Raw genomic sequence first — 115,343 nt, 5'->3', positions numbered from 1 at the left:
TCCAGAGTACTTTTTTGCGGGCGTCGTCTTCCACGAATTCCGCTGTTCCGCTAATCGAGACATAGGACTTGCCGGCATACGCGAGATTGACACGGGGATCCTTCCGAATCTCGTCGTATTTGGACGTATCCTTTTTCGTCAGAAACCACAGATCGCCGTCGAATTCGATATGCTGCGTCTTCATCGGACGGGAGACCAAGCCGGTATCGGACACGGTGGTCAGCATGGCCGTTTCGATGTCTTTGATAAGATCCCGTACGGTCTCGATCGCTTTCGGATCCGAAGTCGGCGTGTGCTCGTTCAAGTTGGACATGGGGGTTCGCTCCTTTCCCGATTGTGCTTCCGGGTGTTTGCTAAACCCTTAAACGAGATGGGCGGTCGGTAAACGCTTATCGGCCTGCGATTTCGAATTGTTCACACCGGATTGAAATTTTGCGAAACATTTTACGCGGTACCCGAAGAACCCTCGTTTAAATCGGAATTATGGCGGTTACATAAGTGACGAGTACGGCGGTGCCGAGCGGAAAATTCCGCTGCATCGGCCGTTCGTTCAATCCCAACCATTTTCGCATACTCGAGGAGGCATTCAACTATGAGCGATTTCTACAAGATGCAGGACCCGACGACGCAGTATCCGAAAGCCGGACCGGAATATGAACAGCAGCAGGAAGGCCCGGGCCTTCAGAAAGAAATGAATCCGATTCCCGATTCGGGCGAGACGACTTATGTCGGCAAAGAACGTCTGGTCGGCCGCAAAGCCGTCGTGACCGGAGCGGACAGCGGGATCGGCCGTGCAGCGGCGATCGCCTATGCCAGAGAAGGCGCCGACGTGGTGCTGTCGTATCTGCCGGAAGAAGAAGCGGACGCCAAGGAAGTCGTGAAGCTGATCGAAGCCGAAGGCCGCAAAGCGGTCGCGATGCCGGGTGACGTAAAAGACGAGAGCTACTGCGTAAACCTGATCGAAACGGCGGTCAAGGAACTCGGCGGCATCGATATTCTGGCGATCGTGGCGGGCAAGCAGCAGTTCCGCGAGAGCATCGACGAGATCACGACGGAGCAGTTCGACGAGACGTTCAAGACGAACGTCTACGCGATGTTCTGGCTGTGCAAAGCGGCGATCAAGCATATGAAGCCGGGCAGCTCGATCATCAATACGTCGTCGATCCAGGCATACAGCCCGTCCGAGATCCTGCTGGACTACGCAACGACCAAAGCCGCGATCAACACGTTCAGCAAAGCGCTGGCGCAGCAGGTCGGCGAGAAGGGCATTCGCGTCAACGTGGTCGCACCGGGTCCGGTCTGGACGCCGCTGCAGGTCGCAGGCGGACAGCCGCCGGACAAACTGCCGGAATTCGGCGCCCAGACTCCGCTTGGACGTCCGGGGCAGCCGGTCGAAATGGCTCCGGCTTACGTCTTCCTGGCCAGCCAGGAATCGAGCTACGTAACGGGCGAGACGCTGAATGCCAACGGAGGCATGGTTTCGCCGTAACGAAAATCCGCTTGGATGCGTAGATCAAGTAAGGCCTGTACGGGCGGCTCGCCGCCCTATCCAGTGAAAGAACCCTGGCCGATTTCCGGCCGGGGTTTTTGCGTATTTTGCAAGCCTTGTAGTTGGGTGAAGAACCGAAGGCTGTACATACCGACTTCAAAAAGGAGGCGTATCATCGTGAAAAAAATGCAGGTGATTCTGGCGAGTTTGTTAATGGGTGTCACAGCCGGATGCGGAAGCGAAGAAAAGTTCGAGCCCAATGTTTGGGCGGAGCGGGAGATGTGCGTAATCAAGGTCGAGGATACCGAAGCGGATATTTGTTACGGTATGGAACGGGAAGAAGCCGAGCAGGCGACAGGCGCGGTCGCGGAAGAGGACAAACCGACCGGTACGATGTATGCCGACGGTCTCCGGGTGTTCTATCGCGAAGGCAAAGTGGCGGCGATCGATCTGACGGAACCGTCCCGCGGCGTGTACCGGACCGCAAGAGGCGCGCAGGTGGGAATGACCCGAACCGAGCTGATCGATTTATACGGAGATGCTTATATGAAAGAAACGGGGCCGGGGCATCTGGATTATTACTACGATATCGACGCCAAGAGACTGCTTCAAGACCCCCAAAAAGATCTGGCCATGGGCAGCGAAGAAGATCTGCAGAACACGCATCTGATCTCGATCCAATTGGACGGCGACGAAAAAGCGGAGTTTATCTCGGTGATGGACCGGCGGCGGGCCGTGAGGATGGATTGAAGGAGGCCGACGGTGTGGGTGCAAAAGTGAAAAAGGCTGTCCCGGAAAGCGTGAAGAGGTTCGGGACGGCCTTTTTCAAAACTTCTCATTCCATTTATCAATGTCTTCTACATCAAGATCTTTTGGTTTGATATTTGCGAAATCTTTGAATGCTTGATCGAAAGGTTCTATTGCATGAATCAGATTATATGCTGTATTGGATTGATTATGTCTGCCTTGAGCAAGAAGTTGGCGGCTGGCTTTTTGGAACAAGGATTTTTGTCGAACTTTCTTGTTGAAATGATAAGTCCATTTGTACAGGCTGCCGAACAAATTTTCGGAATCCGGCGCCGGATCTGTCGAAGACAAGAAACCGGAGTACTGTTCCAACAGCGCAGATCGCTCTTTCCAATAGGCATCGCGCAGCATAACAACAGGTATCAAACGAAGTTTTAACCGATTCAGCTCTTCTTCGTCGCCTTCTTCAATGTCCTGCGAAGCGTCGATTCCTTTATGTCCGAAATAAAGGCCGGCTTCATTTAACTTGATGCGCAAAAATGGCTTCAATGTAAACTCCGCAATCAATAGAATAATCAGATACAAAGCGGTTCTGCCTTCTTTTACATCTTCTTCTTCAAGAAAAAAGTCTTTGTAATCTGCATAATCCAGCTTGGTTTCATACGATTCCCGCCCTAAATTAAACGGCGCTTCTCCGCTTTCACCGTCTCCAACAAGATTATCCAGCAGCGCCATCCTAAGATCAGAATTTCGGACGAGGGTAAACAAAGCCGCGATTTTCACTAGAGCATCACTTTTTGATTTATACTTCGGATTTTCCTCCAAGCCGGCCTGCGCGAGTCGGGCAGCGGCATATTCGAGATAACAAGTATTCAGCTCGCCCTCGTACAGTTCCAGATCCTGCTCAATCTCCTGCTCGCTCATAAGGTCTTTTAGGACGGCTTGAAAATGTTTGTGCTGCTGCCGCATCCGCCCTCGCCGATCTTGTTTGGCTATGTCATTGGGATGCGGATGCAAAAACAAGTCCTGACGTACAAAGCGGCGAAAGAAACGATAGCCAGCGCCTTGACGTCTACCCAAGTCACTCCATTTTTGGTGCAGCATATTTCCGCCTTCCAACGCCAAGGGTCCGTAATCCAATTCAAGTGGCATCTTACCGAACATGCGCCGGATAATTTCTTCTTTTTGCTCGTCGCCTAATTCAGAAGACGAAGGAGACGCCCCGGCTCCCATCCCATTGTCATTCAAATACAGGATCGAATTCTCAAACGTTGTGAGCCAGGTGCTGGGATCCATAAAAATCAATTCTTCCAACAGATCACCAAGTGTACGTCCAAACAAGGTATGTTCCTCATATAAGGTCATCAGCTCGATCTCACGCACCGTCAGATGAGACGTCTCTTCGTACAGTTGACGCATGGCATGCAGTTTGACTTCTTCTTCAATCCATTCCGTATCCAGCTCTAGATACATGCAGGCGTCGCGCATCGGCTGCCCGGTATCCAATGCCCGTAGAATCGAATCCAAGCTCCATTCTTTGTAAATCTCCATAAAATCGAATCGGAAATCGCAGGTGTCGATTATAAATTTACGAATTGCCCGACTTCTAGCCATTCTCTATCAGCTCCTTTTCCATGCATTAGGTTTGCATATGTAACTGTGTACAAATTGTGTCTATTTCATTTTTTGAAAAAGTAGTTTCGAGTAAAAAGTGTCATTTTTGTGTCTTCTGAACATGTTTGACTGCTTTGGATACCTTATTTGTATAAAGATTTCTCTCGATCAGCCTTCTTGCTTACCCGTTTAACAGATTCAAGAGTCCTTAAAGGCTCATGCTAAGCTCAATTCAAGCCAAACAGGAGTGTGAATAGTGACGATCGTCACGAAAGGCAGAGGATTTTGTCCGTGGGTAAAATTTCCTTCTTATTCTATGATGAGGAAAGAGACAAAGTAAAGTGGGCGGTGAGGGGGATTTCTGGTTCAAAAGACATACGATTGGGCGCGAAAATACGCAAGCTCAGAAAGCAGCAGCATATGACACAGGAGCAGTTGGCGGAAAAGGCTGAAATCGATATCTCTTACTTAGGTCAGATCGAACGGGGAGTTCGACAATCGCCGAGCATCTTGATTGTTGGACGACTTGCAAGTGCACTGGAGGTTGGAGAAGGTGAGCTTCTGGAGAGAGGCCGAATAGATATTCCGAATTCCAATCATGATTTGGATATTCCTCAAAGAATCGCTGAAGAGTTGGGAAAGCTAACCCCCAAGGAGCAGCAGTTGTATGATCAGATTTTTCGAACTCTTCTGGAATTGTCGAATATCAGAAAGCGATAGCTCTAACAGTTTGGTTTATTTTGCTGATTAACGAGTGGTTATATCAAATTGTACCTACAAAGGAGAAATGAATATGTTTGCTATGGGATTGGTTGGAGGAATTTTTGGAATTATTGCAGCGATTGTAGCTATGATGATCGGAGGACTGGATGCAGCATTTTCGGATACGGGAACGTCGGAAATTAGCGGATTGGCTATTTCGGCTTTGTTGTTCAGCATTTTAGGCATCATTGGTGCAGCATTTTCCAAAAGCAAGCCCAAATTGGCAGGTTGGCTTATGCTGATCAGTGCGATCGCCGGTGTTATTAGCATATCGATGTTCTACATTTTATCCGGTGTGCTGTTGGCAGTAGCAGGGTTTATGGGCATTTTCTCGAAAAAGAAGATTAAAGAAGCTCCAACGGCAGCACCTTTGCCTTAAGCAAAAAACGGAGGAAATAAAAAAGTGAAAATAAAGATGAAGTTGGGTTTGATAGTACTCGGTGTATCGGTTATAGCCGGGTGTTCTTCCACCTCCGCAGATGCCGATATTCGGCATGAGACAGATCAAGCCGTGCAGACGGCTTCCGATCAATTGAACAATCTGGCGAATCTGACGGAAGAGCATGTGCAGTCCGTCAAGAACGGGACCATGAACGGCCGCGATGACGTCACGATCGGTGAAGTCATGGAGGCTTTCTTTGATGGACCGACGTGGCAGTACTTCTCGGGTACCGATGAGGAGACGGAAGAAACACACGACGTAGTCGAGTTCACCGGATATTTCCTTTATAACGAAAAGTCCGCCAAAGCACGTATCCAGTTCCTGTTGCATGAAGACGGTACGTTCGAGATGGGGGCGGGATCGTACAACGATATTGATCAGTCGGAGTTGGTGCTGGGGGCGCTGATGGAGAAGGTGTATGAGACGTACGACGCGGGAAATGCTCCCGACGCCGGCGAAGCGGACACCACGGAACAGCCGTAAGAGTCGCATGTGGATACGGATTGTGGAGTTGAAAGGCAGTTCATTTGCGGGGTAATAAAATAATCTGAGCATCTATTCAGAGGAGGGCTAGTATGTTTAAACGAAAATGCGGGTACTGTGGCGGTAAAGGGAAAGTGGAATGCGACTGCACGGGCGGGTTGGGTAAACAAGCTGCCGATGACGATTGTTATGCTTGCGGAGGCAGTGGTACCCATATCTGTCCTTCTTGCGAGGGAACAGGGCGAATGAGCGATTAAATTAGGCGAATGAATTTTCAAGTGCTGCCAAGCTAGTTCATCCGAACTGGCTTTTTTTGATGAATGATTCAGGTTTCGAAACGAAAAAAGATGAGAATATCACTGAGTCTAAAAGCCTAAAAATTCCGTTCAAGTTATTAAGCGATCGTGCTATAGTTAGAAAATGGTATATCAAGATAGCAGATAAGGGGAATGGTCCATAATGGAAAAAGAAAGGTCAGGCTTGCGAAGCTTTTTTATGGAAACGGCCAAGGCTTATATCAGCTACAAAAGCTCCGGCAATGTCGATCTCAAAATATTCATGCGTCAGCAGCTTAAAGCTGCCGGCGTATACCGCGGAGAAAACGAACTAGCGGAAGCGATTAACGAGATCGACGAAACTTTTTCCAGGATTGATGCCAATCATCGTCAGATTCTTGAATACAAAAAGCGCGGACTTGCAACGAGCCGATGGATAGAAGAAAAAATTTCCAAGCTTCAGGGCGATTATACTCCAGGCGATAAACAGCAGATACCTGAAGTTATCCATCAGTCGATAAATCAAGCTACCCTAAAAGTTATCGAACAGGCTGATTTTATCGAAGGACCGGTGCAGTTGGAACAGCCGGTAAGTTACATATTCGAAGATCTGAATAAAAAAGCGGTCTCGCAGGCCATTCAACGGGCGGTCGGACAAAACCAAGCCGTCGATTGGGCAGAAGATGCCGGAGGAAAGGCCGAATACGCAGAAGATCATCCGGCCGCGAGCATATTCCAGGATTTTTTCGCTTCTAAGCTGGGAGAGCCTTCGGCTGCAGAGCAAACAGCCAGAACGATCGCGGCGACGTCCGCGATTAAAGCGGCCAATGCCGGATACTTCAAGCCTTTAGCCGACAAGTCACCTGCCGAAATCGCGGCGATGGTGGATAACGGCCTTACCCGCATCAAGATCGGTTACAAGATCGCAAACGGCGAAATAAAAGTTCCGGATGCGATCGAATACGGCGTCGATCGTGCCGCGGCTCGGGCCGAGGCTCTCGTCTCCCAGGGTTGCCGCAAAGCCGGGCGTTTCATAGGAGAGAAGATAGGGGGGGTTATCGGCTCCGTATTCGGTCCGGTAGGGACGGTGGTCGGCGGAACGGTCGGCAAAGTAGTCGGAGATATCGTAGGACAACAGGTCGGCGAGAAAGCCAATCAAGGTGTTCGGAAAGTCGCCGAAGCTGCCAAAGAAGCTTGCAAAGAAGCTTGGGACGGCGTTAAAGTCGTAGCGTCGAAAGCATGGAGCGGATTCAAAAGCGGATTCAAAAGTTTATTCGGCCGATAAAGGAGCATAAAGATGGCTAAAGTGATCAAGTTCAATTTGATTGTCGACGGTAAAAGCATTCGAACGTTAACGGATCTGTGTGATAACTTCAATGTGGACGACGTGTACGACTTGTACAAAAGCGGAGTATTGAAAAAGTGGTTAGATGTGCGTGGCTACACGCAGGAGGCCCAAGCGATTGAAGCGTTGAACGAACGAAAAGAAGAAAGTTTGTTCGACATAATTCCCAAGTTAATTAAAATATTTATAGAAGTGAACGATTCCAATCTAAATCGACATGCACAAGAGAGCTATGCGACCGTTCTGAAATTATTTAACGATAACAAATTAAAAGAAGCACAGGAAAACGGGTTTCAAAGCGATTTGATTATCCGAAAATACCATTCAGCTTATGAAAATATTAAAGAAGGCATAGAGGCCAATCCGCAAAACTTCAATTATATCAAAAGTTATTTGCAAGAAATAGAAAATCGGTATATCGAGCTGTTCAAGCTGGATTATCAAAATTTTTACGACAGGTACAAAAAAGACGAACCGCTGGTTATTTTGCTTGCACTTGCAAATTCATCTTTGAGAACCGTCTTGTGGGAATGTAAAGAAATCAAAGAAGATATTCAAGGTTTGTATCAGGACGTTCACGACGTGACTGAAGTATCTCAAAAAGCAGGACCACATATAAAAACATTCGTCGGTTCCACAAATGGATTATGGAAATATTTAGGTGATAAAGGTAAGAAGTATATGGTCATTCATTTGGAGGGCGGAGCTTGCAGAGTGGGCGAAGAACGTACCAAAAATGTCGACTACTCCTGGGGTGACATCAACGGGAATTATTTGATTCTGGAAGAATTGCTGTTCAAATCGGATTCTTCTTATCTCAGCGTCACTTACATGGAGGTATAATCATGCGAACCAGCATGCTTAGCAAGCTCGAATCCTATGTAGACGCTTTGCGGACGATTATTTATATCCATTACTTTGATTTCGACAAGATCGATTCGCTGATTTCGGAAATATCGGACGACGTTTCCGTTTACGAGTTCAATAATGCCGATGGCTACGTTGATTTTGATACAAAGTTATCCAAAGGCGATTATACGCTGGAACAATTCCTTGAATTTCTGGACGAACCCGGAAATGATCCTTCTTTCATCGTTCTGAAAGACGTCCATCATCTGTTAGAGGAACCTGTGATCGTTGCGAGACTTAAATCTATCGCGGCCAAAAATATGCATCACGAAGATTTTCACTGCACCGTATTTATCGTCTCCAGCAAATTGGTCATTCCGACCGAACTAAGTCCTTATATCACGCTGCTTGACGTCCTGCTGCCCTCTTTCGAAGAGATCGACGACATGATTCGGAAGTTCGCCGATGCCCAGCAGATCGAAGTGGAAGAAGACGTCCGGAAAGAGCTGGTCCTTTCTTTCAAAGGCCTGAACGAATTCGAAATCACGCAGATTTTGAATTTGGCTTATCAGTCGGGCGGCGTTATCGATGCCGAAGACAAAGAACTGGTGCTGCAGGAAAAAGAGCAGATGATCAAGAAGTCGGGCATGCTGGAGATCGTGAATTTTAAAGAAGACTTGAATGACATAGGCGGCCTTGAAAATCTCAAGCAATGGCTCGAGAAGAAGTCGAAAATCTTCAAGCATCTGGACAAAGCACTCAGCTTCGGCGTCGACATGCCCAAAGGCGTACTGATCGTGGGCATGCCGGGCTGTGGGAAAAGCCTTGCGGCGAAAGCGACGGCCAAACTATTCAAAGTTCCTTTACTGCGACTAGATATCGGCAAACTTTTCGGCAAATACGTAGGCGAGAGCGAAGAAAACATGCGCCGCGCGCTGAAGATTGCAGAAGCAGTCAGTCCCTGTATCCTATGGGTGGACGAAATCGAAAAAGCTTTTTCCGGAGTTGGCGACGGAGGCGGCGGAAACAGCGTGACGACGAGATTGTTCGGGAATTTTCTCACCTGGATGCAGGATAAAGAAAGCACCGTGTTTGTGGTCGCGACAGCCAATGACATTTCCAAGCTTCCGCCAGAATTTTTAAGAAAAGGACGCTTCGACGAATTGTTTGCCGTGGATCTTCCGCATGCCGAAGAACGCCGGAATATTTTCGAGATCCATCTCAAAAGGCGTAAGCAGTTCAGCCGGGAGATCGATACCATCCGGTTGATCCAAAATTCCGAAGGTTTTAGCGGAGCCGATATCGAAGCAGTGGTCAAAGAAACGATCGAAAATGCGTTTATTGAAAACAAAGCTAAAATCACAACCGATGACTTGGTGAAAGTCCTTAAAGAAACGAAAAGCATATCCGTCTCGCTTAAAGATAAAATTGTCGAGATGCGTACTTCCATGAAAAGGATGGACATTTCCGCGGCAAGCCAAAGTTCTTCGGATTGAACGCTTTTCGCGAGACATTCAATAACATTTAAAGGAGAGGGAATAATTGCTTTATCTTATTGCGGGAATCATTCTGCTTGTCATCTTTTTCACTTTGGGCCCGGCAGGTCTGCTTACGGCCATCGTCGGATTCATCCTCTGGCGGATCGGAGCCTTGTCCTTTGTATTCAATATGATTGGAAAAATATTCAGATGGATTTTCATACGCCTTGTCAACTTATACGATACGCTTTTCGGCGGAAGCGATTCCGTTTCTTCCTATCTGTTCGACTTCGGGCGTGTATTGTTATCCTAATTGTGAGGACTGGAGGTTTCTATGTTACCGATTCGTCTTTCCAAGATAAAAAAGAGAACGAGCGCGGAAGGTCCCGGCCTTCGTTACGCCATCTGGGTGCAGGGCTGCCCGATTCACTGCAAAGGATGCTTTAACCCGCACACCTGGGACTTCGGCGGCGGGTATTTGTCCGACGTAGAAACCGTTTATGAAGACATCAGACGTACGGCCGACAGCACGCCCGATTTGTCGGGCGTGACGTTTCTCGGCGGAGAACCTTTCGAACAGGCGGAGGCGCTGAGCGCACTGGCCGAGAAAGTTCAGACGGACGGATTGGGCGTCGTCACTTTCTCGGGTTACGAATACGACCGGATTTTGAAATCGGCGAACAACGTCGCTTGGAGAAAGCTGCTGCGGCATACCGACCTGCTGATCGACGGCCCTTATATCGAAAGACTGCATGATTTGAGCCGCCCCTGGGTCGGATCGAAAAATCAGCGTTATCGTTTTTTTACCGACGTCTACCGGGAATATGAAACTAAGTTTGAAGAAGTGCCGAACAAGCTGGAAATTTGTTTGCATCCGGACGGAACGGTCTCAGCCAACGGAATGGCAGGACCGCTAGATCTCCGGATGCTGGAAAGCCTGATGGAATTCGACGAGAAGGCGGGAGAAAATCGATGAGCCTGGAAATTCTACTGGTACCGCTGGCGATTGCGGCGACCAAAGAGATTGCCGAAGCGATCATGAGACAAACAGATCGACAAAAGGACGTCGGGTACGCGGAAATCCAGACCCGAATGAAAGACCAGAATCTGCTCAAACAAGCGCTAAAAGAGTGGGACACCGACTTCCGTCAGGTCGAAGACATAGCATCGCTGCGGCTGGATACCCAAAACGAGGCCGTATTCATGGTAAACGAGGAAGGTCGTTACCTGCTGCTTTTGCCTCAGACGGCGGATCTGGAAAAGTACGCAAGTTGGATCGAAGACGTGGAACGCTCTTATACTCACTATTTGCAGCAGGCCGTTTACCGAAAGCTGCTTGAACGGGCAGAAGAGCGAGGAATGACACTGGAAAAGGAAGAACTGATGCAGGACGATTCCATTCAACTGACTTATGTACTGAACGGAAAATAAAAACCAAAGGATGATCGACATGACCGCCTATACAAACAGGGGAACGAAATGGGAATGGGCAGCAAGCTGGTGGATTCTGTTGACAATTGTGCCGTTCGGCCTGACTTCTTTTATCGGATTTATTTACGCTGGATCGGCGACAGGCAACCGCCGTTGGACAATGTACGGTTATGTCTATCTTGCCGCCGTCATTGTTGCGATGCTGACTACGGCTGTCGGAATCGGCGCATTTATCGCAGTGGCTGTATGGGTGATCTCCATTATACATGCCTTTAAGATCCGGCCTGCTTTTCTAATACAACTGGACATGCGAATTCGAAACAAAAAGGCACTGAATGAACAGAGAGTATCCCAACTTCGTCAAGAAGCGGAAAGTCTTCTTAAGGTTCAAGATCAAGTGCCTCCCGTCAAAAAGCCGGTCTCCAATTCTTACAGCAAAGAAACGGATTCCGAAAAGGTTCGCAACGAATTGCATGATACGCTCGATTCGTTGAGTCGGCGTCCGCCTTTGGGCAATCCTGTCGATTCCCTAGCGGGAAAAGTCCAATCGGCGGCGAAAGTCCGCCCAAAAATCGACGCGAATCGCGCATCGGAAGCGGAGCTTGCCTCCGTTCCGGAAATCGGTATCATATTGGCGAAAAAGATTGTGCTTAAACGCGAAGAAATTGGCGGGTTCGTATCCTTCGAGCAGTTCTTGCAGTCGATTACTCTTAGGAAACAGGCGGCGGCCAAGCTCGAAGAACAGCTCATGTTTGTGCCGATCGAATCTCCTCAGACTGACAGAGAACTTAAACAAGGCCGTATGATCGACTTTTAAGGAGGGATCCCGACAATGACCGTTCGCAAAAACAACGAGGAATTTCGTAATCTGGTCGCCAATTTGATGAAAGCTCGCTTTCCTTATTTGTATGTCCAGACTTGGGAAGAGGATCGCGTCCTTTCAGTGCTGCGTTCCGTGGCCCAGGATGTGGAACACATCAAAACGCCGAGAGAAGTGCTGACGTGGACGGTAACGACAGGTCTGTTAGACGGAAAAAGGAGAACGTTGGGAGATACCAAAACGCCTCTTAAAGCGCTGGAGTATATCGAAAGATACGACAAACCTTGTATCGTCGTCCTTCAGGATTTTCATATCTATATGGGAGCTTCGGGCCGTCCGGCGGACGTTCAGGTGATTCGTAAACTCAGGGATATGTTGCTTCCGATCAAACAAAATGCCAATCCGATCAATGTCATTTTTGTCTCGCCTTTTCTGACGCTGCCGGAAGACCTGCAAAAAGACGTCACGATCGTGGACTTTAATCTGCCCGCTTTCGAAGAGATCAAAGCGAGCCTTGAGGAGCTCATTTATTTTAACGAAAAAAGCGGGAAGATTAAGATTGATCTGAACGATAACGGAAAAAAACATCTGGCGACGGCAGCGCTCGGGTTGACCTTGTCGGAAGCAGAAAATGCTTTTGCGAGAGCGATGGTAGAGCGGGGACGCTTAACGATCGAAGAAAGCGAGATCATTCTGGAAGAAAAAGAACAAATCATTAAAAAGACCGAAATTCTCGAATTTATTAGGAGCGACTTGAAAATTAAGGACGTCGGTGGGTTGGACAATCTAAAACGGTGGCTGATCAAACGCAATAAATCTTGGTTGGACGCCGCTCAACAATACGGCCTGCCTTCCCCTAAAGGCGTGCTGATTACGGGCGTCCCTGGCTGCGGCAAAAGCCTGATCAGCAAATCGATCAGCTCCATGTGGCAGCTTCCTTTGCTGCGGCTCGATATGGGGAAGATTTTTAGCGGTCTCGTCGGCAGCAGCGAAGAAAATATGCGCAAAGCGATCAAAACCGCCGAAGCGATTTCGCCGTCAATTTTGTGGATCGATGAGATCGAAAAAGGCTTCAGCGGGATTTCCGGCGGCGGTGATAGCGGAACAGCGGCGCGTGTATTCGGACAATTTTTGACCTGGATGCAGGAAAAAACAAGTCCGGTATTCGTCGTGGCGACCGCTAACCGGATTCACAGCCTTCCGCCTGAACTTATGCGGAAAGGAAGGTTCGACGAAATCTTTTTTGTAGATCTTCCCACGGCAAAAGAACGCAAAGACATTTTGCGCCTGCATATCAACAAACGATTAACTAGCATAGAAGCCAAAGGGAGCTTTATGCTGACGGAAGAAATTCTGGAGAGTTTGTCCCGTAAATGCGAAGGTTTTGTCGGCGCGGAGATCGAGCAGTTGGTGATCGATGCTTTATTCGAAGCTTATGCGCAGAGCCGCTCCATTCGTACTGAAGATTTCGAAAAAGCCATTGTTAATACGGTTCCGCTGTCCGTCACGCAGGCCGAGCAGATTCGCGAAGTTCGGGAATGGGCAAACGTCAGAGCAGTTGCGGCCACGCCACAGGAGGACCGGAGCGGATACAAGCACGACGGCTTTCCGCCCAAGCGGCCGGATGCAGAGAAGCCGGCAATCGAGGGTTCGCCGGCAGCTCCACCTGCATCGCCACCAGCAATCGAAGACGATATCGTGCTTGTACGCGGCGGCCGGACGATCGATTTTTAGAGGGAGGTTTCCATGGACGAAAAACTGCTGATCCGCATTTTCGCGGATGGACGCATTCAAGCCGAAACTAAAGGAATCAAAGGGGAAAAGTGTACGGACATGATTCCCCTTCTGGAAGAACTGCTGCAGGCGGAAGCGATAGAGGCGGAGTATACCAGCGAATTTTACGAGACGGAGCAGCGGGAAGAGCAGTTGGAGCATGAACAAACGCCGACTGTGAATGTTCGCGGAGAAAAGCGATAACTCAGTGAGATCATACAAATAAGCACTCTGAAATGACATGAAGAACCCATCCGGGAATCCCATGACTATTTGAGAGTGCTTTTTCGATTTCCGTGTTACAATTCTTTCCCCATAAACATACTATAAGGATCCAACACATAATCCCCGAACGGCCCGCACTCCGTGAATCCGTGCTTCTCGTACAGCTTCCATGCCGGGGCAAAAGCGTCCATGGAACCCGTTTCCAGACTGATCCGCTTATAGCCGCGCCCGCGCGCTTCTTCGAGGATATGGACCAGCAGTTTCTCCGCCACGCCTTTGCGCAGATGTTTCGTGTCGGTCTTCATCGATTTCAGTTCGGCATGTTCGGGATCCAGCTCCTTGATCGCGCCGCAGCCGAGCAGTTCTCCCTGGTCCCACAAAGTCCAGAACGTGATCTCCGGCTTGCGCAGCTTGTCCAGATCCAGGGCATGGATGCTTTCCGGCGGCGAATGCAGCGTCATGCTGTGGAGATGCTCTTCGAGCAGCGCCGCAATTTCGGGGCCTTGCAGATTGTCGATTCGGATATGCATGCAGGTTCACTCCTTGAGAGGTTGTCTTCTGTCTATCTACTTTAAACCGGATTTTCTCAGGAAACAAGCAGGAAAGCTTACGTCAGAGCATGGATTGATGATCTGCAGCAGTTTTTATTGGAGGAAAAGATAGAAAAGATGACATCGGATCTGTTTTTCCATAGGTTTATCGGGGTTGACCCTTCTTCGGACGGCGTTATAAGGTAAAGGAAACGCGACAACAGGAGGAGAAGAAGTGGCGGGAACAAGCGGAAGTCTGTTTGGACGCGAGCTGCTCGAGAGCGGGTACGGCCCGCATTTTCATGCCTATTATTACAAGCAGTGGGCCTCTTACCGGATGGACTATCATCGCCACGATTCCACGGAGATCATGTATTTGATGAACGGAAGCTGCATTGTGGATGTGAGGGCGGATGCCGGAAACGAGGAGCGTTATACGCTCAAAAAAGGCGAGCTGATCCTGCTGGACGCCGGCGTGCCGCATCGTCTGATCGTCGGAGAAGGTACGGTCTGCCGGATGCTGAACGTGGAGTTCTCCTGGGCGCCCCTTTCGCCCGGCGACGAGAGCGCGCCGAGTATCGGCATGCTGGCCCGCGAAGAGCCGGCGCTGGCCGAGCTGCTGCAGATGCCTTTTGACAGCCTCGTCCTGCCGGATCCCGAGGAAGTGCTGCATACGCTCAAGTCGCTGGTGCTCGAATTGGATCGGCAGCAGGGCGGGCAGAACGTCATGGTGCGGCTGCTGTTCGCGGAGCTGCTGCTGCGTCTGGCCCGGCTGCGGCGGGAGCAGCTGCATTCGAGCCGCCAGCACGCCCAGCATTACGTCCGCGCCGCGATCGAATACCTGCATCAGAACTATGATCGCGGTATCCAGGTCAAAGAAATCGCCGCCGCCGTCAATCTGCATCCCGGTTATCTGCACCGTTTGTTCAAGCAGCATACGGGGCGTACGCTGACGGACTATCTGAACAATCTGCGTATGGACAAAGCCAAGATGCTGCTGGCCGGCAGCTTGATCCCGGTAGCGGATATCGCGGACTACGTGGGCATTGCCAGTCGGCAGTATTTCCATCTCCTGTTCCGCAAGTACAGCGGCTGTACGCCGACGGAATACCGGGAAAGTGCCGAGAGCGATTCCTGGAAAAAAGAAAAAAAGTGAGGATTCTTGACACTTATCCGCTCAAGTGGTCACGATATTGATAACGCTTTCCCAAGCTCCCCTGCTAAGATGAACGTGCAGGTTAATCTTAAGCCGCCGGGCAGTAACCGAAGCGGCGAAAGGGGCAAAACGGATGTCTTTTAAAGTAACGTTTATCGGGGCGGGGAGTATCGGATTCACGCGGGGACTGCTGCGGGATCTGCTCAGCGTGCCGGAATTCGCGAATATCGAGGTCTCGTTTATGGATATCGACCGGCGCAATCTGGATATGGTAACGGAGCTGTGCCAACGGGATATCGACGAGAACGGACTCTCGATCCGTATCCGTCCGACGACGGATCGGCGCGAAGCGCTGGAAGGCGCCAAGTACGTATTTTGTACCATTCGGGTCGGCGGCCTTGAAGCGTTCGCGACCGATGTGGATATTCCGCTCAAGTACGGCGTGGACCAGTGCGTCGGCGATACGCTCTGCGCGGGAGGCATCATGTACGGACAGCGCGGAATCGTCGAGATGCTGGAGATCTGCCGGGATATCCGGGAGAAGGCCGCGCCGGATGTGCTGCTGCTCAACTACTCCAATCCGATGGCGATGCTCACCTGGGCGTGCATCCAATACGGCGGCGTGCGCACGATCGGGCTGTGCCACGGCGTCCAGCACGGACACCATCAGATCGCGGAAGTGTACGGGCTCGACAAAAAGGACGTGGATATCATCTGCGCCGGAATCAATCACCAGACGTGGTACGTATCCGCCAAGCATGAAGGCCGCGATCTGACGGAAGGGCTGCTGGACGCGTTCGAGTGGCATCCGGAATACAGCCGCACGGAGAAAGTCCGGATCGATATGCTGCGCCGCTTCGGTTATTACAGCACGGAATCGAACGGGCATCTGAGCGAATACGTACCGTGGTACCGCAAACGCAGCGACGAGATTCAGGATTGGATCGACCTCAGCAGCTGGATCAACGGAGAGACGGGCGGTTATCTGCGGGTATGCACGGAAGGGCGCAGCTGGTTCGAGACCGATTTTCCGAACTGGCTCCGGGACCCGGCGTTCGTCTACGGAGCGGAGCATCGCGGCGAAGAACACGGCTCCTACATCGTGGAAGGATTGGAGACGGGTCGGGTCTACCGCGGACACTTCAACACGGTCAACGGCGGCGTGATTCCGAATCTGCCGGCCGACGCGATCATCGAAGCGCCGGGCTACGTCGATCGCAATGGCACCTCGATGCCGGTCGTCGGCGATCTTCCGCTCGGCGCGGCCGCCGTGTGCAATGTGAGCATCTCCGTGCAGCGTCTGGCGGTGGAAGCGGCCGTACACGGCGACGACAAGCTGCTGCGCCAAGCGTTCATGATGGACCCGCTCGTCGGCGCGGTCTGTAACCCCAAAGAGATCTGGCAGATGGTCGACGAAATGCTGGTAGCCGGAGAGAAATGGCTGCCGCAGTACGGCGATGCGATCGCGGCGGCCAAGGAACGTTTGGCATCCGGCAATCTGATTCCGCCGCGGGCAGACAGCCAAGGCGCGGCGCGGCTCAAGGTGAAGACGGTCGAAGAGATGCAGCAGGACCGCGACGCGGCGAACAAGAACGCGGGCGAGTCGGACAAAGGGAAAGACCGGGAAAAAGTGCAGCCGCAGCCGTCTTGACGGCCGGCCGGTACGAAGCCGTGCCGGGAACGGAGTCTACGAAGCGAGTGCGGGGTCCGCGGGAGTCAACGGAGTCACGAGACCGAAGTATCGGCGGCAGCCGCAGGGGATAGCGAAGCCGCAGCGAGTACAGTCTAACGAATCGCGGTATCGCTAATTCCGCTTTTTCGGACATTGGGGAAATGTAACGAATCCTCGTATCGCTATTCGTTTCTTTTTGGTCGAATCTGCCTCTTTGGAACGAAATAGCGTGATGACGATTCATTAGCCGTCAGCCGTCAGCTGCGGGGCCGACGCCCGATTTACAGGGCAGCGGCGAAGAGCCGGAAAAGCGGGAATTCGCGATACGGGAAAATAAGAAAAAGCGAAAGCCTCCACTTGCGTGGGGCTTTCGCTTTTTGGCGCGTACGGCCGTTTGGCCAGGGTTTGCGCCGCCGGCCGGGCTGCGCGCTTAAGTCCGTGCCTGCATCGTCTCCATCAAAGCATAGAAATGGCGTTCCTCGCCCGTGTTGAAGTAGTTGTACCAGGCTTCCAGGGTTTCTTCCGTGAACAAGTCCAGCATCGCGATCACTTCGCGCGCCAACAAGAGTCCGCCGGTCGCGCCGGTGGTGATCAGATTGCCGTCCGAGACGACCTTCTCATCGCGATAGTGGGCAGACCCCCGGTAGGAAGGGCAGAACAAATTGAGGTATTCCAGTCCGTTGCTCGTATGCGGACGATGATCCAATAGGCCGGAGTCGGCCAGAGCCGCCGTCGCTCCGCAGATCGCCGCCACCCTGCCGCCCTGCTCCAGCAGTTCTTTGGTTTTTTCGATTATTGGCAGGTGCTCCGGATTCGTCCAGGTATTCGCTCCCGGCAGGAGCAGAATCGCGGAAGTATCGTGCGTGATCTCGTCTACGGTCAGATCGGGCAGAACAGTCATACCGCCCATGGTGGTAATCGAACGCTTGGAAGCTCCGACCGTTCGAACGGGAAGGCGGCTGCCCGGAATTTTGAAATACTGCCCCGAGTTGAGCTGCGCGGTGACCCATCCAAGTTCCCAATCGGCCATTGTATCCAGTACATAAACATAAGCATATTTCATAAAGTCCTCCTTGGGAATCCGTTGTAATTGGGTATCGTGTACAACCCCAGTGTAGACGTTCAACATGGACAGCATCCTGTCGAGGATTCAAAAAAGAGCGAAGGTTCGCATCGGCGGTGTGGGAAATTTCCGAATGCCGTTGTTTGCTTTGTACGCTTCGATGAACGGGGTGCGGCGGGAAGCTCCGATTCATGGAATTTCCGCTTTTTTGGTGTATGCTGCGGGGGTCTGCCTTTTTCGGTATAATCAATAAAAATGGCCGAGAGAGCCAAATTACATCGTAAAGGGAAGTGCGGAATATGATGAATCTATTGGGCCCTGTTACTATTCGGGAAGAACTGGACAAACTCAAGGAACATTGGTCGCCCCGGGTAATTGGAAAAGTGAACAACCAGTATATCAAAGTGGCGAAAGTGCAAGGCGAGCTCGTCTGGCACAAACACGATGACGAAGACGAGATGTTTCTGATCGTGTACGGACAGCTGCTTATTCAAATGGAAGACCGCGACGACATCAAGCTCGGTCCCGGCGAATTTTACGTGGTGCCGCGCGGAGTGATGCATAACCCGATTGCCGAACAAGAATGTGGGTTGGTGTTGATCGAGACCGTAACGACCAAGCATACCGGTGATACGGAATCGCCGCTGACGCGTTCGATCGAAGAGCAGGAGGGGCTGCGTTGAGCGGCAGATCTTCTGTATCCATGAACAAAACGATCGGCATGCTGGCTCACGTGGACGCGGGCAAAACGACGTTCGCCGAGCAGCTGCTTTATCATACGAAGAGTATCCGCACCCGGGGACGGGTGGACCACCAGGATGCTTTTATGGACAGTCACGATATCGAACGGGCACGCGGCATCACGGTGTTTGCGGGTCAGGCGGTCATGCCGTACAACGGCTCGACCTATTATCTGCTCGACACGCCGGGGCACGCCGATTTCTCGGCCGAGATGGAACGCGCGCTGCGCACAATGGATTACGCGGTACTGCTGCTGAGCGCGGTGGAAGGCGTGCAGGGACATACGGAGACGGTATGGCAGCTGCTGCGGCGTTACGGGGTTCCGACGTTCTTTTTTATCAATAAAACGGATCGGGCAGGCGCGGACGTGCAGCGGGTGACGGAAGAAATCCGCAGCCTGCTGACGCCGGACGTGGTCGATCTGACGGATCCGGCGGCGGAAATCGCGGACAGCGAGGCCGGAGAACGGAACACGGGGAGCTCCGAAGCGGAAGCTGCGGAAGAAGGGCGGTCCGGGCTCGACCTTTCTTCGTCCGCAGCTCGCCCGCTGCCGCCCGTCACGCTCTCCGACGCTCTCAAAACCTTTCTGGCCGAACGGGACGAGCCGCTGCTGGAAGGATATCTGGACGACCGGCTGACGGAGCACGAGTGGACCGAAGCGCTGATCCGGCTGATCCGGGAAGGCCGCGTGTATCCGTGTCTGCATGGCTCGGCGCTGCTGGATATCGGCGTGGCCGATTTTCTGCGCAAGTTCGACCGGCTCACCGTCACGCCTTACGCCGCGGCGAATGAAGACGAAGATACCCGCAAACCGTTTGCTGGCCGCGTCTACAAGATCGGGCACGACGAGAACGGAACCCGGCTCACGTATATCAAAGCTCTGCAGGGATCGATTGGCGTGCGGGAATTTGCCGAGTATGTCGATCGAAACGGGGATGCGGAGCCGAAGAGCATGCGCGAGGAGAAAATCACCGGCATCCGGATCTACAGCGGCGACCGGTATACCCAGGTGGACCGCGCGTACGCGGGCGAGCTGTTCGCCGTGACCGGGCTGACGGAGGCGCAGGCGGGCGAGGGAATCGGAGATGCGTTGGATGAAGTCGTGCCGTTCGAGATGACGCCGACGCTGACGGCAAGCGTTGCTTTTCCGCGCGAGCTTCCGGTCAAGGACGTGCTGCGCATCTTCCGGATGCTGGAAGCGGAAGATCCCGCGCTCGGCGTCCTCTGGGAAGAAGAACTGCAGCAGCTCCAGATCCGCGTCATGGGCGCTATCCAGCTTGAAGTGCTGAGCGCCGTTCTGCGGGAGAGGTTCGGCCTGAACGTGACGTTCGGCGCGCCGGAGATCCTGTACCGCGAGACGATCGCGGCGCCGATGACGGGATACGGGCATTTCGAGCCGCTGAGGCATTACGCCGAGGTGCATCTGGAGATCGAACCCGGCGAGCGGGGCAGCGGCGTCGTATTCGAAGATGCGTGCCACGCGGACGACCTGCCTGTCGGCTACCGCAATCTGGTTGGGCAGCACGTCACGGAGCGCGAGCATCACGGGCTGCTGACCGGCTCTCCGCTGACCGACGTGAAGGTCACGCTGCTCACCGGCCGGGCGCACAACAAGCATACGCACGGCGGCGATTTTCGCGAAGCGACGCTGCGCGCGCTGCGGCAGGGGCTGGAGCAGGCGGACAATATCCTGCTGGAGCCGTGCTACCGCTTCCGCATCCGCGCGGAAGCCGAGCATCTCGGTCGCCTCATGCACGACGTCCAGCAGGCGCACGGGATCTTCGATCCGCCGGAGCTGAGCGAGACGCATCTGCTGCTGACCGGAACCGTGCCGGCCGCCTCGTTCATGAATTACGCGGTCGAACTGGCATCCTATACCCGGGGCAAAGGCATGCTCAGTCTGACCTACGGCGGCTATCGTCCCTGCCACAACGCGGGCGAGGTCATCGAACGGCGCGGCTACGACAAGAACGCCGATCCGCTGTATACATCGTCGTCGATCTTCTGCGCCAAAGGGGCGGGCTATTCGGTGCCGTGGGACGAGGCGGAAGCGGCGATGCATCTGCTGTAAGTTTACGAGGAAAGAGGAGGTAAGTAGGAATAGGGCCTTTGTTGCGTCCTTTTTCAAACGGAGTTATCCTTAATTAAAGAAACATTCTACCCAATCCATAAGGAATCGAGCGATAAATCATGATTACACTCAAAAGCGAACGCGAAATCGGGATGATGGATGCGGCAGGAGACCTGCTTGCGGCCTGTCACAAAGAAATCGCCAAAATGATCAAACCGGGCGTCACGACGATGGAGATCGACCGGTTTGTGGAGAAGTTCCTCAAGCAGCACGGCGCAACGCCGGAGCAAAAAGGCTATAACGGTTACGAATATGCGACATGCGCGTCGATCAACGACGAAGTCTGCCACGGCTTCCCGCGCCGCCAGCCGCTCAAGAACGGCGATATCGTCACGATCGACATGGTCGTCAACCTGAACGGAGGCCTGGCCGATTCGGCCTGGACGTACGCGGTCGGCGAGGTATCGCAGGAAGACAAGCGCTTGATGGAAGTAACGCTGCGCGCGCTGGAATTGGGCGTCGAAGCGGCGGTCGCGGGCAATCGCCTGGGCGATATCGGCTATGCGATCCAGAGCTACGTGGAAGGCGAAGGCTTCTCCGTCGTGCGCGAGTTCACCGGGCACGGTATCGGGCCGACCATCCACGAGAAACCGCAGGTGCTGCATTACGGCGAGCCGGGCAAAGGCCAGCGCCTCAAAGAAGGCATGGTCATCACCATCGAGCCGATGGTCAACGCCGGCGTCTGGCAGACGTCGCGGGATTCCAACGGCTGGACGGCACGCACCGCGGACGGCCGCAATTCGGCGCAGTACGAGCACACGCTTGCGATCACCAAGGACGGTCCGCGGATTCTGACTTTGCAGGACTGACTGCGGATATTGAAAAAAGGCAAGGAAGCCGATCTCGATCGGGTTCCTTGCCTTTTTTGCTTTGCGGCGAGGCGGGAAATGGCCGATTCTCAGCCTTCCGACAAGCCCAACTGCTCGCGCAGATAGGTTGTGACTTTTGCTTCATCGAACATTTCTTCGTCCGACATAGCGTGCGCGTAGACCAGCGTACGGCCGTTGACGTCAAAGTAATCCGCATGGACATAAAAGTCCGGTCCGTTCGGTACAAACGGCCGCTCGTCGATCTCAACGTAGGCGCTCGCGAAGACATGCTTCTCCGTATAGCTTTGTTCGCCCCAATCCTTCAGAATCGGCAGATAGACGGACGCAAACTCGCCGTCCTGCGGGTTTTCAAGAATAGAGACGATCGGGTCGTGTTCCCACACGCCCAACCCTTTGCCGTCGAGCACAACAATGCCCATCCGTTCTTCGTTGGCCAGCAGCATCAGCTTGGTCGGATGCTCGGCGTCGGTGGAATACCCTTCGTCCACGATCGCATCTTCGGCCTGGAAACCGTAGGTGCGCAAATTCGAAGACAGATTGAAAAAGAAAAAATAGGCGACCAGCAGGGCGGCTATGGCCACGACAAGTGTAAGCTCGACGCTCCTGCGTACTCTCATGCGATCCCTCCTTTTTATAAAAAGCCCTACCTCTAGGGTAAAGGTCCGGAGCTTGAAAGGCCAGGGGTTTCACCAAGTTGTCAGAAAAGAAAAAAGCGCTTGGCCTCCTGAAGAGGCCAAGCGCTTGGATCCAAAGATTGAAGAAAGCAGGTATTAGATGCTGCCTGCGCTGCCGTCCGTCGGCTTGCCGCCGGTACCGGAAGTGCGGATGGAATCCTGTACGTTCGACTTGACGTCGCGCGCGGCGGAGACCGTATCTTCCTTGAGTTCTTTCACGGCGCCCAGCGTTTCCTTGACGACCCCGGTCACTTCCTGGCTCTTCTCGGCCAAGGCATGACCTTTTTCGTTGATCTGCGGTCCCGCTTCGCGCAGCGCTTCGGCCGCGTCAAGCACCGTATTGCGAATTTGCTCGCCTTTTTGGGTAGCGACGATAACGGCGGCTCCGGCTCCGATCAGGGCACCTGCTGCGGCGCCGATGGCGGCTGTGGTTACAAACGATTTATCCATAATAGTAATCTCCCTTCGATTAAAGTCTCTGCCTGTTATTACCCGGTTGGCGAGATCTCTAACGGATAAGTTTTCTTTTTTGCGGGTCTTAAATATCGGTAAATGCCGATACTATGGCCAAACTTCCGGTTGACCCGTAGGCGGAGGACGCTTCGCTCCGAACAAGGAAGCATCGCGCGCCGAAGCGGTCAGCATGATCCTGGCCATGATGCAGTAGTCCGGCCGTTTCGCAGAAGGAATCCCCGTCCGGGGCTTCCTTTTTTGCGTTATAATGATGGTATGAACATTCAACATAACGATCAGATCATCGAATTCCACGTCGAATACGCCAAACGCAAGAAAATCTACGTTCAGCTCGACCCCAACGGACTGGTGACGGTCAAAGCGCCGAACGGCATGCCGGAAGAACAGATTCAAGCGGCGGTTGCCCTTCAGGGGGACTGGATTCTGCAAACCCTAGCCAAGCAGGAGAAAGCGCGCGAAGCGCCCAAACCCAAAGAATACCGCGAAGGCGGCGAAGGCGAGTTTTTGCATCTGGGACGCCGCTGCCGACTGGACGAACTGATTCCGACAGAAGGACGGACGGAGGAGCAGCTGCGTGCGGACCTCAAGAAATTCTATTTTGCAAGCTGCAAAAAAATCGTCAACGAACGGATCGGCCCGTATGCCAAGCAGCTCAAAGCCGAACCGAAATCGATCGAAATCATCGAATCCGTGAGCAAATGGGGCAGCTGCGATTCGAGAAAAAGACTGAATTTCAACTATCTCCTGGCGATGGCTCCGACCTACGCGATCGATTATGTCATTGTCCACGAATTGTGCCACATCCACCATATGAACCACGACCGCTCGTTCTGGCGCAAGCTCGGCAGCGTGCTCCCGGATTACAAAGAAAGAGAACTTTATTTGAACCGGTACGGAAACTTTATGGTCATGTGAAAAAAGCAAGGCCGGTTCATCGGAAACAGGAGAGGACATTCCTACAAACCATCGGCTGTTGCCCAAGGCAAAGGAGAGAATACCGTGTCATTCGTGAACGGAAACGGAGCCGAACTGCTCGGGAGGATCGAGCGCTCGGAGCTTGAAGTCAACAGTCTGGTGGTGCTGCGCGCGGGACGGACCCTAGTGGAACATTACCGGGAGCCGTACCGGGCCGGCGTACCGCAGCTGCTGTACTCGCTCAGCAAAAGCTTTACTTCGATCGCTGTCGGGATCGCCTGCGACCTCGGTCTGCTGGCATTGGACGATTCGGTTCTGCCTTGTTTCCCGGACAAGCGGCCTGCCGAAGTCTCTTCGAATCTGGCCGCCATGCAGATCTGTCATCTGCTGTCGATGACCGCGGGGCATGACGGGGACATCTACCCGGCCGTAACGGCTTGTACAGACTGGGCCGCGGCTTTTCTCGCGCAGCCTGTCGAGCATGCGCCGGGTACCCGTTACCGCTACAGTACGCCGTCTACCTATATGCTCGCGGCGATCGTCGAGCGGGCAGCCGGCTGTAATCTGGTCGATTTCCTGATGCCGACGCTGTTCGAACCGCTGGGAATTGCGCGCCCCGTCTGGGAGACCTGCCCGCTTGGGGTGACTGCCGGAGGCATGGGGCTGAGTCTGTTGACCACGGATGTAGCGAAGTTCGGACAAATGCTGCTGCAAGGCGGTATCTATGACGGACGGAGGATCGTCTCCGAGGACTACGTCGGGCTTGCGGCTTCGGAGCAGAGCGACAATCGGGCGGGAGCCCGCCGGGACCGGATCGATTCCGCGCAGGGATACGGATTTCAATTTCATCGGTGCCGATTCGGCGCGTATCGGGGAGACGGTTCGTTCGGGCAGCTGTGTCTGGTGTCGCCCCGGCACGATCTGGTGGTCGCGGCCAACTGCGGCTTTTCGAGTATGGGCGGTCTGCAGGTGCTGCTGGACCTGATCTTCGACTGGGCCGGCGAGAAGGGCGGCAGCGCGGACAAGGACCTGCGGCATCGATCATCGGAGACAGACTCTTCGGGCTCCACAAGTTGCATTCCCTTAATCGCGCCCACGACCGGTGCCGAATCTGGGCTGTCCGGCTCGCCGCCGCTCGAACTTCCGTTTTCGCCGGAGACGGTCTACCGGTTGGATCCCAATCCGGCGGGCCTGCGTGCAGCCGTTTTTCGCTTCACGGAGAGCGGCTTCGAGCTGACGACGGATCACGGAGACGAACGCAGCTGTACGCTGCCGTTCGACTTTTCCCGTGCGCTCGAGGCGGAAGACGTATTCGTCAAAGACCTGTCGCGGCATCGGCAAAAGGTGGTGACCTCGGTAGAAGCGGCCGGCGAAGATGGTCGATCGCTGCGGTTGAAGCTGTATTATATCGAGACTCCGTATCGGGTTCTCTACACGATTCGCCGGGCGGAATGCGGGATCTTATGGAGCTTTGCCATCAATGTATCGTTCGGATTCCGGTCGTACGAGGTCCTGGGGCGCGAAGAGAGTGGTTACCGAATTTTAACCGGTAAATGACAACCCGGGGGCGTGCTGTCACTTTCCAACTTCCAAAGTTTGCTATACTTGCAGCGAATGAGGAGGCTGAACAGCATGAACACACTTCGCAGACTTTCCATAAATGCCGGTTGGCTGGCCTCGCTTATTCTTGCAGGCAGCTTGATTACAGGCTGTTCCGTTCGGGAGGGATGGTCCGATACGGGAGCATCGCCCCTGACCGTACCCACTTCTTCCGTCGCTTACGAGACATCCGCTGCACAAGCGAAGTCCGGTGCCGGAACCCTGACCGAACAAACGGAAAACCAGGAATTTTATTTAAACGACGGCCATATCGGCTGGAAAATAGAAGCGCAGGCCGACAAAGATTCAGAGATAGAGAACACCCTGTACCGAACGGAGAACGGCGGAGCGGTCTGGCAGCAGATCAACGATTCGCAAGCGGGCTCGCTTCCTTCCGGACTGATCGGAAGCGCACGTTTTGCCGATACGAACCGGGCGTGGCTCGCGGTGGACAGTCCCCGCGAAGGCGATCCCCGCCTGTATGAGACGAGAGACGGCGGAGCCACCTGGAGCAAGACCGAACTTAAGGTTCCCGCAAGCTTCAGTAGAGCCTGGTTCGAACCGAAGACGCCGATTCTGTTCGAAGGGACGGATCTGGGATTGTTCATCGCACAGACCGGATATCCCGAAGCCGGGCAGGAGCCGAATCCGCTGCTGTTCTACGTGACGGCCGACGGCGGAGCGAACTGGTCCGATCCGCTTCACGGCGAAGAAGGCGAGCAGGGCGGACTGAGCTGGAAAACCAAGCGTCTGGCCGACCAAACCGGCCGCAGCTGGTCGATTACGATCGATGGCCGGACCTGGACCTTCGAGCGCAGCGACAAATAAGAAGTCCAACAGGCCGGCCGACGTTTCTAAGAGTGCAGATTGCGTTCACCAGCTGCGTTCATCGGTTGAGCGGAATAGTCTTTTTTAACTTCGGCTCGACTTGTTCCACACAGCAGGGGTGATCCAACCGCATATACAAAAAGAGCCGGAATCCGGCTCTTTTTTTGTGTTGATTTGGCGGGTGGACTGTGGAGCGCGGAAGTTTTTCTGTCCGTGTGGACTGTTCGGTATTTCTTTTTCCATGATAAAATGAACGAAATTTCTTCTTCTGGAGGGCAACATGAATCAATTTCCCCTGTTTATGCTGATGTCGTTGCTGCTGATCCTGCTGCCCGGCCCGGATACGGGACTGGCGACGCAAAATACGATCGTATACGGACGAAAAGGCGGCATCCAGACGGTGCTCGGCAGCGCAGGCGGCACGCCTGTCCATACGCTGGCTGCGGTACTCGGATTGTCGGCGCTGATCGTAAAGTCGGCGCTGCTGTTTTCCGTTTTTAAATATGCGGGCGCGCTGTATCTGATTTATCTCGGCGTCACTTCGCTCTGGGCGCTGCGCAAGGCGAAGAACGCGGTATCGGAAAAGGAAGATCTTCGTCCCAGAGGCCGTTCGCCGCTGCTTCAAGGCCTATTTACGAATATGCTGAACCCGAAAGTGGCCGTCTTTTTCCTGACCTTCCTGCCCCAGTTTCTGGTCACGGGAGCAAATCCGCTGATTCCTTTTCTCCTGATGGGACTGACTTACACGGTAATGACAGTAATCTGGATGGTGCTGTATGTCTGCCTGCTTGACCGGGTAGGCGCCTGGATGAAACGGCCGGCCGTGCAGCGGGTCATGCAGGGCATTACCGGATTCGTCTTGGTCGGGTTCGGCTTGAAGTTGGCATTGGAGCGGCGTTCTTAGCCGGCAGGACCGGCATTGTTATCCATCCAGACGTTTCGTTTCCCCGCCGGCGATCTCGACCGCTTCTCCGTTTGCCGTGATCCAGACGGATCCCGCGGACGGATTGCGGACCAGCGTGCCGCCCACGGAAAACTCCAGTCTTCGCAGAGCTTCCAGATAGTCCGCGATTTCGATATTCGTGGCATACCAGATATCGGAGCGTCCCGCGAATGTGGCACAGAATTCTTCGATTTCGTTCCAGTTTCCGTCGTTGTCGAATTCGTAACTGTGGCCCCAGACGTACAGCAGCGCCAGATTTGCGTAATGCGGCGGCGGATCGAGCGCCAGGAAGGCTTCTCCGTGTTCCTTCATCTGCTTGTGGTGACAGGTGGGATGCCAGGTCAGCGGGCGCTGCGGCACCGTGAAGGTTCCGGTCGAATGCACGGTGCGGCAGTAGCGGATACCCAGCGAACCGATCGCATCCGCCACTTCTTCGGTATAGGCGCCGTACGGATACGACATGCCGCGTACGGGATAGCCGGTCAGTTCTTCAAGCGCGCCTCGGTCGTCCAGCACTTCCATCATCAGCCGCTCGCGCGGAATCCGCTCGAGAAAAGGGTGCGTGACCGTATGCGCCGATACTTCGTGTCCCGCGTACAGCCTAGCGACTTCTTCGTATTTCACATAACCGTCTTCGTCGAATTTGCCTGAATTGAGATGAAACGTCGCTTTGAGGCGGTGACGGTTGAACAGGTCCACAAGTTTCCGGTCCTGCGTGCGTCCGTCATCGTAACTGAAGGTCAACGCTTTATGAAGCCCTCCGGGAAAAAGATTCAACAAAATATTCATGCGTATCCTCCTTGTAGGTGCGTCCCGCCGGCTTGTTTCCCTGCGCGGGCGCTCCGCGATTCCAGAAATAGAATACGCTTTCAGCACGCTGCGGTCAATCCTGAGGATGCGCCCGAGAAGATGTCTTTTTGCAAAAAAAAGAAGCGGGGTCCTCTCGCATTCGGCCCCGGAGCGGGTACAATAACCATAAGAAGACGGCTGGACGGCAAAAGATTCTTGAAGCCGAGGCCGCTCAAACGAACGGGAGGGATTCCCATGTGGAGAATGTTTATCAAACCCGAGAAGAAGCAGCCCAAGCGCCATGTACCGACCAAGGAAGAACAGGAAGAGATCTGGTTTCGCTATTTCTATGAAACCCATCCCCGGCTTGAACTGAAAGAATGGGGCCGTAGGCTGCGCGTGTTCCGTTTCTGCCGCGCAAATGCCGACCAGACGGGAGACCGGGATCGCTTGATGGCCGCTTTTCGCGTATCGTCGCGGGAGGAGCTGATGGAAATCTGCGATCATCTGGGCATCACCTTGCAATCGCTGCCGGAGATTGACGCGGCCAGTGCGGCTGCGGACCGGTTCCGTATTCAAGAGTATCCGAACCTCAAACAGCCCGGTCACCTGAAGCTGTTCAATCTGCCTGCGCATGTCTGGGTCCGGCCGGGCAAGCTCGTGATTACGATCTCGGACGCGGACAAGCCTTTTGACGTGACTCCCCGAACCGTGAAGGCCGTCGAAACGTTCGAGACCAAGCTGGGATTCCTCACCGAACGCGCAGTCGACCCGCCGCTGAACGACAAACATTGTTTCTGCCCCAAATATTATCCGGAGTATTTCGCGTAGACAGGGGAGGCAAAAAGCTTACCGCGGCCTATACCTGTTGAACATGCAGTAGACGATGGCAAGGAGACTTTCGGACAAATTCCTTTTGTAACCTTCCACCCCGTGGTACACTACATCAGTTGACTTATACAGGCTGCCAAGCATTTACGCAACTTAGGGGGAAGAAAAGGAATGACGCTCGCACCACGCATTTACGCTACGCTTCAGCATTTGTTTATGAAAGGCATTATCGAGACGGTCGAACTCCGGGAAAAGCCGGAGCGCGAAGAAGAGGATAAGCGAACCTATCTGCTGACCGCGGACGGGAAGGCGAAATACGCACTGCGCATGGATACGCCGGAAAATATCGCCATGTCGGAGCAGCTGCACAAAGCTTATCCGGACAGCCTGCTGCTGCCGAATGTAAAATACGCCGATCCGGTCAAAGGTTATCTCGTTCAGCCTTATGTGGAAGGATCGGCGGGAAACGTGACCGAAGAACGCGGGTCCGAAAAAATCTGGCTTCCGCTGATCGTCACCGAACTGCTGAACCGGTACGAAACGGACGAAGCCGGAGGCAAATGGGGACGCTTGACCGAACCTTGTTCTTCTTGGAGCGAGTTCAACGAGCGCGAGCTGTCGAAAGCGCGGGAGAACCTCAACGGACTGCAGCCCGCGGAAGACTGCGAGCGTGTCGCGCTGCTGCTGGATCCTTTGTCCGAAGCGGGCGGTAAATTCCTGCTGCACGGGGGGATGGAGGCCCGGAATTTGATCTTCCTCAAACAGGAATTGGTCGGGGTAATCGAACCCAAGCCGACTGTGGGCCCGGTGCTGTACGATCTGGTGCAGGCTTTCTGTTCGACGCCGGATGATCTGTCGCTGGAGGTACTGTTCGAAGCCTATTCGCGGCTTAACGAACAAACGGCGGGCCAGGAACGGCTCGTGCAGGAAGCGCTGCTGCGTATTTACTGCCGAATGGGCGTCTGCGCGGCGGAACAATCCGCCGAGCTGGACGAATACGTCGCCGCTTGGCAGTTCTGGCGGATGCTGCTGCCGGAAGCCTGATTTCTGCGCAAACCGAAAAAGAAGTTCGCTCCGAAGGTACGGCCGCGATGCGGTCGTGCCTTTTTGTGTTGACAAGAAACGGTTCCGCCGGTAGTATCTAATTTAACGTTTGGCTAATTAGATATTTGTTAAATTAGAAAAGGAGGAACTCGCATGCCCCAACCTATGAACCTGCTGCGCGACTCGACCATCCGGAACTTTTTGGATCGGGAAGGACGGCTCAAAAGCATCCCGGCACAGCTTAAGAAAAAATTGATCGTCCTGGAATATCTGGTGGACAAGCTGGAACCGGAACGCGACTATGCGGAATCGGAGATCAATGCTTTCATTCGGCTGTACCATGACGATTATGCGACGATTCGGCGGGAGTTTATCGTACAGGGCTTTATGTCGCGCAGCAGCGAAATCTACAGACGCAATCCCAAGTCGGCGGCCCGGCGCTGGGAAGATCTGTCCTGAGGCGGCGAAGACATGGGCGAACTGCTGGAATTATGGAAAAAAGAACCGGCCTACCGCAAGCTTGCGGCTGCCAATTTTGTCAGCGGCATCGGCGACTGGTTCAGCAGCGTGGCGATCTTGAGCCTGCTGCTGCAGCTGACCGGTTCCGGCATGGCCGTCGGGATTACGCTGGCCGCGAGGACGCTGCCTTATCTGGTTATGGGCCCGATCGGAGGCCTGCTGGCGGACAAACGCAGCAAAAAAACGATTCTGCTGATCTCGGATTATGCGAGGATCGGTCTTGCCCTGTCGCTGCTGTGGGTGGATAAGCCCGAACGGATCTGGATCGCTTATGCGGCAACGGTGGGACTTGTGGTCTTCTCGGCACTGTCGCTGCCGGCCCGGCAGTCGCTGATTCCGCGAATTGTAAGTCCGGGGAATCTGCCGGCGGCCAATGCGTTCGACCAGATGCTGGGCGGTATGAATATGACGCTCGGCGCCATGCTTGGCGGAGCGGCGAGCGCGATGTTCGGACCGCAGTGGTCGTTTATGCTGAATGCCCTGACGTTTCTGGCATCCGGACTGCTGGTCGGAGCGATGCCGGATCCCGAACGCCGTTACGGTCGAGAAGCGACTCAACGGGCGGTGACCGCATCGTCTCCCCAAACGGAGTCCGGCTCTCCTCTGGATCTCCGGCCTCCACAGCTCTCGCCGGGCAGCCGCGAAGCTGCGGATTTCTGGCAAACGTTCCGGCGTTCCCCTCTGATGAAGGTGGTAGCGGTTCAATCTGTCGCCTGGCCGATAGGCGGGGGCGCGATCAATGTGCTGATCAGCGTCTACGGCTATCAGGTATTCGGAGCGGGAGACCGGGGAGTCGGCGTCTTGTACGGATCGCTGGGAGTCGGCTTTATTCTCGGGGGTCTGCTGGCGCCGTCTTTCAAGCGCTGGCCGGTTCAGGTTGTTATTGCGGGAGCAGCGGTAGAAGGATTGGCCCATATTGGCGTCAGCACCGCTCCCCATCTGATCCTGGGCGCGATATTCATACTGCTGGCTACGCTTGGCGGAGGCTTGGCAAATGCGGCGCTGGCGACGCTGATCATGAAGGCAGTGCCCGAACCGGTTCACGGCCGTGCTTTTGCGCTCAACGAGACGCTGTCCAACGTCACGATGGGCGTATCGATGCTGACGGCGGGGGTTCTGCTGGATTTCCTGCCGGCCCGTATGATCGGTCTCGGCGCAGGCCTGCTGATCGTGTTGTCCTGTATTCCGGCTCTGCTGCTGCTTCCGCTGCGCAGACGCCTCAACGCTCTGGCTGTTGACGATAAGGGGCTGGAGCGGAATCGGTTGAAGATGGAGGAGGCTGCGCCATGACCGTTACCGTTTGGCTGGTGCGTCACGGCCTCAAGAGCCGGCGGCCCGGGCTCTGCAGGGCGGATCGATCGGGGCCATTGTCTCGAGTCCGCTGAGGCGAGCCTTGGAAACGGCGGGGTACCTGGCGAATCGGCTTGGAATCGAACCGGTCGAAGATGCCCGTCTGCGGCTGGGGATTTTCGCGGACATCGCGCATTTGCGGGGTTTGAAGCTTCCCGAAGGATAAGTGCAGGAGTCGGTATCCCGCTTGCTTCCGCCGCCGGGTTCGTGCTTCAATGGGGATAGACAAGGAAACACCATCCGAGAGGAGTGCGGTTGGCATGCAGCTGGAGAAACTGGTCGCCTATCACAAGGCACTGGCCGATCCGACGCGGATCCGGATGCTGATCCTGCTCAGCGAAGGCGAATTGAACGGTCAGGCGCTGGCCGGACGTTTGAACGTGACGCCCGCGACCATTACGCATCATGCGTCGAAGCTGCGGGCAGCGAGCCTGATCCGGGAACGCCGGGACAAGAACACGATTTATTTCTCGCTCGACGATTATTTTATTCGTACCAGCGGATCGGCTACGGCGGAGCTGATCTATCGGCGCGGCTCGGAAGAGAATGCCGAAGAGACCGAACCTTCGGCCATAGAGCGGCAGAGCCGGATGCGCGCATCCGTACTCAAAAGCTTCTTCGCGGCGGACGGCCGCCTGAAAAGCATCCCCGCCCAGCTCAAAAAAAAGCTGATTGTGCTCGAAGAACTGGTGAAGCGGCTTGAGCCGGGACGCAAGTACGAGGAGAAGGAGATTAACGCCTTCATCCTCGATTTTCATGACGATTTTGCTACCCTGCGGCGGGAATTCGTCATGCATCAGTATATGTTTCGCGAAAACGGAATCTACGAACTGAACCCGCCGGAACTCTGGGCACGCTGGGAAACGTTGAAGTGAATAGGGAAGAAGCGGCCGGGGAACATCCCCGGCCGCTTCTTTTTATACACGGACTGCGAACAATTACGGGCTGCAACTAGGCTTGACGGCTGCCCGCTTCAGCGCTTGTCTTTGGGAGGCCAGGTTGCCCACAGAATCCACCAGATGAACAGCGGCTGCACGAGCAGGCGGAGCCACAGATAGATCGGCGGCGTATAGTGCTGGCCCGGCATCGGGATGTTCATGATCGCCGAATAAATATTGGCCGGAAAAATGAGCACCAGATAAATCGAGATGACGATGCCCATCAGCTTGCGGATCCGCGGCACGAACAGCAGGACCGCGAGGATCCATTCAACGACGCCGGTGACCCAGATCAATTCTTTGCGCAGCGGCACGAAGTCCGGCAGCATGGCCGCGAAGCCGATCGTTTCCCGGAAATGGTAGACGCCCGCGGCTACGAACAGCAGCGCAAACAAGATTCGTCCAATCGTGCGCGGGACGGTAGTGGGGGGATTGCGGTCGTTCATCGCATTCAGCTCCTTGTCGGTCGGATAGTTGGGCAGAGTTGTCGGTTATTCTCTATAAGCCTGCGAATAAGGAGTATTACCCGCCCCGTCCTGACGGTACACGGATATTGCGTATTGCGGCAGCAAAAAAAGCGTATCCGCTGCTCTGCCGCGGATACGCTTGCGTTTCAATCCCGGTTACGAAGCGGTTCCCGTTACGTTCGAACCGTTCTTCGTGATCGTGTACGTCACTTTTTCCCCGCTCCAGAAGTGGAACGTCAATTTCACGCTGCCGTCGTTCGTTTCGGCAAAGAAAGCCGGCTGCAGCTTGATCGCGCCGCTCGTCGGGGTGAACGCCGTCTCGAACTCTTTGTAAGACGTCCAGTTCTGCGGGCCGGCACTGCCGCCGCCGGCATAGACGGCTTCCATCGTCGCGAGCTGGTCGCCGCCAAACGCGGTCGGAATAGAGAACGCGGACGTTGTGCCGCTTGCGTTTGACAGCTTCGGCGTCTGGTACAAGACCACATTGAATTTCCAGTCCGCGCCGCCGCTGAACTTGGCGGTGATCACGGCGCTTTTGCCGAGCGTGCCGGAAGACGTCAGCTGGGACAGGCGAGGTGCCTTGAACGTCAGGGCGCTGCCGCTGAGCGTGTAATCGGTGCCGGATTGCAGCGTCGTGCCGTTAACGCTAAGCGAGGAGAGCGTGCGGCCGTTCAGGTTGAGCGTCACGCTTTTGTCCTGTGAGGCGGCTCCTTTTTTCACGTGGATCAAATCGCTCGAAGCGGTGGCCGAACGGCCGCTCCAGGAAGCTTTGATGACGTTGAACAGGTCGGCATCGGACCATTTGTAGGTTGTGCGGCTGAAGTGCTGACCGTTGTCCCACAGCATGGTGGCGATCTGCTTCTGCTTCAGGTAATGGCCGATATACTCGAAAAATTTCAGTTTCTCGCCCTGTTCGATGACGCCGGTGTTTTTGTCGAAGCCGAGCAGGCCGTATTCGCCGACGATGACCGGAATGCCGCGGGCCACGAAGGTGTTGTAGACGTTGTCGAACGTGGTCGTGATATCGTTTTGGACTTCCGCATTGAATGTCGTGTAGCCTGCGATGTTCACGCTGAACGGCCAGAAGCCGTAGTAGTGGACGGTCGCGATAATGTTCTTGTCGTTCCATTTGGAGATCGTGTTGTAGGTGGCCGTCATGCGTTCCTGCGACGGCGAAGCTTCAAGCGTCGAGATCACGAGCGGACGCGCCGTATTGCCGCCGCCGGAGCCGCGCACGATTTGGTGGAACGAATCGTTGAGCTCGTTGAGCAGCGCCTGCTGCCGGCTTTCGTCCGTCGTACCGCCGTCGGTGAACCGGGGCTCGTTGACGCTTTCGAACATCAGTTTGTTGGAGCTGCCTTTGAAGGCGTTTGCCATTTGCGTCCAAACCGCTTTGTAGCGGGCCAGCGTCTGGTCATGGTTGTTCTCCATTTTGCTCAGCCAGATCCAGGAATCGTGATGCACGTTGACCATGACGTACAGATTGGCGTCGAGCGCCCACTGCGTCACTTCCTTGACCCGGTTCATGTAGGCGGCATCGATCGTATAATTCGGCGCGCCGCCGATATGGGCATTCCAGGTGACCGGAATCCGGATACTTTTGTAACCCTGCGCGGCAATATTCTGGATCAGTTCCTTGGTGATGCGCGAGTTGCCCCAGGCGGTTTCATCCGAACCGACGGCGTCGAGCGAATTGCCCAGGTTCCAACCCGGCTGCATCGCTTCCACATAGGATTGGATCGCGCTCTGCGGAGCCGCAGCCGATACGGGGGGAGAAACAGGCAGCAGAGAGAGCAGCAAAGCGGCAGCGAGCGCCAGAGCAGCCATTGGTTTGACGGATTTTTTTCTCATGAACAGTCTCCTTCGAAATTAGATATTACAAACATTTAATCCAATGTAAGCGTTTGCTGATACTAAAATAACATACTGTTTATTTTGAAAACACCCTTATAATCGGTCATAAAATCATATAAAAATCGGAGATCAAAAAAAGACGGGTCTAGTACCTTGACCGAATCAAATCTGAGGTTTGCGTTCATCGGAAACACGCACGGTTCAAGCGGGTTTTCGAGGGGCGTAACCTAACATCATTATCGGTCAAGGTACTAGTACCTTGACCGAATCAAATCTGAGGTTTGCGTTCATCGGAAACACGCACGGTTCAAGCGGGTTTTCGAGGGGCGTAACCTAACATCGTTATCGGTCAAGGTACTAGTACCTTCTCAACTCTTAATCACAGGTTTACGTTTCTCTGAAACGCACATGCTTCTGGTGCGATTCAGGGGAGCGTATTCCTACCTTTAGTGTTGACAAGGTACTCGTAAGGCCCGCCTTCAGGCGAGATTCTCCGGATTCAATCCGAGCAGATCGTCGGCGGTGAACCGTCCGTTTTTGCTGATCAGCACATCGTCGAAATAAATTTCGCCGCCGCCGAATTCTTCCTTGAGCAGCAGCACGATGTCCCAGTGAATATCGGAGACATTGCCGTTGTCCGCGTTCTTGTAAGCTTGTCCGAGCGCGATATGGATACTGCCGTTAATCTTCTCGTCGAAGCCGATATCGTTCATGATCCGGTTCACGTGAGGATTGGTGCCGATCGCGAATTCTCCGATGTAGCGCGAGCCTTCGTCGGTATCGAGCAGTTCGTTCAGCTTGGCGTTATTGTCGCTGCGGCAGGAGACGACGCGTCCTTGTTCAAAAGTAAACGAGACGCTGCCGAAGTTCTGTCCCAGATAGGATGCGCGGCTGTTGAACGAGATGGTTCCTTCCACAGAATCGCGAACCGGCGCCGTATACACTTCGCCGTCGGGCAGATTGACTTTGCCGTCGCATTTGACGGCAGGGATGCCGGCCACGGAGAAGGACAGATCCGTACCCGGAGCGACGATCCGCACCCGCTTGGCGGCTCCCAACCGTTCGGTGAGCGGGTCCATTGCGGCCGACATACGGCTGTAATCCATCGTGCAGGTGTCATAGAGGAACTGCGTATACGCTTCGGTACTCATTTCCGCCAGCTGCGCGTAGGCTTTGGTCGGATAATTGAACAAAATCCATTTTTTCTTTGTCTGTTCGTCGGTGATCGGCTTGTACCATTTGCGGTAGGCATCGCGTTTGGCGGCCGGGATATCGGCATATTCGGACACATTGTCTTCGCCGAGAATCAGCACGACGGCGTCCATCTGCTTCATCTGCTCCAGTTTGAGCGCCGCGTCAAGCCGAAACTGCTCTTCGGTGCCACCGAGCATCATGCGGCGGTTCACCGCGTAATCGCTAAAATCGAGAAAGGCGTGACCGCCGGCTGCATGGATTTCGTCGATAAAAGGAGCAAGAATATCGGCATCATGCACGTCCAGCGCCCGAATGAGTACCTTCTCACCGTGCTGTACGCTTGCGGAATAATGCACGACGGTACGGGCGAGCTGCTGTAATCTGGGATCTGTCATAAAAATAGTTCCTCCCGGGCTGTTCCGTTCTCCGCGAACGTTCCTCGCACAGAGAAGCGCCGCCGGAACGGGAATCGAGGGTGTCGGTTCTGGGTGCCTGTTCTCGTTTTATCATAAGTCAAAAAGGAAAGACTGTCTGCTGCCTGCAAAAAAAGAAAGCCGCCCGAAACCGGTATACCGGTTTCGGGCGGCTTTGGGTGACCTCGCAGCAAGATTCGGGATCGTGCTCCGGCTTTGCCTGCGTTCCATTCCTGTCAATCCCGATTACTGGGCCGGTTGTCCGCTGACGGCCGTTCCGTTCTTGGTAACGGTATACGTCAGTTTGTCGCCGCTCCAGAAGTGGAACGTAAGCTTGACGGCTTCGCCATCGCGCAGCGTGTCGAGCAGGGCCGGACGCAGAACGATTCGGCCATCCTTATAGTCGGGGCTGAAGGTCGATTCGAATTCCTTGAACGAAGTCCAGTCGTTCGGACCGGCATTGCCGCCCGACACATAGACGGCTTCCATCGTCGCCAGTTTGTCGCCGTTCCAGGCTGTAGGGATCGCGAAGTCGGCTGTTGTACCTTCTGCCGCGCTCAGTACCGGCGTCTTGTGCACGGTCAGGTAGAAGTTCCAGTCCGGACCTTTGGTGAATCCGGCGGTCAGCACGGCATTGACGCCGAGTTTGCCGGAAGCGGTCAGACGGTCCAAAGTCGCTTTTTTGATCGTCAGGGTCTCACCGCTCAGGGTGTAATCCTGATTGCGGGTCAGGCGTTGGCCGTCCGCTTTGAGCGATGTGAATTTGTTGCCGTTCAGTTGAAGCTGAACCGTCTCGTCGGTCACGGCTTCGCCTTGGCGCAGCTGAATCAAATCGGATTCGGCGACGGAAGAACGCTGCTTTTGACCGGAGCGGATGATTTCGTACAGTTCCGGATCCGACCATTTGTACTGGGTGCGGCTGAAGTGCTGTCCGTTATCCCACAGCATGGTCGCGATATGTTTCTCTTTCAAATAAGACGTCAGGAATTCGAAGAATTTGAGCTTCTCTCCCTGTTCGATCGTGTTGGTGTTTTTGTCGAAACCAAGCAGGCCGTATTCGCCTACGATGACCGGAATCCCGCGTGCGGTAAAGGTCTTGTAGACATTATCGAAAGTCTGCGTGATGTCTTTTTGAGTCGTTTCGTCAAAAGTCGTCGTACCGGCAATATTCACGCTGAACGGCCAGTATCCGTAGTAATGCACGGTCGCGATCAGGTTCTTGTCGTCTTTGAGCTGTTCGAACGTCTTGTACAATTCGTTCATGCGCTCCTGCGAAGGCGAAGTCTCAAGCGTCGGCAGGACAAGCGGACGTACCCCGTTCTTGCCGCCCGAGCTGCGCACAATTTCGTGGAACGAGAGGTTCAGCTCGTCCAGCATTTCCTGGGCTTTCGCTTCATTCGTTGTTCCGCCGTCCGTGAAGCGCGGTTCATTGACGCTCTCGAACGAAAGTTTGTCGGATTCGTTTTTGAAGCGATCGGCGACCTGTTTCCAGATGGCATTGTACCGGGCCAGCGTCTGGTCGTGATCCTTCTCCATTTTGCTGATCCACAGCCACGAATCGTGGTGAACGTTGATCAGCACGTACAGATTTTCCGACCGGGCCCAGCCAACGACTTCCGCAACGCGGTCGAGGTAAGCGGGATCAATCTTGTAATCCGGTGCGGGGCCGATATGGTTGTCCCAGGTCACCGGAATCCGGATGCTGTTGAAGCCTTGGCGGGAGATCTGTTTGATCAGCTCGCGCGTAACGCGCGGGTTGCCCCACGCGGTCTCGTCGGCTCCGACGGAATCCAGCGTGTTGCCGAGGTTCCAGCCGGGCTGCATATTGTCGACATAGGTCTGCATCTTGCTCTTCGGCGGATTCTCGGCTGCGGAAGCATTTCCTGCGCCTGCGGGAAGCAGGGCCAGCAGAAGCACGGCAGCGAGCAGTACGGCAAAAGCGGGCTTGAAGCGACTCTTGAACATGTAGGCCTCCTAGGTATGTAGAAATGGATGCACGGTTTTGTAACCGCTTTATCTTTTACCCGAGCAAAGCGCCAGTGAATATAAAACGTTATCGAAAAGTGGGGGTTTTTGAAAATAAAATCGTTTCACTTATCCGAAAATATTTATTTTGGACGATCCGGGAAGGGGGGCTTTAAATTGGACATCCTTTTTCCGATAAAAAAAGAACTGGGAGACAGGTCCATTTCATGGATAGCATTTACAACGGGGAGCGTGCAGAAGCGAGATGAAGAAGTTTAGATTCAATATCGGAGCCAAGATCGGAATCGGGTATTTGTTTGTTATTGTTGCATTGGCAGCCGCCATTCTGATCGTTCGCGGGCAGATCGACAAGCTGGAAAATGAGATGAATTTTATAGCGGGCCACGATATGGACGTGCACGACCGCATCAATCAGATCGAGAAAGACGTTGTCGACATGGAGACAGGGCAGCGCGGATTCATTATCACGGGGGAAGACAAGTATCTTGATCCGTACAATACAGGCAAGGCGGAATGGATCGAACATTATAACGTGCTGTACGAACTGGTCTCCGACAATCCGGCGCAGCAGGAGAGATTGGATCAACTCAAAGCAAAAGTCGAAGACTGGATTCAGGTAGCCGGCGAAGCCACGATGGCGATGAAGCGGGCGGGCGATACCGCGGGCCTGGACCGGTTCTTCGTGGAAGATCCGGGCAAACAGGATATGGATGCTTTCCGGGAAATCGTGACAACCTTCATCAGTACGGAAAAAGAACTGACTGCCCAACGGGTGGACGTTCTGCATGACAGCAACCAATCGTTAAAAACGATGCTTCTTATTCTGTTGGTCGCGGTCGTTGCCGCTGCCCTGCTGCTGGCCGCCTTTATCTCTTCGCGGATCTCCCGCAATTTGAGAACCGTCACCGGAACGATCCGAGAGATCGCGTCTTCCGGCGGAGATTTGACGAAGCGAATCGAAGCCCGCAGCAATGACGAAATCAAGGATCTCGGCGATGCCACGAACCTGCTGCTGGCCAGCCTCCAGGATATGATCCGCGATCTCAAAGAAAATACGGAGCAGCTGCTCGGCGCCTCTTCCGCTCTGCAGCAGGGAGCCCAGGAGAATTCCCGTGCCGTCAAGGAAGTGACCGTGTCTATCCAGCGCGTGGCGGAAGGGTCGGAGCGTCAGGTCTCGCAGACGGAAGATATCTCTGCGGTCATGCAGCAGACGATCACCGGTCTGGAGCAGGTAGCCGAAGCGACTTCCGATGTGGCCGACCTGGCCAAGGAAACGCGCGGCGTAGCCGCCGACGGCGAACAGCGCATCCAGAAAAGCGTAGCCGAAGTTCAAAGCGTCGCCGATGCTTTCCTGACGATTCGCGGCAGCGTATCGGAGCTTGCGGAACGTTCGAATGAAGTTCTGTCGATCACGGGGTATATTTCCGAGACATCCAGCCAGACCAATCTGCTCGCCCTCAATGCCGCGATCGAAGCGGCACGCGCCGGCGAGCACGGACTCGGTTTCAGCGTAGTCGCGTCCGAAATCCGCAAACTCGCCGATCAGTCTTCCCGCTCGACGCAGGAAGTCAGCCGGATTATCACGGCGATGACGGGCGGAATTCGCGATATTGTCGAACTCGTCGAAGCCAGCTCCGGCAGTGTCGATCACGGCGTCGCTTCGCTCGGTGACGCGGGCAGCGCTTTTGAAGCGATCGTGGAGCGTGTCAACTCGCTCAGCGGACAGGTGGTGGAAGTCGCCGCAGCCGTCGAACAGATGTCGGCCGGATCGCAGAGCGTCGGTCAGTCCGTTACGGAAATTACACGGGTAACGGAAGAGATGGCCGCGCTCACCGAAGAGGTCTCCGCGATGAGCGAAGAACAAGCCGCTTCGATGTCCGAGATGGAAGGCACGTCGATCCGCTTGAGAGACATGGCGGGTTCGCTCGCGGCCATTGTGGACCGCTTCAAGATCTGACAGCAAGCCCCCGGCCGTGCAGCGCCGGGGCTTTTTTTGCGTATAATGGCAAGGACCCACGCTTATAGGGAAGTACGATCATGCAGGAGAGCAAGAAACGTTCATGGAACTTGGGAGCAAACCTTTATAATGAAGGAAAGGACGCAGAGACAGGGGGAAACAAACGGTGGGGATCCTGCATCGATTGATTGTAGTAGAAGGACTGCCGGGTTCGGGCAAGTCGACTACCGCCGAAGCGATCCGGCTTCTGCTGGCTGAGAGCGATCCGGATTTGGACGTTCGTTTTTATGAAGAAGGCAGAACCGACCATCCGGCCGATTATGAAGGGTTCGCCTATCTAACGGAAACGTAATGGACGGCTCTGGAATCGGCGCTGCCTGAATGGACGAAACGTCTGACGCCCAACGAGAATAGACCGGCGGATATCGCTGCAGGAGGAAAACTCTTGGGTTATCGTCTTTTCCGGGAGCGTACCGGGGAAGAACTGCCCGATAGAGTCAGCCGGGCCATCCAAGGCAAAGATATTTACGAGCTGCCGCTTGCTCTTCATATAGAGCTCATTGCGGCGAGCTGGACGTCTTTTGTGCAGCAGGCTGCTGCACAAAAAGAGGACGAGGCGATTATTTACTTGTTTGAATGCTGCTTTATTCAGAATCCGGTTACGATGGGGATGATCCGCTGCGGTGCAGCTCCGGAAACGACAATCGGTTACGTTAAACGCCTGGAAGAAATCGTTCAAGCCTTGAATCCGCTTATCGTATACGCAGATCAGCGGGATCTCGACTATTCGTTTCGCAAAGCAAAGGCTGAACGTCCTGCCGAATGGTCGGAAGGGTTTATGGAATATTATCTACAGCAGGGCTACGGCGCGGCTCACGTCTGTCTAACGGAAGAGAATTTACCGAGCGAAGCCGCCCTTGAGCAGGCGGTGGCGGGGACGGTCGAGATTCTGCGTGCGCGCAGGAAGTTGGAGAAAGAAATCTTGGGGCGCCTGGAGCTGCCGGTGATTTTCATCGATAATTCGGATTATGACGAAGCGGCAAGAGCCCGTGTGCTTCGTAGAGAACTAGTACCCTTTCAACTCTTAATCCGAGGTTTACGTTTTCCTGAAACGCACACGCTTTAGGTGCGATTCAGGGGAGCGTAACCTTACCTTTAGTGTTGACAAGGTACTAGGGGCGCTTGTTCAAGGCTGATCTTCACGGACGACCTAAATCGCTTTCTAACAGGAAAAGGAGGCAAAGGCATGTTTATCGTAAATGTGGAAGGAGCGATCCGCAAAGACGGACGCTGGCTGCTGATCCGCCGGGGAGCGGCCGAAGAACGCTGGGTCGCTCCGATGTCCCCGAATGGACGCGCGATAGCCCGAAGAACCCCTAACCCAAAAAGCGGTTCCCGCTCGTTCAATACGAGGGGAACCGCTTTTTATTTATAAATTGTAAGCTCTACCGGCCGTCTCCCAAGAGTTCAAGTGTGTGCCTGAACGTCTCCGTCCTTGCTCCACAGCTCCCGGAAATAGCCGCTGCGCGCCAGCAGTTCGTCGAAATTCCCTTGATCGATCAGCTGGCCGCCGCGCATCAGCAGGATGCGGTCCACGCGGCGGATCGCGTGCAGGCGGTGGGCGACGATGATCAGCGTACGTCCTTGGAATCGCTCCAGCGTCGTTTCCATGATCCGCCGCTCCGTGATGTTGTCGAGCGCCGAGACCGGTTCGTCCAGCACGACCAGGTCCCGGCTCTGCGCCAGCACACGGGCAAAGGCCAGACGCTGCTTCTCGCCGCCGGACAGCTTCATGCCGCGTTCGCCGACCGGAGTATCCAGCCCGCCCGGCAGACTGCGCACTTTGTCGCCGAGACTGACGTCTTCAAGTATGCGGAGCAGCTGCCCGTCGTCCGCTTCTTCGTCGAATACCAGATTGCCCCGCAGCGTATCGTCGAAGATCGGAGCGTCCTGCGAAATATACGAGGTGCGGGCGTACAGACTGTCCAGGCACAATTCGTCGATTTCGGCCCCGTCGATCAGCAGACGTCCCGAATCTTTTTTGAGCAGGCCGAGCAGCAGTTTGACCAGGGCGCAGGCGGCGAGCAGGACTCCGTACAGAGCCAATAATCCGCCCAGTTCCTCAAGACCCGAAGAGTCCGGAACTGCGTCGATCAGACGCTGGAACGTATGAATGCCGTAAGCCGAAGCGAACTGCAGGGCGAAGCCGAGCAGCACATACAGCAGAATTTGTTTTTTGAACAGGGACACGCACATTTTTAGCACAAAAAAACCGCCTTCCAAATTGGGGTGGAAAGCTGCGCGCAGCAAAAAGAGAAGGTTCCGCGCAGCATCGTCTCGAGCAGCCAGGGAAGTACGATCAAACGGGCAGACTGCCCCCTTGATAGCCGGTACGCGTTTTGATCCGGCCCGATTCCTAGTTACTTCGAACGATGCGGCAGAACATTCTCCAGGTCACCCCATTTGGAAAGATGGGTTCACTATAACAAAAAAAGCCGAATTCGGCAAAATCGAAAAAAGTTTTGAATTTATGCAACCAAACGGACGACACGTTCGTCTATAGGGTATACGTGTTCACAGAAAAGTTCCCGGAAACGATGAAACCCGTTCCCCGGCTCGTGCGCCGGAAGGAACGGGTAAATGGAAAGTCTTTATTTGCGATGTAAGAGATGCAGGGGAAATACGAAGAAGATCAGCTGTTCACCATCTGGTCGTACGTCCAATCGCTTGTTACGCGCTTGGCGGTGACATAACGGTTAGCCCAATACGAATTGGACAGGCTTGCTACGCTAACACCCTTGCTGCTCGAAGAGTTGGCGAACTTGCCGTTGCCTACATAGAAACCTACATGCGAAATCCCGCGGCCTGTCGTGTTGAAGAAGACTAGATCGCCGACCCGAAGGTTGGACTTCGAAACGGTCGAGCCCTGCTGCGCTTGGCTTGCCGCTGTGCGCGCCAAGGTAACGCCGAATTTCTTGAAGATGTATCTGGTAAATCCGGAACAATCGAAACCTGATGTGGTAGTACCGCCATACTTGTAAGGCGTTCCCGAGACTTGACTGACTGCGGCATTGATCGGTGCGGAGCTGGCTGCATATGTACTTGCTGCCCCTGACGTAAGTACGATGGCTGCTCCCAATACGGAAATGACTAGCTTCTTCAAAAATTTTTTCCCCCTGATGCCTACGGAGTTAGCTAAGGGTTCGGTGGTAGGAATTTCCCTATACTCCCTCTGGAACAAGAATAATTCACCCGACATGGTTCCCCCGTTTTCTTGCAAAGAAATTCGGCATTTATTAATATTTTGTAACTATTGATACTCTACCCTACCGCCTGCTGATTTGTCAAACCCCTATTACAAACTTCCTGAGCCTGATGATGAGAAGTGTCTAAAAATGAAACATAAGTGACAAAAATGTAACGAATACAGGACAAAGCCGTTTGAGCTTGTTACAATTAGCCGGATAACGGCTTTTTTTTATGCCTTGCAGCGGCTTTCGTTATTCTTTTTCGGCACGTCAAGCCGTTTTTCCAATAGTTTTCCGCAAATAATTTAATATAAAATATGGGAATTCTATTTCGAGAAGCTGTCGGTTTACCGATTTTAAAGATAACACGAATTCGCGCGGGAGGGCGTGCAGATGAACAAAGAAGAGATCCAGACCGAGATGGAGCGCCAGCGGCGGATTTTGTATCAGCTTGCGGACCGGTACGGTTTTCTGGATGAAAGGGTGTTGATTCAATCCCAGAAGCTTGACGATTGGCTAAATGAATATGACCGCCGCAAAAGCGGCTGAGGCAGACCGTTGAAAGAAGGAATAAGGCAGGTCTGTGATCGGATCGGAAGATTTGCGTCTATTCGGATAAGCGCGTGCGATACGCGCTTTTTTTGTGTGCATTTTCCGGGGCATCGCTTTCGGCACCGCAATCTTTCGAGGTATAATTGGAAAGAGAACGAAGACATGAAGGAGGGACCGCCAAGATGGGCATGGAAATCGAACGCAAGTTTTTGCTGGATCGCAGACCGGAAGAACTGATTGCAGAAGGTGCTTTTATCCGGCGTTCGGAGCAGAAGATCCAGCAGACGTATCTGGCGCTGGACGAGCAGCAGGAAGTCCGGGTGCGGCGGCTGGTCGATGTCGATACGGGAGAAGTGGAACATACGCATACGTTCAAGCAGGGCAACGGCATGAGCCGCGAAGAGATCGAATATTCGATTACGGCCAGCATTTACGAGCAGCTGTTTCAAGCTTCGGGTGCCGTCCCGCTGACCAAGACGCGCACGACCGGCGAGTGGAACGGCTTCACGGTCGAACTCGACCGCTACGAACAGCTCAACCTTACCGTAGCCGAGGTGGAATTCGAATCGCTTGAAGCCGCGGAAGCTTTTGAAGCCCCCGACTGGTTCGGCGAGGACATCAGTTCGAAGAAGGAATACAGCAACAAGAAAGTGTGGAGAGATCTGCAGAATCGGACCCACGGCCGTTGAAAAGGATTGAAGAACCGGCGGCAGAAGCGGCTGTCGGGCATTTTGCCGAGCCGCTTGCGCCGGGCATATGGTACAATAAAGCCAATTCGTGCGCAGCAATGCGGGCAAACCAACGAAAGAGGTGAGGATCATCACAGTCAACTATCAGGTTCAGCATACCCCAAACCCCAATTCGGTCCGAATCGGAGCGGATTCCGTTCTGTTCGAAGGTCCGAAAAGTACGTCCGTGAAAGCGGGAGAATCCAGCGATCATCCGCTGGCTGCGGCACTGGTCGCGATTGACGGAGTGGACAACATCTTCGGCATGCGCGATTTCGTGACGGTCAGCAAACAGCCGGATGCCGACTGGGACAGCATTCTTCCCGAAGTGGAAGAAGCTTTCCGGCGCGTATACCCGTAGCACGTTTTTGGCACGCTAAAAAACGGCCGTCCGATCGATGAACGCCTTCGCCGCCGGCACGATACTTTGTATGCGGGCCGGGAGGCGTTTTCTTTTTTTGGCGGGAAAAATTTTCATGAAGTCCGCATTCCGGGTATTACCTATAGAAGAAACGAAAGTTGGCACGACCTATGCGCATCAACAAATATGTCAGCGAGACCGGCTACTGTTCCAGGCGGGAGACGAATCGGCTGCTGGCCGCGGGACGGATCTCGATCAACGGGCAGCCGTGCAGCGGGGCAGACCACGTACAGCCCGGCGATACGGTAACGATCGACGGCCGTGCGATTCCTCGGAAAGCCGAAGCGGTCTATCTGGCTCTCAACAAACCGAGGGGAATCGTATGTACGCATGCGGAAGGAGTAACCGGCAATATCGCCGATTTTATGAACTTTCCTGTGCGGATCTTTCCCGTGGGCCGGCTCGACAAAGATTCCGAAGGTTTGATTCTGCTCACCAACGACGGCAGTATCGTCAATCGGATGATGCGGGCGGAGAACGGACACGAGAAAGAATATACGGTTGCGGTGGACAAACCGGTGACCGAAGACTTTCTGCAGCGTATGCGGCAGGGAGTCGCGATCATGGACACCGTTACCCTGCCCTGCCAAGCCTACTCGATCGGCGAATGCTCTTTTGGTATTCGGCTGACGCAGGGACTGAACCGGCAGATCCGCCGCATGTGCAAAGAACTGGGATACCGGGTTACGCAGCTCCGGCGCGAGCGCATCATGAATGTGCGGTTGGACGGTCTGGAGACGGGGCAGTGGCGGCACCTGGGTACCGAAGAGCGAAATGAACTGCTCGAGGCTCTGCAAGATGGGGAAGACCGGCAAGAAGAGGCCGGAAAGAACAACGAGATCACAGATGAAGGGACTGCTTGCGATGTTTGAATTCGACCAGATACCGTTTGCCGCGGAATTTGCGGAAAACCCCGAGCCGAGATGTCCCTGCATTTTGCTGCTGGACACTTCGTATTCGATGAGCGGGCAGCCGATCGAGGAGCTGAACCGCGGCCTTTCTTCGTTTAAGGAAGAACTGATGACCGACAGCATGTCCGTCAAGCGGGTGGAACTTGCCGTGGTCAGTTTCGGACCGGTACAGGCTACCTCCGATTTCGGCACGCCCGACGATTTCTACCCGCCGATGCTGACGGCCAGCGGCAATACGCCGATGGGTGCGGCTATCGAGAAAGCGGTCGCCATGCTCGAAGACCGCAAGAATGTCTATAAGCAGAACGGGATCTCGTATTACCGGCCGTGGATCTTCCTCATTACCGACGGAGCACCGACCGACGATTGGCAGCGCGCGGCTTCCCTGGTCCGCGAAGGCGAAGCGGCGAAGTCGTTCATGTTCTTCGCGGTGGGGGTCGAGAACGCCGATATGAACGTACTGAACCAGATTGCGACCCGCGCGCCGCTCAAGCTCAAAGGACTGCGCTTCGCCGATCTGTTCTCCTGGCTGTCGAACTCGCTGAATTCCGTTTCGCATTCGACGCCCGGCGACCAGATCCGGTTGGAAAATCCGGCTTCGCCGGAAGGATGGGCGCTGATCTGATGTGGAAGTACGCGAACGTCTCCGTACGCGGCACGTCGCATGCCAAGAACGATACCCCCTGCCAGGATTATTCGCTGAGCCGGACGTTCGAGGGTCCCGGCGGTACGCAGGTGCTGCTGGCGGCCGCTTCGGACGGCGCGGGAAGCGCTTCGCGTTCGGACGAAGGCTCCGAGCTTGCCTGCACCCTGTTTGCCGACGCGGTCGGCAGGCATTTTGACCGCGGAGGGCAGGTGGAGGAATTGACGCGCGAGTTCTGCGAGAGCTGGCTCGGCCGGTTCCAGCGGGCCGTAAGAGCGCGTGCCGCCAAAGCCGGCTGCCGGTCGCGGGAGTTCGCCTGCACGTTTCTCGCGGCGGTCATCTGCGAAGGCGCGGCGGTCTTTATCCAGATCGGCGACGGTGCGATCGTATATGCGGAAAAGGAGGACGAGTATATGTGGGCATTCTGGCCCCAGCAGGGCGAATACGAGAATATGACGTATTTTGCGACGCAGAGCAGCGCCAAGAAGTTTTTGCAGCACAGTCTGCATACGGAGCGTACGTACGGCGAAGTCGCCGTGTTTACCGACGGGCTGCAGCGTCTGGCGCTGCATTACCAGACCCGAAGCGCCTATGCGCCTTTTTTCCGTCCTTTCTTTTCCGTACTAAGACGCCTCGAAGAAGAAGACCATACGCGCTACAGCGATTCGCTGCGTGCGTTTCTCGATTCGGATCGGGTCAATGACCGGACCGACGACGACAAGACGCTTGTCCTGGCGACTTGGCAGCGCGAACGGGAAGAATCGTCATGAAGCGGGCGGACCGGATCGTAAGCGGAAGCGGGATGGATGTGATCTTCGGACAAGAGCTCGGGCGGGGCGGAGAAGGTTCGGTCTTTGAAGTCGACGGCCGTCCGGAAGTGGTCGCGAAAATCTATCATAAGCCGCTGCCCAAAGAAAAGCAGGACAAGATCGAAGCGATGGTGCGGCTCAAAACGGAAAGGCTGCTGCGCTTCACCGTATGGCCGGTCGAAGTGCTGCGCGATTCCGGCCGCCGTGTCATCGGATTTCTGATGCCGCGTCTAAACGGCAAGGAAATTCACAAGCTTTACGGTCCGAAGACCCGTTTGACCGAATTCGCCCAGGCCGGTTATCCGTTCCTGGTACATACCGCCGCCAATCTGGCGCGGGCTTTCGCGGCCGTCCACGAAGAAGGACATGTGGTCGGAGACATCAACCACAGCAACTTTTACGTAACCGATCAGGCCACGATCCTGATGCTGGACTGCGACAGCTTTCAGGTCCAATCGGGCAGCAAACGCTTCGGCTGCGACGTCGGCATCCCTATGTATATGCCGCCGGAGCTGCAGGGCGTCACTTCTTTTCGCGGCATGGTCCGCACCCGCAATCACGACAATTTCGGTCTGGCCGTCTTTATCTTCATGCTGCTCTTCATGGGGCGGCATCCGTTTGCCGGCAAGTATTCCGGACAGGGCGAGATGCCGATCGAGCGGGCGATCCGCGAGTTCCGTTTCGCCTACGGGCCTTCTTCGTCCGCGCGGCAGATGCAGCCGCCTCCGGGCTCGCTGCCGCTGCAGCTGCTGCCGCCAGCGGTGCAGGCGCTGTTCCTGCGCGCTTTTGCGCAAGAGTCCATGACGCGCCGTCCGGATGCGCAGGAATGGGTCTCTGCGCTGCAGGAGATGGGCGGCACCCTGGTTCCTTGTGCCGCCAATGCCTGGCATCATTATCCCGCCCATGCCGGCTCCTGCCCCTGGTGCGCCATGGAAGCCGCAACCGGCGGCCTCCTGTTTCGCCCGGCGGATTCCGCTTACCGCACTTCCGCAGGCGCTGCACAGGCCGGCGCGGGATCTTCCTCCGCCGATCCCGGCGGCGGATTCCACCTGCCGGCCGTATGGGGGCAAATTCAGCGCGTGCCGAAGCCTGCGGGCGCGCGTACGCTGCCGGAACCGTCGTCCCTGCAGCCGCAGCTCTCGGCACCGGTGACGGCCTATCTCAGGCGAAAAAGATGGCGGGGGGCTTTGTCCCTGCTGTCCCTGGCTTCGGGTGCGGGCGTATGGATCTTCCTGCCCGGATTCTGGATACTGACCGTCGGCGTGCTGGCGGGGTTCAATCTGCTGCTCCTGGCAGCGGGGAGAGGCCGCCGGGCTCTGCGCGAAGAACGCGCCGAAACCTGCAGCCTTCTTCGGGTTCGGTGGAACGAGGTCTCTCGCCGGTACATCGAAGCGAGCGGGCATGGCGCTTTCTCCGCCAAGCTTCAGGAACTGGAGCAGGCGCGGCGCGATTATCTCGATCTTGAGGGCTACAAAGCCGGCGAGCTGCGCCGGCTGGAAGGCAGACAGCGGGCGGTGCAGCTGCAGTCTTATCTGCGGCGGCAGCGGATCGATCAGGCGCAGCTTGACGGGATCGGCCCGGGCCGCCGGGCGACGCTGGCGCTGTTCGGTATCGAGACTGCGCTGGAAGTCGAGACGCACCGTCTGGCGCGCGTTCCGGGCTTCGGCCCGGCCAATACGCGCATGCTGCTCGCCTGGCGGGACCGGATCGAACGCCGGTTCACTTTCGATCCGGTGCTTGGACGGGTTCCGGCGGCCGAAGTGCTGGCCGTGGAACGTGCGGTCGAAGCCCGGACGCGCGAGCTGGAACGGCGCCTCTCCGCGGGTGCTGCGGAGCTGATGCGCATCTCGTCGGGCATACGCGCACGGCAGGAAGCCGCGCTGCGCGAAGCGGGCGGTACCGCCCAGGCTTTGGCCCAGGCCGAACTTGATTTGAAGGTTTTGTGACTCCCGCATGGAGTAAAAGTGCAGTTCAAGCGACGCAAACCGAAATCCGCCGAACGGGGATTCCGGTTTGCGTCGCTTTTTTGCCTTTTCAGGCCTGTTCAGTTTTTGTATATGTGCTTGGAATATGCTTTTTCTCAGGCGATTGCCGAGCAAGCATGCTTACATATACAAAGGGAGGGTAACGAAAAATGAGAAAGAAAATGAGTCTGCTGGTCATCGGCCTGCTGCTTGTGGTGCAGATTCTGCAGGGCTTCGGCTTTGCGGCATCCGCAAAAGCGGAAGAGGCGGGGACCGGGGCGGCGCAGACCTTGGAGATAACCGGCGATGCACAGCAGCCGGAACAAGGTACGGAAGTGGAAGGATTAACCCAGGAGATAACCGGCGGGGAGCAGGCACAGACCTCGGCACCAGCGGAGGAAGTCGCTCCGGCATCGGTCGTCGAGGACGAAGCGGCGCCGGCGGAAGAAGTTACTCCGGCACCGGTCGTCAAGGACGAAACGGCACCGGCGGAAGAAGTCACTCCGGCACCGGTCGTCAAGGACGAAACGGCACCGGCGGAAGAAGTCACTCCGGCTCCGGTCGTCAAAGACGAAGCGGCACCGATCGAAGAGGAAGCTCCGGCTGCCGATGAAGAAGCCGCCGCGCCGAAAAAGATTTCCGCGCTGGCAGCGGATGCCAGAGCTCCGAAAGCGATGACGGAGAACCTGATTACGTCGGTTGAGCTGACTGCATTCGATGCGAACGGCCAGACGGTCACAAACGGCGTGTACGAACAAGGAGCCAAAGTGAAGCTGGACTTCAACTGGGTACTCGGCGACGGACACGATTACGTATCCGGCGATACGTTTACGTTCGATCTGCTTCCAGCCGACAAGTTCGTGCTCTTCAACGACATTTCCGGTCCGCTGCTTATGGACGACGGAAACAGCGTAGGCACATTCAAGGTGGATCGCCAGACCCGCCAGGTCGTGATGACATTCAACGAGTTCATTACCGAGTACGATGCGGTGAACGGCAAGTTGAATCTGGAAACCACCTTCGACAAACAGAAGATTACGGGTTCCACGCAGCAGCAGATCAAATTCCCGATCAAAGGCGGCGAACAAGTCGTCGATCTGGTATTCAAGACGAATATTACCCCGGACATGAGTAAAAAAGGAACGCGGAACGGCGAATTGAACGCCAAGAGCATCGAGTGGACGCTTGAAGTGAACCGGACCGGCCAAAGCGTGCAGAATGCGGTCGTAACCGATCTGCTTCCGGCAGGACTCAAGCTGCAGGAAAATTCGGTGATTGTCTATCCGCTGACGTTCAATCTGGACGGCAATACGGCAGTGGCCGGAACGGCTCTGCCAAGCGGCGATTACACGCTGGGCAAAGCGGCCGGCGACAAAGAATTCACGCTTTCTTTCAACAATCCGATCGATTCCGCTTACCGGATCGTATTCAAGACGGATGTGACCGAAGCCGCGGTATTTAACGGCACTCAAGCCAAATTCGACAACACGGCGACATTCGACGGCGATAATATCGACGAAACGAATGCTTCGGCCAGCGTCACGATTCAAGGCGGAGCGCTGCTGAACAAGAAATCGACAGGATTTAACCCGATCGACCAAAGCATCTCTTGGGCGATCGAATACAACTACGGAGAACGCTCGCTTATCCAAGCGAACGCCAAACTGGAAGATCTGTTCGATGCTTCCCAGAAACTGAAGAACGGCGCGTCGGACATCAAAGTCTACGAAGTATCGACGGCATCCGGCAGCGCAGTCAAAGGCGCCCTGGTCGATGCATCGGAATATACCGTCACGCTGACGCCGGAACAAAACGGCAAGACCGGATTCGTGCTGCAGTTTAACGCACCGATCGATTCGGCCTACGTGATCGAATACCAGACGATTGCGGCCAAAGAAGTGTACGAAAAAGAAACGATCACGAACACCGTAACCGCAGGCGGCGAAACCAAAACGGCTACGCGGGATCTCAACCAGGTCTTCCTGGATAAAAAGAGAAGCGGCGTCAACTACACGGACAAAACCGTGAACTGGAACATTACCGTTAACCAAAACAAAGCCAAAATGAACGGAGTCAAAATCACCGACACGTTCCCAAGCGGCGGTCTTACCCTGAAACCGGCAACGGTTCTCGTCAAAGATTCGAACCAGAATACCGTGGATGCGAGCGAGTACGAACTCAGTGCTTACGGAACTCCGGCGGATTATTCCAAAGGGTTCACGCTGACGTTCAAAAACGCGATCGAAGACAAGTATACGATCACGTATACCACGGAATTCGATACCAACCGTACCAACATGATCAACAGAGCGGTACTGGGCTGGATCGATACGCTCGACAGCAAGCCGCACGAAGTGACTAAGGAAGACGGCTTCGATCCGAACGGCTATACGAAAAATAACGGCTACAAAAACGGCAGTTACGATGTCAAGACGAAGCAGCTGAGCTGGTCCGTAGGGATCAACTATAACAAAGAAGAACTGAACGGAGCTTCGATCGAAGATGTCCTGAAGGCCAATCAAAGTCTCGTTGCAGATTCGCTGAAACTGCACAAAATGGTCATCAAACCGGACGGCAGCGTGACTGCAGGAACCGAAGTAACCGCTGCAGGTTATGCGTTTACGTATGACTCGACTGCACGCAAAATTGTCGTTACGCTTAAGCAGAACGACACTTCCGCTTATATCCTGACGTTCAAAACGACGCTCGAAGGCAAATTGATCAACGATAAAGTCTCGAATACTGCAGTCGTGAAAAACGGAAACAAAGACTCGTGGCCGCTGACATACTCAGTCACCATTCCAAAAGGCGGTCAATATGTCGCGAAAAACGGTGAACAAAACGGTGAAAATATCGATTGGAACATCGAAATCAACGCCGCCCAATCTTCCGTAACCGATGCGGTCATTACCGACAAGCCGACCGCCAATCAGGTTCTGCTTCCGAATACATTCCATCTGTATGAAGCCGATGTCCAAGTCAACACGCAGGATCCTGCGAAAAGCACGTTGACCAAAGCCAAGGAATTGACTGCGGAAACGGATTACAAGATCGAAATCAAGAAAAATGTGGAAGGCCACGATTACTTTACGCTGACCTTTACCGAAAAAGAAATTTCCAATGCTTTTATCCTGGAATATTCAACGCTGATCAACGCTGCCAATAACGAGAAAGTATCCAACACGGTTGCTTTCGAAGGCAAAAACGTAGAGACGATCAGCAAAGAAACAAGCGACGATGTAATCGTTGGCGTATCGTCCGGTTCGGGCAGCGGCAGCGGTGTCAGAGGACAGCTGACCGTTCTCAAAGTCGACGCGGACGACAGTTCCAAACTGCTTGCAGGTGCGGTCTTTACCCTGGATCGCAAACTTGCGGATGGCACGATCGTGAGAATCGGCGAGCAAACGACCGGTGCAGACGGCAAAGCCGTATTCACCAAGCTGCTGTCCGGTTCGTATATTCTGACCGAAACAAATGCTCCCGAAGGCTATGCACTGGATCTGACATCGGCCAAGCGCACACTTGAAGTGAATGCGGCCGGTACGAACAGCGTAACGATCAAGAACAGCAAAACGCCGGTAACACCGCCGGTAACGCCGCCAGTGACACCACCGGTAACGCCTCCGGTGACACCGCCGGTAACGCCGCCAGTGACACCACCGGTAACGCTTCCGGTAACACCACCGGTACCGGGCTTGTTCTTCCCGGTTCTGCCTCTTCCGACGCCGCTGATTACGCTGCCGGAAGACGGACCTCCTGCAGGCGGAATTGACGTCGATCCGGATCCGGTAACGCCGGAGCCTACACCGGTTACCCCACCGGCACCGACACCGGTACCCGACGACAGTATCGACATTACCGATGAGACGCCTCAGGGCGGTCTGGATGTAAATCCCGATCCGACGCCGGGCGAGCCTCAGCCAGTCCCTGTGCCGGTAGAATCGCCGGACGGACCGACCCCAAGCGGGACGGTATCGGTTGAAGGCGATGTCCTTCCGCAAACAGGCGACTTCAGCACTACTCCGATTCGAGGTGTAGGTGTAGGCCTGATTCTGATCGGACTGATCGGCTTCCTGCTGGTTCGCAAGAACAGTCTCCAAAAGTAAGACAAAGTCCGGATTGGATCGAACACCCTCTCCCCCCACGCAAACAAGAAAAGCCGCTTCCGAAGGGATTATCCCTTCGAGAAGCGGCTTTTTTTGCAGGCAAACTATTTTCTTGCGGAATAGGGCAGGGCCGAGCGGAAGAGTCTGCTTACCGGATAGCTGACCGGAGAGCGGGAGGTACGATTCCGCTGCCGGAAATCTCGCCCGCATTCCAGCGTCTATACCATTCGGACAAAGCGATCGGCATTTCCACATCAAGTTCCTGTTCGAACAAACGCTCCGCCAGGCGGTAGCGGTCGTCGACGGCAGCGGGATCGCCGAGCAGGGCATAAGCCTGCAGCAGACCCAAATGGGCATGTTCGGAGTAGGGGTGAAGCAGGGCGAGCTTTTCGTAGGCTGCGGCCGCTTCGGCGATCCGGTTGTTCTCGAGCAGAAACAGGGCCAGTCCCGAGCCGTGATGAAGCTGCATCGTCCGAAGCCGCTGGCGTTCGCCTTCCGCCCAGGCATAATCGTAATCGGCCAGATAGTCGCCGATGTAGAGATCCGACAGGCGCAGATGATCGGCGCAGTTGTCCGCGTTGACAGGACCGAGCGAGCGGATACCGCTCTCGAACCGATCCACATCCAGAGCTACGCCGGCCAGGTGCAGCGTGTATCCTTCGCCGCCGCTTGCGTTGACGATCTCCGCATCGATGCCGCTCTGCTTAAGGCACTGACGGATCTGGTAGATCGTCGTGTACAGATAAGTGGAAGCCCGTTTGAACGGGGATTCCGGCCAGAACTGCTGGATCAGATGGTCTTTGCCGACAAAGCGTTCGCGATGATAGAGCAGGTAGGCAAACAGTTCCTGCGCTCTCGTGGTCCGCCACCGAAAAGGCGGGACTTCGGAAGCGCCGGGAACGGCGCAGGAGCGAAGTGTCTTGAAGCAGCCGATCACGGTTTCCTGCGGGATCGGTTCGGAAACCGCAACTTCCTTGCGCCGTCCGTTCAACCGGGCCAGTGTCTTGGCGAGTCTTGCGCGCTGCACGGGCTTCAGTACGTAATCGAGCGCATTCAGCTCAAAAGCTTCGATCGCGTAGCGATCATACCCGGTGACAAATACGATGTCGGAATCGGGACTTGCCTGCTGCAGCATCTCCGCGGCCTGCATGCCGTTGATCTCGGGCATGACAATATCGAGAAAGATCACGTCTGGCCGACTTCGGCGCGCCGCTTCCACGGCGGCGGCCGGATCGGTGTACGATTCGACCTCTTCGAATTCAGGCAGTTCGCGCAGCAGCTTTTCCATCTGCATCACGGCCAGCTTTTCGTCGTCGATCAGCAAAGCCTTCATCATGTTCGACTCACCTCTTTAGCGATTTTCTTCTGGGATGAAAAAGCGGGAAAGCGGTGTTAATCCGAAGCCAGACCGCTTTGTTCCGGCGGATATCCGCCTTCGGGAATACGGAACGACACGGTGGTTCCTTCGCCGAGGCGGCTGCGGATCGAAAGGCCGGAACCGTACAGACGCTTGAGACGGCGGTCGGTATTGAGTGTTCCGATGCCCTGGCGTCCGCTGCGAACAGGAATCAACAGACTGCCCAGCGTCTCGTCGTCCATGCCGATTCCGTCATCGGTAACGGTAAAGACGATGTCTCCGTCCACGGCTTCCGCACGGAGCGAGACGCAGCCGCCTTTGGAGCGGCTGAGGACGCCGTGCCGCACCGCATTTTCCACAAGCGGCTGGATACAGAGCGGCGGCAGCAGCAGGTCCGGATCGATATCGTCCGCGATCTCGACTTCGACGCGCAGTCGGTCTTCGAATCGCATCGTTTCGATATACAGATAAGATCGGACAAGTTCAAGTTCGCGTTCAAGCGGAACCAGAGGGCGGGCACTCCAGTAATCGAAGCTGATCTTCAAATAAGAACCGAACGCTTCGATCGTTTCGTTCATCTTATCGATATCGATCCCGCTCAGCGCCGTAATCGAGTTCAGGGCATTGAACAGGAAATGCGGCTGAATCTGGGCCTGAAGATAAGCGGCTTCGAGGCTCAGGCGTTCGCTGACCGCGTGCTTGAGATCCGTCAGCGCTTTGACCCGGTAATTCAACTCCAGCGCATCGGCGGGTTTGGACAGATAATCGCTGGCTCCGGCGGCGAAGCCGGCATAAATATCTTCCGGCCGGCTTCGCGCCGTGAGCAGCAGAATCGGCAGTTCGGCCCGCGAATAACGATCACGGATCCGGGAAGCCAATTCGTATCCGGACATCTGCGGCATCATGACATCCGCAATGACCAGGTCCCAGGTACGATTCTCAAGCCGTTCCAGCGCTTCCGCACCGCTCAGCACGGACGTAACCCGGTATCGCTCTTCCGGCAGCATACTGCGCAGAACGCGCAGGTTGACCGGATCGTCGTCCACGGCGAGAATCTGCGGCCGGCGGTCAGAATCGGTGAGGTCTTCCCGGAGCCAAGCCGGATCTTCGTTCGAAACGTCGGGAAAGCGCTCTTCCACAGAATAAGCCGGAACCTGCACTTTGTCACTCTTTTGCCTATCTTCGGCGGTCCCAAGCCGTGAGGCATCGAAGATTTGTTCGCTTTGAAGCCCGTTCTCCCAGGCGGAGACTTCGGCAAGCGGCAGCGAAAAGAAGAAGATCGAACCTTGGCCGGGCTCCGATTTTGCTCCAAGTTCTCCGCCGTGCAGCTCGGCCAGGCTGCGGCTGATACTGAGGCCCAGACCGATCCCGGCTGCATTCTGCAGCGGATCCCCTTGTTCATAAGGCGCGAAGATTCGAGTCAGCTCCGCCGCAGTAATCCCGTTTCCGGTATCGGAGACCGAGATGACCGCACGAAGGCCGTCTGCCGGATCTTCGGCCAGCTCCGCGCTTACTTTTACTGTGCCCGAAGCGGTGAACTTGATCGCATTGTGCAGCAGGTTGAACAGAATCTGTGTCAGCCGCTTCTCGTCCGCGTAGACGGAAGGGAAATCGTCCGGGATGCTCAGTTGAAGTTCAAGAGGTTTGCCTACCGTCATATACCGCAGCATATCCATCACACCGGCAGCCGTCGATTGGACTTTGACCGCTTCCGGATAGACGCTCAGCCGATTCTCGCGAATCTGGGAAACGTCGAGCAGATCGCCGAGCAGCAGTCCCATACGGCGGCCGACCTGGCCAAGCAGCTGCAGGTCTTTTCGGGAACGCTCGCTCAGCGCATCGCCTTCCGCAGCCAGCACACTGTCGGCCATATTGATCATGCCGTGCAGCGGAGTCCGCAGCTCATGCGAAGTATTGGCGAGGAAATCGTCTTTGGTACGATCCGCTTTTTGCAGGCGCTGCGCCAGATCCGCCAAGTCCGCGTTGATACGGAAATACCGTCCGACGGCATAAGCAACAGTGCCGAGAAAAGCGAGCAGAATATCGAAAGCGTAAAAGCCCGGTTCGACCCAGCCCGCATTCTTGAAGCCTCCCCAGAGCAGAGTGGAAGCCATACCCGCGGCGGCGACCAGCAGAAATACGGCGTTGCGGTCTTTTTCGAGAACGTAGCGGACCAGCAGCACGGGCACCCACAGCGAGGGGAACAGCGTCGCGGCGCTGAATACGCCGATCTTGGCCGAATAGAGGACGGCCTCGATCGGAGCCACGACGATAAAGATGGCGTACACGGCGGCCGGAACAAAATAATACCGATATTTGCGCTGCCTTGCCGGCTCAAGGGAGAACGAGACGGCAAGCTTAAGCATCAGCGTCATCATCGCCGTGTAGGAGAACAGCGAAATTTTCTTGGCGGCGGCGTAATCGAACGGCCAGATCGAGAGCAGAATCTTGTCTTCGTCCAGCGAAATGCCGAGTACGGCCGCGGCCAGAAGCAGCGTAAACAGCAGGAAAAATTTGTTCTTGCCGCTGAACCAATAGATCATGCCGACGTATAACGCGTGCAGCAGCAGAATGGACAGCGTAATCAGCTGCATCCCGACGTTGTATGTCCGCTCGGAGTTGATGGCGTTCGTCGAACCGAACTTGATCGAACGGGCGATACCGCCGCGGCGTGCATTCTCGAAGTTGGAGACTTCGACGATCAGCTCGATCTCCGACGTTTCGGGCAGAGGCACCAGATCGCTTTTGACATTGGCCACGTGGGCTTCTTCGGTCTGGGCGGGGGTTCCGAGCTGGGCTTCGATTTCGCCGTTGGCGTACAGCCGGAACGCCGTCTGGATATCTTTGATCATTAATTTGTAGGATTGTGCCTGCGCCGGATCGGTCAGAATACGCAGCCGATAGCTGCCGTATCCTTTGGCCAAATCCTGGTCCGCTCCGAAGCCGGCCTGCCAACTGCCCGGGACACGGAGATAAGCCGCTTTCTTCGTATCGGGCGGATCGGATTGAATAAACTGGCCGGGGTAAAATTCCCATTCTCCATCAAGCGGTATCGTATGCCAACGGTCGAGTGTGGTCTGGCGCAGATCGAGCACCCCCTGCGACGCACGCGGAGGGTTTTGAAGCGAGTAAGGATTGGTCAGCAGCAGGCGCAGCCCGGCCAGGATGACCAACAACAGAAGCAGCAGCAGAAACACCGAAATTCTCGGCCTAAGCCGAAACGTTTTTTTGGAGGTTTGGCGTGTAAAGGTTCTCATACTTCCTACTTTAATTCTGCCGGGCTTGCGAATCCACCTTTTCTTTGGATGAAAAGGCACGGATTCGCAACTTTTACCGAATTCGCACGCAAAAAAGCCGAAGTCCGGGATAAATCCCGTTCTTCGGCTCGCCAAGCAGGCCGCGCGGCCCGTAATTCTCACGGACTTGGGCGATCCGCTTCTTTAGCGTTCCTGCAGCAGATGCCCGTAATCCGTCCGCACAAAGTCCAGCACTTTGTCGCAAATCAGCCGGTGGCCTTCCTTGTTTGGATGGATGCCGTCCGAGCACAAAAACGTCGTAAAGTCCGGATGTTCGAGGAAAGCGCCGCGTACGTCGATCAGGCGGGTTCCCGTTTTCTCGGAAACTTTGAGGATCGTGGAGTTGTAGCGTTCCTGCCACCAATAGATCTTGGTCACGCTGCCGAGCCAGCGTAGAATATTGCGCTCGGCCTGCGGATCGTTTTTGCTGACCCATTTGAAATAGCTTTCCGCGTTCAGCGGAGGCAGCGTCATCAGGACCGGAGTGATCTGGAGACTTTTGAGATAGTCGATCGACTCGGTCAGCATGGTCTTGAATTCGTCGAATCCGGTCTTGGGCTTGTGATCCGCCTCCGGATCGAGAGCGATCTCGTCCCAGTTGAAGTCGCAGTCGTTGCCGCCATACTCGATCAGGACGAAGTTCGGACGCTCCCGGAGCGCATCGCGCTTGAGGCTGCCGACCCCCTTGAGCAGGGTGTTGCCGAATCTTGCGGTGTTGTGCACCGCGCCTTTGAGACTGCCCTGCAGCAGCGAGACATAGTTGTCTTTGAGAATGACGTATCGGCTCCGTGCCTCGTCGTAGACGACGCCTTTGGATATTGAATCTCCCGATACCAGGTACCGGATACTTTCCGTGCTCTGCGCCTGTATGCTTTCCCGATTCAATCCGTTCACCCCGCGATTTTTTGTGATCCGTTTCCGTCTTCCAGCTCTCTTTTCATTCTACTCCATAAACGATCTTCGCGAAACCGATAAGCTTTTCAGCAAGCATCGAATTTTCAATTTCCTAAATTTTGCTATCGCATATTGCAAGAAGTTACAGTATACTTGTTGGGAATGTTCATTATTCGGCTGCCTCAAAGGTCGTAGAGCCGATGTGTCCGAATCTTGGGCATATCTTCAAAAGCTGGGCCGGTGTTTGATGATGAATGAAAAAGAAACAATCAGCCTGGTGACGAGTTACGTCGGAAAGCTGTTGAGAACCCGTTTTGGCAAGGGCCCCGAATCAGTAAGTGCTTTTCTGTGCGAACGGTGCCTAGTGCTCCATTTGCGAAATTTTATGGGTCCGGTAGAGAAATTTCTGCTGACGCAGGAAGAAGAGAAGGCGTTCCGCTATACGCGCGAGCTGTTAATGGAATCGCTGCTGCCGGAACTCAAAGCTTTCCTACAGGAACACACAGGTTTGGATGTGTCCGAGTTCTATTACGATTGGGGCGTGCATAACGCTTCCGGCGTAATTGTCGGCATGTTCAATGCGGCTCCGGGTGCTCCCGAGGAATACCCGGGCAAAGAAGAGGTTCATGAACAGGTCGTCAAGGTGACGGCCGCCATTCAAAAAGTACCGGAGCATATTGACTCCTGGTGGGTCACTCCCAGAATGTTGGCAGTCTTTAGACAGGGTATAACCGTACTGCTGGAAAAGGAAATGGTCGAACTGGGTTATACGGAAGTCCTCAAAGCCACCAAGCGCCGTCTGGAAAAGCGCATGCTGGAACAGGATGCGAATGCGGGTGCCATTTTGAACAAAACGCTAACGGATCTGTACGCCGATTGGGATTTCGATCGCGATCGCAGCGTCGTCATTTACATATTCCAGGAATAAGAAACGAATAAAATCGGTAACGATTCAGACACTCATGGGATGCGCTGATCAATCGGGCCGAAGAAGAGGTATTGATACCTCTTCTTCGGCCTATTTTTTTTGGCGGGAAAGGATGGTCGAATTGCGGAGAGACACGACGGTACTGTACATTGAAGACGATCGTGCGAGTATGCTGCTGATGAGGCACATATTCAGAAAAAAGCTTCCGGGACTCACTCTCCTGGAAGCCAGCAGCGTGGAAGAAGGAATTGCGCTCGCGCAGCTTCACCAGCCGAACCTGATTCTCATGGATATTCAACTGCCCGATATGGACGGGTTCGAAGGGATAGGCAGTCTGCGTTCCGATTTGAAAACGGCATCGATTCCGGTATGGGCGGTCAGCGCAAGCGCGCTTGACGACGACGTGCAGCGGGGGTTGGAAGCGGGATTTCAGCGGTATTTGAAGAAGCCGCTGGGAATGGGACCGTTCGTTCGGCAGATCAAAGAGAGCCTGAATCTGGTGGACTGCGAAAAGTAAACCCCCAAGGCGTTTTTCGGATGTAAGGTCGATTATGACCCCTAACAGGCGTATACTGGATACGAATACTCGCCTTCGGTTGAATCGCCAGTATCCAGATTCCGGGCGCCGGGTATATCTCCGGGAAGTGAAGACGGGTAACTTGGATCATGAATCAAAAAGAAATGACAAGCTTGATTATGCGGTATGCAGGGAAAATGCTCAGGACTCATTTTGGCAAGGGGCCCGAAGTCTTGAGCGTTTCCCTGGATCACCGGAGCCTTGTGCTTCATATGAAGAAATTCACCACGCCGATCGAAGATGTGCTGCTCGCCAAAAAAGACGAGAAGACGTTCCGGTATACGCGGGAGCTGATGATGAAAGCTCTTGTGCCGGAGCTTGAGACATTCGTTCGCGAAGAACTGCATCTGAATCCGATGAGTTTGTATTACGATTGGAATCTTCGGAATTCGTCGGGAGTGATTGTAGTCCTGCTTGACATGAAGGCCGAGGCATACGAAGATTACGAGAACAAAGAAGGCGTTCATGAACAAATTGTCGAAGTGCTGACGAAGACTCAGGCCAAGCCGAGCACCATCGAGTCGTGGTGGGTCGATTCCAAGACGCTGCTCATTTTTCGAACGGGTATAGCCATACTTCTCGAAAAAGAGCTTAACGATCTGGGATATACGGACATCCTCAAAACGGTCAAACGTAAATTGGAAAAAGAAATGCTGTGGGAACAGGCGGGGATCGGAAGAGCGCTGCGCAGACCCATGACAGATCTATATATCGACTGGAACTTCGACCGCGACGACAGCGTGATTGTCTGCCGGTTCTGAAGCCGGAGGAACGGCGAAGAAACAGGTAAATATGACGGTAGCGATTCAGACATCCTGCGGATGAGCTGATCATTCGAGCCGAAGAAGAGGGTGCGCAGTCCGCACCTCTCTTCTTCGGCTTTTTTTGGAGGGAATCCTATTGAAGAAGACAATGTGGGAAATCTTGTACAGGGAAGACGATTATTATAACCTGCTGGCGATGCGCTACGCTTTTGAGAAGAAGCTTCCGCATCTCAAACTGCTGGAGTCCGTTACGGTTGAAGAAGGGATCGAGATTGCCCGGCGCCAGCGGCCCTGCCTCGTTCTGACCGACTTGAAATTTGCCGGCATGGACGGCTACCAGGGGCTGCAGGAACTGCGCCGGCTGCCCTTGACACGGGATATTCCGGTATGGGCGTTAAGCGCTTATCTGCCCGATAAATCAATGTGGTTAAGAGAACGGGCGGGATTCGACGAGTGCTTCGCCAAGCCGATCGAAATGAAAGTGTTCCTCAAACAGCTGGGAAGCTTTATCGGCGGTCTGTCTGCGCTGCGGGAGGACGCCCGAGCGCCGCGGCAGTCGGAAAAGTGGTAGAATAGGAAGCGAACAGCCGATAGCAAGCAGCGACAGAAAGGAAGATCTCTGATGTCCACACCCGAAAAAATCAAATTGACTTCGCTTTCCTCCAAAGGCGGCTGCGGCTGCAAGATCGGGCCGGCCGATCTGGCGCAGGTGCTGCGCAAGCTTCCGCCGCAGGCGGCAAATCCGAATCTGCTCGTCGGACTCGATACGAGCGACGATGCGGGGGTTTACCGGCTGACCGATGATCTGGCGCTCGTTCAGACGCTGGACTTCTTCACGCCGATCGTCGATGATCCGTACGATTTCGGCCAGGTAGCCGCGGCCAACGCGATCAGTGATATTTACGCGATGGGAGGGCGTCCTCTGACGGCGCTGAACATTGTCGCTTTTCCGATCCATACGCTCGAAAAGTCGGTCCTGACCGAGATTCTGCGCGGGGCGGGCGACAAGATGGCGGAAGCCGGCGTGACGCTTGTCGGCGGACACTCGATCGACGACAAAGAGCCGAAATTCGGCCTGGCCGTGACGGGAACCGTGCACCCGGACCGGATTCGGACGAATGCCGGAGCCAAAGCGGGGGACGTACTGATTCTGACCAAGCCGATCGGTGTAGGTATTCTGACCACATCGATCAAAAAAGATCTGCTGAGCGAAGAAGAAATCGCACGCGTTACTTCCGTCATGGCGACGCTGAACAAGACGGCCGCCGAGACGATGGAACCGTATGACGTCAACGCATGTACCGATGTAACGGGATTCGGTCTGCTTGGCCATGCGGTCGAGATGGCGAAAGGCAGCGGCATGGGGATCGTGATCCGCTCGACGGACGTCCCTCTGCTGCCTAGAGTACGCGAGCTGGCCGAGGGCGGTTCCGTGCCGGGCGGCACCCGCAATAATCACGATCACGTCCAGCCGGACGTTTCGTTCCCGGATGACATGGACCAGATCGGCCGATGGATCCTGTGCGATGCGGTCACGTCGGGCGGGCTGCTGATTGCCGCTCCGGGCGATCAGGCGGGCGAGCTGTTGGAACGCCTGCAAGCCGCCGGTGTCGAAGCTTCGTCGATCGGAAGTGTCACCTCCGAGAATCCCGGCCACATTACGGTGATCTAGCCGGTCCGACAAAGGAGAGAACCGATTTGTTTCAAGATATTACGATAGAAGAACTTCTTGTCAAACGCTCGAACGGCGAGATCGCGGCGATCGATGTCCGCTCTCCGTCCGAATACCGCAGCGCGTCCATACCGGGAAGCCTGAATATCCCGCTGTTCGATGATGTAGAGCGTGCGGAAGTCGGCACGCTCTATACACAGACAGGGGTCGAAGCGGCCAAAGAACGCGGTCTTCATATCGCTTCGGCCAAACTTCCGGAATTTGTCCGGCAGTTCAAAGAAATCGAAGGACCCAAAGCCGTATTCTGCTGGCGCGGCGGCATGCGCAGCCGGACGACCGCGACCGTGCTCGATTTGATGGGCATTCGCGTCTATCGGCTGAACGGCGGTTTCCGCGCTTATCGCAAATGGGTCGTGGCCCAGTTGGAGAACTTCGAGCTGAACGCGCAGGCGTATGTGCTGGGAGGAAATACCGGCAGCGGCAAGACGGCCGCCCTGCAGAAGCTTCAGGCAGAAGGATACCCGGTTGTCGATCTGGAAAGTATGGCGGGACACCGCGGTTCCGTATTTGGCGGAATCGGCGTTGAAGCCCGCAATCAGAAGACATTCGACGCTCTGCTGCTGGAACGGCTGATTGAGGTTGCCGACTCTCCCTACATCCTGCTCGAAGCCGAAAGCAAACGAATCGGCAGGATCGAAGTTCCTGCTTTTCTAATGAACAAAAAAGAAGAAGGCGTACAGATTCGCGTCGGTCTTCCCATGGAAGAGCGTGTCCGTCATATTCTCGAAGATTACCGACCCGAAGAGCATGCCGAAGCCTGCATGACGTCTTTTCTTCGGATCAAGGCCTATATTCACCAGCCGATTGCCGCCGAAATCCATCGCTTGATGGAAAGCGGCGAGTACGCCGATGCCGTACGGATGATGCTGGAATCGTATTACGATCCCAAATACGATTATTTCGCGGACGGCCTGGATCAGGAATCGGTACGGGAGATCCGTGCCGCTACGGTTGAAGAAGCCGTGCAGCAGATCAAAGACATCCTTGCGGCGGAAGGGGCAGCCGAACGTTCCTAGAGCTGCCTCCTCCGTGCATAGACTTTCTTTGCGCATGGAGAAGACCCTTCGGGGTCTTCAACGTGTTAAGAAAGTCTAATTTCAAATGAAGGGAGAAGGCGGAGGGAGAAATTCAGTGTAGGAACAATAGTGTTCGCCTTTGAAATCGAGAAAATTCCGCTAAAATTTAATCTTTTTCTCGATTTCAACACGCGACCTAAAGCCTTTCAAAGAAAGGCACATCGTAAGCATCCGCTAACGAATTTCTCCTGCAGCCGACGAGCTTCTCCTACGAATAGGACTTTCTCGACAGCCTGAAGACCCTTCTGGGTCTTTTTTGCATGCCGTGTTTTGGCGGACAAATTTCGGATTTGGTTATCCGGTTTTGCCCGATGCTGTGATACAATGGCTTACGCCGCGTCTTCGGGTTTGGGAACGCGACTTCTTTTATTTTTGTATTTTTGGACCAAAGCCGCATCAAGCGGCGGAAGCAGGAGGATTTACATGAACCAGATTCCTTTTATCGCGGTCGAAGGGCCGATCGGAGCGGGGAAGACGACGCTCGCTACCCTTTTGGCCGCGGAATTGAATATGCCTTTGCTCAAAGAAATCGTCGAAGAAAATCCGTTTATGGAAAGGTTCTATCAGAATCTGGACGAATGGAGTTTCCAGCTCGAGATGTTCTTCCTGTGCAACCGGTACAAACAGCTCGGCGACGCCGAAGCCCATTGGATCCGGCAGGGCAAACCGCTGGTGTCCGACTATCATATTTACAAAAACCTGATTTTCTCCGAACGGACCCTCAAAGGGCGCGAGCGCGAGAAATATCGAAAGATTTATCATGTGCTGACGGACGATCTGGTGAAGCCCGACGTGATCGTCTATATCAAAGCCAGCCTGGAGACGCTTCTGGCCCGTATTGCCAAAAGAGGACGTTCTTTCGAGCAGGATATGGACCGCGCCTATCTGGAGCAGCTGATTGAAGATTATGAGTCGGCGATGGCGTCGCTGGCCGTTACGGAGCCCGATACCGTCATTCTGACCATCGACGGCGACGCTACGGACTTCGTGGCCGATCCGGAACATTTCGCCGATATCGCCGCCCGCGTCAAAGCAAGCATTGCGCACAGAAACTTTAGCTGATCGACGTCCGCACGGACTATTTTATCGAACAAAAGGAGCCTGACCTGACTTATGACATCCCCATCCCTGTTTGCTATTCCTTCCGACGCCCTGATTACCGTAGCCGGAACGGTCGGTGTCGGCAAATCGACATTGACCGCGGCTCTCGCGGAGCGGCTCGGCTTCAAGACTTCGCTGGAAAAAGTCGACCATAACCCGTATCTCGAAAAGTTCTACCACGATTTCGAACGCTGGAGCTTCCATCTGCAAATCTACTTCCTGGCCGAGCGCTTCAAAGAGCAGAAAGCGATCTTCGAAGCGGGCGGCGGCTTTGTCCAGGATCGTTCGATTTATGAAGACACCGGTATTTTTGCCAAAATGCATGCCGATCAGGGCACGATGTCCGCAGTCGACTACGAAACGTACACCAGCTTGTTCGAAGCGATGGTGATGACACCGTACTTCCCGCATCCCGATGTGCTGGTCTATCTGGAAGGCAGCCTGCCGTCCATTCTGGGACGAATCAACGAGCGCGGCCGCGAGATGGAGATCCAGACCGAAGTCACCTATTGGGAAAAAATGCACGGCCGCTATGCCGACTGGATCGGCGGATTCGACGCTTGTCCGGTACTGCGCCTGAATATCGACGAGTACGATGTCAACGATCCGGCTTCGCTGGACCAGATTCTGGTCAAAGTCGGAGAAAAAATCGCGGAATCCCGCAGGGAGAAAGCGAATCTGAACGTCTAATAACGGAAGCGGAGGTGGCGGCGTATGAACCTGTTCCGAATGTCGCCGTCCGTCGGGGGAAGAAGCCGGCTGGACGACTTTCTGCGCGACTGCTTCGTCAGTATCGGGTACCCGGGGATCGGAAGTCTGGAAAACGCGGAAGCGGCGGAGGTTTCTAAGCGGCTTAATCGGGTGTATGGATATGAAGGGAACGAGCTGAAGTCGAGGCTTGGGAGCGTAGAGGCGTTCGTTCGGGACATGAACGACGGCGACTATGTTCTGCTTCCCTGCGGCGGACGGACCTGGCTGGGCGATCTGGGCGATTATTATTACCGCGACGATTACGACAGCAAGGAAGAAGCGACCTGCCACCGCCGCGGCGTGACCTGGCTGGGCGTGCTGCCCACCGCGGCGCTAAGCCCTGCGCTGCGCGAATTTGTGCGGGCAGCGGAATCCGGCCAGGCCGAAGACGGCGGGGTCGCACGCTTTGCGCTGCCGGCCGAGCAGGCCGGGCTAGAGGCGTTTGCCGCCCAGGCACCGGGCGGCATGCTGCCGGGATTCAAGCCGGAGGCGCTGCAAGCGCTGGAGCGCGAAAGCGAAGCTCCGCAGGCGGAAGCCTGCGGCAGCGCCGCTGCGCTCGTCGGCGAAGAGACGCTGCAGGAAGCAGTCGCCGTGCTGCGGGAGGCGCTGCACGGCGGCGATCCGCTGCTGCGCGTGCGTGCGGCCGAAGCCCTGCTCCGGTACGCAAAATAACGTATGGAGGCCGGGACTTGTCCCGGCCGCACTGCCGTGCATGCCAAGCGCTGGATTGCTCTGCCGCCGCCGTGCTAAAATTGGAAAGGCCTTTAACACGATAAAAGAAAGCGGAGAGGCGGGAGAAAGTGGATTGGGATTTATTTTCTTTGTTTAAGGCGCTGATCTTGGGGTTCGTCGAAGGGATGACCGAGTTTGCGCCGGTATCGTCGACCGGTCATATGATTATTGTCGACGACCTGTGGCTCAAATCCAAAGAGTTCCTCGGTTCCAAAGAAGTGGCGAATACCTTCAAAGTCGTGATTCAGTTGGGTTCGATTCTCGCGGTCGTCATCTTGTTCCGTGAAAAGTTCTATCAGCTGCTCGGGCTGCGCGGGCGGCATTCGGGTGCGCCTGCAGGCACGCCCAAGCTGAATCTGCTGCATGTGCTGATCGGTCTGCTGCCGGCGGCTGTTCTCGGACTGCTGTTCAACGATTATATCGATGAGCATTTGTTCTCGCTGAGAACGGTACTGGGCGCCTTGGTGGTCGGAGCGGTTCTTATGATCGTGGCGGATATCGTCATGCGCAATTCCAAACGCAGAGTGATCGAAAGCGTCGATGAGATTACATACGGAAAAGCCCTCTATATGGGATTGTTTCAATGCGTCTCGCTCTGGCCGGGCTTCTCGCGTTCCGGAGCTACGATCTCGGGCGGCGTGCTGGTCGGCATGAGCCACCGGGCTTCGGCCGATTTCACTTTCATTATGGCCGTTCCGATCATGCTGGGAGCAAGTCTGGTCTCGCTGCGTCACAGCTGGGAATATTTCACGCTGGATTCGCTGCCTTTCTTCATTGTAGGTTTCATCAGCGCGTTCGTGTTCGCCATGATCTCGATCCGCTTCTTCTTGAAGCTGATTAACCGGATCAAGCTGGTGCCGTTTGCGATTTACCGGATTGTGCTTGCGGCGATCATCTACTTCGTCTGGTTCTTCTAAGGGTCGGAAGGCGCATTTGTCTCCACCCCAAGCCCGCACGGCTTTGAAGCCGTACGGGCTTTTTGCTGCATTTTCCAGGCTGCAACCCCAAGGCACGGCAAACGTATACTCTATCATTCCCGCCCAAAAGGAGAGACCGTGCATGCCCATCGGACAACTCATGAAAAATCTGCTCAAAGGTCTCGTCTTCCTTTTTTATTTTCCGATCTATCTGATCCAGGTCGCCGGCGGCTGGCTGTGGAACCAAGTGCTGGACCCGGCTCTTTCCTGGCTGATGCTGCGGATTGTGCTGCCCGTTTGGTCCTGGATTTGGCGCTTTGTACTGGAGCCGCTGTGGACCTACCTGTTCCGTATTCCCGGACTTTGGCTGTGGGAGAAGCTGCTGCGGCCGTTTCTTCTGTTCTTGTGGTCGTATCTGGTGTATCCCTTTTTCTATTATGTGCTGTACCTTCCGCTGCGCTTGATCTGGATCTACGGGCTGCGCGGATTCTATAGGCACATCCTGCTCCCGGTGGTAAACGCGTGCCGAATCGCGGCCGCCTGGCTGGGGAGAGCTTTGGCGGCCCTCTGGCAGTTCCTTGTCCTGCGTCCTCTTCGCTGGCTGTGGCGCACCTTGATTGTCCGGCCGGCTTACTGGCTCTATCGGACGCTGCTGCACCCTCCGCTGGCCTGGTTCAGACGCGAAGTGCTGAAGCCGATTGCCGGATGGTTCAGGGAATGGTTCCGTTAAGAAAAGGGGCCGCGGCGGCAGAGGCAAAAGATACAGTTTTGTCTCTTTTGCACAAATCGATAGCACGCGGCTTGGTTTGGGGTAAAATAGAACGGCGATGTTCTTGAAAGTCCGTGTGAACGAGGCAAATTTTGTCGATTTGTGCAACTTATCTCGAATAATTCGCGTCTAAAGGAAAAGAGGCATCGATCTACAGCGTGTCCGAGGACACGACGCATCAGAAGGGGGAAAGACATATGAAGAATTTAAGAAAATGGACGGCCGCGCTTACGCTGCTGGCTTTGTTCATCGGAAGCTTCTCCTTCGCAGGAGCCGCTCAGGCTGCGGGAAGCGGAGAACAGCTGGTCATCATCAACAAAAAGACGAACCAATTGGCCTTTTTCGATAATGGGAAGTTGAATTCGACCTTCCCGGTGGCAACCGGAAAAACGAAAGACCTCACTCCGGAGGGTAAATTCGAGATCGTGAACAAAATCAAGAACCGCCCTTATTACAAGGACAATATCCCGGGCGGCGATCCGAAGAATCCGCTGGGCGACCGCTGGATCGGTCTTGAAGTCGGCAGCACGTACGGCACGACTTATGCGATCCACGGCAACAACAACGAGAACTCGATCGGCAAGTACGTAAGCGCCGGCTGTATCCGGATGCACACGGCCGATATCCACTGGCTGTTCGATCAGGTCAACAAAGGCACATACGCAGTCATCACCTCGTCGAGCCTGAGCTTCGAGCAGATCGCGGCCAACAACGGCTACGCCCTGAACGGCGACGGCAAGTTCACCGGCAGCGTGTTCGTTAACGGTAAACTCGAATCGATGAAGAACGATATCGTAACGCTGGATTCCCGTCTGTATATGCCGCTGCGCGAAGGCTTCCAAATGCTTGGCGGTACGGTGGACTGGAATGCCAAAACGATGACCGTCACAGCAAAAGTGGGCGGCAAAACGATCGTACACAAAGCCAAGAGCAAAACGGCAAAAGTGAACGGCAAAACGCTTAATATGACGGCTTCCCGCTTTGTCGGCAACAAACTGTACATCCCGCTGCGCGATGTATCCAAGCTGTCCGGCTACACGGTCAAATGGTACGGCACCGAAAACGTCGTATCGCTGATCGCGCCGAAGTAAGCAGGCCGCATGGGATTGCGAAGCTTCGACTTCCAAGACCAGCCGGTTTCGGTTTTACCGAAGCATTTAACCGCCTTTTCCCTTACGGGAAGAGGCGGTTTTGTTTGTGTGCAAAAAAGCGGGATAGAGCACAACTCTCACTGGCAATTAACGCGGATATGCGTTACCGTAATAGAAAGAACAACCGGACGGCCGGGTGAAAGGGGCAGAAGCAGCATGGATCGGATCGTGGAAGTCAGAGGGGTACGCCTGGGAGAAGGCCCCCCGAAAATTTGTGTGTCGATGACCGGAAAGAATCGGGAAGAGCTGCAGGAAGAAGCGAAACGTCTGCTTGCTCTTGATCTGGATATCGTGGAATGGCGGGTGGATTTCTTCGAAGCGTGTGACTCGGTCGAAGACGTACTGGATAGGCTTGCCGAACTGCGCGGTCTGTTGGGAGAGCTTCCGCTGATCTTCACTTTCCGAAGTCTGCGCGAAGGAGGACAGCGCGAGCTGCCGACGGAGGCCTATCTTCGGATGAACCGGGAAGCGGCGGCTTCGGGTCATGCCGATCTGATCGATATCGAATTGTTCACCGGAGACGAAGCGGTTCGGGAGATGACCCGCGAACTGCGTACGCTTGGCGTCTGCTCGATTGTGTCCAACCATGACTTCGACAAGACGCCGCCCAGAGAAGAGCTTGTGTCCCGGCTGCGGCGGGCGCGCGAACTGGGCGGGGATCTGCCGAAGATCGCGGTGATGCCCCATAATGCCGGCGATGTACTGGCGCTGCTGGAAGCGACGCATATCGTCGCTTCGGAAGGCACAGGACCGATTATCACGATGTCGATGGATCGGATCGGCGCGATCAGCCGGGTCGCAGGCGGGACGTTCGGTTCCGCGTTGACTTTCGGCGCGGCCCGGCAGGCGTCCGCCCCCGGGCAGTTGGCTGCGGCGGAACTGCGCGGCATTCTGTCGGCCCTATACGGCGAATAAGGCAGTCTGTCTCTGTATTCTTGTGAATCGCTATTTAGAGACGAACTCCGGATCTCTGCTGCTTTCTCTGCCAGCCCCAATCCCGCGCACCGCCGACTGTCGGCAGTGTGCGGGACTTGGCGTGCTTGAATGGAAGGGAGGGAAGGGCTCTCATTTGCTCGCTCTGTGTCTGAACAGCGCGTTTGGGCGTTGATCCAGTAAATTTAGATTGTTCAAAAAATAGATAAAACTTTGTGAAAAATATTACTTTATTACCTTAACCTTTGTGATATATTGAACAAATTAAAGAGAACTTATTCATAAGGGGAGAATTAAAAATGAAAAAGTAGTAAGCGTGGGTCTGGTATTGGGGATTGCTCTGTTGGCGGGATGCGGAAACAACGAAGAAGCCAAAACGGAAACACCGGCAGCGACCGAAACACCGGCTGCGGCAGAAACTCCGGCCAAAACGGAAACTCCAGCTAAAACCGAAACTCCAGCCGCAACCGATGCAGACACGACGGCTTCGATCGTGAACGACAACGATGCTTTCGTAAATGCAATCAGCGCCAAAGGCACATGGATCATCGCTGCGCTGAACGACCTGACGATCGATCAGGATCTGGTACTGGACGGACCTTTCGAAAATAAAGGCGAACCTGCCCGCAAAATCGCTCTGTACGCGCAGGACGCAGACCGCAATGTAACGGCCCGCTACACACTGACGGCTCCGAAACTGACAGTGAACAGCGAAAATGCACGTATTCAAGGCGGCACATTCAAAGGCGACGTGTACGTAACGGCCAACGGTTTCCAAGTGGTAGACGCGACCGTTGAAGGCAATCTGTACTTCTCGACTCAAGAACAACTGGACGCATTCAAACTTGAAGACGGTGCGAAAGTAACCGGCGAAACGGCTGTCAAAGCCGAATAGTCTTTTCCCAACCCGGCCGGTACCTCCCGACACCCGAAATCCCGAAGCTGGCAGCGTACGGATTTCGGTATTCCGCATCTTTGCGGCGTTCGCAGCGGTTAACGAACCTACATCACGTTATTTGATCAAAATCCGTGAAAAACGTCTCCATAACGGCCAATAAGGGTATGACGATTCGTTAGACGACCGATGCCGCACTCAAGGCGTTTCGGACTGCGTACATTGGCCTGCGCAATCAGCACGAATCAAGAAGCTTTCAACATGCGAAGTCCCGAACTTTTCACGGTTCGGGGCTTTTTGCCGTTGTCTCTAACGCTCGCCATACTTCCGCCCTTCCCCCAAACCTTCTTTTCCGGCAAAATGAGCCTTAACCAAGTGAAGCGCCCGGCCGCCATCCCGCCCACCGCGAAGCTATCCGGCCCGTCCCGCAGCCGTAACGCCCGGATCGCTGCGGAAGCCGCCGAATCCGAAGGAGGAGAACACCATGAAGCATCCCCGTGCTGCCGAAAACGCCGCTGCTGCACACATTTCGCCCCATATCGAGGCCGAGATCCAAGCCGAACTCTCCCGCATCGAAAGCGAGGAGAAAGTCCGCATTCTGTATGCCTGCGAGTCCGGCAGCCGGGCGTGGGGCTTTCCTTCGCAAGATAGCGACTACGATGTGCGCTTTCTGTACGTGCGCGAGCCCGACGAATACTTGTCGATTTTCGACCGCCGCGATGTAATCGAACGTCCGATCAGCGACCTGCTCGACGTGAACGGCTGGGATCTGCGCAAAGCGCTGCGGCTGTTCCGCAAAAGCAATCCGCCGCTGCTGGAATGGCTGCAATCGCCGATCGTGTACCGCGAGCTGCCGGAAGCGGCGGCGCAGATCCGCGATTTGGCCGGGCCGTCTTTTTCGCCCAAAGCCTGCACGTTCCACTACCTGCATATGGCCCGCGGCAATTACCGGGATTACCTGCAGGGCGGGGCCGTCCGCAGCAAAAAATATTTCTACGTGCTGCGTCCGCTGCTCGCCTGCGCCTGGATCGAACGGTACAACGAGCTGCCTCCGATGGCGTTCGACACCCTCAAGGATACGCTGCTTGCTCCCGGCGAACTGAAGACGGCGGTCGAGCAGCTGCTGGAACGCAAAAAAACCGGTATCGAACTGAAGGAAGAACCGCGGATTGAGGTTATTAATCAATATCTGGAAACACAGATCCACTACTATGAGCAGCAAGCCCCGCACCTGCCGGACTCCGGCGAATCGGTCGACGACCGGCTCGATCCGCTGTTTGTGTCCGTGCTGCGCGGCGCCTGGAAGGAGCAGCACCCATGGCCATCGTCCAACTGAGCTCGACGCATCCCGATTTCTCTTTTCTCATTCGCAAAAACCCGTCTACCGGCATGCTGATCCGTCCGATCCGCAAAGGGCTGGCCTATGGCTGGTACGGCGATCCGCAGACGTTCAACGTGTATTTCAAGGACGCCGACAACGAAGTTTCATACAAGCGCAGCGAACACGAAGAATTCGAATACCTCAACGTATCGCGCTACAACACGCCGCTTTTTCCGCTGAACGCGATCAACGAGTTTTTCTCGCATCCGCTCAAACCCGACGACCGCGACACGGAAGGGCATACGCATACGCTGTTCGTCAATATGGTGCATGTCGAGCGCGACCGGTACCTGGACTTTTTTGCCAAGCATTTTCCGGACATCAAGTTCGAAGCGGAGCTTCTGGCCCACAAAAGTTACAGCCTCAAGATGACAACCAACCGTAATCTCTACGTCCTGCTGCACGCCGCGAGCGTCCTGTTCCTGTTCTTGTCGATGTTCGGCAAAGAGTTTATCGACCTCAGCGAACCGGTGGTGGAAAAATACATCCGCAGCGTGAACATCATCGACGCGCCGTTCTATATCCGCAGCCTGTTCGTGCGCAATTTCCTCGGCTCGCGCGCGATGTTCCGCAAATACGCCGCCGAGCTGGAGCGCACCGATCGCTATGATATTCGGTTCGACTTCGGCGGCACGGCATTCCAGCGGCGCAGCGCGATCACGCAGCGGCTGGCGTTCGACAAATCGATTCTGGATATCGGCTGCGGCGAAGGGTTCTATGCGATTCCTTATGCCGCGCGGATCCAGGACGACTACAGCTATTACGCGATCGACGTGAACGCCGAAGTGCTGGAAGAAACGGTGCGCAAAGCGGAGAAAAAAGAGCTGGACAACCTGATCCCGTTCGCTTCGCTCGCGCAGTTTCTGGACTCGTACAACGGCGAGCAGGTCGACGTGATCCTCACGGAAGTGGTCGAGCATATGGGCACGGAGGAAGCGGCGGCGCTCGTACGTCTTATTTTGAAAAAAGTGAATTTCGACCGTTTCGTGATCACGACACCGAACGCCGACTTTAACGTCTTCTACGAACTTGAAGGCATGCGGCACGACGACCACGATTGGGAAATGCCGCAGACGGAGTTCCGGGCCTGGATCGGCGAACTTGCGGCCAAGCACGCGGTGCACGCGGAATGGCTGGAGATCGGCGACCGGGTCAACGGAATGACGACGACGCAGGGCGTGTTGTTCACGCGGCAGTCCGAGATCGATACATTAACGGAAAAATCAATGGAAAAAGCGACGGAAAAAGGAGGGGCGGCAGATGAACGAATTCATGCCTAAAACGCTGGAAATCCGCACGAAAGTCCATACCATCCTCATGCTGATCGGACCGACCGAATGCGGCAAGACGACGTTCGCCGAACGCGTGCTGCTGCCGAAGCTCAAGCTGGACACCCCCGAGCGCGGCCTGCACGGCAACGTGCAGCTGCTGTCGTCCGACCGGATTCGGCAGGAGATGCTCGGCTATGAGTACGACAAATACGACTCGGTCATGCTGGAAGCGAGCGAGCAGACGTTTGCGCTGCTGTTCGAGCGGCTGAAGCTTGCGACGACATTTCCGATCAACGCGGAATTCGTGATTGTCGATACGACCGGTTTGTCCGAAGATTTTCGCCAGCAGGTGCGGGCGATCGCCGAGGAGAACCATTACAACGTTGAAGCGGTCGTGTTCGATTACCGCAAACGCAGCGATTATTACGCGTCGGAGCGCTCGAAGAGGCTGATCTCGACCCATATCAACCGGCTCAAAAAAGACGTGCTGCCGGCGCTGGCGAGAGAAGGCTACGACGCGGTGCACCGGGTCAAAGCGAAAGACTTTGGTCTTGGCGGATCGGCAGGTCCGGCAGCGGCGACAGGGGCGGGGACGGTGGAGACGGCAGAGGCGACAGAGGCGGCAGAGGCGACAGGGGCGGCTGGGACGACAGGGGCTGTAGGGATTTCGGGGAGCGCAGGAGAAGCTGGGTCGGCTTCTTCGGAAGTATCCTCTTCTTCGGAAGAGTCGACCGGGTATACCGTCGTCGTCGAGAATCAGGAGTCCTACGTCGGCTGCATCCTGCCGCAGGGCCGCGGCTCGATCGTGATCGGCGACGTGCACGAGAGCGTGGATGCGCTTCGGGGACTGCTGCTCGATTACGGCTGCACGTTCGAAGACGGACAGCTGATCCTGCCGGAGAAGCTGGCGGATACGGACTTTATTCTGGCCGGCGACTGGATCGACAAAGGCAAACGGACACGCGAGACGATCGAGTTCCTGCATGCGAACCGCAAGCATTTTCTGCTGGTCAAAGGCAACCACGAGAACTTCGTGTACAAATATCTGCGCGGCGAAATTTCCGGCGTGGACGGCGAACTGCTCGACAGCTACTTCGATTCGATCCCGGTTCTGGAAGAAGACGGAGCGCTGCGCGCCAAGTTCGACGAGCTGGTCGAAGCTTCGCGGCCGTTCTATCGCCGGATCGGCGTCGGCGAAGGGCAGCCGTCCTTCTACGTCACGCACGCGCCGTGCGAGAACAAATACATCGGCAAGCTCGGCGCCTATGCGCAGCGCCATCAGCGCACGTTCCGGCTGCGCCCCGACCTGCCGAAGGAAGAACAGCTGGCGTTCCTCCGGCGGGACGCCGTCGGCAACCACCCGTATCACCTGTTCGGCCACGTCGCCGCGAAGCAGGCGTTCCGGCTCAAGAACAAGCTGCACCTCGATACCGGCGCGGTGCACGGCAATCTGCTGACTTCGGTCAGCATGGGCTACAAGCCGTTCTTCAGATCGCACAAAGCCGCGAACGCCGCGATTTCGGAAGAACTGCACACGCTGTTCGTGCATCAACGCCGCATTCAGCCTCGCGAGCTGAGCGATGAAGACCTGCGCCGCCTGCGCTATATCTCGCGCCACAAGATCAACTTCGTCTCCGGCACGATGTCGCCGTCCGACAAAGACCTGGGCGCCGGCGAACTGGAATCGCTGCGGCGCGGGCTGGATTATTTCCGCGGCCACGGCGTCCGCGAAGTGGTGCTCCAGCCCAAATACATGGGCTCGCGCTGCAATCTGTATCTGCATCGCTCGCCGGAAGAGAGCTTCGCCGTCAGCCGCAACGGCTACAAGATCAAGAGCGTGGATCTGACGCAGATCCACGCGGCGCTGATCGAACGCTTCGGCTCCTATATGGAGGAGCACGGGATACGGATGCTGATCCTCGACGGCGAATTGATGCCGTGGCACGCGCTCGGCGAAGGACTGATCGAGCGGCAGTTCCGCCCGATCGGCGAAGCGCTGAAGAGCGAACTGTCTTTCCTGCGCGAGCAGGGCTTCGAGCAGGCGCTGGACCGCCTGACTTCGGACTACGAAGAAAGCGGATTCGGCGTCGACCGCATCCATTCGTCCAAAGCGAAGCTGAATGAGAAATACGGCAGCGGTACGTACCAGACGTACAAATACGTGCATGACATCCGCCAGGCGCGCATGCCGCTGGACGTCCATGAAGAAGCGCGCGCCGTCTACGAGCGCCAGCTCGGGCTGTACGCGCAGGCGGGCGAAGCGGCTTACAAGCCGTTCGGCCTGCTCAAGATCGTGTACGCCGACGGCCGCGAAGAACTGCCGGGCTTGACGCGCAAGCAGTCCGACCTGTACGCGTTCCTGTCGGACGACAGCCTGCTGACGCTCGATCTGGCGGCAGACGATGCTTACGAACGGGCCTCAGCCTTTTTCAATGAGCTGACGTCCGAGCGCGGCATGGAAGGCGTCGTCATCAAGCCGGAGCTTCCGCAAGGCGGCGTCGCGCCGAACATGAAAGTGCGCAACGCCGATTACCTGAGCATCGTGTACGGCTACGATTACCGCTTCCCGCACAAATACGCCAAGCTGATCAAGCAGAAAAGCATCCAGCGCAAGCTGCGCACCTCGATCGAGGAGCACCGCCTCGGCCTGCGCATGCTGTCCGTCCCGATCGACGATATCTCGCCCGAGCACGCGGAATACCGCGAAGCCGCTTCGGACCTGCTGTTCGAAGTGGCGGGGGAGAAAGAGATCGATCCGCGGCTGTAGAGTCGGAATTAACGGCAGAAGGACACTTATTTTGGCTAAAAAGCCGCCGGGATCACAAATAATTGCGCAGAGGCAGTTATTTTGCGGAAAACAGGAGTTTTCGGCGGCAGATCGTGGAAATAGCTGTCCCCACGCCGTTATTTCGCGCAGAGAGGACAGTGGGAGGGAAATAGCTGTCCCCACGCCGTTATTTCGCGTAGCGAAGACAGGTGAATGGAAATAACGGTCCTTACGCTGTTATTTTGCTCTGGCGCGGACGGTCGCAGGAAGAGGGCCGTTCTCGCGCCGCCCCGTTCCCGATCCTCTTCTCCAGCAAAAAAGCCGAAACAAAAAACCTCGAATCCCGCAGCGGGATTCGAGGTTTTGATTTGTCCGATTCCGAAGCTTTCCGCGCGGCGCGGCTTGCCGACTGCCGCAGCCTGCCGGTAGGCGAGAAGCTTGCCCTGCCGCGAAAGCCCGTCCTATCGGCAAGCCCGCCCCATCACAAAGCCTGCGTTCGTACTTATCGCCAAGCCCGCTTCATCGCGCAGCCTGCTTCCGTACGAATGGCTTAGCCCAACGCCGCTTCAAAATTGCATCCAGCCCTGTTGAGCTATCCATCCGCTTCCGCGTCAGGTTTTACTCGCAGGCTCCCTGCGAGGTCCGTTCCAGATCGATCTCGGGATTCAGCGTGATCTCGAACGCGCGCCACCAGATGAAGTTCGGGTTGGTCTCCGGCAGCAGCGCGGCGGCGTACTGCGCGTAGCGCCAGTCGCGGGAGTTCGGGCCTGCTTCGCCTTCGGGAACGCCGAAGCGGCGAATGGCGCAGGCCGGGGAACTTGTGCCGATCCCAAAAGCCGGCATGGCGGCAAGTTCCTGCGTGCGCGTCTGCATGTCGGTACGCAGCAGCTGCGTCAGGAAGTCGTAATCTTCCGGCGTGTTGAAGATCCGCATATTCTGGTCGGCGGTCACGTTTGTGTACGGCGTGCGGGCGCGAGATTCGGTGCGGATGACGCCGATCTCAAGCGATTTGTACAAATAGTCTTTGAGGAAACGCTTGAACAGCAGCGAGCCGTGCGCGTCGAGCGCGAGGCCGAGCGGACGCTCCTGGGTTTCCCGGCGAAGGAAAAAGAAGCGGGACAGCGCCATGCCAAGCGACATGCCGATCTTGTTGCCGGCCGTGTTCCAGGCGCTGTAGCCCAGCAGACTGCCGACTGCCGGCGAATTCAGCAGCACCGGCGTTACGACGAGACCCGCCGAGCCGCCCCGCGTGAAATCGACGACAAGCGTCGGGATCTGCGCGGCGCGGTTGGCTTCGATATGCGCGACGGCTTCGCCAATGACGTCTTCGCCGGTCAATGCGACCAGTTCCAGCTCGAACGGCGTATCCGCCGCTTCGACCGGCGGCGCGATCGGCGAACGTCCGTCACTGACGTAGGTGCCGCCCGCGATATCGATATGCCGCAGGATGTTCTGGTGTACGTCCATATACTCGTACGGATTGACGATTTCGGCTCCGTCCCGGCCGAAGTAGCGAACCGCTACAACCGGCTTTGCGGGCGTGGTCGTATCCGCGTGCAGACGGGCGGCCATCCGGGCCATCAGGACATGGCCCAAGCCGTCGGCATCGGGCAGAATGACGGCGCGTTCGGGATTCTGTCCGCCGCTGCCGCCGAGCCATTCGTCGATGCGCGCTTCGATCCAGTCGATTTCGTTTGCCTGCACGCCCTGAGTCGAAGCGTCGTCCACGCCGATTGCGGCAAAGTCGATACCGGCATCCCGAAGGAGCGTCTCCAGCACCCGGCGGTTCGTCTTGAATTTGTGGCGGCGCGCATTGTAATACCGCTCCTTGTTCAGATGGACGGTCTCTTCGTACGGGGTCCCGTCCGGTTTCAAATCATAGCCGCTCAGGATCGCATCGAATTCGGTCTGCGCAAGCCGCGGCTTCATCGTCAAGGCCCGGGATTCGTTGTACACTTCGATGCTGAGTCCTTCGGCCATCGTCGTGGTTGCCAGCCGCATGACCGTATCGAGCAGGAAGACCGGCTTGTCGGGATAATCGCGCTTCAGCCCGGCGACCGTGCCCAGCAGACCGTCGACGGCCGGATCGTAATTCGGATAGTCGCCGCCGGCATCGTCGCGCAGGCGACGGCTGCCGATCAGCCCGCCGTAGACCAGCATATCGGTCGAGATAATGAAGCCGTCGGCTTCCGCGGCATGCTGCTGCAAGAACTGCTGCACACCGGCCGGGTCGCCGTATACCGCGCCGCTCGTTCCGACCACTTCGGTGCCTTCGATCTCGCCCGTATCGTCCATACGGTTGCGAATAACAGACGCTTCCGGCGTCAGAACCTGCAGCCCCGCCGCTTTTCCCTGCAGAATCACATCGTCGAGATTGGCCGGACGGTCGTCCAAAGGTACATATACCACTTTTTTCATCGTAATCGCTCCTTGTTGTTCGATTCGGCTCCGCCGCCCGCTGGCGGCGATTACCGTCTTCATTACAGAAGGAGGGAATTCGGCTCCTTTTACAACCGGTTGTCCAAAAAAATAAAAAACCCCTCTATCGATGTATGTTCCGTTTCGTTAAACGTTGTGCCTTTTCCGGGAAATGGTTCTATCCAAAAGGCAAAGTTTATAATATAGATAATAGGAACATTTGTTCTTATCCGACTTGAGAGGAGATGAAGGGCGATGCGGGAGACGATCGGATATTATCGGGAAGAACTTCAGCGAACGGCCTGGCGTGAGGCTTATCATCAACGAAAGCGGCTGTGCCGGGAAAGAAACGCGGTCGAATCGGAAGAATGGGAACGCCTGCCGGCCTACGACCCGCAAGAGACGGAACGGTCCGTCTACGAGTGGATCGATTCGATTCCTTTTGACAAAGGCAGAGAGGTAATGGAATCGTTATTTTTGCAGGGGAAAACGGAAGCGGAAACAGCCGATATGATGCGGATCAGCCAGCAGGGGGTGAACAAATGGAAACACAAATCGCTGGAGCATCTGCGCCGGACGCTGAATTCGTAAGCCTGGTTGAACGTTCGCGTGCGGGAGATCCAGACGCGCTGCTGGAAGTGGTGGCGCTGCTCGAACCGGATATCGCGGAGCTGAGCCGGCGTATGCGGATGGAACGCAGCGATGCGGCGCAGACGCTTCGAACCCGGCTGATCGGATTGGTCATGCAAAAGCCTTTTACATTTTAAATTGACTTTTCCCCGATTCGCCCGATATAATAGCAGATGCAATAGATGCACATGCAATTATCGAGGCGGCCGAACATAAAGCTTGCTCACCCGTCAAAGGAGAATGAAGATGGACAATACTGCCGATACGCTGGGCTTTCTGCTGTCGCGCACCTATCTGGCTTACGCCAAACGAGCAGGCAAGGTGACTTCTTCGGAAGACATGACCCCCGAACAGTACGGCGTGCTGCACCGCTTGACGCTGGCCGACGGCGTGTCGCAGAAAAAGCTGGCCGAGGTTCATTCCCGCGACCAGACTTCGATCAGCAAAGTGCTGGACAAGCTGGAATACAAAAAGATGATCGTGCGCCGAAGCAACCCGTCCGACCGGCGAAGCGTGCTGGTGTATTTGACGGAAAAAGGACGGAAAGTCGAGCAGATGCTGACTCCGCTGATGGAAGCGCAGAACCGGGGAGCGATCGAAGGACTGACAGAAGAAGAGTTGAATTTGTTCATTCGGGTACTGGACCGAATTTTCGGCAATGTATCCGGATGACTTTTTTTATCCAAATAGATGCACATTCAACCATTTAAATTTGAGTCACTGTTTGATACAGGCCCGACTTACAAGAGGAGAGAATTTTTTTAATGAAACAGGCTTTCAAGACCATGATGAGTATCACGACGACCCGGATCGGGGTCGTCTTCGCGCTGTTCGTTCCGCTGCTGTTCGTGCTGCTGTGGATGACCGGTTATCAGGATGCGACCCAGCGGATCGACCGTCTGCAGGTGGCAATCGTCAATGAGGCCGGCGAAGCCGGTGCCGCCATCTCCCAGCAGATCGAGACTTCCGCGCCTTTTGGCACGGAAATCGTCGCCGATCTGGACCAAGCCGTATCCGCGATGGACAGCGGAGACTATTCGATGGTGATCCGTATTCCGGCCGACTTCGCGGCGTCGCTTCAACAAGGTTCGGCCAAGCTCGTCTACACGATCAATCAGGGAACGTCCGAAGTGGCGGCCGCGATGATGGAAGGCGCGGCCTCGCAGCTGACCGAAGGCATGAATACGGCGATTGCCGGAGGAAGCGCGAATATGCCGGTACAGGCCGAAATCGTCAAGACGCATGACCAGAGCAACTTTGCCGTCACGATGCTGCCGATGATCCTCGGATTTATTCCGTATATCGCGATGATGACCATGAATATCCAATTCAACATCACGGCGCAGATCATGAAGCATCGTACAGGAAAATGGGCGATTTTCTGGAGCCGCCAGCTGCTTCTGCTGCTGATTTCCGCCGCCGCCCCGCTTGTGATCGTGAGCGTGGCCCGGCTGTTTGTAGAGCCGGCCGCACCGCTATGGAGCATGTGGCTGATGCTCAGCTGCGTCTTCCTGGCAAGCGCCTGCCTGACCCAGATGAGCTTCGCGCTGCTGGGCAATGTGGCCCCGCTGTTCAATGTGGCGCTTGTGCCGCTTCAGCTCATGACGGCGGGCAATATTATCCCGGCGGCCATGCTGGCGCCGTTCTATCGGCATCTCGGCAGCTTCCTGCCGGCGCCAAACGGCATTCAGGGCTTTATGCGTCTGATCTACAACGGAGGCGGAGCGGGTGTATTCGTCTGGCATCTGCTGCTGATCGCGCTGGTTACCTGGGCGATTACGCTGCTGCGGACCTATCTGCAGCCGGCGAACCTGGTTCCAGCTTCCGCTGCGCAGCAGACAGGCGCTCCGGGCAAACCGTCTGCGGCCCATTGACAGACTATAAAGGTACGGCGGCAAGGATGAAGCCGGCACAGCCGGCACGAGAAGCGGGTACTCTCCAGCAGAGTGCCCGCTTTTTTGTGTATACAGGGGAAACCGGACAGGCAGGCAAAGTTGATTTTGACGGACGGAGCGGTTAATATAGAAAGAAGAATGATAGATAGAACTATCAATAGATAGTTTATATGATCGTATCTGGAATCGTATCTGCAAAAGGAGATTCGACAAATCGGCCGGCTTCGGGGCTGGAAACCGCTGCGCGGTGCAGGGGAATCAGGGCGGTAGGTCGTCGATAACGAAACGGGCCTGCGCCCTGAAGGAGGAAGACATATGAAGATCGAGACGGGTTACGGCAGCATCCGCGTAGCCGAGAAGGTGCTTCAGAAGATTGTAGCCGGCGCGCTGGCGCAGACGGAGGGCATCGTGCTCAAGGAAGAAGAGGCTGCGGGAATTCCGGAGCGGCTTCGTGCAGCCGCCAAAAGCGGCCGGATCGCGCTGCATATCCGCGAAACCACGCTTGATGTGGAGCTTCGCGTCGATATGCGGTTCGGTGTGCGGATCCCCGAAGTCTGCCGGCATCTCAAGCAAAATGTCCGTACCGGGATCGAGACGCTGGCCGGATTTACCGTCGGAACGGTGACGATTATCGTCGAGAGTCTGATCGGAAGGCGGGTCGACCGAGGCGGGGAAACTTTGACTATTCAATAGAAATCAAGGAGAGTGTTCTGTCATGGCGACAATCGTAAAAGCCGATCCGAGTTCACCGGTAGGCGCCAAGCTGCTCATGATGGCGATGGGAGGAACGGCCAATGCCCTGGTCGGCAGCCGCAATGACCAGACGGTGCAGCGCATCATGCGCAAGCTGTGGCGTGCGGACGGTAACCGCTTCAGCCACGAGTACGCTTATGAAGCCAAGCACGCAGATGAAACGATGGGCGTGATCACCTGCTGCCCCGCTTCCCGGTTGGAACAGTTGGCTTGGCCGACTTTTACCCGGCTGTTGGCTTACAGACATCTTCCGCTGCTGGCCTATCATCTGCGTCACCCCCGGCAGCTGCTGGCTTTGATCGGATTGAAGGAAGGGCTCAGCGATGAGTTCCACATCGCGGCTCTGGCGACCATGCCGCAGAGCCGGGGGCTTGGAATCGGATCGAAATTGATCGCTTTTGCCGAAGAAGAAGCTCTCCGCCAGCGTTTTGCGGCCTGCTCGCTCACGGTCAGTCTCGGAAATCCGGACGCCAAACGGCTGTACGAACGGCTCGGTTACCGCGTCACGGACGAACTGCCCGGCATGTCGCTGCAGCGGATGCGCAAAGCGCTGATCTGAGCCCGGAGAAGATCCGGACCCGGTGCCTCCTGCCGATTTGGCGAATGGGTCGTTTCGGGACTTGAGCTTTTGCTCCCCGGAACACATAATAGACACAGAACCTACATCGGGAATGGAGCGTCAACTTTTGAAAACATTCAAGAAAGTCTATATCGAAATCACGAGTGTCTGCAATTTGTCCTGTCATTTCTGTCCGCCGACAGCCCGTCAGGCCAAGTTCATCAAGCCCGAGACCTTCGCGCAGATTCTGGACAAGATCGATCCGCACACGAACCATATCTATCTGCATGTCAAAGGCGAACCGCTGCTGCATCCGAAGATCGATGTGCTGCTCGATTTGGCGCATGAACGCGGCTTCCACGTCAATATCACGACAAACGGCACCTTGATTGCCAAGAACCGCGACAAGCTGCTGGGCAAGCCGGCGCTGCGCCAGATGAACTTTTCGCTGCACAGCTTCGACGGCCACGCCGGTTCGACCGACCGCAACGGCTATCTGGCCGATATCCTCTCGTTCGTGCGCGACGCTTCGGAGCATGAAGTGTCGGGCAAGCTGATCTTCTCGTTCCGCCTGTGGAATCTCACCGAAGACAATATGACCAATGCCGCACGCAGCCGCAACCGCGAGACGCTGGAGCTGATCGAACGCGAATACGACCTGGATTACCGGATCGAAGAACGGTTCGAGCGCGGCAAAGGGCTCAAGGTATCGGGCAACGTCTACCTGAATCAGGATCACGAGTTCCAGTGGCCGAGTCTCAGCGCGCCGGAAGACGACGGCAAAGGGTTCTGTCATGCGCTGCGCAGCCATGCGGCTATTCTGGTCGACGGTACGGTTGTTCCGTGCTGCCTGGACGGAGAAGGCGTAATCAACCTCGGCAACGTTCTCGAGCAGGAGTTTTCCGAGATTGTGGAGAGTAAACGCGCCAACGATATCGTGTACGGATTCTCGCGCCGCGAAGCGGTCGAGGAGCTGTGCCGGAAGTGCGGATACCGGAAGCGGTTCGGGGCTTGACGCAGAAAGAGCTCGACGGTATGAAAGATTCATCAACAGAAGGAGGAGCTGCATGGAACAAGTTACCCTTGAACGGATGAACGAAGACGAATTCCGGTTGTTCAGAGCCCGTTCGGTCGTGGAATTCGCCCGGGACAAAGTGACAACCGGCACCTGGACGGAAGAAGAATCACTGGAGCTGTCCGAGGTCGTTTACCAAAAACACCTGCCGGACGGCGTACAGACGAAAGAGCATTATCTGTACGTGATCCGCTGCGGAGCCGAGCCGACGAATATCGGCAGTGTCTGGCTGCATGTATCGGATGCGCCCGCGGGAACGCGTGCTTTTCTGTACGACATTATCCTCGAAGAATCGTACCGGGGCAGAGGCCTGGGACAGGCGACGATGCAGGTGCTCGACGAGGCGGCGCGTGCGCTGGGAGCTTCGACGATCGGTCTGCATGTATTCGGACACAACCCGACCGCCCTGCATGTCTATCAAAAATCCGGATACGCGATTACCGATTATCAGATGGAAAAGAAGCTGTAAGCCGGAAGACTTGAAGCGTATAGGAACAAAAGCCTGACCCCTGCCTGAAGTAACGGGCAGACGGTCAGGCTTTTTTCATCGGATCAGGCTTTGCTGTGAAGAGTAATCAGATAGCCGTCGGGGTCGACAAAAGTAAAGGTGCGCCCAAACGGTCCATCGATCGGCGCAGAAGCAATCGCTGCGCCCGCGGCCAGAAGCCGATCATGGATGTCCTGCGAATCGGGAGCCTGAAGCCACAATGCGACGCCAAGTCCGGGCTGGATACCTGCGCCGAAGTCGACACCCGGGATCCGGTCGCGAAGAGCAAAGGCGATAGGCTTCGTCTCAAACACTACGACATGAGGCGGTCCTGCCTGCGAGCGAACCATTCCGAGATGGTGTTGATAGAATTCGGCAGAACGTTCGAGATCGCTCACCTGCAATGAAATAAAATCGGGTCCGGTTACTGACATGATAGCCTCCTGGGGATAAAAGTGTGTTTTTTCGATGGGAATATTCCTATCCTACCAACCTGCTGCTGACAGCAGTGTGTCAGTAGCTTTGGGTTCAAAATCATGGGTTTTGTTTTTGCGTTCGCAAATCCGAGTCGTCCGCTTTGCTTTGCGGAACCTTTTTTCTCTATAATAGAAGAAAGATCGGGACTGGATAGCGGAAGGGATGAGCGAATAATGAGGAAAAAAGCGATCGACGCGTTCGTCAGAAACGAACGCGAGGAGAAACTTGCGGCCTGGGCGGATGGCCTGGCGGAACGCTTCGCCGGGCGTGCGGCCAAACACGACCGCGAAGGTTCGTTTCCGTTCGAAAATTTCGAAGAACTCAAAGCGGCCGGGTATGCCAAGCTGACGCTTGCCCAAGAGCAGGGCGGCGACGGAGTATCCTTGTACGAGTGGCTGCTCGTGCAGGAACGCATCGCGCGCGGCGACGGTTCGACCGCGCTCAGCGCCGGCTGGCACGGCGGCATGATGCTGCACTACCGCGAGACGGATATTTGGCCGGAGCCGAGTTATTCCGACTTCTGCCGGGACGTGGTCGGTTCGGGGGCCATGGTCAACAAATTCGCCAGCGAACGGGCCACCGGCAGCCCGACCCGCGGAGGACGGCCGCAGACGACAGCCGTGCGCGTCGAAGGCGGTTGGAAACTGACGGGCCGCAAAACATACAGTACGCTTGGTCCGCTGCTGACGGACTATATCGTCAGCGCGGGAATCGACAATTCGCCGGAAGTCGGCGATTTCATCATCAGACTAGCCGCGTTGAACGGGGCAGGCGTTACCGCCGGCGAATCGGCGGAAGCGTCTGCGCCGTCCGGATCGCCGTTCGCTCCGGGCGGAGCGGCGCTTCCGGGTGAAGCGGAAATTGCGCGGCGGGCCGAAGTTTCGCAGCGGCGGGCGGCCGAACTTCGTACGGCTGCCGGCGTAACACTGGAAGAAACATGGGATACCCTGGGCATGCGCGCGACCGGCAGCCACGATATCATTCTGGACGGAGTGTTCGTACCGGACGCACAGGTCATGGGGATTTATACACCTGGCCAAGCCAAAGGTGCCGTTGACGACGGGGACGGATGGATGCTGCATATTCCGGCCTGCTATCTCGGTATCGCGTACGCGGCGCGGGATTACGCGCTGAACTTCGCCAAGACGTATACGCCGAACAGCCTCAAGGAGCCGATCTCTACCCTGCCGCATATCCGGCAGTGGCTCGGCCAGATCGACAGCGAGCTGCGCCTGGCGCGTACGGCTCTGTACGATATCGCCGATCGCTGGGACCGTCTGCCGGAAGAACGGGCGTCGATGCGTCCGGAATTCGGCTGGGTCAAATACAATGCCACCCATCTGGCCGCGCAGGTCGTCGACAAAGCGATGAAGATTGTCGGCGGGGCAAGCTTGTCGAGAAACCTACCGCTGGAACGGTATTACCGCGATGTGCGGGCCGGTCTGCACAATCCTCCGATGGAAGATGCGGTGCTTCAGACGCTGGCCCGTACGGCCCTGGACGAGTAAAAGAGATCCGCCGCGGATGCGGCGGGTTTTTTTGTGTCCGGAATTCTGATAAAATAAATATTGAACAATAGGGGAACGTTTATTCGCTTTTTTTGCAAAGGAAGCGGCTTTCGGGCTGCAGCTGCGAGGAGGAACCAACTATGAAGCTGAACGCAATGGTCAAAAGTTCCGGCCGCAAACGGGGAATCGCCGGCCGCGAGCTGGATCTTCCCGGTATGCCGCGCACGCTGCGCGAATTGATCGAACAAACGGCGCGGCTGATGGTCGACGAATTCGCAGAGAAGAAGGCAACGGGCAATCTGCTGCCTTATCTCACCGAACAGGAGATCGGCGAAGAGGCAGGCAGCGGCCGGATCGGTTTCGGGGCCGTGTACGGGGAGAAATCGCCGGATGCCGACCAGGCGGTATCGGCTGCAATCCTGGCTTTTGAAGACGGGCTGTACCGCGTCTTTGTACGCCGTGAAGAAGTTACGGGTCTCGATGTGCCGCTCACGCTTGCGGACGGGGACGAAGTTGTGTTTATGCGCTTTACGATGCTGGCCGGCGGCTATTGGAGCCGCTGACCGGATCGAATCCAGCGATCGAGGAGGCGAACGAATCATGAACGAAGAAGAGCGTATGCGGCAGGAGGAACGTTATTTCGAAGGCTTGAAGAGCCGGGCGCAGGAGCTTGGGGAACCCCACGCCGAAATTGCGGTCTGTCTGTACGGAATTTCCGAGAACGGCTATGTCCACGAGAATCAAGAAAGCGTGCAGGAGATGCGCCGGCTGCTTCTGAAGCGGGCCGAAGATCGTCCCGATACCCTGCTCAAGCCGCTGGAAGAAGCCGTATCCGTATGGATCGGAGACGAAGCCGGGCAGCGGATACGCCGGATGACGGAGCAGGCTGCCGACTATCCGTATGCGGTCGGCTATATGCGTCGTCCATTCCGGACGTCGGATCTATCCGCCCATTTGACGCGAATCTTGTCGCAGATCGTGGGACAGATGTGGCTGCAGGCTTCGGACTTCTCGCTGCACGGCTACCTGACGCAGCGGGATTATTCGAGCGAGCGGACACGGGCTTTTTACCGGATCAGCCATACGCTTCCCGATCTGATCGCGCAGAAGCTCGACGCCAACGAGGCCGGGGTCGAGTCCGCGCTGCGCGATATCGTGCTCGGCGAGAACCAGACGGCTCTGCTCAGCCGCGAGATGATTGCCGGCATGCTGATGAGCCATCGTTCGGATCTGCACAAGATGGTCGGAGATCTGCTCGTGGCGGCGCGCCTGCAGGAAGGGCTGCGGCAGTCGATCGTGGAGAGTATGGATTTCGGTACACCGGAAGCGTTCCTCTATCTGCTGAGGCTCATTCTCGACAACGGATTCGTCCGTTATGCTTCGATTGTCCGCGCCGCCGCGGTCTGGACCGGGGTGCCTTTCGATGCGGACGATCAGCGGGTGGTTACCAAGATGCTGGAACGGCTCTATACGGCGCTGGTCGACGCGCGGACGAGAGCCGATTGGCTGGACTCGAGCAATGCGCAGGAAGTTTATGTGTCTCTGTTCGCCCAGGCGCTGGTCGAAGAAGCGGAACTTCCGGGGCAGGTACGCCGCATGATGGCGGGGAGCGAACATTACCGCAAGGTTGCGGCCCAGTACGTTCTGTCCATGAGCCAGCATGCCGAGTTCAAATATGCTTCGGCGGTCGACGTGCTCTGCAGCGGGGAACTGGATCCCGAACTGCTGCACGGGATGCTGACGAATTATACATACGATTATCAGGTTCAATGGGCGGTCGAGGAGACGGACGAAGAAGAAAAGCCTTGGCTGGACAGCGGGCCGCGCAAACTTGAAGTCCAGCCGATGCCGGGGATCGAAGACAAGGCGGAACGCCGCAGACAATTCGAAGCTTTTGCCGCCCTGCTGCAAAACGGCCCGGCCAAGCCGGTGAGCGGGACGTCGGGGGCGCTTGCTTTTCTGTCTTACGCCTACGATCCGTCCCAGGTGCTGCGCAAAATGATGGCACTCACCGCCTACGATATGGACACGGAGTGGACGGAGCGCTTGATCGGGCTGGCGGGTTCGATGAGCGCCGACAACCGGCACGATCTGCTGAAGTTTTTCCTGATGGAGCCGGAATCCGAGGTGCAAAGAGGATTTATTTTCGATACGCTGACAGACAAAAACATGCGCAATCGCGAAACGGCGCTCAAACGGGCGAGAACGCTGAAGCTCAACGACAGCGAGCTTCAGCGTGTCGAGTCCGTGCTGAAACTCAAGACGGGTTCGCTGCGTCAGAGTGCGATCGCCCTGCTGCTGGATCAACCCCAAGAAGCGCTCCAAGGTACGCTTGAGCGTCTGCTGGACGCCAAGACGGAACTTCAGCGGCTGGCCGGCCTGGAGCTGCTGACGGAACTGTCCTCGGACGCGGAGCGCGCGGAAGATTACGAAGCGCTGCTTCCTCTTGCCGCCAAGGTGGCTCATCCGACGCCGAAGGAAGAACAGCTGCTGCAGAAGCTGGAATCGCCTGCGGAGCGCAGCTTGTATACCGCGGAGAAAGGATTCGGTCTGTACGATGCGCATACGACCGAGCCGTGGCTGCTGGAATCCTCGGGTCCGCAGGCCGACTTCGACCGGCTCTTCTCGCTGGACGCGGAACGGGGAGAAGCGTTTATCCGCGGTCTGGATGAGCGGATTCATGAGCTGCGCGATACGGAATACGAAGTGGAATATTACGCGGGAGCCAAGGAAAAGCTGCTGCTCGGCGCCGAATTCCGTCCGCTGTCCTACAACCGCGCCGGTGCCCACCATGCGGCTCTGGAGCAGGACTACAAGCGCGAGTCCGTACTGGATAACTATCCGCTGGCCGAAGAATGGCGGACCTACCTCGAAGAAAGCGGCCTGGGACCGGAAGAACGGCTTGCCTTGTACATGATAGCGGAAACGAAGTCGTTTGCCGGCATGCTGAGCGACCATTACAGCGAATTCGCCGCCCATTACGATTATCAGAAAATGCAGCGGCTGCCTTTCCTGTCGGATTGGCGGGAAGACTATGTAAGCGGCCTTTATCCGCTCGAGACCTTAAGGACGTTCTGGAAAATTCTCGACGAATGCCGTTATCCCGCCGCGGTCAGCCTGCTGATCGGCGCTTTTCTCGAGGACAGCGAGCCGGAAGTTTCCTACGAAGCGGCGGCTTCGGCCATGGAAAGGCTGTTCGCCGAGTTTCCCGAGGATGCGCCGGGCAAAGACCGTCCCGCCTGGCTGGTGATGGCCAATGACTGGATGGCTCTCGTGCGCAGAAGAGTCTACGACGACGCTTCGTTCAAACGCAGCATCTCCCTGAGTTTCCGGTTCGACCAGACGCGCCGATCGTTCGACGAGCAGAGAGGTTCGTCTCTCGATATCCGCACACTGTTCAAAGCCCACACGATAGGTCTGATCGGCGACAACGAAATCTATAAGCAGCTGCTCGGCAGCGAAGCCAACTATTTGCTTCGCAATATGACATCCAGTCCGCCGGAAGAGCTTAAGCGAAGCGAACCGCTGCAGAAGATTCTGCGCAGCGTGGTCGACCGGCTGCTGGAGATCGAACTGGCGCGGGGAGACCTTGCGACCGAAGCGACTCCGCTCACCTTTTCCCTGCTGCGGATCGAAGGCATGGAAGCATTCATCCGCATTCTGGTCAGCCTCGGCGGCGAGACGTTTGTCCGCGGCTATATTTACGGTTACGGCGACAGCCTGACGAAGAAGGAATCGCTCAGCGATCTGCTCAAGAACTGCCATCCGGCCAAAAGCGACGATGCGGCCAAGCTGGCGGAGAGTCTTGTGGGTACGGGGATTTCGGAGCAGCGTCTGCTCGAAGCCGCCATGTACGCTCCGCAGTGGATCGAGATCGTGGCGGAATATCTGGACTGGCCGGGACTGCGCAGCGCCGCCTGGTATTTCCATGCGCACATCAACGAAAGCTTCTCGGCGGAAAAAGAAACGATCGTCGCGCATTATTCGCCGATCACGCCGCAGGAATTCAACGATGGAGCGTTCGATGTCCAGTGGTTCGAAGAAGCGTACGAGGCGATCGGGGCCGATCGCTTCAAGCAGCTGTACGATTGTGCCAAATACATCTCGGGCGGCTCCAACCACCGCCGTTCGCAGCTGTTCGCGGATGCGGTACTGGGCAGGCTTAAGCTTGACGAGATTCGTGCGCAGGTAGCCTCCAAGCGAGGCAAAGACCAACTGCTGGCGTACAGTCTGATCCCGCTTGCCAAGAATCGGGAGAAAGATCTGCGCGAGCGTTACGATTATATCCAGAAGTTCCTGCTGGAAAGCCGCCAGTTCGGTGCCCAGCGCCGTGCCAGCGAAAGCGCGGCGGGCCGGATCGCGTTCGGCAACCTGGCCAGAAGCGCCGGTTATGCCGACGCCACGCGGCTGCAGTGGGATATGGAAGCAGGCAAAATGGACGAGCTGCGCGTCCATATGCAGCCGACCGAAATCGGCGATGTGCGGGTGAAGCTGACGATCAACGATCGCGGACTGCCGGAGATTGAAGCGGAGAAGAACGGCAAACCGCTCAAATCGATCCCTTCGCGTCTGAACAAGGACGGGCATGTGCTGCGGCTGAAAGAAATCAAGACCGACCTGACCGAACAGCATCGGCGCTTCGTACGCGAGCTGGAGCGCTCCATGGAAACGGAGGCGGTGTTCCGCGTATCCGAACTGCTCAAGCTGCACGGCAATCCCGTCGTCTCGCCGCTGCTGGATACGCTGGTCTTCCGTTTGGCGGAGAAGCCGGCGGAACAGCCGAAACTTGGCTATTTCCGGGCCGAAGAATCGGCGCTGGCCGATATCGAGAGCGGCGCGGGACTGCCGCTGCAGGCCGAAGCGGAGCTGGTTGTGGCCCACCCCGTCGATCTGTATGCGAGCGGACAATGGTCTTTGTTCCAGCGGGATTTGATCGGACGGGGTCTGCAGCCGGAACAGGCGCAGGCGCAGCGCCAGCCGTTCAAGCAGATCTTCCGCGAGCTGTACCTGCCGAATGCGGACGAGAAAGCCGCGGTCTTGTCTTCTTCCCGGTATGCGGGACATCAGGTACAGCCGAGCCGCACGGTCGCGCTGCTGCGCGGACGGGGCTGGACGGTCAGCTACGAAGAAGGACTGCAGAAGGTCGACTACGGACGCAATGTGATCGCGACGCTGTACGCGATGGCGGACTGGTTCTCTCCGGCGGATACGGAAGCGCCGACGCTCGAGCAGATTCAATTCAGCGACCGCCGTACGCATAAGCCGCTTCCGCTTGCCGATCTTCCGCCGGTGCTGTTCTCCGAAATTATGCGCGACGCGGATCTTGTCGTGAGCATGGCGCATGTCGGCGGCGTCGATCCGGAAGCCAGCCTGACGACAATCGAGCTGCGCACGGCGATCGTGCGCGAGTCGCTGGACCTGCTCGGCACAGCCAACGTCCGCTTGGACGGCAGTTATGCCCGGATCGACGGAACGCTCGGCGAATATGCCGTGCATCTGGGCAGCGGGATCGCCTATAAGCAGGCGGCAGGCGCCCTGAATATCATTCCGGTGCATGGCGGCCAGCGCGGCCGTTTCTTCCTGCCTTTCCTCGACGAAGATCCGCGCACCGCGGAGATCCTGTCGAAGATCGTGCTGCTGGCCGAAGATACGAAGATCAAAGACCCGCAGATTCTGGAGCAGATCCGGGGCTGAGTCCAAGGTCCAATCCCAGCAGCCGGTCGATCCAGGCCTGCAGGCGCTGCTGCCGGAGCGGCTCAATCTCGTCGATCGGCATCAGAAGATGGCGTTCTTCGGGCGGCAGCAGCGGGATAAGCCTTAGGGCGATCTTGTCGCCGTCGCCTTCGGTTTGGCCCGCGTAATGGACATACAGTGCTTCGCCGCCGAGCGTATGCGTGATCAGGAAAGAAAATTCCAGTTCGCCCCGTACCGCTTCGGCATGTCCGCGGACATTCGGATTTCCGAACACATGCGTGCCTTTGAGTTGGCGGAACTTGTACAGAAATCCGTCCAGCTGGGCTTGGGTCAGATGATAATCCTCGGCAAAATAGCGTTCGAACGGTCGGCCGGGAGAAGTATCGAAGGTTTCGAGATTCAAGACCAGCTCCGCGCCTTTGCGCAGAACCGGATGGGTGTAATCGGTCTGCAGCGTTTCAGAGACATAAGGTTTCAACAAGGTACGGACCAAATAGTCCATATTGCTGTGGTCCAGGTCGGCACCGAAGGTGATGAGCAGCCTCCGGCTGCCCGTGTTTGGGGACTCGGGGATATCGTTCACTCCTTTTTGTACATGATTTTTCGCAGTCGGGGATTCGGGGATGTGAACGCCCGGAAGCCGCCTTTCGTTACGGCCCGAACTGCCGATTTTTAAATTTTCTGACCCGTCGGGTCTTTTGCGGGGTAATCATAGTTAGAGGTTGACCCGCCGGACCTTACCGGACGGGTGCAGCCGCGCGATCACGGAAGGAGTGTGCTTTTATGGCAAAATCGATTATGGGAAAAGTCCGTTCGAACACGCAGGGGGAAGGTCGGGCAACGCTCGGCACCTATCTGTTCGATTGTCTGAAAAAAGAAGGCGTGACGGAAGTGTTCGGCGTGCCGGGCGATTATAACTTCACGCTGTTCGATACGCTGGAGAGCCGGGAAGGCATCAAGGCGGTACCGACCCGCAACGAGCTGAACGGAGGTTACGCGGCCGATGCTTACGCACGAATCAAAGGATTGGCGGCGTTGATTACGACGTTCGGCGTTGGCGAACTGAGCGCCGTCAATGCGCTTGCCGGCGCCTACAGCGAGAATGTGCCGGTGATCCATATCGTCGGATCGCCGAAATCCGAGAAGCAGAAGCAGCATAAACTCATGCACCATACGCTGATGGACGGCGATTACGATGCGTTCCGGCGCGTGTACGAGCCGATCTCCGCGTATACGGCCGTACTGACGCCGGCCAACGCGATGGCGGAGATTCCGAAAGCGATCTTTATTGCCAAAGAGACCAAGAAACCCGTCTATTTGTCGGTAGCGCTGGATCTGGTCGATCAGCCGATCGCGACCAAGGCGGCGAAGGTCGAACCGTTCAAGACCAGCGAGTCTTCGCTGAAATCGGCGTCGAAGCACGCGCGCAAACTGCTCAAGTCCGCCAAGCAGGTCGTTCTGCTCAGCGATGCCAAGGTCAAAAGCTGGAAATGGGAACCATTGGTCCGCGAGCTGTCGGAACGGATGCAGATCCCGGCCGCTTCGACGATCATGGGCAAAGCGGGCTTTGACGAGAGTCATCCGAATTACGTCGGGATGTACGGAGGGAAGCTTGCCAGCGAGAAAGTGCGGGAGCTCGTGGAACAGGCCGACTGTCTGATCGCCGCGGGCCATGTGCCGTCCGACATCAATCTGGGCGGCGAGACCGCCCAATTGAATCCGAAGAAGATGATCGTCGTCCAGCCGGAATCCGTCACCATCGGCGGGCAGATCTATACGGATATTCGGGGCGAAGACATGCTGCGCGAACTGTCCGGCATGGGCCTGACGGCGGAACAGCCGATCCCGGCCGCCGAACATCCGTACAACAGCGGCACGCAGCTCGACGGCAGCAACCCGCTCGTCTCCAAAGAGTATTATCCGCTGATTCAGCGGCTGCTGCAACCGGGCGATATCGTCATCGCGGAGACCGGATCGTTTGCCTACGGCCTGTCGCAGACACAGCTGCCGCAGGGCGCGACCTATATCGGCCAGGCGGGCTGGCAGAGTATCGGGTATGCGACTCCGGCGGCATTGGGCGCTTCTATGGCCGCCCCGAAACGCCGGGTGCTGCTCTTTACCGGCGACGGTTCGCTGCAGCTGACCGTACAGGAGATCAGTTCGATGATGGAATACGGCTGCAAGCCGATCATCTTCGTACTGAACAATGGCGGATACACGATCGAGAAAGTGCTGAACTTCCGCGTTCCGGTCGAGCGCCAGTCGTACAACGAGATCCCGGGCTGGAATTATACGAAGCTTGTCGAAGCTTTTGGCGGAGACGCTTATACGCAGCGCGTCGCCACGATCGGGGAACTGGCCCGTGCTTTCCGCGAAGCGGATATCCAGCGTCAGAACAAGCTGTGCTTGATCGAGATGATCGCGTCCGACGAGATGGACGCTCCGGAATCTCTGCGTTTGTTGGGCGAGGAAATGGAGAAGCAGGAGCAGGGCAAGTAAAAGCGGGATCTTCCGCACTGCGCGGGTCAAGCCGCATACGGCGATGCCGGGTATCCCTCTGGGAGGGACATCCGGCATCGCTTTTCTTTTTTCGGACAAGAAATGAACGCACATCCTGTAACTTTAGGGCGTGTGCCCGCGTCTATATGGGTAATGCGCCGTTTGGGCGTTTAGGACACTTTAACGGATAAGGAGAGGTTACGGGGTGGAAAAAGGATGAAGGCAAACATGCGAACGGGATATGCAAAAGTTTGGATTGCGGCAGTGCTTGCTTTGGCGGCGGTGTTTTTCTTGTCGGTTCAGGTCGGTCATGCGGCTTCGGGTACGAAGATCGTGCTTAACGACAGGGAAGTGACCGGTGCCAGAGACGTATTGACCGTAAAAGGAACAACGATGGTGCCGATCCGGGTCATCTCGGAGGAACTCGGTTATCCGGTCGGATGGAACTCGGCCAGCCGGCAGGTGACGGTAGGCAGTCCGGGCGATACGCTGACCCTGACGCTTGGCAGCACATCGGCGTCCGCGCCGGAAGGAACCATTGCGCTGGAACAGGCTCCTTTTTCGCAGGAGAATACGACTTATGTGCCGCTGCGTCTGGTCGGTACCGAGATGGGACTGCAGGTCAAATGGGACAATCGGGCGAAGACGGTGTTCTTGCAGTCGCCTCCGCCGATCGAAGGACCGGATGGATCCGGACCGAACGATGACGTCGATCCGCCGGCTCCCGTTCCGGGAGGCAGCCAGCAGACGGCGGCGCAGGTCGAGCAGATCAGCTTCAGCGAGAACCGGTTGATGATCGGCGTAAGCGGCAGCGCGGAACCGAAAGTCTCCAAGGCGGATTCGCCGAACCGGATCATTGTCGATCTGAACAACACCTCGTTCAGTCCTTTGTTTGCCGAAGGGCAGGGGCTGCTGATCGGTCAGCAGGGACAGATTGCGGTAAGCGGTTCGCCCGACGTGACGGGAGTCCGGTTCGCGCTGAACAATGATTCGCCGATGAGGGTGCGCGTCGTGATCGACTTGAACAAAGCCAGAAATTACGAAGTCTACCGGGAAGGCAGTCTGATCTTCGTCGATCTGAACAAGTCGCAGGGCCCTTCGACGCCGGGAATCGGCGACGACGGGAAGAAAGTCGTCGTGATCGATGCCGGACACGGAGGCAAAGCGACGGGTGCGATCTACAGCGGAGGACCGACGCTTACGGAAAAAGAAGTCAATATGGAGATGGCGCTCAAAGTAGAGGCGCTGCTCAAGCAGGTCGACGGTCTGGACATCATCATGACGCGCAGCGATGACACGGATGTCTCGCTGCAGGGCCGGGTCGAGATCGCGGAGAGCGTCGATGCCGACGTTATGGTGTCCATCCATGCGAACAGCATGCCCAAAGGATCCAAGCCGACAAGCGGAACCGAGACGCTGTATACGAAGCCGGAGAGCAAGAAGCTGGCCGAGACCATCCACAAGTATTTGATCGTCGCAACCGGCCTGCCGGACCGCAAAGCCAAGTATCAGAACCTGCATGTCGACCGTGAATCGAGCATGCCGACGGCTCTGGTCGAGACCGGCTTCCTGTATGCCGGAGGCGATGTCGAGAAGATTACCGATCCCGCTTGGCAGAATCGCGTAGCGGAAGCGATAGCGCGGGGAATTACGGAGTATCTGGGATTGTAGAAGTCGCGGCTGGAACAGTCTGCCGTATGTAGAAGTGAGCCCGTGCCGGTCTGATCGCAGACCGGCACGGGCTTTTGTTTCGTCTGCACCGCCCGAATTTGGAAAAAGCGGAAGAGCATCCGCAAAAAAGAATGTACGAAACCTTTTTCCGGGGTAAAAGAATAGAGACCGAAGCGGCAGCCGGCCGCGGACGGCACACGATAAGGAGGGCGACCCATGGACAGACTGAAAACAAAACGGCTCCTCGCGTTCCTGCTTGCTTTTGCGGCGGCCGGCCTGGCTTCGGGCACGCTGCTTGGCTTGATGCTCAAAGGAGCCCAGCTCTACAGCGGACACCAGGTATATCGGCTGCTGCTGAATACGGATTATATCCCGGTATTGAACCGGGTTCGATTGGACGAAGCGACGGAATTCGGGATTCACTTGGTGATCTCCGCGCTGCTGTGTATGGTCCTCGGTCTGCTGTGGCAAAAAAGAGCGCGTCGCAAGGTGCTTTCCACAAGCGAAATGATGTTCGTGACGGCCCTTATCGGCGGCATTGTAGGTCTGCTGCTCTATCCGACAACGATGCTGTCCGCCGGAGGCACACCTCCGATCGACAGCCTGCCCGCGTGGGGTTGGTGGCTGGCCGCGCATTTGCTGTACGGTGCCGCATCCGGTCTTCTGCTTCGCGTCATTCTCCTCGCACAGAATCTTCAGGCGAAAAATAAATAAACAAATCATCGAAACGTTTTTGTCCGAGAAGCTGTTTTCTCTTGCACGAACAAGCATGTGCGCCGCTGCGCCAATTGTAAAACTAATATTAAAATTCTTATCAAAAATGGTGACACAGCAGAACGATTGCCTTATAATTTAGTCAATTCGACAGTGAAACAGCACAAAAAAACACTGGTACAAGGAGGGTTCGGTTATTCTATCCCTGCAGGAAGTCAGCAAAACGTATACGGCGCAGGGCCAGACATTTCGGGCCGTCCTTCCCGTCAGCATGGAGATCGAGACGGGCGGCATCCACGGCATTATCGGAACAAGCGGAGCGGGCAAGTCGACGCTGCTGCGGTTGATGAATCTGCTGGAACGGCCCGATACCGGGAAAGTCCTGCTGGAAGGTCGTGATCTGACCGCCATGAAAGAGCGGGAGCTGCGGGAAGTCCGCCGTTCGATCGGGATGATCTTTCAGCAGTTCAATCTGGTCCATAACCGGACGGTGTACGGCAATGTGGCCTCGGCGCTGGAACTTTCGAGAACACCCAAGAAAGACCGGGATCGCCGGATCAGAGAAGTGCTGCAGTTCGTAGGACTCGAAGACAAGACGGGGCAGTATCCGGCAAGGCTCAGCGGCGGACAGAAGCAGCGCGTAGGCATTGCGCGTGCGCTGGCCAGCAGTCCCAAGCTGCTGCTCTGCGACGAGCCGACCTCGGCGCTTGATCCACAGACGACGGAAGACCTGCTGAACGTCCTGCTGCATATCAACCGGACGCTGGGTGTGACGATTGTGGTCGTGACCCATGAGATGGAAGTGGTGCGGCAGATCTGCAGCAGCGTGTCCGTGATGGAGATGGGCGAAGTAATCGATACGTTCGCTCTGCCCAAACGTGCGGAAGAAGGTATCCGTCCGAAGCTGTCGTACCGGGAGCAAATTCTCGGCACGATAGATAAGGAGGAGAAGTCATGAGTGTCGATCGGTTCATGGAAATCTGGGCTCAGTATCACGAACAGATCTGGGAAGCGATCGGACAGACATTCTACATGGTAGGGATGTCGACGATTGCGGCTATAATTCTGGGCATTCCGCTTGGAACGCTTATCTATTTGACCCGGCCGGGTGAGATGCTGGCAAACCGTACCGCCTCGGCTTTTCTGAACACGCTTGTCAATGTCATCCGTTCTTTCCCGTTTCTGCTGCTGGTCGTATTCATGTTCCCGATCACCCGGGCCATCGTCGGAACGACGATCGGGACGACCGCCGCGACTCTTCCGCTTGCGATTGTCGCGATCGCCGGCTATTCGAGGCTGGTCGAGCAGGCCCTTGTGGAAGTGCCGCGCGGTGTTGTGGAAGCGGCCCGTTCGATGGGAGCTTCGCGGATGGAAATCGTGTACAAGTTTCTGTATGTGGAAGCAAGGTCGGGTCTTGTGCTCGGTTTGACCACTTCCATTGTCAGCTTTATTTCGTATTCGACGGTCGTCGGCATTGTCGGCGGCGGCGGCGTGGGCGACTTCGCGATCCGCTACGGCTATCAGCGCTTCGAGATGGACGTTACGATCTGCATGATCGTCCTGATGGTTCTGCTGGTCCAGATTGTACAGGTCGCCGGCAGCGCCTTGTCGCGCCGGATCGACAAACGTTAACGTCAGTACGTCAGCTCCAATAGGCAGCATAGCACCACCACTATCACTCAGGGGGTACATCATCATCATGAAAAAGTCTTTGATTCTTGTTCTGACCGCACTGTTTCTTATTCTGGCAGGCTGCGGGCAAAGCGCTTCGACTCCGGCGGACAAACCGGCCGACAAAGGCACCAAAGAAGCTGCGGCTCCCGAAACTGCGGAAAACAAAGAACTGACCACGCTGAAAGTCGCTTCGCTGCCGGCTCCGATGGACGCGATTCTGCTGCTCGTCAAGCCGCTGCTGGTGGAAGACGGCATCAATCTGGAGATCGTCGAAATGTCCGACAATATCCAGCCGAATGACGCCCTGGCGAACAAGGAAGTCGATGCGAACTTTTTCCAGCACGTCCCTTATGCCGAAGCTTACAACGAAGCCCGAGGCAGCAAGATCGTGCCGGTACAGCCGGTCTACAACGCGCTGTACGCCGGTTACTCGAGCAAGCATAAATCGATCGACGAGCTGCCGGACGGCGCAATCGTCGTCATCCCGAACGATCCGCCGAATATTGCGCATTCGCTGCTGCTGCTTGAGCAGAACGATCTGATCGAACTCAAAGAAGGCGCAGGCATCAAAGCCGGACTGCAGGACGTCACCTCGAATCCGAAAAATCTGCAGTTCAAGGAAGTCGATCTGCTGACGTTGAACCGGATGATGGACGACGCGGATCTGGTGACCATGTATCCCGCTTATGCGAAACCTCTCGGACTGTCGGCCAAAAAAGATGCGCTGATTGTCGAAAAAGACATGGAAGCCTTCGCGATTACCTTGATGGCCCGCGAAGACAACAAAGACGATCCGGCGATCCAGAAGCTTGCGGAACGTATGCGCGGACCCGAAGTCGTGAAGTTCCTGGAAGAAGAATACACCGATACGTACCCGGCTTTTTAAGTCGGAAATCTTCCTTATTTATCCTATCCAGACCGATCGGCGCAGCCGAAAGGTCTTTTTTTGTCGAAAAAAAGGATAGCTCTCAATAAAAGCAGGCAGCCTGCCGAAGTAATAGGAGAGAAATTAAATTTAGAAAAATTATACAGACAGCAGAGGAGCGACAACCAGTTGAAGTTTACAATCAGGCAGAAGTTACTCGGCGGATTCGGGATTATGATTATATTGATTATTGTGTTGAACAGTTTGACGAACATAGGCACACAAACGCTGAAGACCCGTGCGGACAAACTGAAATCGAATGATATCCCGAATGTGGTTATGCTTGAGGAAATTAACGACCGTCTGAAAACGATCGATCAACTGACGATGCGCAACATTCTGGAAACGGATAACGCCGATATGAGCGGAAGCCGTACGGCCGTCAATGACGCTCTCAAAGAGCTGAACGACACGGTCGGAGTTTATGCGGCGCTTCAAACTTCGGACGAAGAACGCGAAGGGGCCGTGGTGTTCCAAGAAGCGGCGGTAGGTTACGGACAAGCGGTGCAGCAAATTCTCACGCTGTCGGAAGCCAACAAGGACGACGAAGCGGCTGCCCTGCAGAAACAGACGCAGGAAGTGGTCGGCAAGATGTCGGAAGCGCTTCGCGGGGCGATCGATCAGAAAGTCGAAATGATGACCGCTTCGGCCGAGGCTCAATCGGAAGCCACGCGCAGCATCATGACGATCTCGATCATCGCTCTTGTCGTCGCCGTAATCCTGGCGCTGCTGCTGGCGTTTATCATCTCGCGCAGCATCACGCGTCCGCTCCATGCGATGACCCGCCAGGTCAACTATATGGCCGAAGGCGAGCTGGACAAGATCGATGAACTGCCGACCGGACTCAAAGGCGAACTGGGGCTGCTGGCTTCTTCGCTTCAGCAGATGGGCGCCAACCAGCGCGATATTCTGCTCGAAGTAGGCCGGACGGCCGGGGCACTCGCTTCATCCGCCGAAGAGTTCAAGTCGGTCGCCCAGGAAAGCGCGCACGGAGCCGAACACTCGGCTTCTTCCATGCAGCGCATGGCTGAATTGAGCGCAAGCCAGCTGTCGTCTTCGCGTTCCGGCGGCGATCTCATGCAGCATATGCTGGAGAAAATCGTAGTCATCCGCGACCGGATCGGAGAAACTTCCGAAGCGGCCGAAGACGCAAGTTCCCGCTCCCAGGAAGGCGGACAGGTCGTCGGCCAAGCGGTGCACCAGATGGAATCGACAACCGAAGGCATGGCGGTCATGACCGAAGCGGTCGATGCGCTGAACCGGCGCTCGATCGAGATCGGCGCAATCGTGCAGATGATTACCGGGATCGCCAAGCAGACCAATCTGCTGGCACTCAACGCTTCGATCGAAGCGGCGCGCGCTGGCGAACACGGCAAAGGCTTCGCCGTCGTCGCAAGCGAAGTCGGCAAACTGGCCGAACAATCGTCGTCTTCCGCCGCCCAGATCATCAGCATGATCGATATGGTCCGTTCCGATGCCGAGCGGCTGAGCAAGGTCATTGCCGAAGCGACAGGCCAGGTGTCTGCCGGAAGCGAAGCGATTCGCGCGACGGGCGATCTGTTCGGGAATATCCGTGAAACGGTCGGCCGGGTCGGGATTCAAAGCGAACAGGCCGTGCAGGCGTCCGGAGAAATGGTTCAAGTCGTCGAGCGTGTAGCGTCTTCGATCATGGAAGGCGGCGCGCAGATGGAACGTACGGCGGAAGAAATCCAGAGCGTGTCGGCCGTGTCCGAACAGCAGGCGGCTTCCATGCAGGAAATGTCCGCCAGCGCAGTGTCCTTGTCCGAGATGGCAGGCGAACTGGAACGCTTGGTCGCAAGATTCAAACTCTAAATCCGAAAGGCCCCTTTCTTAAGCGAAAGGGGCCTTTTTGCCGATAAAAAGAAAGGCGGCCGGCAGGCAAGCGACCGGCCCAGAGGCAGAAATAGACAGGGAAGCAGAGGGGATAAACATGTTGGGATTTCGGGGAATAGGCAAAAAAGCGGCAAAATGGGGGGCGGTGCTGTTGACGGCCGCGCTGCTGACAGGAACGGCTGCGACGGTGCAGCCCCAATCGGCGCAGGCTTACAGCGTCTGGAATCTGTACAATGAAGCGATGCGGCTGGACAAGCAGGGCAAATATGCGCAGGCGATCGCCAAATACGAGCAGGCGGGCCGGGAAATGGCCTCCAGCCGCGATTACGGCAATGCCGGACGGATGTACCGCAATGCCGGCGAATCGTATGTGAAGCTCAAGCAGTACGACCAAGCCGTCGCGAGCTGGGATCTGGAATCGGCGTATTATGCCAAGGTGAATCTGGTCCAGGACAGTATCGCGGTCAAGCGCAAAGCGGATGCCCTGCGCAGCTCCGTGCAGCTGTATTACGAGACGGGGCTGTCGGCCGCCGCGCTCGGGAACCGGGAGCGCGGACTGGCTCCGCTCGAGCCGGCGAATGGCATTCTGCTCGGAGCTTATGCGGAACAGAACAAGAAAGTGCATGCGACAAGCGGCAAATTCTATACGGACGAGTATCCGAAGTTTACCGGCAGGAAGCACGCGGGTTACCTGATCTACTTCACCTACGGCGCGCCGCTGTCCACGATCCGGTCGCATATCGAAGCGGCCAAGCGCAGCGGCACGGCGATTGAACTTGGCGTGCAGCCGCTTGGCGGAATGGCGCAGGTCAAGAACGACGCCTACCTGAAGCAGCTGGCACAGGATGCCGCGGCTTCCGGCGTGCCGATCTTCCTCCGGTTTGCGAACGAGATGAACGGCAACTGGACTCCTTGGAAAAGCACGCCCAAGACCTATATCGAGAAATTTCGTCTGGTCGCCGACGTGTTTCACCGGGAAGCGCCGGATAACGTCGCGATGCTGTGGGCGCCCGGCGCGAATCCGATCGATAATATCCAGAGCTATTACCCGGGCGACCCATACGTCGACTGGGTCGGCGTCAGCTTGTATTCGATCTACAATCCGACGGCGGATCCGCTGGGGCAGGGAATCGACCGCAGCAGCCATATTCAGAAACTGGACGCGGTCTACGGGTGGTATGCCGATCGCAAACCGATCATGATCGCCGAAGGCTCGGTCTCGTACATGTATCCGGAGAAGATGCGCGATGTGACCGAATGGTCGGTGTATCAGGCGCAGCAGCTGTACGCGACGCTGCCGATGAAATATCCGAGAGTCAAAGCGGCGTTCTGGTTCGATGTCGACTCCAAAGGCACGACTGATCGGGTCAAATACTATGGACTGTCAAATAACGACAAGATGCTGGCGGCGTACAAAAAAGCAATCGCGAATCCGTATTATCTGAGCGCGGTCGGCGGCAGCACTACGCTGTCTTACAATCCGATCACGACGACCGTTCCGGCCCAAAAGCTCAAAGTCTCCGGCTACGTCAAGACCTGGTCACCGACGCTTGGCAAAATCGTCTATAAGATCGGCGGCAAGCAGATCGGCGTTACGACGACTCCTCCCTGGACCGCCGAGATCGATTTTTCCAAGTACAAAGGAAAAAACATCACCGTCGACGTCCTGGCGTACGACAAGCAGGGCAGATGGGTAACGACGCAGTCGGTGAAAACGAAGGTGCAGTAAGCCCGGGAATCCGGCAGGAGCGAACAACCCGACTGATATACGGGATCTCTGACGAAAAGACGGACTCCGGGGGAGTCCGTCTTTTTCTTTTGGGTAAAATAGGAGAGATCCTACGATCCACGAACACCAAAAGGAGGCCAGGCCGTCATGGAACTGTATTTCAAAGACAATTTTCTCAGCACCGGCGTAACGGAGATCATGGACGACAGCGGGGCGGAAATCGGCAGGCTGGATCTCAAAAGCGTCTTCAGTCCTTCGGTCGATGTGTACGGAAGATCGGGCGAGCTTTTCTACGAAGGCAGGCTTCAGACGGTTGCTCCGTACCGCCGCTGGATGATCTACGATGCGAACGGGGAAGAAAAGGGCGAACTGCGTTCAAAAACCAGCCTGAAAGGCCGCCTCTTCGAATACGATGCGGGCCGGAGGGGATTGTACGGCATCCATGCGCCTTTTTCGCTCAAAGAGTTCACGGTTACGGAAAACGACCAAGAGGTCGCTTCTTTCGCCAAAACGAACGGATGGCTGAGTCCCAATGCTTACGTACTGCGAAGCCCTTCGCTGCGAATCGAACCTTATGAATGGATCGCGGTCGTCATGGGGATCAGCGCTTTCGTTACGGAGCCCCAGTGACCGGCGGTCCGGGCCGCCGGTCGGGCATTGAATTGGCCGCCGCAAATTGCGGCCGGCTTATTTCGATTCGACCGGAATAGAATTTGCCTGCGTCTGCAGCAGATAATCCAGGTAGCGTTTCGCGCTCCGTTCAATTTCTTCGTCGCGGGTCCGCGAGTTGACGCCGTACCAGACAAAAGGCGTTTCGTACTTGGCCTTGATATAGTCGGCTGTCATTTCGAACGGAGTAAGCAGCGCGGAGATTTCGTAGCGGAACGCGCCTTCCGGACGATAGTCGTTCTCTCGCCCTCCGGCGGTAATGGCGAGGCCGATGCTTTTGCTTCGGAACAAATCGACGCCGTCGCCGTAGGCCCAGCCTTCCAGCAGCACTTCGTCCAGCCACTGCTTGATCATCGGCGGGGAGTTGAACCAATAGAACGGAAATTGCAGCACGATCCGGTCGTGCGCTTCCACCAGCGCCTGTTCGGCAGCGATATCGATGACGCCGTCCGGATATTTTTCGTACAAGGAGCTGATCGTGATCTGCTCGGGATGCTTCGCGGCTTCCTCCAGCCATTTGCGGTTGACGCGCGAAGCCTCCAGGGACGGGTGGGCGGCGATAATCAAAGTGTGCATGTCGGTCATTCCTCCTGATTATGAAATGGGCGGGATCGAAGCCGAACGGTGTCGAATCCCTCTTGAGCCCATTGTAGAAGCGGGAGAAGTTCTTGTTAAGTACGCACTTTTCGGTAACCGCTCCGCTTGGATCAATCCGCCGCGTCGGCCAGGTCGGAATCCGCTTCGAACGGGTCTTCCAGCATCAGGCGTCTGTCGCCGTATACCCGGTCCAGATGGGCTTCGCCCCATTGGCAGAAAAAGTCCAGCACACCGATCAAACCGCTTCCGTATTCGCTTAATTCGTATTCGACTTTGGGCGGCACTTCTTCATAGTCGCGTCGCAGCAGAACGCCGTCCCGCTCCAGTTCCCGCAGCTGTTGGGTCAGCATCTTGTGGCTGATTTCGGGGATGAGGCGCTTGAGTTCATTGAATCTTTTCGTGCCGGAGACCAGATGATAGAGAATCAGACTTTTCCATTTGCCGCCGATGACATCCAGAGTGACTTCGACACCGACCCGATACTTCTTTTGAGGCTGCTCCATGGTGTGCGTCTCCTTTCGTTTGCCCGTATTCCTTCGTTTGGGTTAGAATAACATGATTTGAGAAAAGGAAGCGAGAGGAAGCGGCCTATGCGGATCGACCAAGCTGCCCCTGTCGGTCGTCGAAACGAACGTTTCCGCGAGTAACCTTCGCCGCGAGCAGCCGCAAATCGGCCAAAGAAAAAGCTGCGCTGTCCCGCAAAGGGAAAGCGCAGCTTTTTGGTTAGTCCGGAAAAGTCCGCGACTCGGCGGCTTCCGTGCGCAAAACGCCGCTTTATTCGCCGCTCCAGACCACATCGACTACGTTGTAGCCTTTGCTGGTGCCGGTTCCCGGTTTGCCGTCGAGCGTAACGGAGAACGAACCGCCCGCGTCTACAATGGAGAAGGCCGACGCGCTGACTTCTTCGGACTTGCTGGTCGCGCCTTTTTTGACGAAATACTGCTTGTACGTATTGCCGAGCGACAGCAGATCCTGCTTCGTCGTATAACGGAACGTCGCGGACGGGGTAGCGGTTCCGCCGGCTACGCCTTCGACCAGATCGAAGATTTTGGCATCGGACGGAAGCGGGAAATCGGCCGGGAGAGTCTGCGGACGCTGTACCGACGACGAGCCCGTGGAAGGCGTCGAAGGAGTACCGCCGGTCGAACCGCCGGATGCGGATCCTCCGATCACGACGCGGCTGTTTTTGGCATCATAAGTCACCGACGTGTTCAGCGCTTCGCCGATCGAACGCACCGGCAGATACGTCGTGCCGTTGTACGTGATCGGAGCGAGTGTTTTGCCATTGCCGTCTTTTGCGGTGTAGGCTTTGCCGTTGACGACGAGACTCAGACCGTTGTTGAGCGAGGCGCGGATCTCCTGCAGATTCGCTCCCGCATATACGCCGGCCGAGGCGGTCAGGGTCAGTCCCAGAGTCAGCACGGCGGCCGTGATTTTTTTCTTCATGATCGTTTATTCATCCTTCCGGTTCTTTTTTTACCGACAAAGAGCTGTAGGATGTGCCGCATGATGTAAGGCCGGTTGGAACCCATTACCCTCAAGGCAGAGTCTCTCAAACGAAAAAAAGGCATAAATGGGACAATCGACGTCCAGTCGGGACACGCCGGGAGAAAACGGGTAAGAAATTCTGGGCGCATCGCACCGGTTCTTTTTGAAGTCAAGGGGAAAAAGAACGGGCCGGGTCATCGTCTGTTCGCTACAAGAAAGGAAGAGGCGGAGATGGAACTGTATTTTTCGGATAAATTTTTCAGTGCAGGGATTACGGAGATTATGAACGAAGCCGGCGAAGCGGTAGGCCGCATCGATCTGCGCAGCGCATTGGGGTCGTCGCTTGAGGTATACGGGCCGCAGGGCGAGCTGCGATATACGGGCAAGTTTCGGATGATGCTCAACCGCTGGAGAGTGCTGGACGCAAGAGAGAACGAGCTGGGCGTGCTTCGTCCGAGATTCACCCTGCTCAGCAAAAAGTTCGAATACGACGCGGGCGAGCGGGGGGTGTACGAGATCGAATCGCCGAACTTCTCCAAAGAATATTCGATGACGGAAAACGAGGCGGAAGTGGCGAATTTCGCCAAGACGAACGGCTGGATGCGGACGGACGCTTACCGGCTCGTCAATCGTTCCCGGCTGGACGACTACGAGATGATCGCCGTCGTCATGGGCATCAACGCGATCCGCAAACGCCAGCAGTCTTCATCCTCGTCGGGTTCCAGCTGAGAAGAAGCGCTGCACAGGGGAAACGGCTCTGCGCTTATGGTAAACTGAAGGTAAATGGATTCGGGAGGCTGTATCGGAGTGAAAAATCTGCTTGTGACCGGCTACCGTGCGAACGAACTCGGCATCTTCAACCAGAAGCATCCGGGGATTCCGTTCATTCGCGAAGCGATCAAGCGCCGGCTGATTCCGCTGGTCGAGGAAGGGCTCGAATGGGTGCTGACTCCCGGCCAATACGGCGTCGATCTGTGGGCATGCGAAGCGGTAATCGAGTTAAAAAAAGACTACCCGCAGCTCAAGCTGTCCGTATTGGCCGCTTTTGCGGGGATGGACGAGAAGTGGAGCGACGAGAAAAAAGAATACTGGCAGAACCTGCAAAAGCAGATCGATTATTACGGATTGGTCAGCAAGGAACCGTACAGCGGGCCCTGGCAGTTCAAAGCGCGGGACGGGCTGCTGCTGCGCAAGAGCGACGGCATGCTGCTCGTATACGATGACGAAGCGGCGCCGGGGAGTCCGCGCTACTTCAGGGAAGACGCGATCAAGAAGCGGGACGAGGAAGGGTATGTCCTGATTCAGATTACGCCCGAAGATATCCAAGCGGTTGCGGAAGACATCCAGGCCGATCTGGTTGATGTGCAGGGCGACGGCGTGGATCCGGAAGACGGAGAGAACCGCGGAACGGATTGGACGTAGCGGCGGCGAACCGAAAGGGAGGCAGGCATGGAACTGTATTTTGGCGGCAAAAAAATGTTCGGCAAAAGCGTAATCCGGCAGATCGGCGGAAACCGAAAAGGATCGATTGATTACCGGGGAGAAGGCGAAGACGGTCTTTACGTCCTCGACGGCGATGATTACGTCCTGTATCGCGCCTGCCGGGAACGGTCGCCCGATCGCTGGACGATCCGGAATGCCAAAGAAGAAATCGCCGGCACGTTGAGCCGGGAATCGGATTTTTCCGTCAAGCGCTTTGAATACGATGCCGGTGAACGCGGATTCTATCTGATCGTGGAAGACATCGGCGGCTATCGAATCGAAGGAACGAACGAAGCGGCTTTTGTCGATCGTAAAAAGCATGCGTTTAAAAGCGAAGAATACTGGCTGCAGACCGATGATACCCAAGGCGGCGGCGTCAGCGAATACGAATGGATCGCGGTGATCCAGGGCATCGAGGTGCTGCGCGGACGCTCGCTGTGGCCGATCGAGGCCATCGGTGCTTTGTTCCCGTAGCCGGCGTGGGAAGAGAAGGATGCCGCTCGGGAAGAGGCCGTAAACGGACCGGAAAACGATCGAAAAAACGCTTCGACAGCGGTCAAAAGACCCTTGTCGAAGCGTTTTTTTGGAATCGAAAGCCGGGCACCTTACAGAGGTTCGGAAGCGGCTACTTGCGGGAGAATCCTTCTTCTTGCAGATACTCTTCCGCTTCTTCAAGCGTCTCGAAAGCCATCTCCAGGCTGAAACCGGAGTAGATGAAGTAAGTCTCGTCTTCCAGCTTCAGGATCAGTTCCTGATCGCCGCCGTCCGTCCAGATCTCGTCGCCGGGTGCGGCGGAAGGAGCCGGCTGCGCAGGTTTTGGACTCTTCGAAGAGGAACCCGGGCCCGGAGCGAGCGAACGGATCGAAGCTTCGACGATCTCGCGCAGCTGCTCTTCCGTAAAGTCGCGGACGTTCACGAAGCCTTTGTCGTCCGTATCGTAATCGCCGAGGAGTCCGGCGAACACATAACCGTTGCCGTTCGGATGGAAGCGGTAGCCGACCGTCTTCTTCTCGTGCGCGCTGCCTTCAAAGTGGTAATTGACGCGGCCGAGCGAGACGTCTTTGCGTTCCAGTTCCGGAAACGAATCCAGGATCGCGATTTTTTGTTCAAAAGTAAGCATAGCAGGTTGAACCTCCAGGAAATTGAATTAGTCTGTTTTTCATTATAGCACACAGATGTCGTCGATGACGGTAGAGTGGAACACGTCGAAACGGATCCAAAGGGAATCAAACCGATCCTAAAGCGATTCCAAACCGATCCCAATCCATCCAAGCACAGGCCGATTCGAAAATAGCGACCAGGCGGCACTTATTTGCTCTTTTTATTCCTTTTCGGCACAAATAGCGGCATGGAAGCAGTTAATCCTCTCTTTTTCGCTCGCTGGCCTTGTTTTCGGACCCATAACGGTTCAGGTGCATTTATTTTGAAAAAGAAGTGGTCTATCCGGAAAATAGCGGTTCTCCCGCAGTTATTTCCCGTATGGAACGCAGCGAGCAGATCACGAATCACCGAACACCGAACACCGACGTTCAGCCTGCTGATCGCAGTTGAGGGCTGCTCAGTTGGGCTGCGCAGTCGCCGGGCCGCCGCCGCAGGCATCTAAAAGAACCCTGTTCACTTGGCGTGAACAGGGTTCCTAGTCGCTGCAGGGCTTCGTAACAAGGCTGCGTCCGCCCGTGCGAGAAGCTGCCTAGGCTGAACTGTCCAACCGGAACAGTACCGCCCAAGCGAACCGCACCGCAGACCAGATCTGCGCAGCGTGATCCCGGCTACAGCAGACCGACCATCTTCAATCCGTGCGCGATGCCGTCGTCTTCGTTCGTCTTGGTGACCCACTTGGCGACTTCCTTGATCTCGGGCAGTCCGTTACCCATCGCGACGCTGTTCGGAATCCCTTCGAGCATCTCCAGATCGTTCAGCGCGTCGCCGAACGCATACTGGCGCTCCGGCGGGATACCGAGCTTTTCCGTGATTTTGCGAATGCCTTCAAGCTTGCTTCCGCCAGCCGGCAGCACGTCGGCCGACAGCGGATTCCAGCGGATAAAAGAAAGCGAAGGGAAGATCGCGTGGTACAGCGCTTCGTCCGCCTCGCTGCAGAACAGCGAAGCCTGATAGACGAACTTCTCTTTGTAAAAGTGCGGGTCCGGCGTCGAGAGCGAGATATAATTCAGCATCATGCCGAAGCCCTGCGCGACGAATTCGTCGTCCGGCACGGTGGCCGTCATCTGTTCGTCGTCGATCAGGATGACCGGATGGTTGTGCTTCAACGCGAGCTCCGTCATCTGTTCGACCGCGCGGGTATCGATCGGATTCGTGTAGATGACCTGACCGTTCAGCACGACATACTGTCCGCTGTAGCTGACGTAAGTATCGATGCCGAGCTCTTCGCGGATTTCCTTGAACATGAACTGCGGGCGTCCCGTCGCGATTGCGACGATATGTCCCCGGCGTTTCAGTTCGGCCACCGCTTCCTTGGCGGACGGCGGAACTTTCTTCTGCTCGTCCACAAGCGTTCCGTCAATATCGAAAAAGATAATGCTTGGCTCCATCGTTGTGCCTCCGATTCTTGTAGATAATGATGCGTCCGTTCGCTCGGCCTAGTACCTTTAGGGTTGACAAGGTACTAGAGCAGTCCGGCCAGCTTGAGTCCGTGCGCAATGCCGTCTTCGTTGTTCGAGGTGGTAATCCATTTGGCCGCATCCTTGGCTTCCTGCAGTCCGCTGCCCATCGCAACGCTGTTCGGAATACCCTGGAGCATCTGCAGATCGTTCAGCGCGTCGCCGAAAGCGTATTGGCGCTCCAGAGGAATCCCGAGCTTCTCGGTGATTTTGCCGATGCCTTTGAACTTGCTGCCTCCGGCCGGAAGGACGTCTACCGAGAACGGATGCCAGCGCACGAAATCGAACGATTGCAGCAGCTCTTCGTAAGCTTTCTCTTCGCCTTCCGCGCAGAACAGCAGCGATTGGTAAATAAACCGGTCCTTGTAGTAGAGCGGATCGTGTGCGGGCAGCATGCCGACGTTCAGCGTTCCCATACTTTCGTTGATCCGTTCGCTGTCCGGTACGTTGGCGCGCATATCTTCATGATCCATGTAGACGACGGCGTGTTCGTTTTGCAGCGCGAGATCGGTCAGCGCCTGCAGCGAACTCTCGTCGAGCGGGTTGGTGAATACCACGTCGCCTTCAAGCACGACATACGAACCGTTATAGCTGACATAAGTGTCGATATTCAGTTCTTGGCGGATATGTTCGAAAAAGAAAGGCGCGCGGCCGGTTGCGATCGCCACGATATGGCCCTGCTTCTTCAAGGCGGCGATCGCCTCCCGGGTCGAATCGTTGATGCCTTTGTCGTCGTTTAGCAGCGTACCGTCCAGATCGAAAAAGACAATGCTTTTCTCCATGTTCAGGTTCCCTCCGTATGCGGATGTCGCGACAAGTATATCGGTATGCCGCGCTCTCGCTGTGTATTTGGTCTCTGTATTTGTGTGCAGCAGGGGCTCTCCGTCTTCCCTATTATAACATGAGGGCGGCAGGTGAATCTTTTGTTTGCGAACTATGTTATAATGAGTCCGGATTTACTATGTAAGCGTTATCAGACAGCGAGCGAGGTCTTGGACCTTCCGCCAAAACTGTATTCTCAGGAGGTAGACGATGGCCCTTGGAACGAGTATGATCATACGTTTGCAGATGGACAAAAAGCAGGTGACGTTCGGCGAAGTGGCGGGTGCGATCGGTGACGGAGGCGGTGATGTCGTCGCGATCGACGTCATCCACGCCAGCCCGGAGCATACGATCCGCGACTTGACCGTCAATCTCCCGGAAAAAATGCGCGAAGCGGTGTTGAAAGCGGTTGAAGCGCTGCCCGGCGTCAAAATCGTCAACGTGTCGGACCGGACATTCCTGGCGCATTTGGGCGGAAAGATCGAAATCCGCGCGAAAACGCCGGTCAAAAACCGCGAAGATTTGTCGCATGTCTATACGCCCGGCGTGGCAAAAGTCTGTATGGCCATTCACGAAGATCCGCAGAAAGCTTTTACCCTGACGGTCAAACGCAACATGATCGCGGTCGTATCCGATGGCACGGCCGTGCTCGGTCTGGGCGATATCGGTCCGGCAGCCGCCATGCCCGTCATGGAAGGCAAAGCGATGCTGTTCAAACAGTTCGCCGGCGTGGATGCTTTCCCGATCTGTCTCGACACCAAAGACACCGAAGAGATTATCCGTACCGTCAAGCTGATCGCTCCGGCTTTTGGGGGGATCAACCTTGAAGATATCGGTTCGCCGCGCTGCTTCGAAATCGAGCGCCGGTTGACCGAGGAACTGGACATCCCGGTATTCCACGACGATCAGCACGGAACGGCCGTCGTCGTACTGGCGGGTCTGCTGAACGCCCTGCGCATCGTCGGCAAGAAGCTGGAAGACGCGAAGATCGTCGTGCTCGGAATCGGAGCGGCCGGTTCGGCCTGTGTTAAAATGCTGCTGTCGGCGGGTGCGCATAATCTGGTCGCGGTCGACCGCTGCGGAGCGCTGCACAAAGCCGAGAAATACGACAACGAAATGTGGGATTGGATCGCGGACAACTGCAATCCGAACGGGGAAACGGGGCAGCTGGAGCAGGTGATTGCCGGCGCGGACGTCTTTGTCGGCGTATCGCGTCCCAACCTGCTGACGCTGGACCATATCAAATCGATGGCACCCGATCCGATCGTATTCGCCATGGCGAATCCCGATCCGGAGATCGATCCGGAACTCGCGGAAGAGCATGTGCGCGTCCTGGCGACGGGCCGCAGCGATTTCCCGAACCAGATCAACAATGTCCTCTGCTTCCCCGGCATGTTCCGCGGCGCGCTGGACTGCCGCGCTAGCGTGATCAACGAAGAGATGAAGGTGGCGGCCGCCCAGGCGATCGCATCGGTCGTCGAAGACGACGAGCTGAACGAGCAGTATATCATCCCGAGCGTGTTCAACGACAAGGTGGTCGACCGGATCCGCGATGCCGTCGTACAAGCGGCGATGCGCACCGGCGTCGCGCGCCGGACGCCGCCGGAGTTCCGGTAAGCGAAGACCTGAACGGCAGCCGGCAGGGCTGCGGGAAAATATAGACAAAAGAAGAGGCCAACCGCCTCTTCTTTTTTTGTGGAGCGGGCGGATTTCCGGCGCGGTTGGACCGTAACGGATCGTATGTCCGTTAGACGGCTTTTTTGAGCATCGCTTGGATTTTAACGGATCGCATGTCCGTTAGGCGGCTCAAAACCGGCTTAAATCCCCGGATGATCGCTTTTTCCGTGTCTAAGCGCCGCCTCGATCCGTTAAAAATGCCAAGCCGCGAATTTGGAGCGCTAAGCGTCATATCGATCCGTTAGCGCGGGCGAAGCGTTGGGAGCGATGCCGAACCCAACCTTACCTAACCCAACCGAACCTTACCCAACCCTACCGTCCAACAGCGCCGCGCCCTACCTGGGTCGCAACCGTTGTCCGTTATCGGGCCTACCCGATAAGGCAGGCCAAACAAGCTGAGCGATCTAAGCGGCTCGTTCGAAAGACCTCCGCGTCTGCGTCTAGGCGGCCGGGACCACGCCGCGCGTGACTTGCCGCCGAAACTTGCGTTATCATGGAGTCAATTCAGGAAGGAAGGAGGACGAGACGATGCGGCTTGAAGTAATTGCCTGCACGCCGGAAGATGCCGCGGCAGCGGAAAGGGGAGGAGCGGACCGGATCGAATGGATCGCCGATCCGGGGGTCGGCGGCGTGACGCCGGACCTGTCGCACGCGGCGGAGATGCGCCGCGCGGTGCAGGTGCCGATCCGCGTCATGGTCCGGCCGCGGGGAGGCGGGTTCGTCTACTCCGAAGACGAACAGGAGACGATGCGGCGGGATATTCGCCGCATCTCGGCCGCAGGCGGACTTGACGTCGTGACCGGCGTGCTGACGCCGGAAGGGACGGTCGACGAGTCCGCGCTGGCCGGACTGCTGAACGCGGGGCCGGGCCTCGCGTTCACGTTTCACCGCGCGTTCGACGAGGCCGTCGACCTCCGCCGCGCGCTGGATACGCTGTCCGTCTACCCGCAGGTGACGGACGTGCTGACCTCGGGCGGAGCGCCGGGCGCGCCCGAGGGGGCCGCGGTGCTGGCGGAGCTGCTGCGCCGCTCCGCGGGGCGGCCGCCGCGGATTCTCGCCGGCGCGGGCCTGACGGCGGACAATCTGCGTCCGTTCCTTGACGCGACGGGCGCGGACCGGATCCATATCGGGTCCGCGGCCCGCTTCGGCAGCGATCCGTCGGCGCCGATCGATCCCGAGCGGGTGCGGACAATCCGCCGGATCCTGGAAGCTTCGGCGGGGCTGCTGTAGCCGCGTGTCCGCCGCGTATGCCAACGGGAGTATCGGCGGAGAATAAGCAGGGATTGGCAGGACAGGAGGCTCCCGTGCCCAGCGCGGGAAGGCTCTTGTACGCAAAGGAATCGCAAGCACCCGGAAGACAAGCCAAAGCCCGCAAAAGACCCAAGGAGGAATTCATCATGCTGATCCGCCCGCCCAAAGAAAACCGCTTCTACGAAAAGTCGACGGATTATCTGCCCGATCTCGGAGTGACCAAAATCACCATTCTCGTCGACCGCGAGACCGGCGTCAATTACGTCTACACCTGGAGCGTGCCCAACTCAAGCGGAGGCCTGACCCCACTGCTGGATGCAAACGGGAATGTCGTCGTCGACGAAATCTGAGTGAAGCCTAATCGTCCAATCCCGGGAACGATTTGCGAAGAACCAAACCGAACTCGGGAGAGCCGCACAGCGCCGAACAGGGGTGCAATGCGGCTTTTTGTTAGGGTGAAAACCGCAAACCGTACGTTTCTGCGGGTTCTGTGGAATTAGATGCAGGAGAGCAGTTAACAGCCTGTTTTGAGCTCTTTTCGGAGGAATAAGTGCGCCTGGACACTTATTTGCCCGATTTCGATGTAAAAAGCAGGATTTTCGGCGAAATAGCTGCCCTCACGCATTTATTTGGAAGTCTCGTCTGCGTGCGGGATAAATAATTGTCCGTGTGCATGTAATTCGTACTCAATGCCTTCTATCCGCGCCAAATCTTCTGTTCCAAGCTCTCCGCCGCGCCGATCGTTTCCTCTTTTCCCCAAAAAAACGCTTGCATGCCTTTCCCAATCTCTGCTATATTAGGGCGTGTTTTAAAACTAAAGATGGAAGATAAACCGATTTGGGTTTAGGATAAGAACAGAATAAATCCAAAGGT

General features: G+C 56.0%; 109 protein-coding genes and 1 riboswitch (1 of these 110 running past the window's edge). Of the genes, 84 read left to right on the top strand and 25 right to left on the bottom strand.

What is annotated here, in order from left to right:
* Positions 1–313: the 5' portion of a pyridoxamine 5'-phosphate oxidase family protein gene (locus HRQ60_RS10910; RefSeq protein ID WP_172195839.1), read on the bottom strand. 224 nt of this gene lie to the left of the window's left edge; 313 of the gene's 537 nt are visible here — the first part of the coding sequence; the start codon lies at positions 311–313; its stop codon lies off the left edge, out of view.
* Positions 314–592: 279 nt separating this feature from the next.
* Here HRQ60_RS10910 and HRQ60_RS10905 point away from each other — a divergent pair, with 279 nt between their 5' ends.
* Positions 593–1,489, top strand: a complete 897-nt coding sequence (locus HRQ60_RS10905; protein ID WP_172195838.1) for an SDR family oxidoreductase — start codon at positions 593–595, stop codon at positions 1,487–1,489.
* 177 nt (positions 1,490–1,666) lie between these two features.
* Positions 1,667–2,239 (top strand): hypothetical protein, encoded by a 573-nt coding sequence (locus HRQ60_RS10900; protein WP_172195837.1) that lies wholly within the window; start codon positions 1,667–1,669, stop codon positions 2,237–2,239.
* A 75-nt stretch (positions 2,240–2,314) separates the two neighbouring features.
* Here the strand turns inward: HRQ60_RS10900 and HRQ60_RS10895 are convergent, their stop codons facing one another.
* Positions 2,315–3,850 carry a hypothetical protein gene (locus tag HRQ60_RS10895; RefSeq protein WP_172195836.1) on the bottom strand — a complete coding sequence of 512 codons (1,536 nt, stop codon included), beginning with the start codon at positions 3,848–3,850 and terminating at the stop codon, positions 2,315–2,317.
* Between the two features lie 291 nt (positions 3,851–4,141).
* On the opposite strand from HRQ60_RS10895, the gene HRQ60_RS10890 reads away from it, so the two are divergent.
* From HRQ60_RS10890 to HRQ60_RS10835, 12 genes are all read left to right on the top strand, one after another.
* Positions 4,142–4,570, top strand: a complete 429-nt coding sequence (locus HRQ60_RS10890) for a helix-turn-helix domain-containing protein (RefSeq protein WP_216671549.1) — start codon at positions 4,142–4,144, stop codon at positions 4,568–4,570.
* A gap of 73 nt (positions 4,571–4,643) precedes the next feature.
* Positions 4,644–4,991, top strand: a complete 348-nt coding sequence (locus tag HRQ60_RS10885; protein ID WP_172195835.1) for a DUF4064 domain-containing protein — start codon at positions 4,644–4,646, stop codon at positions 4,989–4,991.
* A 24-nt stretch (positions 4,992–5,015) separates the two neighbouring features.
* Entirely contained in the window at positions 5,016–5,537 is a 522-nt protein-coding gene (locus HRQ60_RS10880; protein ID WP_172195834.1) for a hypothetical protein, read from the top strand.
* Between the two features lie 495 nt (positions 5,538–6,032).
* Positions 6,033–7,097: a hypothetical protein gene (locus HRQ60_RS10875; RefSeq protein WP_172195833.1), complete on the top strand. Its 1,065-nt coding sequence runs from the start codon at positions 6,033–6,035 to the stop codon at positions 7,095–7,097.
* A 12-nt stretch (positions 7,098–7,109) separates the two neighbouring features.
* Positions 7,110–8,000, top strand: a complete 891-nt coding sequence (locus tag HRQ60_RS10870) for a hypothetical protein (RefSeq protein ID WP_172195832.1) — start codon at positions 7,110–7,112, stop codon at positions 7,998–8,000.
* A 2-nt stretch (positions 8,001–8,002) separates the two neighbouring features.
* Positions 8,003–9,502 carry an AAA family ATPase gene (locus tag HRQ60_RS10865; protein WP_172195831.1) on the top strand — a complete coding sequence of 500 codons (1,500 nt, stop codon included), beginning with the start codon at positions 8,003–8,005 and terminating at the stop codon, positions 9,500–9,502.
* A 46-nt stretch (positions 9,503–9,548) separates the two neighbouring features.
* Entirely contained in the window at positions 9,549–9,797 is a 249-nt protein-coding gene (locus tag HRQ60_RS10860) for a hypothetical protein (protein WP_172195830.1), read from the top strand.
* A gap of 21 nt (positions 9,798–9,818) precedes the next feature.
* The gene (locus tag HRQ60_RS10855) at positions 9,819–10,460 is read left to right on the top strand and encodes a 4Fe-4S single cluster domain-containing protein (RefSeq protein WP_172195829.1); all 642 of its coding nucleotides are present in this window, start codon (positions 9,819–9,821) and stop codon (positions 10,458–10,460) included.
* Positions 10,457–10,915, top strand: coding sequence for a hypothetical protein (locus HRQ60_RS10850; protein ID WP_172195828.1), 459 nt, complete (start codon positions 10,457–10,459; stop codon positions 10,913–10,915). The genes HRQ60_RS10855 and HRQ60_RS10850 overlap by 4 nt, the downstream gene beginning before the upstream one ends.
* Positions 10,916–10,934: 19 nt before the next feature.
* Entirely contained in the window at positions 10,935–11,732 is a 798-nt protein-coding gene (locus tag HRQ60_RS10845) for a helix-hairpin-helix domain-containing protein (RefSeq protein WP_172195827.1), read from the top strand.
* 15 nt (positions 11,733–11,747) lie between these two features.
* Positions 11,748–13,469, top strand: coding sequence for an AAA family ATPase (locus HRQ60_RS10840; protein WP_172195826.1), 1,722 nt, complete (start codon positions 11,748–11,750; stop codon positions 13,467–13,469).
* A 12-nt stretch (positions 13,470–13,481) separates the two neighbouring features.
* Positions 13,482–13,712: a DUF2997 domain-containing protein gene (locus HRQ60_RS10835; RefSeq protein WP_172195825.1), complete on the top strand. Its 231-nt coding sequence runs from the start codon at positions 13,482–13,484 to the stop codon at positions 13,710–13,712.
* Positions 13,713–13,807: 95 nt separating this feature from the next.
* On the opposite strand, the gene HRQ60_RS10830 is transcribed toward HRQ60_RS10835, so the two are convergent.
* Positions 13,808–14,263: a GNAT family N-acetyltransferase gene (locus tag HRQ60_RS10830; protein ID WP_172195824.1), complete on the bottom strand. Its 456-nt coding sequence runs from the start codon at positions 14,261–14,263 to the stop codon at positions 13,808–13,810.
* A 235-nt stretch (positions 14,264–14,498) separates the two neighbouring features.
* Here HRQ60_RS10830 and HRQ60_RS10825 point away from each other — a divergent pair, with 235 nt between their 5' ends.
* On the top strand, positions 14,499–15,419 hold the full coding sequence (locus HRQ60_RS10825) for an AraC family transcriptional regulator (protein WP_343044664.1): 921 nt from the start codon (positions 14,499–14,501) through the stop codon (positions 15,417–15,419).
* 133 nt (positions 15,420–15,552) lie between these two features.
* The gene (gene melA, locus HRQ60_RS10820; RefSeq protein ID WP_172195823.1) at positions 15,553–17,070 is read left to right on the top strand and encodes an alpha-glucosidase/alpha-galactosidase; all 1,518 of its coding nucleotides are present in this window, start codon (positions 15,553–15,555) and stop codon (positions 17,068–17,070) included.
* A gap of 451 nt (positions 17,071–17,521) precedes the next feature.
* Here the strand turns inward: melA and HRQ60_RS10815 are convergent, their stop codons facing one another.
* On the bottom strand, positions 17,522–18,154 hold the full coding sequence (locus tag HRQ60_RS10815; protein ID WP_172195822.1) for a type 1 glutamine amidotransferase family protein: 633 nt from the start codon (positions 18,152–18,154) through the stop codon (positions 17,522–17,524).
* A gap of 299 nt (positions 18,155–18,453) precedes the next feature.
* Between HRQ60_RS10815 and HRQ60_RS10810 the strand changes: the two genes are divergently transcribed.
* The 3 genes from HRQ60_RS10810 to map all read left to right on the top strand — a co-directional run bounded on the left by HRQ60_RS10810 (position 18,454) and on the right by map (position 21,835).
* Complete coding sequence (locus HRQ60_RS10810; RefSeq protein ID WP_172195821.1) at positions 18,454–18,837, top strand: cupin domain-containing protein; 384 nt, start codon at positions 18,454–18,456, stop codon at positions 18,835–18,837.
* A gap of 20 nt (positions 18,838–18,857) precedes the next feature.
* Positions 18,858–20,966, top strand: a complete 2,109-nt coding sequence (locus HRQ60_RS10805) for an elongation factor G (protein ID WP_172195910.1) — start codon at positions 18,858–18,860, stop codon at positions 20,964–20,966.
* 119 nt (positions 20,967–21,085) lie between these two features.
* On the top strand, positions 21,086–21,835 hold the full coding sequence (map, locus tag HRQ60_RS10800; protein WP_172195820.1) for a type I methionyl aminopeptidase: 750 nt from the start codon (positions 21,086–21,088) through the stop codon (positions 21,833–21,835).
* Between the two features lie 89 nt (positions 21,836–21,924).
* On the opposite strand, the gene HRQ60_RS10795 is transcribed toward map, so the two are convergent.
* Together HRQ60_RS10795 and HRQ60_RS10790 are read right to left on the bottom strand one after the other, a co-directional pair.
* Positions 21,925–22,473: a hypothetical protein gene (locus HRQ60_RS10795; RefSeq protein ID WP_172195819.1), complete on the bottom strand. Its 549-nt coding sequence runs from the start codon at positions 22,471–22,473 to the stop codon at positions 21,925–21,927.
* A 153-nt stretch (positions 22,474–22,626) separates the two neighbouring features.
* Complete coding sequence (locus HRQ60_RS10790; RefSeq protein WP_172195818.1) at positions 22,627–22,980, bottom strand: YtxH domain-containing protein; 354 nt, start codon at positions 22,978–22,980, stop codon at positions 22,627–22,629.
* Positions 22,981–23,259: 279 nt separating this feature from the next.
* Here HRQ60_RS10790 and HRQ60_RS10785 point away from each other — a divergent pair, with 279 nt between their 5' ends.
* From HRQ60_RS10785 to HRQ60_RS10770, 4 genes are all read left to right on the top strand, one after another.
* Entirely contained in the window at positions 23,260–23,919 is a 660-nt protein-coding gene (locus HRQ60_RS10785; RefSeq protein ID WP_172195909.1) for a M48 family metallopeptidase, read from the top strand.
* Between the two features lie 84 nt (positions 23,920–24,003).
* Positions 24,004–25,476 carry a serine hydrolase gene (locus tag HRQ60_RS10780; protein ID WP_172195817.1) on the top strand — a complete coding sequence of 491 codons (1,473 nt, stop codon included), beginning with the start codon at positions 24,004–24,006 and terminating at the stop codon, positions 25,474–25,476.
* Between the two features lie 75 nt (positions 25,477–25,551).
* Positions 25,552–26,346 (top strand): WD40/YVTN/BNR-like repeat-containing protein, encoded by a 795-nt coding sequence (locus HRQ60_RS10775; protein ID WP_172195816.1) that lies wholly within the window; start codon positions 25,552–25,554, stop codon positions 26,344–26,346.
* 280 nt (positions 26,347–26,626) lie between these two features.
* A complete protein-coding gene (locus HRQ60_RS10770) occupies positions 26,627–27,250 on the top strand; it encodes a LysE family translocator (RefSeq protein ID WP_172195815.1) in 624 nt (207 codons plus the stop codon).
* A gap of 18 nt (positions 27,251–27,268) precedes the next feature.
* Here HRQ60_RS10770 and HRQ60_RS10765 read toward each other — a convergent pair whose 3' ends face one another.
* A complete protein-coding gene (locus HRQ60_RS10765) occupies positions 27,269–28,078 on the bottom strand; it encodes a polysaccharide deacetylase family protein (protein WP_172195814.1) in 810 nt (269 codons plus the stop codon).
* Positions 28,079–28,333: 255 nt separating this feature from the next.
* Here HRQ60_RS10765 and HRQ60_RS10760 point away from each other — a divergent pair, with 255 nt between their 5' ends.
* The 6 genes from HRQ60_RS10760 to HRQ60_RS10735 all read left to right on the top strand — a co-directional run bounded on the left by HRQ60_RS10760 (position 28,334) and on the right by HRQ60_RS10735 (position 32,697).
* Positions 28,334–28,909, top strand: coding sequence for a hypothetical protein (locus HRQ60_RS10760; protein ID WP_172195813.1), 576 nt, complete (start codon positions 28,334–28,336; stop codon positions 28,907–28,909).
* Between the two features lie 171 nt (positions 28,910–29,080).
* Complete coding sequence (locus tag HRQ60_RS10755) at positions 29,081–29,953, top strand: hypothetical protein (RefSeq protein WP_172195812.1); 873 nt, start codon at positions 29,081–29,083, stop codon at positions 29,951–29,953.
* 153 nt (positions 29,954–30,106) lie between these two features.
* Entirely contained in the window at positions 30,107–30,412 is a 306-nt protein-coding gene (locus HRQ60_RS10750; protein ID WP_172195811.1) for a DUF2087 domain-containing protein, read from the top strand.
* A gap of 12 nt (positions 30,413–30,424) precedes the next feature.
* On the top strand, positions 30,425–31,762 hold the full coding sequence (locus HRQ60_RS10745; RefSeq protein ID WP_172195810.1) for an MFS transporter: 1,338 nt from the start codon (positions 30,425–30,427) through the stop codon (positions 31,760–31,762).
* Positions 31,763–31,772: 10 nt separating this feature from the next.
* The gene (locus HRQ60_RS24110; protein ID WP_216671548.1) at positions 31,773–31,988 is read left to right on the top strand and encodes a histidine phosphatase family protein; all 216 of its coding nucleotides are present in this window, start codon (positions 31,773–31,775) and stop codon (positions 31,986–31,988) included.
* A 94-nt stretch (positions 31,989–32,082) separates the two neighbouring features.
* Complete coding sequence (locus HRQ60_RS10735; protein ID WP_172195809.1) at positions 32,083–32,697, top strand: DUF2087 domain-containing protein; 615 nt, start codon at positions 32,083–32,085, stop codon at positions 32,695–32,697.
* A 98-nt stretch (positions 32,698–32,795) separates the two neighbouring features.
* Here the strand turns inward: HRQ60_RS10735 and HRQ60_RS10730 are convergent, their stop codons facing one another.
* The 4 genes from HRQ60_RS10730 to HRQ60_RS10715 form a co-directional block, all read right to left on the bottom strand.
* Entirely contained in the window at positions 32,796–33,206 is a 411-nt protein-coding gene (locus HRQ60_RS10730) for a DoxX family protein (RefSeq protein ID WP_172195808.1), read from the bottom strand.
* A gap of 177 nt (positions 33,207–33,383) precedes the next feature.
* Positions 33,384–35,078 carry a cellulase family glycosylhydrolase gene (locus HRQ60_RS10725; protein ID WP_172195807.1) on the bottom strand — a complete coding sequence of 565 codons (1,695 nt, stop codon included), beginning with the start codon at positions 35,076–35,078 and terminating at the stop codon, positions 33,384–33,386.
* 482 nt (positions 35,079–35,560) lie between these two features.
* Entirely contained in the window at positions 35,561–36,670 is a 1,110-nt protein-coding gene (locus tag HRQ60_RS10720; RefSeq protein WP_172195806.1) for an aminopeptidase, read from the bottom strand.
* A 264-nt stretch (positions 36,671–36,934) separates the two neighbouring features.
* Entirely contained in the window at positions 36,935–38,653 is a 1,719-nt protein-coding gene (locus HRQ60_RS10715) for a cellulase family glycosylhydrolase (RefSeq protein ID WP_172195805.1), read from the bottom strand.
* A gap of 265 nt (positions 38,654–38,918) precedes the next feature.
* Between HRQ60_RS10715 and HRQ60_RS10710 the strand changes: the two genes are divergently transcribed.
* The 4 genes from HRQ60_RS10710 (at position 38,919) to HRQ60_RS10695 (ending at position 42,066) form a co-directional block, all read left to right on the top strand.
* Positions 38,919–40,631 carry a methyl-accepting chemotaxis protein gene (locus HRQ60_RS10710; protein WP_172195804.1) on the top strand — a complete coding sequence of 571 codons (1,713 nt, stop codon included), beginning with the start codon at positions 38,919–38,921 and terminating at the stop codon, positions 40,629–40,631.
* A 166-nt stretch (positions 40,632–40,797) separates the two neighbouring features.
* Positions 40,798–40,983, top strand: coding sequence for a hypothetical protein (locus tag HRQ60_RS10705; RefSeq protein ID WP_172195803.1), 186 nt, complete (start codon positions 40,798–40,800; stop codon positions 40,981–40,983).
* Positions 40,984–41,076: 93 nt separating this feature from the next.
* Positions 41,077–41,757: a P-loop NTPase family protein gene (locus tag HRQ60_RS10700; RefSeq protein WP_172195802.1), complete on the top strand. Its 681-nt coding sequence runs from the start codon at positions 41,077–41,079 to the stop codon at positions 41,755–41,757.
* Positions 41,758–41,877: 120 nt separating this feature from the next.
* Positions 41,878–42,066: a hypothetical protein gene (locus HRQ60_RS10695; protein WP_172195801.1), complete on the top strand. Its 189-nt coding sequence runs from the start codon at positions 41,878–41,880 to the stop codon at positions 42,064–42,066.
* Positions 42,067–42,098: 32 nt separating this feature from the next.
* Here the strand turns inward: HRQ60_RS10695 and HRQ60_RS10690 are convergent, their stop codons facing one another.
* Positions 42,099–42,887 (bottom strand): ATP-binding cassette domain-containing protein, encoded by a 789-nt coding sequence (locus HRQ60_RS10690; RefSeq protein ID WP_172195907.1) that lies wholly within the window; start codon positions 42,885–42,887, stop codon positions 42,099–42,101.
* Between the two features lie 436 nt (positions 42,888–43,323).
* Positions 43,324–43,794 carry a C40 family peptidase gene (locus HRQ60_RS10685; RefSeq protein ID WP_172195800.1) on the bottom strand — a complete coding sequence of 157 codons (471 nt, stop codon included), beginning with the start codon at positions 43,792–43,794 and terminating at the stop codon, positions 43,324–43,326.
* 2 nt (positions 43,795–43,796) lie between these two features.
* Positions 43,797–43,933, bottom strand: a riboswitch (cyclic di-AMP (ydaO/yuaA leader).
* Between the two features lie 339 nt (positions 43,934–44,272).
* Between HRQ60_RS10685 and HRQ60_RS10680 the strand changes: the two genes are divergently transcribed.
* The 8 genes from HRQ60_RS10680 to HRQ60_RS10645 all read left to right on the top strand — a co-directional run bounded on the left by HRQ60_RS10680 (position 44,273) and on the right by HRQ60_RS10645 (position 54,013).
* Positions 44,273–44,428: an aspartyl-phosphate phosphatase Spo0E family protein gene (locus HRQ60_RS10680; RefSeq protein WP_172195799.1), complete on the top strand. Its 156-nt coding sequence runs from the start codon at positions 44,273–44,275 to the stop codon at positions 44,426–44,428.
* A gap of 185 nt (positions 44,429–44,613) precedes the next feature.
* Complete coding sequence (locus HRQ60_RS10675) at positions 44,614–45,120, top strand: CYTH domain-containing protein (protein ID WP_172195798.1); 507 nt, start codon at positions 44,614–44,616, stop codon at positions 45,118–45,120.
* 121 nt (positions 45,121–45,241) lie between these two features.
* A complete protein-coding gene (locus HRQ60_RS10670) occupies positions 45,242–45,520 on the top strand; it encodes a NifU N-terminal domain-containing protein (RefSeq protein ID WP_425501651.1) in 279 nt (92 codons plus the stop codon).
* Positions 45,521–45,690: 170 nt separating this feature from the next.
* Positions 45,691–46,452, top strand: coding sequence for a pseudouridine synthase (locus HRQ60_RS10665; RefSeq protein WP_172195905.1), 762 nt, complete (start codon positions 45,691–45,693; stop codon positions 46,450–46,452).
* A complete protein-coding gene (locus HRQ60_RS10660; protein ID WP_246281265.1) occupies positions 46,427–47,116 on the top strand; it encodes a vWA domain-containing protein in 690 nt (229 codons plus the stop codon). The genes HRQ60_RS10665 and HRQ60_RS10660 overlap by 26 nt, the downstream gene beginning before the upstream one ends.
* Positions 47,116–47,904, top strand: a complete 789-nt coding sequence (locus tag HRQ60_RS10655) for a PP2C family serine/threonine-protein phosphatase (protein ID WP_172195797.1) — start codon at positions 47,116–47,118, stop codon at positions 47,902–47,904. The genes HRQ60_RS10660 and HRQ60_RS10655 overlap by 1 nt, the downstream gene beginning before the upstream one ends.
* Entirely contained in the window at positions 47,901–49,889 is a 1,989-nt protein-coding gene (locus tag HRQ60_RS10650) for a protein kinase domain-containing protein (protein WP_172195796.1), read from the top strand. Before HRQ60_RS10655 ends, HRQ60_RS10650 begins: the two co-directional genes overlap by 4 nt.
* A 188-nt stretch (positions 49,890–50,077) precedes the next feature.
* The gene (locus HRQ60_RS10645) at positions 50,078–54,013 is read left to right on the top strand and encodes an LPXTG cell wall anchor domain-containing protein (protein WP_172195795.1); all 3,936 of its coding nucleotides are present in this window, start codon (positions 50,078–50,080) and stop codon (positions 54,011–54,013) included.
* Positions 54,014–54,161: 148 nt separating this feature from the next.
* Here HRQ60_RS10645 and HRQ60_RS10640 read toward each other — a convergent pair whose 3' ends face one another.
* The 3 genes from HRQ60_RS10640 to HRQ60_RS10630 form a co-directional block, all read right to left on the bottom strand.
* A complete protein-coding gene (locus HRQ60_RS10640; protein WP_172195794.1) occupies positions 54,162–55,349 on the bottom strand; it encodes a response regulator in 1,188 nt (395 codons plus the stop codon).
* 56 nt (positions 55,350–55,405) lie between these two features.
* Complete coding sequence (locus tag HRQ60_RS10635) at positions 55,406–58,627, bottom strand: hybrid sensor histidine kinase/response regulator (RefSeq protein ID WP_172195793.1); 3,222 nt, start codon at positions 58,625–58,627, stop codon at positions 55,406–55,408.
* 183 nt (positions 58,628–58,810) lie between these two features.
* Positions 58,811–59,551, bottom strand: coding sequence for an SGNH/GDSL hydrolase family protein (locus HRQ60_RS10630; RefSeq protein WP_216671547.1), 741 nt, complete (start codon positions 59,549–59,551; stop codon positions 58,811–58,813).
* A 256-nt stretch (positions 59,552–59,807) separates the two neighbouring features.
* Between HRQ60_RS10630 and HRQ60_RS10625 the strand changes: the two genes are divergently transcribed.
* The 17 genes from HRQ60_RS10625 (at position 59,808) to HRQ60_RS10540 (ending at position 77,304) form a co-directional block, all read left to right on the top strand.
* Complete coding sequence (locus HRQ60_RS10625; protein ID WP_343044663.1) at positions 59,808–60,488, top strand: Na-translocating system protein MpsC family protein; 681 nt, start codon at positions 59,808–59,810, stop codon at positions 60,486–60,488.
* Positions 60,489–60,600: 112 nt separating this feature from the next.
* Positions 60,601–61,005: a response regulator gene (locus HRQ60_RS10620; RefSeq protein WP_172195792.1), complete on the top strand. Its 405-nt coding sequence runs from the start codon at positions 60,601–60,603 to the stop codon at positions 61,003–61,005.
* Between the two features lie 149 nt (positions 61,006–61,154).
* The gene (locus HRQ60_RS10615) at positions 61,155–61,826 is read left to right on the top strand and encodes a Na-translocating system protein MpsC family protein (protein ID WP_172195791.1); all 672 of its coding nucleotides are present in this window, start codon (positions 61,155–61,157) and stop codon (positions 61,824–61,826) included.
* A 139-nt stretch (positions 61,827–61,965) separates the two neighbouring features.
* Positions 61,966–62,400 carry a response regulator gene (locus HRQ60_RS10610; protein WP_172195790.1) on the top strand — a complete coding sequence of 145 codons (435 nt, stop codon included), beginning with the start codon at positions 61,966–61,968 and terminating at the stop codon, positions 62,398–62,400.
* A gap of 51 nt (positions 62,401–62,451) precedes the next feature.
* Positions 62,452–63,501, top strand: coding sequence for a selenide, water dikinase SelD (gene selD / locus HRQ60_RS10605; protein ID WP_172195789.1), 1,050 nt, complete (start codon positions 62,452–62,454; stop codon positions 63,499–63,501).
* 26 nt (positions 63,502–63,527) lie between these two features.
* On the top strand, positions 63,528–64,577 hold the full coding sequence (gene mnmH / locus HRQ60_RS10600; RefSeq protein ID WP_172195788.1) for a tRNA 2-selenouridine(34) synthase MnmH: 1,050 nt from the start codon (positions 63,528–63,530) through the stop codon (positions 64,575–64,577).
* Positions 64,578–65,060: 483 nt separating this feature from the next.
* The gene (locus HRQ60_RS10595) at positions 65,061–65,699 is read left to right on the top strand and encodes a deoxynucleoside kinase (RefSeq protein WP_172195787.1); all 639 of its coding nucleotides are present in this window, start codon (positions 65,061–65,063) and stop codon (positions 65,697–65,699) included.
* 51 nt (positions 65,700–65,750) lie between these two features.
* Positions 65,751–66,428, top strand: coding sequence for a deoxynucleoside kinase (locus HRQ60_RS10590; protein ID WP_172195786.1), 678 nt, complete (start codon positions 65,751–65,753; stop codon positions 66,426–66,428).
* A 24-nt stretch (positions 66,429–66,452) separates the two neighbouring features.
* Complete coding sequence (locus HRQ60_RS10585) at positions 66,453–67,160, top strand: hypothetical protein (RefSeq protein WP_172195785.1); 708 nt, start codon at positions 66,453–66,455, stop codon at positions 67,158–67,160.
* Between the two features lie 128 nt (positions 67,161–67,288).
* Positions 67,289–68,137 carry an undecaprenyl-diphosphate phosphatase gene (locus HRQ60_RS10580; RefSeq protein WP_172195784.1) on the top strand — a complete coding sequence of 283 codons (849 nt, stop codon included), beginning with the start codon at positions 67,289–67,291 and terminating at the stop codon, positions 68,135–68,137.
* A 142-nt stretch (positions 68,138–68,279) separates the two neighbouring features.
* Positions 68,280–68,867, top strand: a complete 588-nt coding sequence (locus HRQ60_RS10575; RefSeq protein WP_172195783.1) for a hypothetical protein — start codon at positions 68,280–68,282, stop codon at positions 68,865–68,867.
* Positions 68,868–69,103: 236 nt separating this feature from the next.
* Positions 69,104–69,997, top strand: a complete 894-nt coding sequence (locus HRQ60_RS10570; protein ID WP_172195782.1) for a L,D-transpeptidase family protein — start codon at positions 69,104–69,106, stop codon at positions 69,995–69,997.
* Positions 69,998–70,213: 216 nt separating this feature from the next.
* Positions 70,214–70,972, top strand: a complete 759-nt coding sequence (gene aroD / locus HRQ60_RS10565) for a type I 3-dehydroquinate dehydratase (protein WP_172195781.1) — start codon at positions 70,214–70,216, stop codon at positions 70,970–70,972.
* Positions 70,973–71,306: 334 nt separating this feature from the next.
* Entirely contained in the window at positions 71,307–71,885 is a 579-nt protein-coding gene (locus HRQ60_RS10560; protein ID WP_343044662.1) for a hypothetical protein, read from the top strand.
* Positions 71,886–72,369: 484 nt separating this feature from the next.
* Entirely contained in the window at positions 72,370–73,221 is an 852-nt protein-coding gene (locus tag HRQ60_RS10555; RefSeq protein ID WP_172195780.1) for a nucleotidyltransferase domain-containing protein, read from the top strand.
* Positions 73,203–74,546 (top strand): class I SAM-dependent methyltransferase, encoded by a 1,344-nt coding sequence (locus HRQ60_RS10550; RefSeq protein WP_172195779.1) that lies wholly within the window; start codon positions 73,203–73,205, stop codon positions 74,544–74,546. Before HRQ60_RS10555 ends, HRQ60_RS10550 begins: the two co-directional genes overlap by 19 nt.
* Before the next feature lie 4 nt (positions 74,547–74,550).
* The gene (locus tag HRQ60_RS10540; RefSeq protein ID WP_246281272.1) at positions 74,551–77,304 is read left to right on the top strand and encodes an AAA family ATPase; all 2,754 of its coding nucleotides are present in this window, start codon (positions 74,551–74,553) and stop codon (positions 77,302–77,304) included.
* Between the two features lie 618 nt (positions 77,305–77,922).
* Here the strand turns inward: HRQ60_RS10540 and HRQ60_RS10535 are convergent.
* Positions 77,923–79,722 carry a DUF4127 family protein gene (locus tag HRQ60_RS10535; protein WP_172195778.1) on the bottom strand — a complete coding sequence of 600 codons (1,800 nt, stop codon included), beginning with the start codon at positions 79,720–79,722 and terminating at the stop codon, positions 77,923–77,925.
* Between the two features lie 255 nt (positions 79,723–79,977).
* Here HRQ60_RS10535 and HRQ60_RS10530 point away from each other — a divergent pair, with 255 nt between their 5' ends.
* The 8 genes from HRQ60_RS10530 (at position 79,978) to HRQ60_RS10495 (ending at position 85,103) form a co-directional block, all read left to right on the top strand.
* Positions 79,978–80,313: an RNA polymerase sigma factor gene (locus tag HRQ60_RS10530; protein WP_172195777.1), complete on the top strand. Its 336-nt coding sequence runs from the start codon at positions 79,978–79,980 to the stop codon at positions 80,311–80,313.
* Positions 80,265–80,489: a helix-turn-helix domain-containing protein gene (locus HRQ60_RS10525; RefSeq protein WP_172195776.1), complete on the top strand. Its 225-nt coding sequence runs from the start codon at positions 80,265–80,267 to the stop codon at positions 80,487–80,489. Before HRQ60_RS10530 ends, HRQ60_RS10525 begins: the two co-directional genes overlap by 49 nt.
* Before the next feature lie 109 nt (positions 80,490–80,598).
* Positions 80,599–81,024, top strand: a complete 426-nt coding sequence (locus HRQ60_RS10520) for a MarR family winged helix-turn-helix transcriptional regulator (RefSeq protein ID WP_172195775.1) — start codon at positions 80,599–80,601, stop codon at positions 81,022–81,024.
* Between the two features lie 92 nt (positions 81,025–81,116).
* Positions 81,117–82,226, top strand: coding sequence for a YhgE/Pip domain-containing protein (locus HRQ60_RS10515; protein WP_246281264.1), 1,110 nt, complete (start codon positions 81,117–81,119; stop codon positions 82,224–82,226).
* A gap of 336 nt (positions 82,227–82,562) precedes the next feature.
* The gene (locus tag HRQ60_RS10510; protein WP_172195774.1) at positions 82,563–82,940 is read left to right on the top strand and encodes an Asp23/Gls24 family envelope stress response protein; all 378 of its coding nucleotides are present in this window, start codon (positions 82,563–82,565) and stop codon (positions 82,938–82,940) included.
* Positions 82,941–82,962: 22 nt separating this feature from the next.
* Positions 82,963–83,559 (top strand): GNAT family N-acetyltransferase, encoded by a 597-nt coding sequence (locus HRQ60_RS10505; protein ID WP_172195773.1) that lies wholly within the window; start codon positions 82,963–82,965, stop codon positions 83,557–83,559.
* A gap of 127 nt (positions 83,560–83,686) precedes the next feature.
* Positions 83,687–84,574: a radical SAM/SPASM domain-containing protein gene (locus HRQ60_RS10500; protein ID WP_172195772.1), complete on the top strand. Its 888-nt coding sequence runs from the start codon at positions 83,687–83,689 to the stop codon at positions 84,572–84,574.
* Positions 84,575–84,626: 52 nt separating this feature from the next.
* Positions 84,627–85,103, top strand: coding sequence for a GNAT family N-acetyltransferase (locus HRQ60_RS10495; protein ID WP_172195771.1), 477 nt, complete (start codon positions 84,627–84,629; stop codon positions 85,101–85,103).
* 83 nt (positions 85,104–85,186) lie between these two features.
* Here HRQ60_RS10495 and HRQ60_RS10490 read toward each other — a convergent pair whose 3' ends face one another.
* Positions 85,187–85,555: a VOC family protein gene (locus tag HRQ60_RS10490; RefSeq protein ID WP_172195770.1), complete on the bottom strand. Its 369-nt coding sequence runs from the start codon at positions 85,553–85,555 to the stop codon at positions 85,187–85,189.
* Positions 85,556–85,771: 216 nt separating this feature from the next.
* Between HRQ60_RS10490 and HRQ60_RS10485 the strand changes: the two genes are divergently transcribed.
* The 3 genes from HRQ60_RS10485 to HRQ60_RS10475 all read left to right on the top strand — a co-directional run bounded on the left by HRQ60_RS10485 (position 85,772) and on the right by HRQ60_RS10475 (position 92,800).
* A complete protein-coding gene (locus HRQ60_RS10485; RefSeq protein WP_172195769.1) occupies positions 85,772–87,106 on the top strand; it encodes an acyl-CoA dehydrogenase family protein in 1,335 nt (444 codons plus the stop codon).
* Positions 87,107–87,246: 140 nt separating this feature from the next.
* Positions 87,247–87,669: a hypothetical protein gene (locus tag HRQ60_RS10480; RefSeq protein ID WP_172195768.1), complete on the top strand. Its 423-nt coding sequence runs from the start codon at positions 87,247–87,249 to the stop codon at positions 87,667–87,669.
* A gap of 37 nt (positions 87,670–87,706) precedes the next feature.
* Complete coding sequence (locus HRQ60_RS10475) at positions 87,707–92,800, top strand: DUF4132 domain-containing protein (protein WP_172195767.1); 5,094 nt, start codon at positions 87,707–87,709, stop codon at positions 92,798–92,800.
* Here the strand turns inward: HRQ60_RS10475 and HRQ60_RS10470 are convergent.
* Positions 92,763–93,383, bottom strand: coding sequence for a hypothetical protein (locus HRQ60_RS10470; RefSeq protein ID WP_172195766.1), 621 nt, complete (start codon positions 93,381–93,383; stop codon positions 92,763–92,765). The genes HRQ60_RS10475 and HRQ60_RS10470 overlap by 38 nt on opposite strands.
* Positions 93,384–93,583: 200 nt before the next feature.
* On the opposite strand from HRQ60_RS10470, the gene HRQ60_RS10465 reads away from it, so the two are divergent.
* The 9 genes from HRQ60_RS10465 to HRQ60_RS10425 all read left to right on the top strand — a co-directional run bounded on the left by HRQ60_RS10465 (position 93,584) and on the right by HRQ60_RS10425 (position 104,496).
* Complete coding sequence (locus HRQ60_RS10465) at positions 93,584–95,299, top strand: alpha-keto acid decarboxylase family protein (protein WP_172195765.1); 1,716 nt, start codon at positions 93,584–93,586, stop codon at positions 95,297–95,299.
* A gap of 228 nt (positions 95,300–95,527) precedes the next feature.
* On the top strand, positions 95,528–96,970 hold the full coding sequence (locus HRQ60_RS10460) for an N-acetylmuramoyl-L-alanine amidase family protein (RefSeq protein WP_172195764.1): 1,443 nt from the start codon (positions 95,528–95,530) through the stop codon (positions 96,968–96,970).
* A gap of 216 nt (positions 96,971–97,186) precedes the next feature.
* Positions 97,187–97,684 carry a hypothetical protein gene (locus tag HRQ60_RS10455; RefSeq protein WP_172195763.1) on the top strand — a complete coding sequence of 166 codons (498 nt, stop codon included), beginning with the start codon at positions 97,187–97,189 and terminating at the stop codon, positions 97,682–97,684.
* 196 nt (positions 97,685–97,880) lie between these two features.
* Complete coding sequence (locus HRQ60_RS10450) at positions 97,881–98,642, top strand: ATP-binding cassette domain-containing protein (protein WP_172195898.1); 762 nt, start codon at positions 97,881–97,883, stop codon at positions 98,640–98,642.
* Complete coding sequence (locus HRQ60_RS10445) at positions 98,639–99,316, top strand: methionine ABC transporter permease (protein ID WP_172195762.1); 678 nt, start codon at positions 98,639–98,641, stop codon at positions 99,314–99,316. The genes HRQ60_RS10450 and HRQ60_RS10445 overlap by 4 nt, the downstream gene beginning before the upstream one ends.
* Before the next feature lie 67 nt (positions 99,317–99,383).
* Complete coding sequence (locus HRQ60_RS10440) at positions 99,384–100,244, top strand: MetQ/NlpA family ABC transporter substrate-binding protein (protein ID WP_172195761.1); 861 nt, start codon at positions 99,384–99,386, stop codon at positions 100,242–100,244.
* A gap of 168 nt (positions 100,245–100,412) precedes the next feature.
* The gene (locus HRQ60_RS10435) at positions 100,413–102,116 is read left to right on the top strand and encodes a methyl-accepting chemotaxis protein (RefSeq protein ID WP_172195760.1); all 1,704 of its coding nucleotides are present in this window, start codon (positions 100,413–100,415) and stop codon (positions 102,114–102,116) included.
* Positions 102,117–102,234: 118 nt separating this feature from the next.
* Positions 102,235–103,866, top strand: coding sequence for a glycosyl hydrolase (locus tag HRQ60_RS10430; protein WP_172195759.1), 1,632 nt, complete (start codon positions 102,235–102,237; stop codon positions 103,864–103,866).
* Positions 103,867–104,013: 147 nt separating this feature from the next.
* The gene (locus tag HRQ60_RS10425) at positions 104,014–104,496 is read left to right on the top strand and encodes a hypothetical protein (RefSeq protein WP_172195758.1); all 483 of its coding nucleotides are present in this window, start codon (positions 104,014–104,016) and stop codon (positions 104,494–104,496) included.
* 57 nt (positions 104,497–104,553) lie between these two features.
* On the opposite strand, the gene HRQ60_RS10420 is transcribed toward HRQ60_RS10425, so the two are convergent.
* The 3 genes from HRQ60_RS10420 to HRQ60_RS10410 form a co-directional block, all read right to left on the bottom strand.
* Positions 104,554–105,111 (bottom strand): NAD(P)H-dependent oxidoreductase, encoded by a 558-nt coding sequence (locus tag HRQ60_RS10420; protein ID WP_172195757.1) that lies wholly within the window; start codon positions 105,109–105,111, stop codon positions 104,554–104,556.
* Positions 105,112–105,242: 131 nt separating this feature from the next.
* Positions 105,243–105,635, bottom strand: coding sequence for a winged helix-turn-helix transcriptional regulator (locus tag HRQ60_RS10415; protein ID WP_172195756.1), 393 nt, complete (start codon positions 105,633–105,635; stop codon positions 105,243–105,245).
* A gap of 271 nt (positions 105,636–105,906) precedes the next feature.
* Positions 105,907–106,578, bottom strand: coding sequence for a stalk domain-containing protein (locus HRQ60_RS10410; protein ID WP_172195755.1), 672 nt, complete (start codon positions 106,576–106,578; stop codon positions 105,907–105,909).
* A 273-nt stretch (positions 106,579–106,851) separates the two neighbouring features.
* Here HRQ60_RS10410 and HRQ60_RS10405 point away from each other — a divergent pair, with 273 nt between their 5' ends.
* The 3 genes from HRQ60_RS10405 to HRQ60_RS10395 all read left to right on the top strand — a co-directional run bounded on the left by HRQ60_RS10405 (position 106,852) and on the right by HRQ60_RS10395 (position 108,576).
* Positions 106,852–107,349 carry an LURP-one-related family protein gene (locus HRQ60_RS10405; RefSeq protein WP_172195754.1) on the top strand — a complete coding sequence of 166 codons (498 nt, stop codon included), beginning with the start codon at positions 106,852–106,854 and terminating at the stop codon, positions 107,347–107,349.
* Between the two features lie 78 nt (positions 107,350–107,427).
* Positions 107,428–108,042: an SLOG family protein gene (locus tag HRQ60_RS10400; protein ID WP_172195753.1), complete on the top strand. Its 615-nt coding sequence runs from the start codon at positions 107,428–107,430 to the stop codon at positions 108,040–108,042.
* A gap of 27 nt (positions 108,043–108,069) precedes the next feature.
* A complete protein-coding gene (locus tag HRQ60_RS10395; protein ID WP_172195752.1) occupies positions 108,070–108,576 on the top strand; it encodes a hypothetical protein in 507 nt (168 codons plus the stop codon).
* 151 nt (positions 108,577–108,727) lie between these two features.
* Here the strand turns inward: HRQ60_RS10395 and HRQ60_RS10390 are convergent, their stop codons facing one another.
* The 3 genes from HRQ60_RS10390 to HRQ60_RS10380 form a co-directional block, all read right to left on the bottom strand.
* Positions 108,728–109,222: a hypothetical protein gene (locus HRQ60_RS10390; RefSeq protein ID WP_172195751.1), complete on the bottom strand. Its 495-nt coding sequence runs from the start codon at positions 109,220–109,222 to the stop codon at positions 108,728–108,730.
* A 649-nt stretch (positions 109,223–109,871) separates the two neighbouring features.
* Complete coding sequence (locus HRQ60_RS10385) at positions 109,872–110,651, bottom strand: Cof-type HAD-IIB family hydrolase (protein ID WP_172195750.1); 780 nt, start codon at positions 110,649–110,651, stop codon at positions 109,872–109,874.
* 74 nt (positions 110,652–110,725) lie between these two features.
* On the bottom strand, positions 110,726–111,502 hold the full coding sequence (locus tag HRQ60_RS10380; protein WP_172195749.1) for a Cof-type HAD-IIB family hydrolase: 777 nt from the start codon (positions 111,500–111,502) through the stop codon (positions 110,726–110,728).
* A gap of 250 nt (positions 111,503–111,752) precedes the next feature.
* Between HRQ60_RS10380 and HRQ60_RS10375 the strand changes: the two genes are divergently transcribed.
* The 3 genes from HRQ60_RS10375 to HRQ60_RS10365 all read left to right on the top strand — a co-directional run bounded on the left by HRQ60_RS10375 (position 111,753) and on the right by HRQ60_RS10365 (position 114,820).
* Positions 111,753–113,159 (top strand): NAD-dependent malic enzyme, encoded by a 1,407-nt coding sequence (locus HRQ60_RS10375; RefSeq protein WP_172195748.1) that lies wholly within the window; start codon positions 111,753–111,755, stop codon positions 113,157–113,159.
* A 588-nt stretch (positions 113,160–113,747) separates the two neighbouring features.
* Positions 113,748–114,449 (top strand): copper homeostasis protein CutC, encoded by a 702-nt coding sequence (locus HRQ60_RS10370; RefSeq protein WP_172195747.1) that lies wholly within the window; start codon positions 113,748–113,750, stop codon positions 114,447–114,449.
* A 167-nt stretch (positions 114,450–114,616) separates the two neighbouring features.
* Positions 114,617–114,820: a DUF6440 family protein gene (locus HRQ60_RS10365; protein ID WP_141448631.1), complete on the top strand. Its 204-nt coding sequence runs from the start codon at positions 114,617–114,619 to the stop codon at positions 114,818–114,820.
* The last annotated feature ends 523 nt before the right edge of the window (positions 114,821–115,343 follow it).

Origin of the sequence: Saccharibacillus qingshengii, from assembly GCF_013185195.1 — a bacterium.
Taxonomy (GTDB): Bacteria; Bacillota; Bacilli; order Paenibacillales; family Paenibacillaceae; genus Saccharibacillus; species Saccharibacillus qingshengii.
This window is presented reverse-complemented; position numbering and strand designations above follow the sequence as displayed.

Bases quoted from the DNA above. Each gene is read 5' to 3' on its own strand.
- HRQ60_RS10905 (WP_172195838.1), top strand. From the start codon at position 593: ATGAGCGATTTCTACAAGATGCAGGACCCGACGACGCAGTATCCGAAA.
- HRQ60_RS10895 (WP_172195836.1), bottom strand. From the start codon at position 3,850: ATGGCTAGAAGTCGGGCAATTCGTAAATTTATAATCGACACCTGCGAT.
- HRQ60_RS10885 (WP_172195835.1), top strand. From the start codon at position 4,644: ATGTTTGCTATGGGATTGGTTGGAGGAATTTTTGGAATTATTGCAGCG.
- HRQ60_RS10875 (WP_172195833.1), top strand. From the start codon at position 6,033: ATGGAAACGGCCAAGGCTTATATCAGCTACAAAAGCTCCGGCAATGTC.
- HRQ60_RS10870 (WP_172195832.1), top strand. From the start codon at position 7,110: ATGGCTAAAGTGATCAAGTTCAATTTGATTGTCGACGGTAAAAGCATT.
- HRQ60_RS10865 (WP_172195831.1), top strand. From the start codon at position 8,003: ATGCGAACCAGCATGCTTAGCAAGCTCGAATCCTATGTAGACGCTTTG.
- HRQ60_RS10855 (WP_172195829.1), top strand. From the start codon at position 9,819: ATGTTACCGATTCGTCTTTCCAAGATAAAAAAGAGAACGAGCGCGGAA.
- HRQ60_RS10850 (WP_172195828.1), top strand. From the start codon at position 10,457: ATGAGCCTGGAAATTCTACTGGTACCGCTGGCGATTGCGGCGACCAAA.
- HRQ60_RS10845 (WP_172195827.1), top strand. From the start codon at position 10,935: ATGACCGCCTATACAAACAGGGGAACGAAATGGGAATGGGCAGCAAGC.
- HRQ60_RS10840 (WP_172195826.1), top strand. From the start codon at position 11,748: ATGACCGTTCGCAAAAACAACGAGGAATTTCGTAATCTGGTCGCCAAT.
- HRQ60_RS10835 (WP_172195825.1), top strand. From the start codon at position 13,482: ATGGACGAAAAACTGCTGATCCGCATTTTCGCGGATGGACGCATTCAA.
- HRQ60_RS10830 (WP_172195824.1), bottom strand. From the start codon at position 14,263: ATGCATATCCGAATCGACAATCTGCAAGGCCCCGAAATTGCGGCGCTG.
- melA (WP_172195823.1), top strand. From the start codon at position 15,553: ATGTCTTTTAAAGTAACGTTTATCGGGGCGGGGAGTATCGGATTCACG.
- HRQ60_RS10815 (WP_172195822.1), bottom strand. From the start codon at position 18,154: ATGAAATATGCTTATGTTTATGTACTGGATACAATGGCCGATTGGGAA.
- HRQ60_RS10810 (WP_172195821.1), top strand. From the start codon at position 18,454: ATGATGAATCTATTGGGCCCTGTTACTATTCGGGAAGAACTGGACAAA.
- HRQ60_RS10805 (WP_172195910.1), top strand. From the start codon at position 18,858: ATGAACAAAACGATCGGCATGCTGGCTCACGTGGACGCGGGCAAAACG.
- map (WP_172195820.1), top strand. From the start codon at position 21,086: ATGATTACACTCAAAAGCGAACGCGAAATCGGGATGATGGATGCGGCA.
- HRQ60_RS10795 (WP_172195819.1), bottom strand. From the start codon at position 22,473: ATGAGAGTACGCAGGAGCGTCGAGCTTACACTTGTCGTGGCCATAGCC.
- HRQ60_RS10790 (WP_172195818.1), bottom strand. From the start codon at position 22,980: ATGGATAAATCGTTTGTAACCACAGCCGCCATCGGCGCCGCAGCAGGT.
- HRQ60_RS10785 (WP_172195909.1), top strand. From the start codon at position 23,260: ATGAACATTCAACATAACGATCAGATCATCGAATTCCACGTCGAATAC.
- HRQ60_RS10775 (WP_172195816.1), top strand. From the start codon at position 25,552: ATGAACACACTTCGCAGACTTTCCATAAATGCCGGTTGGCTGGCCTCG.
- HRQ60_RS10770 (WP_172195815.1), top strand. From the start codon at position 26,627: ATGAATCAATTTCCCCTGTTTATGCTGATGTCGTTGCTGCTGATCCTG.
- HRQ60_RS10765 (WP_172195814.1), bottom strand. From the start codon at position 28,078: ATGAATATTTTGTTGAATCTTTTTCCCGGAGGGCTTCATAAAGCGTTG.
- HRQ60_RS10760 (WP_172195813.1), top strand. From the start codon at position 28,334: ATGTGGAGAATGTTTATCAAACCCGAGAAGAAGCAGCCCAAGCGCCAT.
- HRQ60_RS10755 (WP_172195812.1), top strand. From the start codon at position 29,081: ATGACGCTCGCACCACGCATTTACGCTACGCTTCAGCATTTGTTTATG.
- HRQ60_RS10750 (WP_172195811.1), top strand. From the start codon at position 30,107: ATGCCCCAACCTATGAACCTGCTGCGCGACTCGACCATCCGGAACTTT.
- HRQ60_RS10745 (WP_172195810.1), top strand. From the start codon at position 30,425: ATGGGCGAACTGCTGGAATTATGGAAAAAAGAACCGGCCTACCGCAAG.
- HRQ60_RS10735 (WP_172195809.1), top strand. From the start codon at position 32,083: ATGCAGCTGGAGAAACTGGTCGCCTATCACAAGGCACTGGCCGATCCG.
- HRQ60_RS10730 (WP_172195808.1), bottom strand. From the start codon at position 33,206: ATGAACGACCGCAATCCCCCCACTACCGTCCCGCGCACGATTGGACGA.
- HRQ60_RS10725 (WP_172195807.1), bottom strand. From the start codon at position 35,078: ATGAGAAAAAAATCCGTCAAACCAATGGCTGCTCTGGCGCTCGCTGCC.
- HRQ60_RS10720 (WP_172195806.1), bottom strand. From the start codon at position 36,670: ATGACAGATCCCAGATTACAGCAGCTCGCCCGTACCGTCGTGCATTAT.
- HRQ60_RS10715 (WP_172195805.1), bottom strand. From the start codon at position 38,653: ATGTTCAAGAGTCGCTTCAAGCCCGCTTTTGCCGTACTGCTCGCTGCC.
- HRQ60_RS10710 (WP_172195804.1), top strand. From the start codon at position 38,919: ATGAAGAAGTTTAGATTCAATATCGGAGCCAAGATCGGAATCGGGTAT.
- HRQ60_RS10695 (WP_172195801.1), top strand. From the start codon at position 41,878: ATGTTTATCGTAAATGTGGAAGGAGCGATCCGCAAAGACGGACGCTGG.
- HRQ60_RS10690 (WP_172195907.1), bottom strand. From the start codon at position 42,887: ATGTGCGTGTCCCTGTTCAAAAAACAAATTCTGCTGTATGTGCTGCTC.
- HRQ60_RS10680 (WP_172195799.1), top strand. From the start codon at position 44,273: ATGAACAAAGAAGAGATCCAGACCGAGATGGAGCGCCAGCGGCGGATT.
- HRQ60_RS10675 (WP_172195798.1), top strand. From the start codon at position 44,614: ATGGGCATGGAAATCGAACGCAAGTTTTTGCTGGATCGCAGACCGGAA.
- HRQ60_RS10665 (WP_172195905.1), top strand. From the start codon at position 45,691: ATGCGCATCAACAAATATGTCAGCGAGACCGGCTACTGTTCCAGGCGG.
- HRQ60_RS10660 (WP_246281265.1), top strand. From the start codon at position 46,427: ATGAAGGGACTGCTTGCGATGTTTGAATTCGACCAGATACCGTTTGCC.
- HRQ60_RS10655 (WP_172195797.1), top strand. From the start codon at position 47,116: ATGTGGAAGTACGCGAACGTCTCCGTACGCGGCACGTCGCATGCCAAG.
- HRQ60_RS10650 (WP_172195796.1), top strand. From the start codon at position 47,901: ATGAAGCGGGCGGACCGGATCGTAAGCGGAAGCGGGATGGATGTGATC.
- HRQ60_RS10645 (WP_172195795.1), top strand. From the start codon at position 50,078: ATGAGAAAGAAAATGAGTCTGCTGGTCATCGGCCTGCTGCTTGTGGTG.
- HRQ60_RS10640 (WP_172195794.1), bottom strand. From the start codon at position 55,349: ATGATGAAGGCTTTGCTGATCGACGACGAAAAGCTGGCCGTGATGCAG.
- HRQ60_RS10635 (WP_172195793.1), bottom strand. From the start codon at position 58,627: ATGAGAACCTTTACACGCCAAACCTCCAAAAAAACGTTTCGGCTTAGG.
- HRQ60_RS10625 (WP_343044663.1), top strand. From the start codon at position 59,808: ATGATGAATGAAAAAGAAACAATCAGCCTGGTGACGAGTTACGTCGGA.
- HRQ60_RS10620 (WP_172195792.1), top strand. From the start codon at position 60,601: ATGGTCGAATTGCGGAGAGACACGACGGTACTGTACATTGAAGACGAT.
- HRQ60_RS10615 (WP_172195791.1), top strand. From the start codon at position 61,155: ATGAATCAAAAAGAAATGACAAGCTTGATTATGCGGTATGCAGGGAAA.
- selD (WP_172195789.1), top strand. From the start codon at position 62,452: ATGTCCACACCCGAAAAAATCAAATTGACTTCGCTTTCCTCCAAAGGC.
- HRQ60_RS10595 (WP_172195787.1), top strand. From the start codon at position 65,061: ATGAACCAGATTCCTTTTATCGCGGTCGAAGGGCCGATCGGAGCGGGG.
- HRQ60_RS10590 (WP_172195786.1), top strand. From the start codon at position 65,751: ATGACATCCCCATCCCTGTTTGCTATTCCTTCCGACGCCCTGATTACC.
- HRQ60_RS10585 (WP_172195785.1), top strand. From the start codon at position 66,453: ATGAACCTGTTCCGAATGTCGCCGTCCGTCGGGGGAAGAAGCCGGCTG.
- HRQ60_RS10575 (WP_172195783.1), top strand. From the start codon at position 68,280: ATGCCCATCGGACAACTCATGAAAAATCTGCTCAAAGGTCTCGTCTTC.
- HRQ60_RS10570 (WP_172195782.1), top strand. From the start codon at position 69,104: ATGAAGAATTTAAGAAAATGGACGGCCGCGCTTACGCTGCTGGCTTTG.
- aroD (WP_172195781.1), top strand. From the start codon at position 70,214: ATGGATCGGATCGTGGAAGTCAGAGGGGTACGCCTGGGAGAAGGCCCC.
- HRQ60_RS10555 (WP_172195780.1), top strand. From the start codon at position 72,370: ATGAAGCATCCCCGTGCTGCCGAAAACGCCGCTGCTGCACACATTTCG.
- HRQ60_RS10550 (WP_172195779.1), top strand. From the start codon at position 73,203: ATGGCCATCGTCCAACTGAGCTCGACGCATCCCGATTTCTCTTTTCTC.
- HRQ60_RS10535 (WP_172195778.1), bottom strand. From the start codon at position 79,722: ATGAAAAAAGTGGTATATGTACCTTTGGACGACCGTCCGGCCAATCTC.
- HRQ60_RS10530 (WP_172195777.1), top strand. From the start codon at position 79,978: ATGCGGGAGACGATCGGATATTATCGGGAAGAACTTCAGCGAACGGCC.
- HRQ60_RS10525 (WP_172195776.1), top strand. From the start codon at position 80,265: ATGGAAACACAAATCGCTGGAGCATCTGCGCCGGACGCTGAATTCGTA.
- HRQ60_RS10520 (WP_172195775.1), top strand. From the start codon at position 80,599: ATGGACAATACTGCCGATACGCTGGGCTTTCTGCTGTCGCGCACCTAT.
- HRQ60_RS10515 (WP_246281264.1), top strand. From the start codon at position 81,117: ATGAAACAGGCTTTCAAGACCATGATGAGTATCACGACGACCCGGATC.
- HRQ60_RS10510 (WP_172195774.1), top strand. From the start codon at position 82,563: ATGAAGATCGAGACGGGTTACGGCAGCATCCGCGTAGCCGAGAAGGTG.
- HRQ60_RS10505 (WP_172195773.1), top strand. From the start codon at position 82,963: ATGGCGACAATCGTAAAAGCCGATCCGAGTTCACCGGTAGGCGCCAAG.
- HRQ60_RS10495 (WP_172195771.1), top strand. From the start codon at position 84,627: ATGGAACAAGTTACCCTTGAACGGATGAACGAAGACGAATTCCGGTTG.
- HRQ60_RS10490 (WP_172195770.1), bottom strand. From the start codon at position 85,555: ATGTCAGTAACCGGACCCGATTTTATTTCATTGCAGGTGAGCGATCTC.
- HRQ60_RS10485 (WP_172195769.1), top strand. From the start codon at position 85,772: ATGAGGAAAAAAGCGATCGACGCGTTCGTCAGAAACGAACGCGAGGAG.
- HRQ60_RS10480 (WP_172195768.1), top strand. From the start codon at position 87,247: ATGAAGCTGAACGCAATGGTCAAAAGTTCCGGCCGCAAACGGGGAATC.
- HRQ60_RS10475 (WP_172195767.1), top strand. From the start codon at position 87,707: ATGAACGAAGAAGAGCGTATGCGGCAGGAGGAACGTTATTTCGAAGGC.
- HRQ60_RS10465 (WP_172195765.1), top strand. From the start codon at position 93,584: ATGGCAAAATCGATTATGGGAAAAGTCCGTTCGAACACGCAGGGGGAA.
- HRQ60_RS10460 (WP_172195764.1), top strand. From the start codon at position 95,528: ATGCGAACGGGATATGCAAAAGTTTGGATTGCGGCAGTGCTTGCTTTG.
- HRQ60_RS10455 (WP_172195763.1), top strand. From the start codon at position 97,187: ATGGACAGACTGAAAACAAAACGGCTCCTCGCGTTCCTGCTTGCTTTT.
- HRQ60_RS10445 (WP_172195762.1), top strand. From the start codon at position 98,639: ATGAGTGTCGATCGGTTCATGGAAATCTGGGCTCAGTATCACGAACAG.
- HRQ60_RS10440 (WP_172195761.1), top strand. From the start codon at position 99,384: ATGAAAAAGTCTTTGATTCTTGTTCTGACCGCACTGTTTCTTATTCTG.
- HRQ60_RS10430 (WP_172195759.1), top strand. From the start codon at position 102,235: ATGTTGGGATTTCGGGGAATAGGCAAAAAAGCGGCAAAATGGGGGGCG.
- HRQ60_RS10425 (WP_172195758.1), top strand. From the start codon at position 104,014: ATGGAACTGTATTTCAAAGACAATTTTCTCAGCACCGGCGTAACGGAG.
- HRQ60_RS10420 (WP_172195757.1), bottom strand. From the start codon at position 105,111: ATGCACACTTTGATTATCGCCGCCCACCCGTCCCTGGAGGCTTCGCGC.
- HRQ60_RS10415 (WP_172195756.1), bottom strand. From the start codon at position 105,635: ATGGAGCAGCCTCAAAAGAAGTATCGGGTCGGTGTCGAAGTCACTCTG.
- HRQ60_RS10410 (WP_172195755.1), bottom strand. From the start codon at position 106,578: ATGAAGAAAAAAATCACGGCCGCCGTGCTGACTCTGGGACTGACCCTG.
- HRQ60_RS10405 (WP_172195754.1), top strand. From the start codon at position 106,852: ATGGAACTGTATTTTTCGGATAAATTTTTCAGTGCAGGGATTACGGAG.
- HRQ60_RS10395 (WP_172195752.1), top strand. From the start codon at position 108,070: ATGGAACTGTATTTTGGCGGCAAAAAAATGTTCGGCAAAAGCGTAATC.
- HRQ60_RS10390 (WP_172195751.1), bottom strand. From the start codon at position 109,222: ATGCTTACTTTTGAACAAAAAATCGCGATCCTGGATTCGTTTCCGGAA.
- HRQ60_RS10385 (WP_172195750.1), bottom strand. From the start codon at position 110,651: ATGGAGCCAAGCATTATCTTTTTCGATATTGACGGAACGCTTGTGGAC.
- HRQ60_RS10380 (WP_172195749.1), bottom strand. From the start codon at position 111,502: ATGGAGAAAAGCATTGTCTTTTTCGATCTGGACGGTACGCTGCTAAAC.
- HRQ60_RS10375 (WP_172195748.1), top strand. From the start codon at position 111,753: ATGGCCCTTGGAACGAGTATGATCATACGTTTGCAGATGGACAAAAAG.
- HRQ60_RS10370 (WP_172195747.1), top strand. From the start codon at position 113,748: ATGCGGCTTGAAGTAATTGCCTGCACGCCGGAAGATGCCGCGGCAGCG.
- HRQ60_RS10365 (WP_141448631.1), top strand. From the start codon at position 114,617: ATGCTGATCCGCCCGCCCAAAGAAAACCGCTTCTACGAAAAGTCGACG.